Raw genomic sequence first — 113,762 nt, forward strand, 5'->3', positions numbered from 1 at the left:
GGCACGTTGCCGGGGATGGAGTACAGCCGCTTCCGCTCCCCCGCCAGTTTGGGCAGGGAATTAAGCAGCCCGACCGTGTACGGGTGTTTTGGCTCTTTCAGGATGGAGCGGACGTCGCCTTCCTCCACCACGTTGCCCGCGTACATCACGACAACGCGGTCACACATCTCCGCAACCACCCCGAGGTCGTGGGTGATCATCATAATCGCCGTTTCCGACTCGCGATTGAGCTGCCGCATCAGATCGAGAATCTGCGCCTGAATCGTCACGTCCAGCGCCGTCGTCGGTTCGTCCGCAATCAACAGCTGGGGATTGCAGGCCATCGCCATGGCAATCATGACCCGCTGCCTCATGCCGCCGGACAATTGGTGCGGGTATTCGTCCACGATCGCTTCCGCGCGCGGGATGCCCACTTTTTTCAACATGTCAATCGAGCGCTGCCTGGCCTCTTTTTTCGTCACGTTGGTATGTATTCGAATCACTTCCCCAATCTGGTTGCCGATCGTGAAAACGGGATTGAGCGAGGTCATCGGCTCCTGAAAGATCATCGCAATCTCATTGCCGCGCAGCTCCCTCATGCGCTTTTCGCTGGCTGTGACCAGCTCTTCCCCCTTAAACCGGATGGAGCCGCCGACAATCTTGCCAGGAGGATTGGGGACCAGTCTCATCACGGAAAGCGAGGTCACACTTTTCCCGCACCCGGATTCGCCGACAATGCCGACCACTTCTCCTTTGTTTACCTTGATGGAAACGCCGTCGACGGCCGGGATTTGTCCGCGGTCCGTGAAAAAGTGCGTCTGCAGGTTTTCGATCTCAAGCAAAGGCTGTGACACGCCGTGCACCTCTCTTACCGATATATTCCATAGGACAAGACGCCTAACTGTGATCAATTATGCCATTAATCCAATTTTTTGGCAACGTATTAAATTCACATAATTATAACTTGACTAAACAAACAAAATATTCTCCTGTGCGAACCAATACGAACGAACGAGAAAGACCCGCATGTGCAGCGGGCCTGATTAATACCTGACTGTTTGCCTGCATTGATTTGTCTATAAACGACCGCTCATGGGGCAAAAATCCTGGCCACCCACTCAACGGCCGACTTCGTCCCTTCTTTCACCAGCCGCCCCAGCGTTTGGCCCGCGCTGCTCACGTAGTTGACCATCTCGCGCGGCGCCGCCGCCTGCACCTGTGTACCCATCACCGCGATCTCCATCTGCCCCTTGTCCAACTTTTTGATGTAAAACGTCTGCGGCTGCTGCTCCGGCGTTCCGCTCACCTTGTGGATGCCGCGCTCTGCTGTCTGCAGCCCCAACGCCACGCCGATCAACAGGATCACTACCATCCCCGCCAGCTTCACCGTCACGTTCATGCCTCTTCACCTCTTGGCAGGCTCGCTGGTCAGCGGTTTGCCCACCTTTTCCGCCTGCCAGTAGTATTCGGCGAACACGTCTGCCAGCGCTTCCGCCGTGTTCAACGACTCCTGCAGCGTATTGCTGGTTCCGCCGATTTCCATTAAAAGGCTTCCCGGTGAGATGGACTGGTTATACTCGCCATGGTCGGTTTTCGCCCCTTTTTCCATGACGCCGCGGGACAGGCCGGGATACATCTTTTCCATCAGGTGGTGCAGTTCGGTGGCAAACTGCTCGTTTTTCTCGTAGTTTTTGTTTCGCTTCCCGATGATCATCAAGACGCGGGCATAGGTCTTGCCGTTGATGGTGACGGTGGTTTTGCTGCGCGGCGCAGTGTCGCGGTGCAGGTCAAAGAAGTAATACAGCTCCCGGTTCCGCTGCGTCGCCGCCTTGACCGCCCGCAGCGATTCGGCGTAGGAGAGGGCGTAGTCCAATTTTTTGTCCAACAGCTTTTGGTAGATGTCTTCCTCATTGTACTCCGTGCCGATGCCTCGTTCGTTCAGCGCTTCCGCCAGCCGCTTGCTGACCAGCGAGATGTTGCGCTTAGGGTGGTCCACCGATGTCCCGACGGGCTTTGTTTCACTGTACCAGGACTCGCGGTTGTGGGTGCTGTAGACGTAGACAATTTTCCTGCCGCCGGTGGTCGGGTTGGGCTGCGGTGCCGCCTTGTTCTCCTCCGGCTTCGGCTGTGCATCGTTTGCTGCCGTTTCACCGGTATTGCCAGACGGCGCCGCATCGTTCACCTGATGCGGATAGGCGGGGTATTCCACGTACAGGTCGGCCAGCGTGGAGTCCCTGCCGGCGACGACAAAGCGGGCGTCATCCGCTGTCAGCATGCCGGGCAGCTCCCTTCCCAGCAGGCTGCGCAGGTCACCAGGCTGGATGCCGGTGGCCACCTGAAACAAAAAACCGGATATGCTGTTGACGCCTCGCTCTGTAGAGGCCTGTACCGTCTGTGTCAGCGTGGGAATCTCCTGTCCCATCCATGTGAGCAAAGCCAGGCTGGACACGCGGGTCGCCGCCTGCTGCACAGCCGACGAGGCGATCATGACGCGGTTGCCGTGCATCGCCATCACACTGGTGACGATGAACAGGAAGGCCGTGATAATGGAAAGCGCGACAAATTGGCGCTGAATCAGGGTTGCCATCTGTCTCCCTCCTCATGCTGTTTGCATTGACAGCGGACTTAGCAATCGCCGAACGCTTGTCTATGCTTTAGCCTATGAGCGTCATAGAGACGATAGAACCCTTTTCTACCTTTTCTCTCACCGCTAGTTTTTCCGTCTGCGGTGTCAGTGAGGAGCGCTCACCGGCAGACGGCCAGGACGGCAGCCATCAGTGGGTGTAGGCCGCGCTGTTCTTACTGTTGACGGCACGGTGCAGCGCCTGGTTCAACCCGGTAGCGAGCACGTTGGCCACCCCTTCGATAAAGTCGTCCACTTCCTTGGGTGTCACCACCAGGTCTTGTCCCAGCGGCCGCAGCACCTCGTGAATGAGCTGCCGTTTTTCCTCCTCGGGCAGCGACCCCACCAGGCCCAGAAACGTCTTGCGCGCCTCCATGTCGGGCAGATCATCTTCCGTATACGGCTCTTTCCGCTCCGGCAGACTGCTCATCGCCAGCTTGTTGGCGGGCCGGTTGCTCTCCTTCATTGACTGGCCGAAGTGGCCGAGCAGATAGGTGATGGCGTCGTTGACAATCGTGGAGGCAAACACGACCGTCGGCACGCCGATCGCGATCACCGGAATGCCCAACGTCTTTTCGTCAATTGCCTTCCGCTTGTTGCCGACGCCGGAGCCGGGATGAATTCCCGTATCAGAAATCTGGATCGTGGTGTTGACACGGTGCAGCGCACGGGAGGCCAGCGCGTCGACGCAGATGACGAAGTCGGGTTTGCTCTTTTCCACCACCCCAAAGATAATCTCGCTCGTCTCGATGCCGGTGATCCCCAGCACCCCCGGCGAGAGGGCGCTCACTTCGCGGTACCCGTCTTCCACAGTCTCGGGAGCGAGCGTAAACAAATGACGGGTGACGAGCAGGTTTTCCACCACCATCGGTCCCAGCGCGTCCGGCGTCACATTCCAGTTGCCGAGGCCGACGACGAGCGCCTTCTTTTCTTCCGTAATTCCCAGTTCGCTGAGAAACCGGGCAAATTCACGGGCGAACCGCTGGGCTACCCGTTCTTCGACGGCCGTGTCGTTGTTGCGCAGCTTCGGCACTTCGATGGTGATGTAGTGGCCAGGCAGCTTGCCAATCTGCCTGCCCGCTTCCTCGTTTTCCACAGCCAGGCGCGTTACCTTGATCCCCTCTTCCGAATCGTCCGTCTCGATCCTGACACCGGGGATCTGGCCGCCTTGCTGCTGCTGGGCCAGTTCATGTGCTTCGAGGGCCAGGTCGGTCCGGATGGAATAACCGGACAAATCGAGATTGTGCTCCATCTGTACTTGCTCCCTTCTCCATTTTGTTCCTGCTGTTAGGTTGCTTGAAACCCCGTTTTTTATTCCGAATCCTTTCTTGCAAATGGCAAGTCTGCGTGCTAGAATAAGTTTTGTTGTATTTCCTGCATGCCTATGGTCGTCTAAGGAGGTGACACACATGCCAAACATTAAATCCGCGATCAAGCGCACCAAACAAATCGAAAAGCGCCGCGCACAACGCGCTTCTCAAAAGTCCGACCTGCGTACTGCAATGAAGAACTTTGAGAAAGCGGTCGCTGCTTCCGATGTCGAACTGGCGAAATCCACTCTTCTGGTGGCTGTGAAAAAGCTGGACAAGGCCGCTACGAAAGGTCTCATTCATAAAAACGCAGCAAACCGTCAAAAGTCCCGCTTGATGAAAAAGTTCAACGCTCTGACCGCTCCGGTAGCGTAAGAGTAATCGGTACATCAGAAAAACCCGCGAACACCTGGTTCACGGGTTTTTTGCTTTGGTCCGTTCCTCGTAGACGCGCGTCATGAACAGTTCCAGGGCCAGCCGCTTGTCCACCTGTCCGGACTTCATCCGGTAGTCTTCCTCGGCCAATACGGCCAACAGCCTTCGCAGCGCCGCTTCGGAAAAGTGACGCGCTTGTTCCATCGCTTTTTTTACCGCGTACGGATGCACTTTCAGCATGCCGGCCAACTGCTGCTGCGAATACCCCCGCGGCGCCCACTGCCGCACGTGCAGCAGCAAGCGGAACTGCCTGGCCAGCAGCGCCACGAGGCGAATTGGTTCTTCGCCCGTTTTCAGACAGTCGTACAGCATCCGCAGGCCTTTGTCCAGCCTGCCTGCGGCGGTATGCTCAATCAGGGCAAACACGTCTTGTTCCAGCGTGCGCGAGGCCAGCGTTTCGATCACCTCATCCGTGATGACCGCTCCGCTTCCCCCCACAAACAGCGCCATCTTTTCCAGCTCTTTGTCCAGCAGGCGCAGGTCGCCTCCTGCGCGCTCCACCAGCTTCACTGCCTGCGGCCGCTCAATGACAGCGTGGTACTTCTCCGCCTGACGCTCCACCCACGCGTACAGATCGGCGTCTCGCAGCGGCTGAAACGGTATCACTTTGGCCTTTTGGTGAAGGATCTTGACCAGTTTTTTTCGCTCGTCCAGCTTGTCCGCCTCCGTATGCAGCACGAGCGAAGTGTAGGTCGGCGGCTGCTCCAGATAGGCAAGCAGCGCGTCGGGATCGCTCTCTACCTTCGTCGCCGGCTTGCTGCCGGTCAAAAAGTACGCCTGCCGGGCAATCACCAGGCGATGTTCCCCCAGAAACGGCAGCGTCTCCGCATCCTGGACGATCTCGGCGAGCGGTGTTTCCGTGCAGTCGTACACGCTCAGGTTCAAATCGGCGAAGGCCGGGTCAATCATCTCCCGGCGGGCCGCCGCGAGAAACTCTTCGGCGAGAAAGGACTCCGGGCCGTACAGAACATACACCGGCGCAAACTGCTTCTGTCTGATCTCCCGGATGGCCGAAAGCAGCGGCATGGCTTCTCCTCCTCCTTCGTATTCCTGGGTTATTATAGCACAGATGCGCGCAACGGGCACCGCGGATGTCTCGATCACCGGCATGGGCGGACAAAGGCCCGTTTTTTCTCAAGGCGACGCGCTCCTGCAGAGCGAAACGAAAAACCGCAGCCTGGATCGCTGCAGTTTTTCATATGGGCACCTCTATGTAAACGTTCTGGGAGAAGTCCCGGGATGCCTTCTCCTGAAACGGTAAGCAGGGGGTGCTGGATACTGCAATATACGCAGTTCCTTCCCTGCCGGTGCCGGTCCAATTGCAAAAAGCGCGTTTGTCACGAACGCACGAACACTGCACACGCAAAGGGGGCGTCAGTCTCTGTCGCGCGATTTCCCTCTGTTGCCGCCGGACTTGTCGTCATCATCTTCGTCGCGGTCGTCGTCATCACGCACTTTTTTTTCGTTTCTGTCCGACTTGCTGTCGTCCTTTTCTTCCAGGCCAATCGGAAACACCGGCTTTTCTTCCTGCGGATCGATGACTGGCCTTACGGGCGGTTTGGGTTCCACCTGCTTTTTCGGTTGGACGGTTTGCTTTGCAGGTGGCGTTTTAGTTTCTGTCTTGGTCTTTTGCTCTTTTTTCTCTGTCGTCTGCGATTTTACCTTCTTCGCCGGTTTCGTCTGCTGCTCCCCCGTTGTTGTTACTGATGATGAATGAGTGCTCTTTGGGGGCACAGGCGGACCAAACACGGCAGGCGCCACCTCAGGCGTTTCTTCGCCAGCCGTCGAACCTTGCTGGTAATCGTCCGAGTTCTGCTGCTGATCGCTGCTGCCCATAAAGAGCAGAAATACGAGCAGACAGGCGGCAACTGCACCGCTTCCGATCCGGGCCATCCAGACGTACGCCCGCTGCCACTTCGACGATTTCTCGGTGGCAGACGCCGCCTGTTTCACCTCCAGCTTGGGCAGAGATTCCCGCTTAGGGGATGATGCTTCTGCCGGCCGGACCGATTCTGACTCCAACTGCGGTAGGATCGCGTCCACCAGGCTGTATGGTGGTGTGACAGGGGGAAGTTGTTCCAACTGCTCAGAGACTCGTTTCAAACGGTCGTACGCAAGCTGCAGATCGGGATTGTTCCGGAGCATGGCAAACAGCTTTTCCCGCTCTTCCGGTGAGAGGTCCCCATCCATATCCCGCTGCATCCACTCCCAGACTTCTTCATCTATCATCTACCGATCCCCCCTTTCTGATAGTCGTGCAACAACTCCTGCAGTTGTTGTCTGGCCCGAAACAAATACGACTTGACCGTATTCAGCGGCAGATCCAATGTCTCGGCAATCTCTTGGTAGGACAAATCCTCAAGATAGCGGAGCACCACCACCATGCGGTACTGATTGGGCAGTTTTTTGATCGCCTGCTGAATATCGCTCGACAAACTGGTGAGAAGGATTTCATCTTCTACGTTGTTTCGATCAGGGATGATGAGCTCATGCTCGTCAATCGAGACCGTTTCCTTCATGGCGCGAAATTTATCCATGCAAACGTTGTTGACGATCCGTTGCACCCATGTGGAAAACCTTGCCTTTTCCTGGTACGTGTCCAGCTTTCGATAAATCCGGATCAACGCTTCCTGGGAGGCATCGAGAGCGTCCTGTTCATTTCCTAGGATATAATAAGCGCTGCGGTAAACAGAGGCCTCAATCGATCGGAGCAGCTCGACAAGCGCGTCGTGATCCCCGGCTTGCGCCATCCTGATCAGCTCTGCCTCTCGCATAATCTCCTCTCCCTCCTACAGACGGGGCGCTGCTGAAAAAGGTTGCAAGCATTTATGTATCGGTAATTTGCGTTTGCCAGTGCACCGCTCCCCTGCGTATGACCAGGGTGACTGCCCCATGCAGATCCGTTCGGTAAACATTTGCCCCTGTATCCATCAAACGCTTGACCACGACGGGCGAGGGATGCCCGTAGCGGTTGTTTCGGCCGGCCGAAATGACGGCGGCTCGCGGTTTTGCTGCGGCCAGAAAAGCGGGAGAGCTGGATGTGCTGCTGCCGTGATGCGCCACTTTCAATACATCGACGGGCGACAGCAGGCTGCGGGCAAGCAGCCGCTCTTCCCCTGACCGTTCAATATCGCCAGTAAACAAAACAGTCGTGCCATAAGCGGTAAGACGAAGCACGACAGAAGCATCGTTGCCCGTATGTGTCAAATCTCCGTCCGGGTGAAGCCAGGCCCACTCCACACCGGGTACATCCGTCCATGTCTGCCCAGGCCTTCCGGTCAGGACAGGTACGCGTTTTGCGCGGAAACGTTCGAGAATCGCGGCTTCCTCGTCACGGGGAGGTGAACCGTTGACAAGCACCGAGCCAAATGTAAAGTGCGGCACCAGCGCTGCCATCCCTCCGATGTGGTCGTGATCCCCGTGCGTCATTACCACATGGTCGATCCGTTCGATCCCCCGCGCTCGCAAAAAAGGCAACACGACGTCTTTCCCCACATCAAACGGATCACGTCGCTCCCGCCAGGATTCCCTGGCTGGGTACCGGGGTGTTCCACCCGCATCTATTAAGTATACCTTCTTTTTACCAACTTCGACAACGATAGAATCTCCTTGATCGACGTCAAGAAACGTGATCCGCACTTCGTCCCCGCCGGCGAACGGCTGTCTCGCGGCCACGAGCAGCAACAGAAACAGGCCCGCATACAGCCAGCGGTCCCTCGGACGATGGTAGCCTCGCCACCACAATACAGGCAGTGCCGCGAGAAAAAGCCCGTACAGCACGATCCACCACCACTGGGGATGCGGCCAATGGGAAAACGGCACGGTCTGCGCCTCCAGCCAAAACAGCGGCCCGTGCAGCCAGTCCAGCAGCGCGGAAGCCAGCTGGGCGGGCAGCACGGCCAGCGCCGGGTGAATCAGTCCGAGCAATAGCGCGAGGTAGCCTGCAGGCAGCACCACCATTGAAAGCAGCGGCACGGCCAGCAGGTTGACCAGCCAGGAGAGCGGTGAAAACTGATGAAAATGGTAAATGAGAAACGGGAACGAGACAGCCTGCGCGGCAAAGGTGACGGCCAACGACGTGCGCAGCCACTCGGGCCCCCGCGTGAAAAACTGGCGGCCGACGGGCACGAGCACAATCAGCCCCAGTGTCACGCCAAACGAGAGCTGGAACCCCAGGTGCCACAAGTAGTACGGATTGAACGCCAGCATCAACAGCAGCGCCCACCCCCACACCTGCCTTCCCTCCGTCTGCCGGGCTCCAGCCTGACAGAGCAGGCCGATCGCTCCCATGATGCCGGCGCGCACCGCGGAGGCACTGGCCCCCACGATTAGGACATAGCCGACAAGCAGCACTGTCGTCAGCACCAGGGCCGTCCGGCGCGGCATCCCCGCCCGCTCTGCGATCCACACGAACATCCCGCTCACCAGCGTCACGTGCAGCCCGGAAATGGCCAGCACGTGACTCAAGCCAAGGTTGTCGTACATCTCTTCCGTTGCCGGCGACACCCCGTCCGTGATGCCCAACAGCAGCGATTGCATGTAACCGGCTGCTTCCTGGTCTGGAAACAGCAGGGCAATGCGGTCGGCAGCTGTCGTCTGCCACCGCCGAAACAGCATCATTACACCCGACTCGGCCGGCTCCATCCGGACGTCGCCGTACTCCGCTTTCGCCACGATACGCACGCCCTGCCACCGCAGATAGCGGGCGTAGTCAAACGCATGGGGGTTGCGGGCCGACGACGGCAGCGACAGCCGGACCGTAGCCGACAGGCGGCTGCCCTGCATCCACCGTTCCACCTCATGCGCTTCCGGCTCACGGGACAAGCGGACCCGCAGGGCGATCCTCTCCGCTGTCGCCATGTCGGTCATCTGCCGCCCGGTTTTCCCCCATGTTTCGACCGACAGAAAAAACCGGGCCGTATCGCCGTCGCGCTTCACTGGCGAATCAATGACACCGGCGACCGCGATCGACTCGCCGTCCTCCGCCAACGGCAGCAGCGTCGAACGCTGGAGATAGTCGTACCCTTGAAAGTAAAGACCTGCTAGAATACAAATGAGAGAATGATAAAGCATCCGCGTGCGATGCGGGCGGGGCAGAAAGAGGCACACTGCCGACGCAGCGGCGGCTAATAGTGCCAGCCAGGCGGTTTGCAGGCAGGCCCCCGCCAGCAGCCCGCAGACTGCCGCAAGGCTCACGGTAAAAACACTCACCAACGACACCCCCGTGTCACGTGTCTGAGACATCGAGTGTACACAAGGGGGATGGGACAAAAAAACAGTGCAAAAAAAGCGTGCCAGCAATAACAGACCCGCATGGTTCGCTCAGAGGGAGGACAGTCATGACGAGGAAAAGTTGGGATGAATACTTCCTGGACATTGCCGAGCAGGTGTCAGCCCGTTCCACGTGCAACAGACTTCACGTCGGCTGCGTTATCGTGAAGGACAAGCACATCATCGCCACCGGCTACAACGGTTCCATCCACGGACACGATCACTGCGAAGACGCAGGCTGTCTTCTGGGAGACGACAACCGCTGCCATCGGACGATCCATGCTGAGACAAACGCCTGCCTGCACGCAGACCGGGACAGCCTCAAGGGTGCCACCGCCTACGTGACGCATGAACCGTGCGAAAACTGCTCCAAAATCCTGGCCCAGGTTGGCATCAAGCGAATTGTCTACCGCCATGCCTACCCAAACAAATGGAACCGGTACTTTCTCAAGGATCTGGAAGTCGTCCACATGCCGCCGCAACCGGTGCAGAGTAATTGACGCTCGTGGATGAAGCGAGGCATTTCCCGCCCCAAGCTCCCGTCCGAAAAACCGGGCGGCGTACACGACCTGCCCGTTTTCAATCACGCGTGGTGTCTGAGTCACGGTACCCTCGGGGACTGCACTTGCTACGGAGTCAGCTTGGGCATTCGGAGCGATTGCGTTGACCGTCAATCCATGATAGAGTTAGCTAGAGCAATCAGTGAGAGGAAGAGTCATTTCATATGTGTGGAATCGTATCAATCTACAACAAGCGCCAAGCGCCCGTCGCCCAAGAGACGATCGGCGCGATGACGCGTGTCATCCTGCACCGCGGTCCAGACGATGATGGCTTTCACCTGGAAGACAACATCGCCCTGGGCTTTCGTCGTTTGAGCATCATTGACGTGGAAGGCGGCCATCAACCGCTGTTCAACGAGACGCGTGACATCTGGATTATCGGCAACGGCGAAATCTACAACTACAAGGAACTGCAGCACTGGTTGAAGGGGTGCGGACACGTTTTCCATACCGATTCCGATATCGAAACCATTCTGCACCTGTATGAAGAGGTGGGAATGGATGCACCGAAACACCTGCGCGGGATGTTTGGTTTTACCATCTGGGACTCCCGCAACAAGCGGCTTTTCGGCGCACGCGACCACTTCGGCATTAAGCCGCTCTACTACGTGGAGACGAATGACGCGATCGCCGTGGGCAGCGAGATCAAGAGCCTCCTGGAACTGCCCGGAGTCAGCAGGGAAGTAAACCACACCGCGTTTTATCATTACTTGACGTTTCAATACGTGCCCGATCCGGAAACGATGTACCAGGGCATCTACCGCATCCCGCCCGCCCACTCGTTCGTGATTGAGAACGACCAGATTCGACTGCAGCGCTACTGGGATGTCGAGTTCAAGCCGGACGAAAGCAAGCCGTTCTCCTACTTTGTGGAAGGCACGCGCAGCATTCTGCTCGAATCCGTCGACAAACACCGCGTCAGCGAGGTACCGCGCGGCGCATTTCTGTCCAGCGGCGTCGACTCCAGCAGCATTGTCGGCATGCTGCGTACGTTTGAACCGGTGAAGACGTTCTCCGTCGGCTCTGACATACCCGGTTACAGCGAGCTGGATTACGCCCGCCGTACCGCCCAATATCTCGGCACCGAACACCACGAACTGGTCGTCAACGCGCAGCGCTACATGGACGAACTTCCCCGTCTCGTCTGGCACCAGGACGAACCGGTGGCCGACCCGTCCGCCATCCTTCTCTATTTCGTCGCGCAGATGGCCAGCGAACACGTCACTGTGGTGCTCTCCGGAGAAGGCGCCGACGAATTTTTCGGCGGCTACAACATCTACCGCGAACCGCACTCGCTGCGCATGTTCTCCCGGATGCCCGGCTGGATGCGCCATTCCATCCGCTATCTTGCAGAAAAGCTGCCGGAACAGGTCAAGGGCAAAAACTTCCTGATCCGCGGTTCGAAGACGGTGGAAGAACGCTTCTTTGGCAACGCCCTGATCTTTACCGAAGAGATGAAGGAACGAGTCGTCATGGCTGATATTCGCCGCTCCGAGGAGTACCGTTCCCCGTGGACGGTCACGGAAGAGATCTACAAACGGGCGAGTGCGTACGACGACGTCACCAAAATGCAGTACCTGGACATTCACACCTGGCTGCGCGGCAACATCCTGATGAAAGCGGACAAGATGACGATGGCCAACTCGCTGGAGCTGCGCGTTCCGTTCATCGACGTCAAGGTGTTCGAATTTGCCGCAACCATCCCGACCAAGTACAAGATCGCCAACGGCACCACCAAGCACGTGCTTCGTGAAGCGATGAAAGATTTTCTCCCGCCGGAAATCAAGACGCGCAAAAAGCTGGGCTTTCCTGTGCCGACGCGCCACTGGCTGAAAAACCACTTTTACAAGTGGGCCAAGGAGATCATCTTCGAATCCAAGGTGGACGATTTGATCAACAAGGCGTACGTTCTGTACATGCTGGATGAGCATCGCGAAGGCAACGCCGACTACAGCCGCAAAATCTGGACGATTTTGATCTTCATGCTGTGGCATCAGATCTTTATCGAGCAGAAATACAACTTTGGACCGTATGTCAGCCCCAGCGTGGAAATTCGCCGCAAAAAAGAATCGCTGCAAAACTTGGGATAACACCAACACCTGACCAAACGGCTTCGCCCAAAGATGCTTCGGGCGGGGCCGTTTTTCAATGGTTTGCATATCATTTGCACACCCCTGCTGTCTTTTTGTAGCATCCGGATAGAGAGCCTTATGACGCCTTCACGGCATGCCGGACGAGACGCAAGGGGGTTTTTTTATGCTTTACGAATGGTGGGAACGATACCGGCGCATCGCGATCGCCGCAGCCGTCATCCTGTTTGTGGGCATCAGCATCTGGCTGTACCATGCGCAGCAGGCTGGGACGACAGCGGACCTGCCGCTGCAGGAAGCGTTTGCCTCTGTCGGGGACGGCCAATCTGCATCGGGCGAAACGTCCGCTTCGGTCGAGCCGCCTTCTACTGCCGGTACACAACAACACTTGTCCGATCCACCAGGCGCGGTCGGGGCCGTTCCTGCTCCTCGGCAGGACGTGGCACATCAGGGGCAGCCGCGCGATACAGGCGCTCCTCCCCTGTTCGTGGACGTCAAAGGTAAGGTAAAGCAGCCCGGGCTGTACCAGTTTGAGGCCGGGGCTCGGGTCGCCGACGCCATTGCCCGGGCAGGAGGACCCGCGCCGGATGCCGACGTGGAGCAGATCAATCTGGCCGAACCGCTGACGGACGGCAGCGCTGTCCTGGTGCCGGCCAAAGGCAGTCCGGCCTCTCCCTGCGGCCAGGCGGCGGCCCACTCCGCAATCGTGGAAACAGTGGGAACGGGCAGTTCGCTCGGCAGCGCAGCCGCGGGGAGTTCGACCGGCGCTTCCGGGGGCGGAAAAGCTGGCGGCGCACAGCCCGTCAATCTCAATACTGCCAGTCTGGAAGAATTAATGACGCTGCCCGGAATTGGCGAAGCGCGGGCCAAGGCAATCCTGGCCTACCGGACAGAACACGGAGCGTTCCGTTCGCCGGAGGAATTGAAACGAATCAGCGGCATCGGCGACAAGATGTACCAGCGCCTGAAGGATCACATCCGCGTCCGCTAGTGATGGTCATGTTCCGTCTCCTGTACACATACAATGGGGAGAGAACCAGCGAGGGAGGAATGGACATGGACAGGATCGGGTTTATCGGCACGGGCAACATGGGCAGCATGCTGATCGAAGCCCTGCTCGCGGCCAAAGCCCTGTCTCCCGGCCAGATCATTGCGAGCAATCGCACCCCCGCCAAAGCGGAATGGTTGGCCGAACGTCACCCCGGACTGACCGTAGCTGCCAGCAACGCCGACGTTGCCCGCGGTGCCCGTGTGCTGCTGCTGTGCGTCAAACCGTTCGAATACAGGCAAGCATTGGAACAGACTCTTCCGGCACTTACGCCGGAACACACCCTGCTGACGATCACCAGCCCCGTCAGTTTGAAACAGCTGGAATCGCTCGTCCCCTGCGCCGTTGCCCGTATGGTGCCCAGCATTACGAATGCAGCCGGCAGCGGCGTCAGCCTGTTTGAATTTGGGTCAAGAATCGACAGTGACACGCGGGAAGGCATACTGGACCTCTTCTCCCAGATCAGCAATCCGGTGGAAGTGGCGGAGCCGTTTTTGCGCATCGCGTCCGACATCGCCAGCTGCGGCCCAGCCTTTGTCAGCTATATCCTGCGCGAGATGATCAATGCCGCCGTCGAAAAAACCGGCATCTCCGAAGAAGCCGCCGCTTATCTGACGTCTCAGATGCTCATTGGCATGGCCGACCTGTTGAAACAGGAGATGTTTACCCTGTCCGCGCTGCAGGAGCGGGTCTGCGTACCGGGCGGCATCACCGGCGAAGGGCTGATCCCCCTGCGCGAAGCCGTGCCTGGCATGTTTCGGCAGGTGTTTGAACGCACGCACGCCAAATTTGCCGAAGATCGCGAGCACATGGCCCGCCATCTTGAGACGCCGCCCGACTGACACCAAATAAAAGGCGCGTTCCCTGCCGGAACGCGCCTCATTTGGTTGATGCAATTGTCTCCTGTATCTTTTACTGCCGATTAAAACGTGCTCAATCGATGCGGATTTGTTACTTGACCACGATGTTGACCAGTTTGCCAGGGACAGCAATCACTTTTACGATCGTTTTGCCGCTGGTCAGCTCCTTGATCGTCTCGTTGCTGACGGCCAATTCTTCCATCTGCTCTTTGGTCGCGTCGGCCGGGATGCGCAGTTTTTCCCTGTTTTTGCCGTTGATCTGCAGCACGATTTCCACTTCGTCTTCCACCAGTTTGGATTCATCGTACTCCGGCCACGGTTCGTACGCAATCGTATCGGTGTGGCCCAGTTTTTCCCACAGTTCTTCGCCGATGTGCGGGCAAATGGGCGACAGCAGCTTGACGAAGCCTTCCATGTATTTCTTCGGCAGCACGTCCGCCCGGTAGGCTTCGTTGATGAAGATCATCAACTGGGAGATGCCCGTGTTGAAGCGGAGCGCCTCGTAATCTTCCGTCACCTTTTTCACGGTTTGGTGGTATACGCGCTCCAGTGCGGCCGACTCGCAGTTATCCTTGATTTTTTCATTCAAGCGGCCGTTGTCGTCAACGAACAAGCGCCATACGCGGTCGAGGAAACGGCGCGCTCCGTCAAGCCCTTTGGTGGACCAGGCGATGGAGGCGTCCAGCGGCCCCATGAACATTTCGTAAAGGCGGAGCGTGTCGGCGCCGTGGCTTTGCACGATCTCGTCCGGATTGACCACGTTTCCTTTGGACTTGCTCATCTTTTCGTTGTTCTCGCCGAGGATCATGCCCTGGTTGAACAGCTTCTGGAACGGTTCTTTCGTCGGCACGACACCGATGTCGTACAGGAACTTGTGCCAGAAGCGGGCGTAGAGCAGGTGGAGAACGGCGTGTTCCGCACCGCCGATGTAAATGTCAACGGGCAGCCATTCCTTCAGCTTTTCCGGGTCGGCCAACTGCTGGTCGTTGTGCGGATCGATATAGCGCAGGTAGTACCAGCAGCTTCCCGCCCACTGCGGCATCGTATTGGTCTCGCGGCGTCCCTTCAATCCTGTTTCCTTGTCGACGACGTTGACCCATTCCGTGATGTTGGCAAGCGGCGATTCGCCCGTGCCGGACGGTTTGATCTCCTTGGTCTTTGGCAGGACGACGGGGAGTTCTTCTTCCGGCACCACTTTCATCGTACCGTCTTCCAGGTGGATAATCGGAATCGGCTCACCCCAGTAGCGCTGACGGCTGAATAGCCAATCGCGCAGGCGATAGGAGACTTTGCGCGCTCCCTTGCCGTTTTCCTCCAGCCATTCGATCATCTTGTTGATCGCCTGCTCCTTGTTCAACCCGTTCAGGAATCCGGAATTGACGTGCTCGCCGTCGCCGGTATAGGGCGCTTTGGTCACGTCTCCGCCGACGATCACTTCCTTGATCGGCAGGCCAAACGCCTGGGCAAACTCGTAGTCGCGCTCATCGTGTGCCGGTACTGCCATGATGGCACCTGTACCGTAGCTGACCAGCACGTAATCGGCGATCCAGATCGGCAGCCGCTCCCCGTTTACCGGATTGATCGCGTACGCGCCGGTAAACACCCCGGTTTTTTCCTTGGCCAGGTCGGTGCGCTCCAGATCGCTCTTCCGTTTGGTCTGCTCCAGGTACGCATCCACCGCCTGCTTCTGTTCCGGCGTCGTGATGGTGTTCACCAGCTTGTGCTCCGGCGCGAGCACCACATAGGTGGCACCAAACAGCGTATCCGGGCGGGTGGTGAAGACGGTGATGGTCTCGTCGTGACCCTCGATTCCAAAGACGACTTCCGCCCCTTCCGAACGGCCGATCCAGTTGCGCTGCATCTCCTTGATGCTTTCCGGCCAATCCAGTTCTTCCAGGTCTTCCAGCAGGCGGTCAGCGTAAGCCGTAATCTTCAGCACCCACTGCTTCATCGGGCGGCGTTCCACCGGGTGGCCGCCGCGCTCGCTCTTCCCGTCGATGACTTCCTCGTTGGCCAGCACAGTTCCCAACGCAGGGCACCAGTTTACCGGCACTTCATCAATGTAGGCCAGTCCATGCTCGTAGAGCTTCGTAAAGATCCACTGGGTCCATTTGTAGTAGGCCGGGTCGGTCGTGTTTACCTCGCGATCCCAGTCGTAGGAAAAGCCCAGGGATTTGATCTGCCGGCGGAAGTTGTCGATGTTGCGCTGCGTAAACTCCGCCGGATCGTTTCCGGTGTCGAGCGCATACTGTTCGGCCGGCAGGCCAAAAGCGTCCCATCCCATCGGATGGAGAACGTTGTAGCCCTGCATCCGTTTCATCCGGGACAGGATGTCAGTAGCCGTATAGCCCTCTGGATGGCCGACGTGCAGTCCTGCGCCGGACGGATACGGAAACATGTCGAGCGCGTAAAACTTCTTCTTGTTCTTGTCTTCCAGGGTTTTAAACGTTTTGTTCTTCTCCCAGTAGTCCTGCCACTTTTTTTCGATCTCCTGATGATTGAAAACCATTGTGTCGCACTCCCATCGTAAAAAGATGACAAAAATAAGAAAACCTCCCGCCCCTGGCGCACTGCCGAAAGGGACGAGAGGATTATGCACTCCCGCGGTACCACCCTACTTGATGAACGTATCGTTCACCCGCTTGTTGTCCCTATCGCGGACGAGACGCTCCTCCTTACGCAGCCGGCGAAACCAGCCGGCCTTCGGGCGGAGTGCTTCGAGGCGAGTTCGGAAAGTCCCAGGTTGACTCGCACCTGCCGTCAACTCTCTGATGCCATGGGAGCCTTTCGTACTACTCCTCTTCAACGCATACTCATGTTTGCGGTTGTATTCCGATTATAGACAATCCGTACCAACCGTGTCAACGCTCGGGTCGACGCGCGGCAAAAAACAGCCGTTCGCTGGTTTCGTGCGGCGGAAGACCGGTAAAATCGGCCGTGATCTCCACGTCGACAAACCCCGCGTCCGCCAGCCAGCGCAACAGCTGAACCGGCTGGTACGCACGCTGCCAGTGCTCCTCCTCCACACGCTGGTACAGCCCGTCCGGTTGGCGCAGGAAAAAGGTGAGCTGGTGCTCCACCTCCAGCCGAATCGGGTCGCAGAAACATTGCCAAATGTACGAAACTTCGTCATCCACCAGCGTAAACGTCTGATTGCCGAACACGTGCAGCATCTTGTAGGGGCTGTGAACGTCAAACAAAAACGTGCCGCCGGGATTCAGATGCTGATAGACACGTTCAAACGTCAGCTTGACGTCTTCCTCTTCCGTCAGATAGCTGAGCGAATCGCACAGGGAAATGACGGCGTCGGCAGCGGGCAGATCCAACTCCCGCATGTCCTGCTCCACCCAGGTGATTTGAACCTGCTCCCGCCTCATTTTGTCATAAGCCACCGCCAGCATCTCCGCCGAGAGATCCACCCCCGTCACCCGGTAACCGCGTTTGGCGAGCGGAATGGCGATGCTGCCCGTTCCGCAGCCAAGGTCGATTACCTGCCGGGGTTTTTCCCGCTTTTCCCAGACCCGCTCCAGCCAATCCAGCCACTGATCGTAGGGGGAATCGGCCATCAGCTTATCGTAGACGGACGCCAAATGCGCGTACGCCATCGCCGTCAGCCCTGCTCTCCAAAGGAGACTGCCGGTGCGTCTCCCCAGAGCCGCTCCAGATTGTAAAACTCCCGTTCTTCGCGGTGAAACACGTGAATGACCACGTCTTCCAGGTCAATCAGCACCCAGCGTCCCTCGTCCGCCCCCTCGATGCCGCGGACGTTGTAGCCGTGTTTGTGCGCCTGGTCGCGAATCTCGTTGACGATTGCCTGAACCTGGCGCTCGTTGTTGCCGTGGCAGATCACGAAATAGTCGGCGATCACGGACTGTTTGCTGATGTCCAAAACGATCAGGTTTTCCGCCTTTTTCTCTTCCGCAGCTTTTACCACCAGGCGTGCCAGATCTTCCACCGTTTTAACCATCAAACTCCTCCTTGTGCATCCCTGCGGGATACGAGATCGTTGTATGCCAAGAGCGTCAACGGATACACCGTTTTCCGCTTTTCGATCAAATGCTGGATCGTGCCCCCGAGCGCGCACGCCAGCGCTTCGTCCAAATCCTGCTCGGCCAGGGCGCGAATCATCTCCACCCCGGGGAAATCCCGGTTTGGTTCTATATAGTCTGCCACACAGACCACCTTTTCTAACAGACTCATCCCCGGACGACCGGTCGTGTGGTACCGGACGGCCTGCAAAATCTCCGGATCGCTCACGCCGAGCTCCGTCTGGATGACGATGGCACCGGCAAATGCGTGCCACAGCTCTTTTTCCCCTTCCAGAAGCTCGCGCGGCATGTCGTGGCGGACGAGGATGTCGCGCATTTTCTCCACCGGCCAGCATTTGCAGTAGTCGTGCAGGTAGCCGGCCAGCTCAGCCTTGTCCGGATCGGCGCCAAAGCGCTCCGCGAGCCGCCTCGCCGACTCCGCCACGCCCAGGGTGTGGCGGTACCGCTTGTCATGCATTTGGGCGCGCACCTTCGCGAGCAGCGCCTCCCGATCAACCAGTCCGTACATATAACCCGTGCTCCTTTATATAACGCTCTACTGCCGGCGGGACGAGGTAGCGGATACTTCTGCCCGCCGCCACTTTTTCCCGAATCAGCGAGGACGAGATGTCCCAGGACGGCATCTCGACGAAGCTGACATACGCTTCGTGCGCCTGTCGGTCCAGCCGTGTCCCCGGCCGCGCCAGCCCGATAAACCGGACCAGCCGGATCAGCTCGGCAAAACGATGCCACTTGGGCAAAAGCTCCACCATGTCGGCCCCGACGATAAACGAAAAGCGGCAGTCTGGATACGCGGTGACCAATTGACGCATCGTGTCGTAGGTGTAGGATGGCCCGTCTCGCCGCAGTTCCACGTCGGTCACGCGAAAGGCCGGATGGTCCGCGACAGCCAGTTCCACCATGCGCAGACGGTGTTCCGCCGGCGTGATGCCCGCCCTCGCCTTGTGCGGCGGGATGCGGGCCGGCATGAACCAGACTTCGTCCAGCCTCATCTGGTCTCTGGCCTGCTCCGCGGCAAGGAGATGACCGCAGTGAATCGGATCAAACGTGCCGCCCATTATCCCGATCTGCTTGTCGCGCTGTTCCATGGCTTACGGCAGCTCGATCGTCTTGTTTTCCCGGGACTCCTTGTACAGCACGACGGTATGGCCGATGAGCTGCACCAGTTCGGCCTCCGCTCCTTCCGCCAGGGCGTTTGCCACCTCGTGTTTGTCATCCAGATTGTTCTGCAGGATGGACACCTTGATCAGTTCCCGCGCTTCCAGCGCCTCTTTGATCTGTGCAATCATGTTGTCGTTGACGCCGCCTTTTCCCACTTGAAAAATCGGAGTGAGATGATGGGCCTGCGCCCGCAAAAAACGCTTCTGCTTGCCGGTGAGCATCGGCATGCCTCCTTCTTTTACGTCTATGGTCATGAACTTGTCTTCGTAAGCTGCTGCAAAACAATGTCCCGCATCGTCCCTGCGGGAGCCGTCTGCCCCGTCCACAGTTCAAATGCGAGCGCGCCCTGGTTGACGAACATGCCTACGCCGGAATGAACGCGCGCACCGCACGCCCGCGCCTCTTTCAGCAGACGGGTCTCGAGCGGGTTGTAAATCAGATCACTGACGATCAGACCGGGGTGCAGCCAGTCCGCCTGCACCGGCATTTCGTCCACCTGCGGGTGCATGCCGATCGACGTGGTGTTGATCAGCAGCGTGGCATCGGCGATCGCCGCTTTCCCGTCCGCCGGATCGATCACCGCAGTGGGCACGATCGTTCCCACGTGTTCTGCCAGGAGCGCGGCGCGTTCACGCGAGCGGTTGATGATTCGGATTTCCCGCACGCCCTGTTCAGCCAGGGTGAACGCGACAGCGCGCGCCGCTCCCCCGGCCCCCATCATCGTGACAACATGCTCGCGCAAGTCGATCCCCGTCTCCTCCACCAGGGAACGGACGTAGCCCGTCCCGTCGGTGTTGTAACCGATCAGGCGGCCGTTCCGGTTGACGACCGTGTTCACCGCGCCGATCCGCTGGGCCAGGGGATCGATTTCGTCCAGCATCGGCATGATCGCCACCTTGTGGGGAATCGTCACGTTGACCCCTTTGATCCCCAGCGCGCGAATGCCGGCCACTGCTTCCCCCAAGCGCTCCGGTTCCACATCAAAAGCGGCATAGGCAAAATCCAGCCCCAATTCGGCAAAGGCGGCGTTGTGCATCAACGGCGATTGGGAATGCGAAACCGGATGGCCCAACAGACCAACCAACTGTGTTTTGCTCGTGATCATGCGGATCTCCTTCCCCTCTGCTGCTCTTTGTGTAGCATATGACAGGGCAGGCGGCAGGCGAAGCAGCACTGCCGCTTTAAATCAGACCTTTTCTTATCCCGACGCTGACGCCCTTGGGCGCGTGCACGACGACGTGCGCCTCTTCCTTGCCCCGCAGGCTGACCCATCCCAATCCGGAGATGACGATGTCCGTCGTGCCGGCAGGCGGGATCTTGAACGTATGCTTGACAAAGGGGGGCAGCGCCTGAGCCGCCTCTGCTCCCGTGGGCGGGCTAAGCAGTTCCCCATGGTGCTTGGCCATGACCTCGTCGGCATTCTCCAGCTTGGTGCGGTGAATGTACAGGTTGTTGGCCACGTAGACGACAAATGGCTGGTGCTGGCCGCGTACAAAATCGATGCGAGCCAGTCCGCCCAAAAACAGCGTCTGTTTGTCGTTTAACTGGTATACCTTGGGATTAATGCGCGCCGTGGGCGTGATCCTGCGCAGATCCTGCGGCGACACCATGTGGCCGATCTGGTCGCGGTTGATGATCCCGGGCGTGTCGTAAATGGAGCGGCCGTCTTCCAGCGGAATTTCGATCTTGTCCAGCGTCGTGCCAGGGAATGGAGACGTGGTGATTTCCAAGTCGGCCGAACCGTAGTCGTGCAAAATCCGGTTGATCAAGGTCGACTTGCCGACGTTGGTAACCCCGACGATGTAAACGTCCCGTCCGCGCCGCAATTGGCCAATGCGCGCCAGAAGCTCGTCGATGTTGACGCCTTTTTGCGCGCTGACCAGGATGACGTCCTCCGGGCGCAGTCCACGCTCTTTGGCTTCGTGCTGCATCCAGTTGCGAACGCGGTTCAGGTTGATGTTTTTGGGCAGCAGATCCACCTTGTTGCCGACCAACAAAATGGGGTTCTTGCCGACAAAACGGGGCAAGCCCTTCAGCCACGACCCCTGGAAGTCGAAGATGTCGACCACCATCACCACGAGGCTGTCGGTCGCTCCAATGCCGTGCAGAATCCGCAAGAAGTCGTCGTCCTCCATGCTGACCGGCGCCACTTCATTGTAGTGTTTGATCCGGAAACAGCGCTGGCAGATGACGGTTTCCCGGGCGAGGGCCGACGCCGGCGCGTACCCCGGCCGTTTCGGGTCCTCCGTCTGAATGGCCACGCCGCAGCCTGCGCACGTCTCCGGTGTTTGTTCGTTCACGATTCTGTCTTCCACGAAATCATTCCTTTCTTGCGCATCCAGTATAACGCCACCCGTTCCATCCGGCGGTTGAACCGCGTCCAAAACCCGTCCGTCTGGGCAACGGGGACGACGAGGATGGTATGAAACCCGAGCCGGTTGCCTCCCAGCACGTCGGTAAACAACTGGTCGCCGATCACAACCGTCTCCGCGATTGTCACGTTCATCTCTCGGACCGCCTGCAAAAAGGCGCGGCTGGACGGCTTTCGCGCTGCGCAGATGAACCGGACCCCCAACGGGGCGCAAAAGCGGTTCACCCGCTCCTGATTGTTGTTGGACACGACCGTCACCTGGATGCCTGCCTCGTTCAGCCGTTTCAGCCAGGCTTCCACCTCGGGAGTGGCGTGTGGCCTGTCCCACTCCACCAGGGTGTTGTCCAGGTCGGTAATGACCGCGCGTATGTTTCTTTTTCGCAGTTGATCTATATCAATATGATGGATAGATTCCACAAATTGATCCGGCATCAGCTTCTCCAGAAACACGGGGCACCTCCAACACGGCCTGAAAAGAACCGCGATTTCGGCACTTACTATACCACACTCCGCCACCGGCTTGCAAAAGTTTCAATCCGCATTCAAATACAATCCGCGAGGCAGCACGGCATCACTGCCCGAGACGATATCCCGTGTCCGCTTCATGAAAACCCTCCCACGAAAACAGCGTCAACTGCTCGTACCGCTGTTCCGTCGGCGGCGCAAAGTTGGAGAAACCAACACCGACGAGGCGCACCCCCGGGGAGTAGTCAAACGCGTCCAACAGCTCTTCCAGCAGGTCAGCCCAGTTTTCGCCGGGGGCGGCCTTGCGCTGTTTGGTCCTGAGGGTGAAGTCGGCGTATTTGATTTTCAGCGTCAGCGTTTGCGGGATGACACCCTCCTGCCTCACATCCTGCTCCGCCTCCTCCAGCAGGGCGGCAGCGATGGGGCTGACCGCCTCACGGTCGTATAGGTCAAACGGCAGCGTCGTCTCGCGGCTGAGCGATTTGGGAGCCCGCTCCGTCACGATTTCCCGGTCGTCCACGCCCCGGGCCCGATGGTAGAGCGCTCGTCCGAACTTGCCGAACAACTGCACCACTTCGTCCAGGGAAAGCTGCCAAAAGTCTTCCACGGTGTGAATGCCCTTTCGCGCCAGCAATTCCTGCGATTTTTTGCCCACGCCATGCAGCGTTCCGACAGGCAGCGGCCGCAGCACCTCCAGCGCCTGTTCCGGTCGGATGACGACGAAGGCGTCCGGCTTTTTCAAATCGCTGGCGATCTTGGCGAGGGACATGTTGTAGGAGAGGCCGATGCTGCAGGTCAGGCCGGTCTCACGCTTTATCCGCCGCTTGATCTCCCGGGCGACGGGAACGGCGTTGTCGTATCCGGAGACATCCAGGTACGCCTCATCCAGTCCCACGGTTTGATAGCGATCCGTATAGGCGGCAAACACCTCGCGGATCTCCGCCGATTTTTCCGCGTAGCGCTCGTAACGAACCGGCAGAAACACGCCGTGCGGACATTTTTTGCGGGCCAACGCCATCGGCATCGCGGACCGCACCCCGTATTTTCGCGCTTCATAGCTGCAGGTGGATACCACGCCGCGGTTTCCCGTGCCGCCGACGATCACCGGCCGGCCGCGCAGTTCCGGGTGATCCAACTGTTCAACACTGGCAAAAAACGCGTCAATATCCAGATGCAGGATCTTCTTCACAGGAGATACCACCAAACATACATTCTCATATGGCTATTATCGTTCTTTTTTTAAACGGATGCAAGATACAGCCGCCTGCTGCGTACGGTCGCCGCCTGCTGCGTACGGTCGCCGCCTGCATCGTGTCAGCCGCCTGGTAACGTCCTCATGGTGACAAAAAACCGCCCTTCCCGAGCGAAGGGCGGCCAGACTAAAACAATCTTAACCATCGTTTCCAGGCCGGAGGCCTGCACATCGATCAAATAACGTTGTAGAAAAGTACGAGGTATGGAGTGATGGGCCAAGCGAGCTCCTTTGACGACCCGCTCAGCGAAAAAACGAAGACGCGGGAAAAACAGGGGGCACAAGTCTCACATCCTCGAAACACCCAGATGTGTGCCCCCTGCCCGCGTCGCGTTTTGAAGCGGACGCATTCCGCTTCTTTGCTGGTCGTCAAGAGAGCGAGCGGGCCCGATCACCCATGCGCTACGGACTTTGACTACAAACTGACCGCCCTTCCTTAAGAGAAGAGCGGCCTGTGCTGTTTTTTCTTTTGCATGACTGTCTTCCTTATTGCATGCTGTGGCCGACGCCTTACCGGGCCAGCGCCTTTACCTGACGCGCCTTGTTGACGAACGCTTCCGCCAGCTTCAGCATCGTGTCGTCGTGCGCCCACATGCGCTCCGGATGCCACTGCACGCCCACGTGCAGCCCGTCGAGGCTTTCGATCGCCTCAATCACCCCATCTGCAGCCACCCCTGTTACCTTGAAGCCAGGGGCCACGTCTTTTACCGCCTGATGATGCGACGTATTGACGAGGATTTCCGTCTTGCCCAATGCCTCCGCCACAAACCCCGGCTGTAGCGTGACCTTGTGCGCCCCGTATTGTCGCGAACCTTTTTGCTCGTGTTGAAAGGCACCTGGCACCTGGCTTGGGATGTCCTGGATCAGCGTGCCGCCGCAGGCTATATTCAGGATTTGCATGCCGCGGCAGATGCCGAGAATCGGTTTCTTCAGCTCCAGAGCCAGCCGAATCACCGCCAGTTCCGCCAGGTCCCGTTCGTGCTCCACGTCCCCCAGCCCCTGCAGCGGCTCTTCTCCGTACAGATGGGGGGCGGGATCGTCTCCGCCGGTGAGAATCAGGCCGTCCAGCGATTCCACCATCGCGCGGAACGGCGCATCCGGGACGGACATCAGCGGCAGGATGAACGGAATCCCGCCGGTGCGGGCCACCCCGTCCACATAGCTGGTACCCACGTAGTAGAACTGGTCGAGATTGTTGTTGGGAAAGTACATTTTGGTACACGCTACACCAATGATCGGACGCACATGCGGTCACTCCTTGTAATCTGTAATTACTTTTCGTTGGATGCGTATTTGAAGTCGATGAAACCGAGCGGATCCACCACGACGTCTTTTACCGTGTCCTGCTTCACCCACGCGTAGGTGAAGTAGTAAATCGGCATCGCCGGCATTTCGTCCATGACGATGGCGTCCGCCTTTTTGAGGATTTCGTTGCGCTTCGTCGGGTCTGCTTCTTTTGCCGACTGTTCCAGCAGGGCGAGGAATTCCTTGTTCTCCCACTTGGACGTGTTCAGCCCGCCCTTGAAGACCTCGAAGAAGTTGATCGGATCGTTGAAGTCGCCGATCCAGCTTGCCCTGCCGATTTGGAAGTTGCCCAACTTCATCTGCTCGCGGTGAACCTTGTTTTCCTTGTTGACCAGTTTGACTTCGATGCCGAACGCCTTTCTCCACTGGTCTTGGATAACGGTTGCGATGCGCTGGTTCACTTCCGTCGTGTTGTAGGACAACGTGATCTCCGGCAGTTTGGAGATGCCCAGCTCCTTCATGCCTTCTGCCAGCAGCTTTTTCGCGGTCTCCACGTCGCCGTCCTTGAAATAGCCGTCCGGATTGAAGGCCATCGTCGGCGGCAGGATGCCGAGCGCCGGCGTGCTCTTGTACGGCACGACATTCTCGGCGATATCCTTGCGGTTCACCGCGTATGCGAAAGCTTGGCGAATTTTCTTGTTGGAGAACGGAGGCTGTGACGTATTAAACACGTACCAGTACGTACCGGCGGTCGCCTGGGTTTGCATCTTGCCCGAGTCCTTCAGCGCATTGAGCGCATCAAGCGGCAAGTCGCCCAGCGGCGAACCCGCCCAGTCCAGTTCCCCTCTTTCGAACATGGACAGCTCGGTATTGGCGTCTTCGATCATGTTGATCGTCAGTTTGGACAGCTTGACTGCATCCTTGTCCCAGTAGGACTCGTTTTTCTCCAGTTCGATGACCGACTTGTGTTCCCACTTCTTCAGTACAAACGGACCGTTCCCCACGTACGTCTCGGGGCTGCCCGCCCAGTTTTCGTTGGCCTCCACCACATTCTTGTTGACAGGGAAGTAGGTGACGGAAGCGACCAACTGCGGGAAGAACGGAGCCGGGTTTTCCAGCGTGACGACCAGCGTCTTGTCGTCCGTTGCCTTTACCCCCACGTCTTCCGCCTTGGCCTTGCCCGCATTGTACGCCTGCCCGTTTTTCAGATAGTAGAGCTGGTACGCGTAACCCGATGCCGTCTCCGGGTTGAGCACCCGTTTCCAGGCGTATTCAAAGTCGTGCGCCGTGACCGGATCGCCGTTGGACCACTTGCTGTCGCGCAGATGGAACGTGTAGGTCAGCCCGTCCGCAGACACTTCGTACTTCTCGGCGACTGCTTCCTTGAGCTGGCCGTTTACGTCGAGGCGCAGCAGACCGTCAAACGCCGCGCGGGCCACTGACATGGACGGAATGTCTTCCGCCAGTCCCGGGTCGATCGTGCTGGGGTCACCCGTATTCAGGTTGACACGCAATTCTTGCGCGGCTGCCTGCTGACCCTGCGCGGTTGGCGTATCCGCAGGTTTCGCCGCGTCCTGCGCACCATTCCCTCCACAGCCGGCAAACGCAAGGCTGGACAGAAGAACCGCGCATAGAGACAGTCTCTGTAATGTTTTCATAACATCCCCCTCATGAAACATTTTTTCTTGATTATGCCAAGTACGAGTACATATTATTATCTTATCTTATGAATATTTTGTCTATTGCCTATATTAATAATGTACGCGAAAGGAGTTGGCTGCGGTGCTCTCTGCCCTCGGGCCTTCACTTGAAAGATTAACGGAAGAAACCGGCGGTCAATGGGGAATTTACCTGGAGGATGTGCGGACAGGGGAACGGCTCGGCATCGCCGAACATCAGCGCTTCTACGCTGCCAGTCTGATCAAGGTGCCGATCATGACGGCAGTGTTTGCCGAGGCGTACGCCGGCAGACTGGCCCTATCGGACAAGCTCCGGCTGCGTCGGGAGGATCAGGTGGGCGGAGCCGGCGTGCTTCAGCACTTCACCCCGGGCACCGAACTGACCGTCTACGACGCCGTGACGCTGATGATCATTCAAAGCGACAATACAGCGACCAACATGCTGATCGATCTGATCGGCACGGACGCCATTCGCACCGCGATGAGCCGTACGGAAATGGTCAACAGTTCGTTTTACAACAAACTGATGATTGTGCCCGCGGAGCCGGAGGGCTACAACGAAGTGACGGCCGCCGACATGGGCAGCCATTTCCGTTTTTTGGCGACGGGAAAAGCGATCTCGTACAACAGCTGTCTGCAGATGATCAACATCCTCAAGCGGCAGCAGCACCGCGACCGGCTGCCGTGTCGCCTGCCCGATCCGGAAGGCGATGTCATCGGCATGCTGCCCAAGTGGGAGCTGGCGAACAAGACCGGAACGGTGACCAACATCACGCACGACGCCGGCATTTTGTACGTGGGCGGCCACGCCGTGATCATCTGCGCCCTGTCGAAGAACGTGGATGCCAAGGCTGCCGGTGAGGTGATGGGACAAATAGGACGGATGGTGTACGACCTGTACGCGGGCCGCTCCTGACCCATGCCGTGCAGGCAGGTGCCGCACAATGAAACGGCGTCCTCCCCGATTGGGAAGGACGCCTCTGTTGTATCGCGTGTCTACTTTTCGAGAATCAGCTTGCTTGCCTCATACGCGCTGGAGAAAGAGAGCTCGGACAGCTGTCCCTGTCCTTCACACCAGTCGCCGGCAAAGAAGAGGTTACGGTAGTCCGGCAGGAAGATCGGCATGGGCTTCTGGTTCATGGTCCACTTGATCTCCTGCACCACGGCGCGCGTCGAAACGCGCGGGACGACCAGATGTTCGCGCCAGCCCGGGAAGTGCTTGTCGTACAGCTGTTCAATTTCCTGTTTGCGCTGTTCGACCGCTTCCTTGTTGCCAACTTCCGATTGGCGCAGGTAGGCTGTCGCCTGCAGCAGTTGGCCTCCCTCCGGCACGCAGGTGGTGTCGTAGTAAGAGATGTCGGTGATGAAAATGTTGTTCTGCTTGTCGTATACATAGGTGTAGGGCACGTCGATCCGCTCTTTCAAGCCGATGTCGTACACCACCACGACCGTCGGTTCGTACAACGCGTACTGTTCGATGGCGTGCTCCAGCTTGGTATCCTTGAACACCTTGACCATTTCCTTGGGCGGAATGCAGCAGACGAACTCGTCGGCCGTATACTCCGCATCCGGGGTGACGGCGGCGATCACGCGGTCGTTTTCCCAGCGGAACGCCTCCACTCTGGTCTTGGTGAGAATCGTGCCGTTGTTGGCCTCGATGACGCGGACAAACTCGTTGATCAACGCCTGCCAACCGCCTCCGATGTAGGCCACCGGCTTGTTGGTCGTAAACAGGCGGCGATAGTAGGTAAAAAACACGTCGGACGGGATTTTTTCCGGCTCCCGGGTAAAGAAGTTGGAAGACGCCAGCGTCAGCATCATTTCTCGCACGTCCTCGCTGACGTTTTTCTTCTCCATCCATTTTTGGATCGACAGGTGCGGATGGCCCGTCTCCATCTTCAGCATCGTTTTCAAGATTTCAAAGGTAAACAGGACCTTGTCAATCCCTTTCAACAACTTGGTGCGGAACAGCCCCTGCACGTTAGCCGGAACGGCGGTCAGGTCGTCTCCCAAGTCGTATTTGGCTTTGTTGGGGTTGAAATCCTGCCAGTCGATCTGCAGGCCCAACTCTTTTTCAAACGTTTTCAAAATGGACGTGTCGCGTCCGTAGATGGCGTGAGCGCCAAAGTTGAAATTAAAGCCCTTGAGTTTCAGCGTGACAGCTCGCCCGCCCAAGGTACCCCGTTCCAAGAGCGCCACTTTCTTGCCCTTGGTCGAAAGATAGGCAGCAGCCGACAATCCGGCCAGTCCGCCGCCGACAATGACGACGTCATAGTGATTGGTAGTCATACAACAAACTCCCTTACGCACTCTCGAAGTTGATTCCTAATCCTCATAGAATAATAAGGGATGGACAAGGTGGAAGTCAACTAAAAATGAACTGTGTCTAATATTATACTCGATATACCATTTATTGGCTGATATCGCCAGTTTTTTACAACCGCACATACCTTTCGCCGACGGGTGATATATCTCGAAGTGATTCACCTAAGCGGGAGCAGCACCTGAACATCGGGCCGTACATCGGAAACGGAAATTGGATGCGTCGACAAGCATCTCAGCCCTGCTCGTTTCGCCGCGTCATCTGCTGCCAGACCGTGCCGCTGGCCGCTTCTCCGCTTTCGATCCGCTCCAGCGCCATCTTGATTTGCAGGCGCACCTCGAATTCCGGTTCGTCCTGGGCCGCTCGCAGCGCCTCCAACGCGGACTCGTCGCCCACTTCGTAAAGGAAGCGGGCCGCCCGCCAGCGGACCAGCTTGTTGGGGTCTTTCAACGCTTCTGCCATCGGGCCGATGGCGCGCGGGTCCCCCAGGTCGGACAGGGTGTCGCCCGCCGTACGCCGGACGGATACGGATTCGTCCCGCAGCGCTTCGAACAGATGAGGCAGCACCGCGTCCCCGCCGACCATCCCCAGGTAGACAACCGCCAGCCGACGGATGGAGGCTTTGGGATCGTGCAGGGCCTTGATCAGCACCGGCAAATCCGCTTCGGTCGGCTCCAGCCCATCCAGGGCGGCATACCGCTTTTGCCAGTCGGGATCGTCCAACATCTCCAGCGTAACCACTTTTGTTTCCCGGCGTTCCGGCTGCAGCGGCGCCTCTCCCGGCTCCTGCTGCATCGCCAGCTTCACCAGCTCGTCCACCCGCTCCTGCGGATATGCGGCGTCGATCTCCTGCGCCACCACCTCGCCGATTTCGCGCAAATCACCGTAGCGGACGCCATGTTCCACCCACTTCCGCTCCATAATCAGGTTGGGCGAAGCTGACCCCGCATGAACGGCTGCCTTGCCGAACCGCTCCGGCAGTGCGGTGCGTACCTGCTCCGTTCCCATCGTCACCTTCACCTGCATCGGAATGCCGCGGAACATCTGAATGTATACCTGCGCTTCCCCCCAGCAGGTATCGCCTGCTTCCTGCGCCACAGCCGGCAGTGCAACTTCTCCATCAGGACCAAACGCTTCCCTGGCCTGCGTCAGAATCCGCTGCCAGTCAGCGGTTGACTTTCGCTCCAAGGCGAAAAAATCGGCCGTGTGGAAAATGGACGTCACACCCTCAATCGCCAGCAACTTGCGGATCAGGTCCGGAAGGGACGCTGTCGTTTCTTTTGTATATACGCGCTGTACACCGTCAGGCAAACGCTCGTCCACGTTCAGCTTCATCACGTTGGGACTGGGCGTCGGCTCGATGGACAACAGTTTCATATGAATCACTCCTCCAGCCACAATCACTCCTGTTTATCGTAGCACGACTGTCCCTTGCTTTCCATGTCAGCGGCCCGCGAAACTGCACCTGGCTGCCTCGACGTGCGTCTCCGTCAGCCGCTTGCGAGACTGCCGACGGCCCGGCCGGCCGCTCGCATCAGCGCAGAAATCTTCCCGTATCGTACGCAAGTTTGCGTCATTCCATTCGTTTGGCGGCCCAAAACAAAAGGCCCCGGACGGCGGCCTTTTTTTATCTCACGATTGTGGCATAGAATGGTAATCAGGAATCCCCGGAAAGGTGTGTTGAGTTCAGATGGAAAAATCGTTTTACTACCCGGTAAGCTGGCGCGACGCCCAGCGGTACAAGACGCTGTTGAACGCCAAGGGGGTCCCCTACCGAATCCAGTCTCCCGTGGACCTGCCTGTGCTGGAAGACGGCGAACTGGCCATCGTCTTTCCGTCCATCCCGCTTCGCCTCTACGCCTGGGTGCGAACGCTGTTTGTCCGGGACGGACTGCGGTATCCTGATTTTCTGTAAATCAAGCGCCCTGCCACCCCTTGATCGGGCAATGGCCATCGTATATGATGAAGACACATCAGACGGAATTTTCGGGCAATAAAATGGCGAGAGCGGCGACGGTTCGCACATTCCGGCAGGGACCGGAGAGCCGCCAGTTGGCTTAGCGAAAACCACCAGGAAAGACGGTGAGAATGTGACGCGGGAACAACACGAGGCATACGGCAGCATCGTGGACGTGCCGGGCGTCAAGGTGGGACAGGTGCAGGACGCGGAGGCGCTGACGGGCTGTACGGTGTTGGTCATGGAAAACGGGGCGGTCTGCGGCGTCGATGTGCGCGGCTCTGCCCCGGGCACACGGGAAACCGATCTGCTCCATCCGACCTGCCTGATCGAACGGGTACACGCCATCTGCCTGTCGGGGGGCAGCGCATACGGATTGGATGCGGCAAGCGGTGTGATGCGCTGGTTGGAGGAGCGGAACATCGGGTTTGACGTCGGCGTGGGTGTCGTACCGATCGTGCCCGCTGCCGTGCTGTTTGACCTGTCCGTCGGCAGCGCCAAGGTGCGGCCCGATCAGCAAATGGGGTACACAGCGGCCCAGCAGGCAAACACCCATCCGGTCAAGCAAGGCAACGTTGGAGCGGGAACCGGTGCGACAGTCGGGAAGCTGGCCGGCGTGCGCCACGCGATGAAAGGCGGCCTCGGCTCCGCCTCCCGCCGCCTGCCGAACGGTTTGGTCGTCGGGGCAATCGTTGCCGTCAATGCCGTAGGCGAAGTGCGTGATCCGGCAACCGGCAAGGTATTGGCCGGAGTGCGGGACGAGCACGGACAGATTCGCGATATCCGCTCCCTGATGATCGAACAGGGCACTTCATCCATCCTGCCCGGAACAAACACGACGATCGCCGTCGTGGCGAGCAACGCCAATTTTACCAAGGCCCAGGCCAACAAGGTGGCGCAGATGGCTCACAACGGCCTGGCCCGGACGATTTTTCCCGTTCACACGATGCACGACGGCGACACCATTTTCGCAGCCGCCACCGGCGGAGTGGACGCCTCCGTCGATCTGGTCGGCACGCTGTCGGCAGACGTGCTTGCCGAAGCGGTCGTCAACGCGATCATTGCCGCCGAGACCGCCGGGGGAATCCCGGCCTATCGCGATCTGCGCCCCCAGGCTTGAAGTCGGTGCAGTTCGCTTGCCGTTTGTGGCAAACCTGCCATGCAGCAATCGAGTAGGAGGGGGTGGTTAACCCCCGTCCTCTCACACCACCGTACGTACCGACCGGTATACGGCGGTTCACCAAGCTTGACGAAGTGTGAAATATCGCTGTATCAAACTCATCAGCCCTTGTTGTTGCCAGTAGGCAATACCAAGGGCTTTGTGCATGTGCGGGGATTTTGTTGTCCGCCACGCCCCCTTTCGGGTGTTTGCGATTTCCAGTGCTCTGTTGTGAGAAAATCCAAGCGAACGAAGTTCGCGGTACCTCGTACGAACTCGTTTCCACTGCGTCCATAGACAGAGCCGGAGCCTTCGGCGAATCCATTCCTCTATTCGCAGAAGATGGGTTTTCGCCTCGGCCAGCGCAAAATACCCGATCCATCCCATGAGGTATTGGTTGAGTTTTTGAATCCTCTCCTGCATGGTCATGCTTCGATGTGGGTTGGTTAATTGGCGAATTCGTCCTTTTAACCGGGTGATCGATTTGGGATGCAGACGTATCCGCGCTTCCTTTCCCGGAATAAAGCTAAAGCCGAGGAACTTCCGGTTGCACGGGCGGTCCACCGCACTTTTCTGTTGATTTACCTTGAGTTTGAGAACCCTGGTCAAGTATCGCTCCACACTTGCCTTTACACGTTCACCCGCACGTTTGGAGCGGACGTAGATGTTGCAGTCGTCCGCATAGCGGCAGAAACGGTGTCCCCTTTTTTCTCCAACTCCTTGTCCAGGTCGTCTAGCAGAATGTTGGCCAACAGCGGACTTAAGGGGCCACCTTGCGGCGTGCCCTCTTCCGTCGTGACACACACTCCGTTGACCATGACTCCGGATTGCAGATAAGCGCGAATTAGTTTAAGAAGGCGCTTGTCCTTCACCTTGCGGGCAACCCGGCTCATTAGGATATCATGGTTGACCCGGTCGAAGAACTTCTCCAAGTCGATGTCGACCACATACCGGAATCCTTCGTTGATGTACTGTTGTGCTTTCCGCACAGCACTGTGAGCACGGCGGCCTGGACGGAACCCGAAGCTGGAGTCGGAGAACTCTGGGTCGAATATGGGAGTCAATACCTGCAGGATGGCCTGCTGGATGAAGCGATCTACCACGGTAGGGATGCCTAGCAATCGTATTCCCCCGTCAGGTTTCGGGATTTCGACCCTGCGGACAGGAGACGGCTTGTAGGTTCCCTTCTCGATTTGCGACCGGATGGTCGCCCAGTGCTGACGAAGGTAGTCGCGCAGTTGTTCGGTTGAAACACCGTCGATTCCCGCAGCACCTCTGTTGGCCTCCACTCGTTTGAGAGCGGCCATGAGGTTGTCCCGTGACAGCACTTTCTCCAGCATGCCCTGACGATACTCCTCTCTTCGCACACATGTTGCTAAGCTTGCCGTACGATGCTCAGCCCTTCTCTGTACCCTCGGGGCTTCACCCCTACTATTCAGAGGAAGTTCCATTTCGGAATTCTGCTTCGACGCACCGTATCGAAAGGGATTAGAACATGTGTTGACTTGATGTTCGGCCCTTCCTCCTTCGAGCGTCCTCTATCGGAGTACTATGGCCTCTGCTGACTTCTGCATGTTCAGCGCCCCCTCGCGGAGACGGTTGCCAACGGTAGTAGGCGTATCATGCAGACCTCCCCGGGTAAGGACGGTAACTTTCGTCCCATGTACCTGCCCAATTTACTGCTGCACTCCTTGGCTGTATGGGGCTTCACCTTGTTCGGCAGGCTCGCCCGAGTACAACAGCCTCAAATTGGGTTCGTGTACCTCAGGTCAGGACTTTGCCGCCGGCTTCCTTCAGATTCCGCCTCACGGCGGACACCCTTGCCTTAAGCTAACGGTTGGTACAGCCAACCCCCGTTCGGGACTTTCACCCTATAGCTACCGCCCATGCCGGGCGCACCGACAAACGCCCTCCGGCTGGACAAACCGCCGGAGGGCGTTTTTTACAGGTTCCGAACAGGGGCTTCTCCATTCCCGTGCCTTTTTTGTTATGAGCCGATACCCGTTTTCACTCGACTTCCACAATCCAGCCGTACGGGTCGGCGATCTCTCCGTACTGAATGCCGGTCAAGGTGCCGTAGAGCTTTGCCGTCAGTTCACCGATCTGTTCGTGGTTGATGACCATGTGGTGATCGTTCCAGCCCAGCACTCCGATCGGGGATACGACCGCCGCCGTCCCAGTGCCGAACGCTTCCTCCAGTTCGCCCCTGGTGTACGCGACGTACAAGTCTTCCATCGACAGCTTCTCCTCGCGCACGGGGATGCCCCAATCGCGCAGAAGGTGGATGACGGAGTCCCGCGTAATGCCGCCCAGGATGCTGCCGTGCAGCGGAGGCGTCCACACTTCCCCGTTTATTTTGAAAAACACGTTCATGCTGCCTACTTCTTCAATGTATTTGTTCTCGATGGCATCCAGCCACAGCACCTGTTCATAGCCTTTTGCATGCGCGTCTTCCTGCGCCTTCAGGCTGGCCGCGTAATTGCCGGATACCTTGGCAAAGCCGGTCCCTCCCCTGACGGCACGGACGTAGCGGCTCTCCACATGGATTTTGACCGGCTTCATTCCCCCTGCGTAGTAGGCGCCGACAGGTGACAGGACGATGACCAGTTTGTACGACTCGGACGCCCGGACCCCCAGGTAAGGCTCTGTGGCGAACATGAACGGACGTATGTAGAGCGACGTTCCCCGTTCCCGCGGCACCCAGTCTTTTTCCAGGCTGATCAGGGTTCGCAGCGCCTCCAGGAACAGTTCTTCGTCAATCGACGGCATGCTGAGTCTGGCGGCAGACAGGTTCAACCGCTGCGCGTTTTTCTCGGGACGAAACAGCAGGATGCGATCGTCACTGGTCCGATACGCTTTCATGCCTTCAAAAATGGCCTGTCCGTAGTGAAGCACCAAGGCCGCCGGGTCGAGTGCGAGCGGCGCGTACGGAACGATTCGCGGATCGTGCCAGCCTATTTCTGCGGAGTAGTCCATGACAAACATATGGTCGGTAAAATACCGGCCAAAGCCCAGACAGCTGCTGTCGGGCTTCTCTTTTTTGCGGTCGGTTTGCGTGATGGTGATCGGGTACGGCATTTCTTTTCATCTCCCTGTCTTTGATACAAATCCTGATTACTCGTAACTATAGCACAACCGTTCCGAAGTGAAAAACTATTCTGAACATTAATATGACGATCATGCTGTTACGGCTGTGTTCAATGGCGGGTGTGAGGTCACTCCCGCAAAAAAGAAGCCCTCCGCAAAATGAAGCCCCTCCCGGAAGCCGAAACATCCGGGAGGTCTCCTGCCATACGAACTAAAGCTGTGCCTAAAGCTGCCGACTATTTGCTGCGTTCAATCTCCTCGATCAACGCGGACAGTTCCGCCCAGCGATCAATTGCCGCTTCCAGCTCGGCTGACACCTGCTGTTCTTCCGCAAACAGCTTCTCCACCTTGGCGTAATCGCTGCCCGCTTCGGCAATGGCTTGTTTCAACGCTGCGCTCCGCTCCTCCAGCGCCGCGATCCGGGACTCGATCTGCTCCCATTCTTTCTGTTCCTTGTAGGAAAGTCGACGCGGACGGTTGGTTCCCCTGCCCGCTCCGCTTCCGTCACGGGAGTCGGCCGCCGCAGACTGCGCCTTGTCCGCGCGCCGTTTGGACAGGGCTTCCGCTTCCTGTTCCCGGCGTCGCGTGTCCAGGTACTCCGAGTAATTGCCCATGAAGTGGCGAATTTTCCCATCCCCTTCGAAGGCAAACAGGTGGTCAACGGTCCGATCAAGAAAGTAGCGGTCGTGAGACACCGTAATGACAGTGCCGGGGAAGTGTTCCAGATAGTCCTCCAGGATGCTCAGTGTCTGAATGTCCAGATCGTTTGTCGGCTCGTCCAGGAAAAGGACGTTCGGCTCGCCCATCAGCGTGCGCAGCAGGTAGAGCCGCCGTTTTTCCCCGCCCGACAGCCGGGAGATGGGGGTCCACTGCAGATGCGGCGGAAACAAAAACCGCTCCAGCATCTGGGATGCGGTGATCGTCTGGCCATCGCTGGTGCGAATCACTTCGGCCGCTTCCTTGACGTATTCGATCACGCGCATGCCTTCGTCCATCTCCACGTTCTCCTGCGTGTAGTAAGCCAGTTTGACCGTCTGCCCCACCACGATGGTGCCCGCGTCCGGCTGGATACGGCCCGCGAGCATGTTCAACAGGGTTGACTTGCCGCTGCCGTTGGAGCCGATGATGCCGACGCGGTCCCCGGGCTGGACGATGTAGCTGAAATCGTCAATCAGCTTGCGCTCCCCATACCCTTTACTGATGTGCTGGATCTCCATCACGGTTTTGCCCAATCGGCTGGCCCCAAGCGACATCTCGATCGTTTGCACCGGTCCATCCACTTTACGGTCGCGCAGTTCCTCCACGCGTTGGACGCGGGCCTTCTGTTTGGTCGTCCGCGCTTTTGCCCCTCGGCGCAGCCAGGCCAGCTCCCGCCTCAGCAGATTTTGCCGTTTGCTTTCCGCAGCTGCTTCGCGCTCTTCCCGTTCCGCTTTCTTTTCCAGGAAGACCGCGTAGTTGCCCTCATAGCTGTACAGCTTGCCGCGATCCAGCTCACAGATGCGGGTGGTGACGCGGTTTAGAAAATAGCGGTCGTGCGTGACGAACAAGAGCGCCCCTTTGTAGCGGGACAGGTAATCTTCCAGCCACTCCACCGTCTCATTGTCCAGGTGGTTGGTCGGCTCATCCAGGATGAGCAGGTCTGCCGGTTGAATCAGGGCGCGGGCCAGCGCCACCCGTTTGCGCTGCCCGCCGGACAGTTCGTGCACCTGTTGGGTAAAATTGTGGATGCCCAGCTTCGTCAAGATCGTTTTGGCCTGAGTGCTGGCCTCCCAGGCATCGGCCGCGTCCATCCTGCTCTGCAGCGAGTACAGCCGTGCCTGTTTTTTCTCGTCATGCGGGTCGGTCTGCAGGTCAGCCACGGCCTGCTCGTACTGGCGCAGCAACTGGATGAGCGGCGTGTCGCCGTAAAACACCTGTTCCAGCACGGTGGAGCGTTCCACGAAAACCGGATGCTGCGGCAAATACTCCACGCGAAAGGATTTGGCGTGAACGATCTGTCCGCTGTCTGCCGTCTCCTGTCCGGCCAGGATTTTCAACAGCGTGGATTTGCCCGTGCCGTTGACGCCGATCAGCCCGATCCGCTGTTGTTCGGCGATATGAAAGGATATGTCGTCAAACAGGACTTTCTCCCCATAGCTCTTGGAGAGATGTTCAACTGATAGGATATGCATTGTCGTCACCCAAATTTGTGAAAGATGGATCAACCCGTGCTCCGGAAGACAGATAGCAAAAAACCAGGGGACTTCTCCCCTGGCACCCGTTTTCTTCCGGTGGGGTTGGTTCTGCTAGACGTCACGAAGAGGAAACCTCGCCGTTTCATCGTAGCAAACCCCAGCTTCTTTCGTCAAAGGGGACGGCCTGTCGGGAGCAGTCAGCTGCACCGGACGATGGCGATATCTTAGAAACAGACCGCAGCCCCCCGCGCTCCAGGCTCCAGGAATTACTGCAGGGAAAACAGCAGTTTTCTGCCTTCCTTCGATACCCGAACGCGATCGGTATGCTTCAATGCCTTTTGCACAATTATGTATGGACTTGGCCATTCAACGCCCTTTTTCTGCTGCAGTTTGTCATACAACTCTGCAAGCGTCAGCGGTCCTGCCGCTTCCTCCAGAATCGCTTCAATATCCTTGGCGATTCCCGGATAATCGTGGTGCTGATACGCCTTTCTGGGTCTCCCTACGTGTTTGTCCAACACTTCTCGCGGCATCGCCTGCCAGCTCGCAAGGTCCTCTTCCTGCTCTTGTGTCTCGGCAGGAAGGCCGTACTGCTCGTCCAGCTCACGGATTCGGTGCAAAACCTGTTTGATCTCGCTCCCCAATTCTTTGTCACGATCAACGTACTCGCGTCTCAAGGATACCCGCAGTTCCAGCAATGACTGCAAGGTCATCTGTAACGCCTTCCGTTCATGAAACGCTGCTGACATATTTTCCTCCTCTGTTTTTGTTTGTTACCATGATAAACCATTTCCTGGAGGCCGAGGAGTAACTGCAGTCCTGAAAGAAAAGCGCGGATTGGAACGATAGTAGGAATCCAGGCGAGTGAACGCGCATTTGCGCAGGGGAAGTCGAGACAAAAGCCCTAGGGAGGCATGGACAGAAATGGTGCAGCGGAAAAAAGCGGTTGCGCGAAAACTCGCCGGGATACGTCGCTTAAACGCCGGCTGTCCCCCGCCCGCGTTTTGTTTGTCTAACCGGCTAGGCGCACATGACTGATTGCAGGATGGCCAGGTTGGTCCGTTCGTTCAACCGAAGCTGGTCGGCGTGCAGCCAGACGTCGACTGGCGTCACCGGCAGTTCGCCGCAGACGTCGATGCCGAGTACGTTTTTCTGCCGAACGAGCGCCTTGAGTGATGCGAGCAGTTCCCGCAGATGCATGTTTCCATGATCCCAGTTGGTTACGGCGAAGGCGCGATTCAGCACGTCCTTGTCGATACTGATGTACACATCTTCGGTCGCGATGGCGGAAAGCAGCTCCTGCGGATCGCCTGCGTTCGGGCGAAGTACAACTTTTCCCTGCGCATCGGACAGGCAGAGCGTTTGCTCCGCAGAAACGCCGACAATCAGCACGCGCCTGAGGTGAGGAAGACGTGCTGCCGCTTCGGCCACCCACGAACCGCACGTCAACACCCCGGCCATGTCGTCCGAACGCTTCGCATCAGTGTGATTGTCAAACAGGACGAGGCTGAACGGCCGATTGATTTCGCTCAGCAGAAGATAGGTGACATAGTGATAATTGCCGTTTCCGATAAACGTGATGCCGCGACCGGTCCGGGCCGACAACCTGCGGCTGATTTCTGTCAGCGCCCTTTCTGCGCAAAACAGGTTGGCTTCCGCAATGTCCGCCAGGTCGATCCATTCGTCGGCAACATCGGACAGCTTGTGCTGCCAGGGGTATGCATCGTCAAAGTTCAGCAACGTCACGTCATGATGAAGGAGTCCCATGATCATCAAATCCTTTCCTTGCGAAAACGAGATTGTGCTCAACGGTGTTCCTTTCATGAGGTGTCGGGTATGAACTTTGTTGATGGCTTTATTATACAACACAAACGCCAGGGAGGGAAAAACGGGAGGCAGATAAAAAAAGAGCCGACCACCATGCAAGTGATCGGAGGAGTAGTACGTGAATACGTTCATTATACAAATGAATGATGCCAATCTCCTTAGGGGAGTGATGGAAAGACAGGAAAAAAGCAGGGGACTGCTCTCCCCTGCCTTGTGTATGGTGCTGGTGAAGGGACTCGAACCCCCGACCTGCTGATTACGAATCAGCTGCACTACCACTGTGCTACACCAGCATTATGTTCTTTTGTGAGTCAGGTCGACCGACCAGTTTTTGTATCGATCGCGCTCACAGGTTTTATTCTAGTAAACATTCCACAAAAAATCAAGAGGAAAATGAAAAAAATCCTCCACTTTTTTCTGTCAGTATCCCGACAGCTCCGCTTCCACTGTTTTCAGCACCGTGCCGATCAATGCGTCGCCGATCACCAGGTCGGCCAGATCGTCCAAAGGGGTGGGCTCTCGGTTGATGATCACCAGTCTGGCCCCGGCTGCTTTTGCCTGCTGCGGAAACCAGTTGGCCGGGCTGACCACGAGCGACGATCCCAACACGAGAAACAGATCGGCTTGTTCCGTCCACTCCGATGCCTTCGCCAGCGCTGCTTGCGGCAGCGCTTCTCCAAACAGCACGACCGTCGGACGCAGAAAACCGCCACAGTCGCATACCGTCCCGTCCGGCTGCAGGTAACGCGCTGCCGGGTAGGTACGCTCGCACGCCAGACAGCACAGCGTGCCCAGGTTTCCGTGCAATTCAGCCACGTTCCGGCTGCCCGCCTGCTGATGGAAGCCGTCCACGTTTTGGGTGATGATTCCGCGAATCCGCCCGCGACGTTCCCATTCGGCCAAAATGGCGTGCCCCTCGTGCGGACGGCAGGCCAGAAGCCCTTCGATGCGCATCCGGTAAAAAGCTGCAAACCCCTCGCGATTGTGCCGCAGCGCCTGAGTGCTGGCCAGTTGGGTCGGGTCCTTGCCCTGCCATATTCCTGACTGCGCCGAACGAAAATCGGGCAGCCCGCTTTCCGTCGACATGCCCGCTCCCGTAAACACGACGGCCTGTCTGGCATCCCGGAGCCATTCCGCTAGCATCTTCATCTGCGTCTCTCCCCTTTTCACGCAAACGTCTCCTCCACATATTGTATAGGAAGAGCGTTGTGTTTGTATACGAGGGGGTGTCGGCATGGCCATTTATTTGGTGTCGGATATTCACGGTCACTATGAGGTGCTGCGGACAGCGTTGGATCGCGTCAGCTTTTCTCCGCAGCAGGGCGATCGCCTGTACGTCCTGGGGGACGTGGTGGACCGTGGACCGCAGTCGAGGGAGGCACTGCAGTACCTGCTGAATTTGAGACAAACCTATCCGGACCGAATCGTTCTCATCAAGGGCAATCACGAGCAGATGCTGCAGGATTGGTTGGAAGGAAAGGGGGACGCCAACCTTTACTTGCGGATCAACGGCGGTGACGCCACCATCCGCTCCTATCTCGGCCGACAGTCCCTGCGGCGCGCCTTCCTGGGCGGCCTTCCCGCTTTGAACGATCAGGAATCGGCACGCAGATACATTCTCTCCCGCTATTCCTATCTGCTGCCTTCGCTCGCCTCCCTGCCGCTGTACGTGGAAATGCCAGCCGATCCGGCATCCGGGGCTCCGGCCGCCCTCTTCGTTCACGCCGGCATCCGTCCCGGCATCCCGCTCGACCAGCAGCGGCCCGAAGACCTCCTCTGGATCCGCCAGCCGTTTTACCAGTCATACAGGGGAGAAACGGTGATCGTATTTGGCCACACGCCTGTTTCCATGCTCCCCGGCTATACCAGGAACGGGGTGTGGCGGCGCGGCAACCTGATCGGCATCGACGGCGGCGCGGCCTCATGGCAGGGCGGTATTTTGCTGGTGGAGTGGCCGTCGCTTCGCTACGTGTACGTACCGGTGCGTGAGGTGTATCCCTCGCCGCGCATCCATCTTCGCTAGCTGCCGCCGTATGATTTCGGCGGCTTTTTTGCGCGTGTCTTTGGAATTTTGATCCGCTGCACAGGGCAGCAACCGGGACAAGCCATCCCGCCGCCGACAACTGCCGGCGTCGCTTTTTTGGGCAATCAATGTCTTTCAAAAAAATTACTTTAAATAAGTTACTTCCCATTCGTAATGTGTGATAAGATGAGGACGAGGTGTTGATATGCGACGAGAACAAATAAAAGAATACGCGCTGTTCGGTTCATGGGTGGTATCACTCATCGCTACAGCTGGAAGCCTGTTTTTTTCGGAGGTGATGAAATACATTCCCTGTGAACTGTGCTGGTTCCAGCGGATTTTCATGTACCCGCTGGTCATTCTGTTGGGAGTCGCCGCCGTAAAAAAAGATTACCGCATGTCATCATACGCCTTGATCCTTTCTGTCATCGGCGGGTGCATCTCCCTGTACCACTATCTGATTCAAAAAGTGCCCGCTCTGAACGATCTGGGTAATGCTTGCGGCATCATTCCCTGCAACACGGACTATATCAACTGGTTTGGCTTTATCACCATACCTTTTCTCGCCCTGGTCGCCTTCATCATGATTGCTGTGCTGCAAATCTACATTCGCAGATACGAAAAGGAGTGCTAAGTCATGAAAAAGGTCATTGTTCTTTCAGTCATTGTGGCCGCCCTGTTGATCGCCGCAATTGTCTACTCCGACATCGCGAACAAAAAGGCAGCGGAAGGCAATCCCTTCGGCAAAGCCAACCTACATCCGGCCACGATCGAACAACTAAACGATCCGCTTTACGACAACCAGATTCTCCCGGATCAACTGAAAGCAAAGCTGGACGAAAAAGAGGAACTGTTCGTCTACTTTTACAGCCCCACCTGCGAGCACTGCCGGGCTACCACGCCCGTCCTGGTGCCGGTGGCCAAAGAGCTGAACGTGGACGTCAAAAAGCACAACCTGCTGGAATTCAGCGCCAGTTGGGACGCGTACGGCATCGAGTATACCCCTACCCTGGTCCACTACAAGGACGGCAAGGAAGTCTCCCGCCTCGTCGGCGGACAAACCGGCGAGCAGCTGAAATCCTGGTTCCAGGAGCAAACGAAATGACATGAGCCTCCCCCCGCGGGAGGTTTTTCCGTGTTGTTGGCCATAAAAATGGCAGTTGTGTGAACGATCCATCCATCTGTCCGGAAATAGCCCGTTCGAGCCATTAGGCTTTTCCCTGTTCTTGCCTATAATTGAGGGAGGTGGGTCATCCTCAATCGAGCCTCGTCTCTGAGTAAAAGCGATCATCCGACGGCGTCTGACAACCCGTCGGGAACAGGAAGAAAGAGGGGTCATTCAGCATGAAGCGATACATAGCCGCGTTGATCGGGGCACTGGCTCTGATGGCCGCTGGCTGCGGCGGCCAGGAAGAAGCCGTGCCGTCCGCCAGTCCGGTGGAGGTGGTGCTGGCGCTCACGCCGAAGGAACCGGTCGCCGGAGAAGCGATCACCTTTGCGGTCACGGTGACACAGGACGGCGCTCCCGTCAACGACGCCAGCAGCGTGGAGTTTGAACTGTGGAAAGACGGGCAGGAACAGCACGCAACGATCCCCGCGACGCTGGCAAAAGACGGCGTCTACACGGCGCAAACATCATTTGCCGAACCCGGCTCCTACTACGTGATGTACCACGTGACCGCGCGTGACTTCCACAACATGCAGAAGCATCCTTTTACGGTCAAGGCAGCCGGCAGCGACCAACCCACGTCTCAACCGGAGAACCATGACGGTCACGGCAACGGACAAGCCGTCAATCACGAGCACGGCGGTGAACACGGCGCGGACCACCAGCACACCAGTGGCATCAACTATCACTTTCAAGCAGCTGACACGCTCACAGCCAACGAAACGGCCGCTTTGACCGTCAGCCTGACAAAAGACAACCAGCCGCTTAGCAAAGCCGCGGTACGTTTTGAATACTGGCGCGCAGGCGAAGAACGCCATCAGTTTGTCGACGCCGCGGAAACGCAGCCGGGCGTATACAGCGCATCCGTCACCCTGCCCGCTTCCGGTGACTACACGGTCAACGTCCACGTGGAAAAAGACGAAACGATCCACGACCACAAGGAGTACACCCTCCACGTCCGATAATCGCAGCGAAAACCCTTGCAGGTGCAAGGGTTTTCGTGTTGCAGGCAAAGTCCTAAGTGTCACTGGAAAGCATGTTGTATTTTTCCTCAAATAAGGTAAAATGGAAGCAAGGTCCCATGCGTTTGAGCAGGGGGCCACATTCTTTTATTCGGAGGAGATTGCAGTATGAAGATGAGGCGAACGCCCTGGCGACTCACAACCTTTGCTGAACGGTGGTCCATTCCAATACGAATAGGAGATGATTACGGTGAACCATAGCACCCTCACCCCCCTGCACCGCCGACTGGTGGAGCAGCTTGTCTATTTTGACGAACAGCGCACTCCATTCCTGGATTTGCATTTTGCCGGAAAACCGGCCGAACGCCAAAAAGCCAGCCAGTGGCTGGATCTGTACGTATCGACAGTGGAATCCCTGCTGCAAGAGACAGCCGGGAACACAACGTCCGATCTGCCCAAAGTGGTGATCGGATCACAAGTAACGCTGCACTATGTTGAAGATGGATACGAGGAGCAGTTGACGATCTGCTTCCCGGAACAGACCGATCCGGATGCGGGACGCATCTCGTTCCTGTCGCCCCTCGGTCGACAGTTGCTGATGCAGGCCGTAGACGACACACTGCGCCTGGAAATGCCCATGGGCACGACAGAGGTGATCGTGCGCGCCGTCCGCTTCGTCGACTGGTAACGTGGAAAACAACGGCACTTCCGCCGTGTATATACAGTTCATAGACTGCGGCCATCGGCAAAGGATGGCCGCTTTTCTTTTCCGTGTGCATTCCGTGTCAACGGCCTGTTTTGATCTGCCCGCGGTTCGCCTTAATGAGCGACAGCAGGTACGCCTTCACGTCCACGATGCGGGCGGGCGGTGCGGGCAGCCTCCCTTTCCCCGCTGCGATGAAGGGAACCAGGGAGTCCTCGCGATGCAGTCCCCCGTGGTTGCCTCCGCCCGGATGGTTGGGCGATCCGTTGGCGTGAAATTCGGCACCTGGAACGGCCGTCACGACCAGGTACTTGCCGGGATGCGAATGCAGCGCGCCATGCAGGCGGCTCAAGCCATCAGGGTATGCCCGTGAATGGATGCGCCCGGTGACGCCATCGCGGGCCAGGCCCAGCACCGCCCAGTCCCCCTCGACGTCCCATGTGCGCCCGTACGGGTCCCGGTGCGTTCCGCCAAGCCGGAAGCGCAGACGGTTGCCGCTGCCGCCGCGTTGGACCTGTACCCACTCTCCTTCCTTCCAAGCGATCAGATCGATCCGCGGTTCGTTGCCCAAGGCGTTGAGCAACCCGGACAGCGTCGCTTGCGGCGACAAGGCGTATACATAACACATCCGGCCGTTGACGGCAATTGCGACATCGTCTTGGGTGTCTGCCTGCCTTCCCAACGGCAGGACGCGATACCCGGCTGCGGTCAACTTCTTGTCCAGCTCGATGACGGCAGCCGTCCTGTCCGCTGCCGTCGCTGCCACACCGCTGTCGCCGATGACGACAAACACATGGTGTTCCAGCGCCCGCCGCCAATCGCCGAACGCATTGAGGATGATCTGCAGCTGCCGGTCCAAGGTTTCTACGCCGGACGTATCATCGGGGCCGTTTTTGTGCAGCCGGCCGTCCATGTCGGGAAAATAGGCAACGGTCACATCCGGAAGCCGGCCCTCACCCACCAGGCTGACGAGGCTCTGCGCGGTGTAGGCATCGTTAAAGCCGAACGCCTGCAGCGGCCCCTCCGGCAGTGGCTGACGCGTTACACTGGACAGCGTCCCGAAGCCGAGCAGATGCGGCCCCCTGACGGAAATCTTCTGTGTGTTCAGGACGAGCTTGGCCAGATTGGCCGGCAGGATCAGTTCGTGCGGAACGTTGCCCCGATAGATCAGACCGTTGATGGAGGCGGAGGTGAGTCCCGCCTGATCCAGCTCTTCATGCAGCGTCTCAACCCGCTTGGAGAGATGCTGCTGATTCAGGTTGTACAAGCTGTCCGTCAGCAGTTGCCGGGGACCGTACTGCCACACGACACGCGAGCCGTCGCCGTAGTTGACGATCCGCTTTTCCGCGGAATGATACCAGAGCAGTCCGGGAATTCCGTGCCCGTCGGCATAGGTTCCGGTCAACAGCGAACTGTCGACGGTGAGTGACATGGTGGGAAAGGAACTGATGACATCCCGCTTGTAGACGCCGTTTTCGATGAGAAACCGGAGCGCCGGTAGCTTGTTGGCGGCGAGCAGCCGGTCGATTGACGAGGACAGCAGGGAATCGACCAGCAGGACGATGACCTTTGGGCGATCGCCAGTCGCTTGGAGACGGGCTGTCCGGGGCTGGGGCGTCTCGTCCGCATGCGGACCGCCGCAGGAGACAATTGAGAGGGACATCAGGGCAGTGACAAGCAGTGCGACACATGTTTTTCGCAACACCATTGATCCTCCATACCGAACGTGAAATAGTCTTGTCGATATGGTTACATTTCCCGCACACCCGCATGATTATCCCCGCAAGGCACCCATCCGACTGAGGTAATGTAACATCGTTCCACACCAAGCTCCACCGATGCGGCGGCATCTGCTTCTGCTATGAGCCTGCTTTGTCAGACTGGCTGTTAAACCTGTTCAGCAGTTTGTTTCGGCGACTCGTCCGGACGATCCCGGCGGATTTCCGCGGCGCGGACGGCTCGTGCCAGCTCGCCCACTCTTCCATTAAAAAACCGGTCCGGATAAACGGTCCGTACTCCGTCCAGCAGCGACTGCTGTGAAACCGGGAAACCCATTGCTGAAGCTCGACAATGGTCATGCTCCTCTTCCTTCCTTTTTCTGCAATCGCTGGTATACTATACGGTGGTGAAAAGAGAGTCAATCAGAGAGACAGGAGGGAGAAATCATGAACAATGTATGTGTCTACGCCGGCTCCAATCCGGGCGTCGATGCAGTGTACGCCGAGACGGCCCGAAAACTTGGCCAAGAGATTGCCCGGCGGAGACTGGGGTTGGTCTACGGCGGCTCCAACATGGGGCTGATGGGCTGCACCGCAAATGCCGTGCTGGAATCTGGAGGCACAGCGATCGGAGTGATGCCGCGCGGATTGTTTCGCGGCGAAATGGCCCACACGGGATTGAGCCAGTTCTACGAAGTGGCTGACATGCACGAGCGGAAAGCGAAAATGGCGGAGCTGTCGGATGCCTTTATCGCCCTCCCCGGCGGCTACGGTACGTGGGAAGAACTGTTTGAAGCCGTCAGTTGGTGCCAGTTGGGCATCCACCAAAAACCGGTGGGCATTCTCAACGTCAACGGGTACTACACGCCGCTCCTGCAGATGATTGGGAACGCCGTAAGCGCCGGGTTCATGCCCTCCTCCCACGCCGACCTGCTCGTCAGCGACAGCGACCCGGCCCGCCTGCTGGACAAACTGGCCGCCTATCAACGGCCGGAACTGTCGAACAAGTGGGGGCAAAAAGACGAATAGGCAAATGAAAGAATAAAAGGAGTCGAGCCATTTTCACGATTCGGACATGGCTCGACTCACGCTCTTGTTCATATGTGGAAGGTATGGTGGAAGTCCTTAAAGTACACAAACGGTCATCAACGTTGATTGCTTTCCATGTAATTCAAGTAGTATGACAATGCCTCAGCCGTTCCGATCGGATAGACAATCACATCAGGCTGGATGTGGGGACTGCTTGCGATCAGGCGAGCCCCTTCGTCCACAAGCGTTTGCAGGGTGGCTCTGCGGAAAACCCCTTTCTTTACCTGCTCTTTCTTCATGGCAATGACCCCGGATACTTCATCTGTTTTCAAGTGTGTGAGTGACGATCTCAATGTTGCCTGATAGATGACCAGGTAATAGATCTCCCCTTCCCTGGGACTACCGCTCGGATGTATCATTTCATAAATGGCCAGCGGTTTGCATTCATCTGTCATGGTAATGGCCCGGATTTCCTTGTCTTTGGAGATGTACACCGGATTTACGGGTGAACACTGTATGTGCACCTCCGCTCCGATTTCTTCCATCGCTTCTCTTTTTCCGCACGACAGCAAATCTTCTCCTGGTTCCAGATGACCGCCAATTCCAGCGTAAAATAATTCATTTGAAGTGAACTTGTGTCTTGTTCCAGCTAGAAAGAACACATAGTCTTCCTGTTCATCCAGCAGCGCAAGTCCAACGCCAATCTCCGCATGATTGGGCACGTAACGGAATACATCACTCATACGAACCTCTCCCTGCATGATTTTCATAAACAAGCCATCCAATTCCATTCTATCGTCTCCGGCATCCTGGCAAATGCGACGCGAACACATAAACCAACGAAATCCTTCTCAACCGGCACTTTCAGAATTTCGTGATTTTACCGATACATGAGGTGTAGGGAAGGAGGCGCGCGGCACCTGAACCAAAGTCCTCGTTCCCGTGAACACCCTGCCTCAGTGGCAAGCTGCGAAAAGGAGACTGGTACAGATGAAGGCGGTAAAAAACATCACCTTTTATTTTTCCGGAGGCGAATCCGTTACCATCCGGTCGAGCGAACCGGAAGAGATCGTCCAGATGATTGCCAACCTCAGCGACGGGTGGCTTCAATACGATGACATCGTGATCAACGTGCAAAACATTTCCTATCTGCGCATTACCGACGCCCAATGATCGGCATGCACCTTTTCCAGCCCCGGCGACGCGTTCCGGGGCGTCACTTTGGCTTAAAGGCTTCAGATCACCCCCTGGCCGATCACGGTTCCCCCAGCCGTTCCGTTCGCGCCGTCCTTTTTCCCGTACAGGCACGCATGGGCAGCCGCCCACATATGGATAGGAGTAAGCATCCAGACGTGGAGGTGGCAGACGTGTCCAGCATCTTAGCGGCGCTTTCCCTGTTGTTCAAGGAACTCATGCTGTTTGTGGCCTACGTCAAGAACAACGCGTTTCCCCAGCCACTGCCCGATACAGAAGAGGAAAAATACCTGAAGCTGATGGCAGAAGGGGACCCGTACGCGCGCAACAAACTGATCGAGCACAATCTGCGGCTTGTGGCCCACATTGTCAACACGTTGTAAACACGATCCTCGGAAACGAGCATTAGGTCGCCAGCCGGCTGCTTCAACCGTTTGCAATCTGCTCCTGTATTCGGTATATGCGTACATATTCCTCCCTGGTCAGCGAAAAGGTCGAGGGCGGCGGCGTTATCACGTGAATGCTGCTTTTTTTTGCTCCCGGCATCTTGATGAATTCGGCCCCTGCGGCAGCATTCATCCGCAGCTGCTTCAGGCTCTCCCACCGGATTTCCTCAGCTGTCTTGTCTGCGTTGTTCTCCCTCTCTCCCCTTTCCCCTCTCCACGGTTGAGTCACATTCATTCGAATGATCAGTTCCTTTGTTACACGCTTGTCCCAGAAATCTCTTTATTGACTCAAGTGTCTTAAGTGATATAATACACTCAGAACGATTGCTTAGAGTAGCTGCAGCCGTTTCGACCGGAAAGGGGGGAGACGTTTGAATGAATTTCGGTACGGTCCGATTCGGTTTGTGCTGGACTACAGCCAGCCTTTATATGAGCAAGTGCTGGAACAGTTCCGCAATTCCATTGCAAGGGGAGAAATCGCTTTGGGAGAAAAAATACCTTCCGTTCGGGAACTGGCGCAGGCGCTGAAAATCAACCCGAATACAGTGTTGCGCGCTTACCAGGAACTGGAGCGTGACGGGTTGACGGAGACGCGGCGGGGACAGGGAACGTTTATAACAAACAATGCGAATCGGGTCGCGGAAGTTCGCCAAATGTTGGCGGAGCAGGCAACGACGGATTTTTTGAACAAAATGAAAAGTCTCGGACTGACAAAGGATGAAATACTGCGTTTGTTGCACGAGAAGGAGGACGATGGGCTTGACAGCTAACGCGATTGTCTTCGACAGGTTGACGAAGTACTACGGCAAACGCCGCGGGCTGAACGAACTGACTCTTGCGATTCCTGAAGGAAGCATCACGGCGATTCTTGGGCCGAACGGGGCCGGGAAGTCGACAATGATGCGCATCATCGCGGGAATGACGGTTCCCGATCAGGGGACAGTGAACGTGTTTGGCCGGCAGCCCGGGTGGGAGCGTAACCATTTGATCGCCTACCTGCCCGACCGGGCGCGATGGTACGGCGGCCACACGGTGGCAGACGCCTTGGAGTGGGGAGAACGGCTGCTTCCGGGATTCAACCGGGATCGCGCCCACCAACTGGTGAGTGATTTCAAACTGGACGTGGAACTGGAAGTCGAAGGCATGTCCAGAGGCCAGGAGGCTCGGCTGATGCTCGTGCTGTGTCTGGCTCGCGACGTGCCGCTGCTTGTGCTGGACGAACCGTTCTCGGGCATCGACATGATCTCGCGGGAGCAGATCGTGCTGTCCCTGATCGATGCCTTCAGCGAACGGAAGCAGACAGTGCTGATCAGCACGCACGAAATCGGAGAAACGGAAAGTCTGTTCGACTATGCGGTGTTCATTCAGGACGGTCGGGCCGTATTGTGCGGCGAAGTGGAGGAGCTTCGGGCGCAGCGGGGCTCGATACGGGACATTTATCGCCAACTGTTCGGTGATTAAGGGGGACGGATATATGAGCGAAAACACGTTTCGTTATTTGCTTCGGCACGAATTCCGCCTGGAATTGCGAAAGTTTTTCCAGAAGAAATGGATGGCGAAGTATGGCGGAGTCATCGTCCTGCTGTTGGCGGCGGCATTGACTGTCTGGAAAGAACGGGGAGGTTTTCGGACGGAGTATTTGTTGTATTTGGCCTATATGCTTCCTTACCTGACCTTCATGATTTCGTTCCGGGTGCTGCTGCGGGAGTGGAAAAACGGGACTGTCGGCTGGTGGATTACGCTGCCCTATTCCCGCTCCACACTGCTGCTGGCCAAATTTGGCGCCGCATTCCTGCACATGCTGCTCGTCTACGTGCTGTTTTTCGGAAGCCTGACGCTTCTTGTCCTTTACAACGCAGCGGTTCACGGGCTTGGAACCGCGCCGCTGCACAACTTGTTCGCTGGTGAAGCAGTCTTCGCGACCGTTCTGTTGGGCTTGGCCCCGTTCATGCTGGCGCTTGGCCTGCTGACGGCGGCAGTCGCCCATTCACGCTGGGTAGTGTTGACGCCGCTTCTGTGGATCCTGTTCGGTCTGTCAGCCAACACGCTGACATGGGTGGCCGGAAACGTGCTCTCCAAGCAACCGGATGCTTGGGTGTCAGCAGTTTTGCCCGGATGGATCTACCCGGCGATTCCGCTCGTCTGGGCGTTGGCAGGGCTGACTTTAACGGGTGCAATTCGCATCGTTTCCCGACATTTACGATTTTAAGGAGGAATTCCTTTGAAACCTGCAATTGAAATACACGGTCTCGGTAAATCATACGGCAGCAAAATGGCGCTCAAAGACATTTCGTTCACCGTCCGGGAAGGAAGCTGCTTCGGTCTCCTCGGTCCAAACGGCGCCGGCAAATCGACGACGATGAAAATTTTGGCTGGTCTGCTCGAATTCGACGCGGGAGGTGTGAAGGTGCTCGGCGAAGACATTCGCCGTTCCGGCGACCGGATCAAGGCAAAGCTCGGATATGTGCCGCAATCGATTACGTTGTACGAGAAGTTGAACTCGCTGGACAACCTGACCTATTTCGGGGAAATGTACGGGGTTCGGGGCGGCGAACTGAAGAAACGGATTCGTGAGGTTCTGGAGCAAGTCGGCCTGGCAGACCGGGCAAAAGATCCGATCGCTTCCTTCTCCGGCGGGATGAAACGCCGGATCAACATCGCCGCCGCACTGCTGCACAAACCGAAGCTGATCATTATGGACGAACCGACCGTAGGCATCGACCCGCAATCACGGAACCACATTTTTGAAATGATTCGCTCTTTGAAGCGGGAGGGCGTAACGGTGCTGTACTCCACTCACTATATGGAAGAAGTTGAAGCATTGTGCGATCGCTTGGCCATCATCGACCACGGCAGCGTCATCGCCCAAGGTGAATTGAACGAGGTGCTCGACCGATTTGGATCACAGGCCGTCTACCTGGAACTGGCGGAAGGCGAACGGCCGCCGGCGCTTCCGGGCTTCGACGAACCGGCGGCGCAAGGGCGCGGCTGGCTGCTGGAAACGGCGGCGCCGCTCGATGCGCTCGCCTGCTGGGCTTCCGCATGCAAAGAGCGATCGCTCAACGTCAAACGGCTGGAAGTCGTCCGTCCATCGTTGGAGACCGTGTTTCTGGCGTTGACCGGAACGACGCTGCGCGATTCCTGAGTGGAACCTGAAAGGAGATCTTACAATGTGGAATGTAGCACGCAAAGAATGGAAGCTGCTGCTTAAAGAGAAAGGGTTGTTTTTCTGGCTGATCGTACTGCCGATTGCCTTTATCGTATTGTTTGGCACCATCTTCAACGGCGCCGGCAATACGTCCCTCAAGATATCCTACATTGACCTTGATCAGACAACCGCCTCCAGGGCGTTCATTCAGGCAATCGAAGACGCCGGCGGCTACAAGATGGTTGAGGCGGTCGAGAGCGAGATGGCGGACAAAATTCAACAAATCCGCGACGGCAAGGAAACGGTGCTGCTCGTCATTCCAAGAAAATTCGGGCAAGGGATCGAGTCCCAAGAAGGAAAGCAGACATCGGTAACGGTCTATCGCGACGCCGCGGCCAAAGCTGCTGCCGGCCCCCTGCTCGCCATTCTTGAAAACCTGGCGAACGGTTATCGGGACAACAAGGTGAAAGCCGCTCTCCAGGCGACGGGGCGGTCCAAGTCGTGGCAGGAGCAGGTCATGGCCGCGCCGTTCCGCATCGACGACAGACCGGAAAACGCTTTGACCAACAGCAGTATTTCGCAATATGTACCCGGCTATACCGTCATGTTCGTCTTCTTCGTCATCATTTCGATGATTCGGCGGTTTATGAGCGACAAGGAATCGGGCATGATCGCGCGTATGCGCAGCACGACGATCAAGCCGATCAGCTACCTGGCGGGCATGTGGCTGGCCTATCTCGCGGTGGCGCTGATCCAATGCACGGTGCTGCTGTTGTTCGGACACTGGGTTTACGGCTTGCAGCTCGGCGACATCACTGCAATCGCCTTGCTGGTGTTCGCGCTTGCGCTGTGCGGAACGGGGCTTGGCCTCGCACTGTCAATGCTGGTCAGGAGCGAAAACCAGGGAATGGCACTCACGCAGTTGTTGACGATGGGCGGGGCTGTGCTCGGCGGTCTCTGGTTCCCGATCGACCTTATGCCGTCCACGATGCGCGCGATCGGTCATTTCACGCCGCAATTCTGGGCGCAGAAGGCGTTCCAGGACATCATCGTTCGCGGCATGCACACCGCAGACATATGGCAATCGCTGCTCGTACTGGCGGCTGTCGCGTTGGCGGGACTTGCGGTAGCGCTGCTGCGATTTAAAGCTTTCCTGAAAACGGCGCTCGGATAATCGGTGCCTTGAAAAAACCGGTGACAACTCGCGAAAAACGAGTGTTACCGGTTTTTTATACCATGAGCGGAGCCAGTCCAATAACGTTGCCCACCTGCCGTTCACCTCTGCCACACTGGCATGTCGTTTGCGCTCTTCTCGAAAAAACCGGCAGCAAACTTCATCCACCAGGCGGATCAGATACGCTTCCGTGATCTTCTCCTGGCGGATGAGATTCTCAACGCGCAGCTTTTTTCCGGCTATCACAACACAGGCACAGGTTTGTGACATTCCGTCCGATAACGCCATCCGCGGCAACTCCGCTCCCCTGACCTATTGAGGAAAGAGCAATGCACCTTTGTCGAAAACATCGATCGGTTGTGTTAGGACAATCGACCGGCGGAATAAGGTGTATTGAGGTGAGGAGCATGGGACGAATGTCGACCATCAAAATCGTATATGTGCCGCAGCCTTTTGCGGTTCCCCCCCCTCGAGCGCCTTATCCGCCAACGAGGCCAAATACGCAGTTATCGACTATATCTTAAAACGATTGATTTTTAAAACCGACTGAATAAGCCGGTTTTTTTGTTGCTTCGGGTGTCATTGGTTGTATTAGCAAAAATTGAAGGGAGCCTGTTTCATTATGTACACCGCAATCTACTCAAGGGTTTCAACGGGCATGCAGGCGTCTGAGGGAACCAGTCTTGATGCGCAAGTTGAGATTTGCATTCGAAAAGCGAGAGACATGGGGCTTTCAGAAAATATGCTGAAGGTATATCGTGAAGAAGGTTTTACGGGCGAGGACATCGACCGACCGGCGATGAATGACTTAAGGCAGGATGTCGCGCAGGGAATCATCAATCGATTGATTGTTACACATCCCGACCGATTGACCAGAGATTTGACCGATAAATTAATCCTCTGCCGAGAATTGGAGAGAAGCGATGTTGAGATCATCTTCGTGGATACGGAGTACCGAAACACTCCGGAGGGACAGCTCTTTTTCAATCTCATGAGCTCCATTGCCCAGTACGAGTTGTCGTTGATTAAAAAACGGACGGTGCGCGGCCGACTCAAAGCGGTGGAGAAAGAGAAAAAAATTATGCCGATGCGGACGGCTCCGTACGGTTATGACCTGAGCGGGCATACGTTGGTGATCAATGAGGAGGAAGCAGAATTTGTCCGCAAAATGTATCACTGGTATGTCTATGATCATTATACGCTGCGGGAGATCGGGGAACGTCTGTATTCGCTCGGAGCCGTGCCGAAACGCGGTGAAAGCCGGAACTGGAGTGCCAGTTCCATTCGGCGCGTGTTAACGTCGGAAGTGTATATCGGCAGGTTTTATTACAATCGGCGGGAAACACGCAAAATCCGCGGAGAAAAAACGAAGAACGGGAACCCCAAAAAAACGGTTACGTTCCGCGATGAAAATGACTGGATTCTGGTCGAGGTTCCTCCCATCATTGACCCGCAGGTTTTCGCCCTGGCGCAGTCGCGGAGAGAGAAAAACAAAAAGAAATCGGGAAACGTCAAATATGATTACTTGTTAAAATCCATGATCCGTTGCGGACATTGCGGCCGGATGTGGCAGGCAACGACGTATAGCGGGCGAACTCATAAAGAGACAGGGGAAAAGATCCGTTACACGTGTTATCGTTGTCCAAACAAAACTCCAAAGCGGTATGGCGAAGGCGTCGAAAAGTGTCCAACCCGAACGCTGCGCGCCGATATGCTCGACGATTTCGTATGGCGGTTAGTCCTGGAAACGCTGTCCAATCCCGCTGATTACATCGAACGGTTGCAAAACCGATCGACAGAGCTTCATATGGAGCTGCAGTCTGCTGCGGAGAATATCAAACGGCAAATCGAGCAGAAAGAAAAGGAAAAAGAAAAGATTAAACTCATGTTCAAGCGAGAAGTCATCGACGAACAAGAGATGCTCAACGAAATGCGGCACATCAACGCCGGGTTAACGTCGCTAAAGCAAGAACTCTCCGGCTATGAAAAGCAACTGTCCGAAGTGTTGGAAAGAAAGCTTTCCGCCACCCAAGCGGCTCAGCTGACGCAAACGATTCGAACGTTTGTAGAGAGCGGCGGCGATCAACTCAGCTTTGCGGATAAGCGCCATATCGTGGAAACGTTGGTTGATGAGATCCTGATCCGCTTTGATGGCGACGAAGTGCAAGTCACGGCCGTCGGCGCCCTTGACGAGTTGAAGCGGCAGCAGTTCCTTTCATCTGGAAATGGCATCGAATTGTGTTCACATCCTCAAAAAGTTTGAAAACACCGGCGAAGACAGCGAAGACCTGATTTCCATCGGGACGATCGGACTGATCAAAGCCATCGAGAGCTACCAGGTAGAAAAAGGGACCAAACTGGCGACGTATGCCGCCCGCTGCATTGAAAATGATCTCCTACTGTCAATCGGGATGCATCTGAATCAGAAGGTGTAGACGGCGATGTGATCCTGAAAGACCTTGACCTCGCGTACGACATGGCGAATCAGTTCCCGTTTATCTTCAAACGTAAGCTCCTCAGGCGCCTTGGACAAGTAGTAGTTGGCCGCTTCCCAAAGGACATTCCGGTTCTCCCCCGTTTCCTCCATGCGTTTCACCCGCTCCTGCCATTCTGCAAGCTGCTGCACCAATCGCTCTTCTTTGTTCTTCAGCTCTTGCAGTTCCTGGCGAAGCTCCTCTTCTCCCAGTGCATCTTCCCCTGACGCAAACAGCTTCAGCAACCGCTTGCGGCCGACTCTGGTTTTGTTCAACTCTTTCGTCAGCCGGTCCATTTCAGCTTGCTCAAACGAGGGTTCGTCGCGCTGCTCAACGGCTGCCGCCATTTCCTCCGGCTGATTCAGCCAGGTTCGGATGGTTTCCCACACTTCCCGGTCCAGCTCGTCGCACTTCACGCGCCGCCCGCAGCCGCGGTGTTTGGCTCCCGCCGTGTTTTTGATGTCCGTGTACTCGTAGACGTCCCTCCCCCAATGCTTTGTCTTTCGCCCGGTCATCGTATTGCCGCAGTCGCCGCAGCGGACCAACCCGCTTAACAAATAGGAATGAAGCCGTCTGCCGGCCCATCGCCTCCGTGCTTCCTTCAGCATTTTTTGTGCCAGCGCAAAGGTGGATTCATCGACAATCGCAGGGCACGGGAGTAAAATCCACTCTTCTTTTGGCCGCTGTCTCATCCGGACTTTCTCCTCGGGCGAACGAAACCTGTTTCCCAGCATCCCCTCCGTATTCCAGCGATTTTGATAAAATTTCCCGATGTACGCTTCGTTCATCAGAATCTGCCGAACCACTTGCCGGTGCCACACTTTCGCTCCCCGTTTTGTCGGCACTCCCTTGTCCGTCAGGTACTTTGCAATTCCATTGATGCCCTGCACCAGGCCGTTGGGCTGTGTGAAAAGATCAAAGATGAGCCGGATCACCACGGCCTCGTCCTCTTTCACCACCAATTGCTCGGTGGCGGGATCATAGCCGTATCCGTAGATTTTAAAATCCCGCAGCACTCGACCTTGCCGCGCCTTTTCCCTCCGTCCCCGGCTCATCCGCTCATTGATCTTGGCTTTTTCAAATTCCGCGATGGCCCCGCGCATGCTGTAAAACAGCTGCCCTTCCGGCGTTTTGGCGTACTCTCCATTGACAAACACCAGCTCAACCCCGCGTTTGTCAAATTCATCCGTGATGATCAGCTGGTTCATCAGCTTGCGCGAAAGCCGGTCCGGGTCCAGGCAGATTACTTTTGTAATCAAGCCTTCTTTTACATCATGCCGCAGTTTGGTGAGGGCAGGCCGGTCGAGAAACTCACCCGATACGTCATCGACGTATTCGACCACCTCGCAGGTCCCCGCTTTCTTCCGGCACTCCCTGATTTGGTCGTTGAGGCTGAATCCGCTTTTCGCTTGTTCCTCCGTACTCACCCTGGCGTAAATCCCGACCATTCAGCTTCTCCCTCCTGTATTTTCCTGACAAGTACTGATAACAGGCGGATCGGAGACTGTGAGCAGAATCTCCAGGTATGAGCTGTACACGCACCGCACATCCCTCCCTGTCAGAAGGTATGCGGCTTGGGCTTGTCAAAAGTAGCGGATTGGCAAACAAAGCGAAATTGGACTGCCAGCCCTCGTCCATTTTCAAAATGTACATGTTGATTTTCTCATTTACGAAATACTATCATAATAGTAACAATTTTGAAATGAATGTTCTGAAATACGGAACACCACTCTGCGGCGGTCTGTGCATGACCAAATCTTCACCCGTAGTCGTTGGGGTCCATCTTTTGATTGGCTGGGGAGGATCAAGGGGCTCATGGTACAACACAAGAACAAGACACTTGTCAAATCGATGGAAGTGCTGAATCTGTTTCTCCAACACGCGAAACTAAGCCTCAATGAGATGGTAGAACTGTCGGGCATGCCCAAAACGTCCATTCACCGCATGACAGGGTCGCTGGAAGAGATGGGATTCTTACAGAAAAACGAAGACGGCAGCTACTCGCTGGGGTTGACATTCCTGCAGTTCGGCCAATTGGTGGCCGAGCGATTGGATATCCGCCAAATCGCGTTGCCATTGATGAAAACCTTGCGGGATCAGGTGGACGAGGCTGTCAATCTGATCGTTCGCGACGGGGACCAGGCCATGTATATTGAGAAGTTGGACACACTGCATCCGGTCCGGCTTTATACGAAAATTGGCAGAAGATCCCCACTCTACGCGGGAGCCTGTTCCCGCATCATCCTCGCCTTTCTGGACGAACAGGAACGTGAACAGTATATAAACGCGACCACGCTGGTTCCATACGCTTCCGGAACCATTACGGACAAGCAGCGGCTCCGGGACGTACTCGCCGAAGCGCGGAAAAACGGCTATACCGTCAGCTATTCGGAACTGGAGGAAAACACCGCGGCGGTGGCGGCGCCCATTTTTGACCATCTCGGCCGCATCTGTGCCGGATTAAGCATTGCCGGTCCGGATGTTCGATTCGGCGACGAGCGGCTGCCTGAATTAATCCAGGTGCTTAAGGAGACTGTCAGACGGATTTCGTACGAGCTCGGCTGGCGAGAGAATGTGACGTTGAGGAGATAAGCACAACACAGACACACCAGTCACGGATTGCACGCCAACAAGCGGCACCCGCCGCTGCCACATACGACGGTCCGCATACGTTTGACAGTAAACTCGAGATTCTGATGCATCTGCGCAGTTTGAAAAAAACCAAAAAGGACGTGTCGCTGCACGACCCCATCGGAACCGACAAGGAAGGGAATGAAATCACCCTGATCGACGTGCTGGGCACGGAGATTGACGAGGTCGTGGACACCGTGCAGCTCAAGCTGGAGTCAAACAAGATCTACCAGCACATCCACATCCTCGATGAGAGGGAAAAAGAAGTGATCATTGGCCGGTTCGGTCTGGACCAGGACAAAGAGAAGACACAGCGGGAAATCGCCCGCGAGCTGGGCATTTCCCGTTCGTACGTGTCGCGGATCGAGAAGCGGGCATTGATGAAGTTGTTTAATGAGTTTTATCGGACGAAGCAGACGCAGGGCAGGTAGGAGAAAAAGGATGTGATTGACAGAAAATCAATCACATCCTTTTTCTGCATTGTAGCAGGTTTCCCGGCTGGCGCCGCAGGATTGGCGCAAGCGGTTCTTGCAGGGGCTGCAACTGTGACTACGCTAGCGGGTATCACTGGAGATGCGTATGCAACCTACTCTCGTCTGCAAGCGAGTGCAGAAGTTGCTGCCAACCTTGCCTCAGCCCAGAAAGTGATGAATTACAAAAATTGGACGAACCCGATGTTTATTTTAGTAAGTGTATATTCAATAATGAGAATAGAGACATTAGTCTGTAATGGACAATGGCTTTTTCGCCTATGGATCGAGGTGCGAAAATGAATAAGAAAATCTTTTTGCAAATCACTTACTTAATCTTGTTTGTCGCGATGCTGATCGAGACGCTTTATTTGGATGTTCCTCCTGCCGTGCGGGGCTTTCTTGGCATAGGGACTCTTTGTAATTTGGTTTGTTTTTATATGATTACAAAACATACTCAATAATGCCTGTATGACTATCGATACCAAATTACCAGCCATGGCTTGAAGAAGTTCTACATAGAGTTTGGAGAGCGGCTTGCCTTTGAACCTCTCTAACGAAAGGCTGCCTGAATACAGGCAGCCTCCGTTTGTTGACAGCGTCTGTGCGGCTCTGATTAAAAATCGTAGTTGCCGGCGTTTTCCTTGGTGAAGTCGCTTGGCGGTCCCATGATGACGGTTTTGCCGTCTTCCTTCACTTCGATCTTGCCGACGTTCGCCACCTCCTGGCCGTCGGTCGGCTTCTTGCCTTCCGCCAGGTCTTTGGCCAGGGTGACGGTCAAATAGCCCAGTTTCACCGGGTCCCACAGCGTCGCCGTATCGAGCGATCCGTCTTCCAGGAACGGTTTCGAGTCCTTGGGCAGCGCCACGCCTACGAGCGACACCTTGTCCTGCAGGCCTTTTTCCTGGATCGCCTGAGCTGCACCGAGCGGCGCCACCGTGGAGTAGGCCAGGATGCCGTTCAGGTCGGGGTTGGCCTTCAGCAGGTCAAGCGTCTTTTGGTACGCCACCTGCTGTTTCTCGTCCGTGCCGATCTTGTCCCCGATGATCTGCAGGTTGGGGTACTTCTCGGCAATCTGCTTTTTCGACCAGTCGATCCAGGTGTTCAGGTTTTGCGCCGACAAGCCGCCCGTCACGATCGCCACTTTACCGCGGTCGGTGCCCATCGCCTGGACAAGCAGGTCAACCATGTGGCGTCCGTACACTTCGTCGTCGATTTGATGGACGGACAGTTCAACCACCGAAGGATCGGCCGGCGTGTCCCAGTCCATCACCTTGATGCCTTGATCCTTCGCCTTTTTCAGCACCGGCGTCAGTGCGGCGGCGTCGTTCGGCGCGACGGCGATCACATCTACCTTTTTGGCGATCAGGTCCTCGATCACCTTCACCTGCTGCGCGGCGTCCGGTTGGGTCGGGCCGGTGTAGATCAGCTCAACGCCCAGTGCGTCTGCTGCCTGCTTTGCCCCTTTTTCCGACGCGTTGAAGTACGGGATACCGACCAGTTTGGGAACGACGGCGATTGTCAGCTTGCCGTCGCTTTTCCCCCTGCCGCGCCATCAGCAGGAGCGGCCGTATTTTTCTGTACGGCACAGCCCGTCATCAAGCCCAGTGTCAGCAAAACGGAGACGGAAACAGACAGCATTTTGTTCATCTTTTTCATCAAAACTCCCCCTGTGTCTCTTGATCAGAGATTTTGTATTGGACAAAAGGTGAAAGAAGCGGATGACTTTATAGGTTCGGCAGCATCCCTCCCTTCACGCGGTCTGACTTTGCTTGCGCTTTGCTGAGACATAGTTGATCAGCAGGACGCCAATCAGGATGGTGCCCATCAGGATGTCGATGACCATGCTGGAGACGCCCAGCAGATTCAGCCCGTTGGAGATGATCTGGAAAATCCCCACGGCCAGCACGACTCCGATCACTTTGCCGTACCCGCCGGAAATGCTGGTGCCGCCCAGGACTGCGACAGCGATGCTTTGCAGCAGGTACGAGCTGCCGATGTCCACCTTGGCAGAATTGTAGCGGCTGGTCATGATGATGGCCGCCACCGCGGTCATTAATGCGGCAAACAGGTAGACCAACAGGACGACCCGGGTCGTGTTAATCCCGGAAAACAGCGTCGCCGTCGGGTTGTTGCCGAACATGTAGACGCTGCGGCCCCACGCTGTCTTGTTCAGCAGAATGGACAGGATCACGGCAATCACCGCAAAGATCAGGATCGGAATCGGAACGACTCCCAAGAGGCCGTTGCCGATCAGTGAGTAGCTCTCCGGAAAGCCGGAAATGCTGTTGCCTTTTGTCAGCAGCAGGACAATCCCCTCAAACAAAGTCATCGTGCCCAGCGTGACCAGAATAGGGGAAACGCCGACGACGGCGATGAAAAATCCGTTGAGAAGCCCCCCGGCCAGCGCAGTGGCGAAGCCGGCCAGGATGGAAACCGGCACGGAATACCCGTTGGTCAGCAGCATTGCCACGATCACGCCAGCCAGCGCCGCCAGGAAGGTGATCGACAAATCGATCCCCGCCGTCAGCAGCACGACCATCATTCCCAGCGACAATATGCCCAGTTCGGGGAGTTGAAACAGCATGTTGATCAGGTTGTACGTGTCAAAAAATCCCGGGACAAACAGCGTCATCAACAGAAACAGTCCCGCAAACACGTAGCCGAGAATCCATTCTTTCGAGAGAAAATTCATGTCCTCACCCCGCTCCTACGCCTCGATCTCGATTTTTGCCCGGTTGGCTTCCTCGCGCTTCCGCTTGATCACGTCATAGGTGACGGCGATCAAGATAATCGCGCCGGTCACGATATCCTGCCAGAATGTATCGACATGGGCGAGGATCAGACCGTTCTGCATCACACCGAGCAGCAGCACACCCAGGATCGTTCCCGGGATGGAACCGTAGCCGCCCATGATGTTGGCCCCGCCCAGGACGACGGCGGCGATAACGGTCAGCTCGAAGCCGTTGAACCCGTTCGGGTCCACCCCTTTGGTGTACGCGGTTTGCACGATCGCGGCAATGCCCGCCAGGCAGCCCATGTAAGCGTATACAAACAACTGTACGGACTGCAGGTGAATCCCCGCCCGCATTGCCGAAACCGGATTGCCGCCCATCGCCACGACCGAGCGGCCGATGACGGTGTGATTCAGCAGAAACCAGGTAAACAGCGCGACCGCAAAAAAGATGAGGATGAGAACCGATACCCCGAAAGGTTTCCATTGGGCGAAGCGGAGAAACGCTTCCGGCAAATCGCTGCTGTTCATGTACGCCCCGTTTGTGACGTACAGCGTGGCACCGGCCAGGATGCTTTTGGTGCCCAGCGTGGCCACGATCGGTGGAATCTTTGTCTTGGCGACGAGCAGCCCATTTACCAGGCCGAACAGCACTCCCGCGAGCGGCGCGGCGAGAAAAATGGCGGCCAGACTCCATCCGCTGTCGTGCAGCGAAACGGCCAATTTGCCGATGATGACGGTGATGGCGGCCGTCACTGCAGCGACGGAGACGTCAATCCCGCCGGTGATGATCACCAGCGTCATCCCAATTGCGAGGATGCCCAGCACGGCATTGCCCTTCAAGATGTCCAGGATGTTGTCCGCCGTCAAAAAGACGGGACTGGTGGCCGCCAGCGCCGCGGACAGCAGCAGCAGGATGACTCCGATTCCAAACTCGCTTGATTTCAGGATTTTGTTCATAATCCGACCGCCTCATTTCCTTTTGCCTTTGGTCGTCCGATCAAAGCCAGGTTCATGATTTTCTCCTGGGTCGCTTCCTTTATGGACAGTTCCCCGCTAATCGTCCCTTTTCGCATGACCAGCACGCGATCGCTGACGGCCAGCACTTCCGGCAAATCGGACGAGATGACAATCACCGCCAGCCCGTTGGCAGCCAGAGAGCGGATCAGTTTGTGAATTTCCGTCTTCGCCCCGATGTCGATCCCGTTGGTCGGTTCATCGACGATCAGGATGCGCGGGTTTGTCGACAGCCATTTGGCAATGACCACTTTTTGCTGGTTTCCGCCTGACATGTTGCCGGTGGCCATCTCCGGGATGGCGGGGCGAATGTCCAGCGAGCGGATGTATCCCTCGGCCAGTTTCGCCTCCTGATTTCCGTCGATCCACCCCAGGCGGTTTTTCAACTGCTTGAGGATCGGCAGGGAGACGTTGCGGACGATCGACTGCTGCAGGATCAGTCCTTCCCGCTGCCTGCTTTCCGGGACATAGGCGATGCCCAGTTTTACCGCCTCCGCTGTGGATGAAATGTTCACCACATTTCCGTTCAACCTGATCTCGCCCGCGTCCGGCCGCTGCAAGCCGAACAACGCATGCGCCAACTCCGTCCTGCCCGAACCGACCAGCCCGGTGATGCCGACCACTTCCCCTTTTCGCAGGGTAAACGAGACGTCCTTGAAATGGCCCCGCTTGGACAGCGAGACGACTTCCAGGACCGGCTCGCCCGGCTGCGTCTCCTGCCTCGACACCGCCTCCACTTTTCGTCCGACCATCAGTGCGATCAGCTTATCTTCGTTTAGCTCTTCCCTGGCGTACGTGCCGACGTACTTCCCGTCCCGCAGCACGGTGAACCGGTCCGACACCTTGAACAACTCCTCCATCTTGTGGCTGACAAACAGGATGGCGATGCCTTTTCGTTTCAAGTCGTCAATCACCTTGTACAGCAGCTCCACTTCGCCGGACGAGAGCGACGAGGTGGGCTCGTCCATGATGATCAGCTTGGCCTCGAAGGCAATCGCTCTGGCAATGGCGACGAGCTGCTGCTTTGCGATGCTCAGCGTGTCCAGGCGGGCGTCAGGATCGATGCCAAAACCCCATTCGTTCAGGATGCGGGCGGCCAGCTCCCTCTTTTCTTTCCGCTTGACCAGGCGAAATGGTCCTTTTCCGGCATCGCGGCCCATGCAGATGTTTTCCGCCACGCTCAGGTTGGGAAAGAGGCTCAAATCCTGATAAATGATGGAGATGCCCTGCAGGGTCGCGTCCAGCGGCTTTTTGATCTCCACTTCCTTGCCGTCAAAGAAAAAGCGGCTTCCGGGGTCGGGGTGATACACGCCTGCCAGGATTTTGATCAGCGTCGACTTGCCCGCCCCGTTCTCTCCGATCAAGGCGTGCACTTCACCTGCACGCACCGCCAACTGCACGTCGTCGAGCGCCTTCACCCCCGGAAACGTCTTGCTGATGTGTTTCATTTCCAACAAATACGGCTGCATCGTCCACACCTCCGTCAGTCATGTGCCGCGGCTGTCCCGTCCAAATATTCGCGCAGTCCGCGTTCGGCGATGAAGGACCGCACTTCCGCCAGTGTGGGGATGCCCACCTGGGCGCCGAAACGGGTTGCCTTCAGCGCACTGACAACGCTTGCAAAACGGGCTGCCTGAAACAAGTCTTTTCCGTCGGCCAGCGCACAGGCCAGCGCGCCGGAAAACGTGTCACCGACGACTGTGTCCACCGCCTGAACCGGAATCGCTTCGATGTACTCCGAGCGTTCCGGGGTGAAGACCAGGCAGCCCCGCTGCCCCATCTTGATGATCGACCGGGAAACGCCGAGCGACTGGAAGTACCGGGCCGCTTGTCGGGCGTCGTCGGGACCATCAATCTCAATGCCGGTCATGTACTTCGTCTCCTGCTCGTTCGGAATGACGATGTCAGCGTACTGCAGCGCCCGCATCGTGATGCCTTCCGCCGGCGCCGGGTCGAGAATCACCAGACTGCCGTTCTCCTTGGCCTTCTGCATCGCGTAGACGACCGCCCGCTCGCCCGTTTCCATCTGCGTCAGCAGGATGCGGCAGGACTGGAGCTCGGGGAGCACCTTGTCGACGTCCTCCGGTGCCAGGTCCGCATTGGCCCCGCGCACCACCAGCATGGTGTTTTCCGCGTAGGCGTCAATCGTGATCATCGCTGTCCCGGTCTTGGCCGCTGCGCTGCGCTTCACCCCCGACACGTCGACGCCGTTGGCCTTGAGCTCCGCCAGCAGCCGATCGCCAAACGAGTCCTGTCCGACCGATCCGACCAGCAGCACCTTTTTGCCCAGCCGGGCGATCGCGGTCGCGGCGTTGCCGCCCTTGCCGCCCGGGAGGATGTCTAACGTCTCGCCAAACAGCGTCTCCCCTCGGCGGGGGTACGTCTTGGTCCTGATTACCATATCCGTGTTCAAACTGCCAACCACGCAAATTTTCATGTCAAACGCTCCGTCCATTTTTTTACCGATTTCAATTCCTTCATCAGGGTTCCCCGTCCAAAGGTGTCGTGAAGCTCCTTGTACAGCCGGTAGAGCCGGTCGTACGTCTGACGCGCCTGATCATCCGGCCGGTAGACGACGGAGTGGCCGTCTTTCATCCGGCTGGCCGCTTCCATGATCGAATCGTAGCCGCCGGCGTTTGCCCCTGCAGCGACCGCGCCGAACATGGCGGCGCCCAGCGCGGAAGCATTGGGGCTCGAAACTGCTTCCACCTGCTTGCCTGTCACGTTGGCGAAAATTTGCATCAGCAGGCGGTTGTTGACGGACAAACCGCCGCAGGCGTACAGCTTGCGGATGGGGAGGCCCCCGTTTTCAAACGCTTCGATGATGGTGCGCGTGCCAAACGCCAGGCTTTCCATCAGGGCAAGGTAAATCTCTTCCGGCTTCGTCTCCAGCCGGATGCCGACGATCAGGCCGGACAGGGAGGCGTCGTTGAGCACGGAGCGATTACCGTTCAGCCAATCCAGCGCGATGAGCCCGCTCTCTCCCGGCTTGATCGCCCTCGCTTTTTCTTCCATGAGGGCGTACAGGGACATGCCCCGCTGTTCCGCTTCCTGGTGATAGGCAGCTGGCACGCCGTGACGGATAAACCAGGCCAACGTGTCGCCTCCGGCAGCCTGCCCAGCTTCGTATCCATACAGTCCGGGGAGAATCCCGTCTTCCACAACGCCGTTTATCCCCGGGATAAACAGTTCCTCTTCCGCCATCACCATGTGGCAGATGGACGTTCCCATCACCATCAGCATCTGACCGGGTTCGACGATCCCCGCCCCAGGCACGCTCGCATGGGCATCTATCGTGGCCACGGCGACAGCCACCTGTTCCGTCAGGCCCAGCCGACGGGCCATCTCTTCCGTCAGATGGCCGGCGTAGGTGCCGACCGGGCAGATCGGGGTGGCAATCTTGTCACGGACAAAATGCTCCATGTCCGGATGAAGGGCTTTCAAAAAATCAGACGGCGGGTAGCCGTTCCGTTTGTTCCAGGTTTCCTTGTACCCCGCCGCGCAGGAGTTGCGCTTCAATTCGCCCGTCAACTGCTGGACGATCCAGTCCCCCGCCTCCACGAAGCGGTCTGCCGCATGGTACACCTCGGGGGCTTCGCGCAGAATCTGCAGCACTTTGGGCAGGAGCCACTCAGACGAGAGGGAGCCGCCGTAATAGCGGAGAAACGCTTCTCCTCGCTCCCGTGCCAACGCGGTGATCTCGTTTGCTTCCGGTTCTGCGGCGTGGTGCTTCCACAGTTTCACCCAACTGTGCGGGTTGCCGCGAAATGCGGGATCGGCGCAGAGCGGTTCTCCGTCAGCGCGGATCGGCAGTATCGTGCAGGCGGTAAAGTCCACCCCTATGCCGATCACCTGCTCCGGTCTGGCCCCGGCCTCTTTCATGCAGGCTCGGATCGTATCCACCAGCGCATCCAGGTAATCCTGAGGGTCCTGCAGCGCCCATTCGCTGTCCAGCCGAACCGACGTACCCGGCAGCGTCTCCACGATTACGCCGTGGGCGTACGGTTTGGTTGCAATCGCTTTCACTTCTCCGTTTGCTGCATCCACTAGAACGGCGCGAGCCGATTCCGTTCCAAAATCAATTCCAAACACCAGCTTGTTCTGCATCTCGGCTCCTCCTGAATCGATTGATGCTTTGTTTGTCCCACATATTATCCGCATTTTTTTGCTTTTTCAATATTCCGAAACCAACAAAAGAGAAGCAATCCCACACGATTTTGCGGAATTGCTTCTCTTTTCCAGGCGAAAATGTTGGGTTGGAAAACAGAAAAGAACCCACCTTTTACGACTGGGCGAGTTGTATATTCAACCCCTCTACTTTGAAAGCGGACAACTGGTTGAGCGGCAATCCGTGATCCGTGATGATCTGGTCCACCTTGTCCAGGGAGAGCAGGTTGGTCAGCGACTTCTGCCCGAACTTCGTGTGGTCGGCCAGCAGGATCAAGCGGTCGGAGATTGAGATGAACTTCTGTTTGACCTGCGCTTCCATCTCGTTGTTCTCGTATATGCCGTGTTCCAGATGAATCCCGTGGCAGGAGAAGTAGAACTTATCCACGTGGTAACCTTCGATGGACTTTTCCGTCATCGTGCCGAAAAACGAGGTGGAGTCCTTGTTCAAATAGCCGCCGACGGTGATCACCTTTACCTTGTCCTGACGGAGAAACTCCAGGGTGACGGCGATGGAATTGGTGATTACGGTGATCTCCCGCTCGCCCAGAAGCCGGGCCAACTGAAAGGAGACGTCGCTGGAGTCGAGGGCGATGATGTCCCCGTCCTGGATGCCTTTGGCCGCTTCCCTGGCGATCTCCCGCTTCGCTTCCAGATGGGCGACTTCGCGCTGGATGAGCGGCGATACTTCTTTTTCCCGCTGGTTCAGCACTGCACCGCCGTGCGTGCGGTGAATCAATCCCTGTTTCTCCAATGCCTCCAGATCGCGGCGTATCGTCTCTTTCGTCACCTGAAACTGCTTGCTCAAGTTGGATACGTAGACGTGTCCCTTCTGTTCCAGCAGTTCGAGAATCTCCTGCTGCCTTTTTGAAACCAACATGACACGCAGTTCCTCCTTTTGTTTGTCTTGTCAACCGGTTGATTTGCAACATATTTCATACGATTTTAATTGCTTTTTCTTGTTATTTTACTCCCACAATTTTGGCATATCAACATCAGATCGTTTCTTCCGCTTCCCATAACGGACAGGAATGCTTTTGTTTTTTTACAAGAACAAACACCTCCCGCCTTGCCCCGGGGCTTGGAAACGGATACCGCGGGCATGCGGAAGGTATCGGTTATTACGGATATTGATGGTCGTACCTTTACCATGACCGTACATGACCGGGACGCGACGATTGGCCTCGTCGGCTTCCGGCAATGGGCATCACGACGACCGGCCAACGGCGGCTATCCCAGCATTTTATCGATGCACAACTGGCGGTGGTTGCGAAGATCGACAAACTCTCCCTGCCGGCGAACCAACGGACGCATCGGCTCATCCCGGTGAATCAGGATCACTTGCACCTCTTCGCCGTTGTTGAGCCGCGCCTTGGCTCCCACGTAAAGCTGGGCGATGTAGTGGACGAACGGGGAGACGATTTCAATGTTGAGCAGACCGTCGCACGCCTCCTTCCACAGCATGCGGGCCGCTTCAAACGGGGACGTCCGCTGCTTGTAGACGCGGTCGGAGCAGATTGCGTCAAACATGTCGGCAACTGCCACCACCTGACACTCCAGCGGGATCTGCTCATCCTTCCGCCCGTCCGGATAGCCGGAGCCGTCCAGCCGCTCGTGGTGCAGCAGGGCACAAATCGCGAGTGTTTCGTGAGCGTCCTCCATCTGCTTGAGAATCTCGTACCCGTACACGGTGTGCCGCTTCATCTCGGCAAATTCCTCGTCCGTCAGCTTGCCGGGTTTGAGCAGGATTTCCCGCGGCACGCGCGTTTTGCCGATATCGTGCAGAAAACCGGCCGCTCCCATCAACGAGATACGCTCCTCGTCCCATTTCAACAAGCGGGCGATCAGCGTACAGAGAATCCCAACGTTGAGGGAGTGGCGGTACGTGTAGCTGTCCGCACCTTCCAGCACGTACAGGGATCGAAACAGCCCGAGCCGCTCCCCCACCTGATCCGCCAGCGTTTGAAACGCCTGGCAGAACTCGTGCAGGCTCGGCATCTGTCCAATGTCCACGCGCTCAAACAGCCGCCTCGTCTGCTCCATCGCTTCCAGGTAGCAGACCACAATCTCCCGGTCCCCACCCTTGTCCAGCAGCTGGGCGGAGATCTTTTCGCCATTCCCCTCAGACAGGTCTTCTGCGATGCTGACGCGCGTGATGCGCTGTTTGCGCAGCGAATTCACGTGAGCGGCTGTCAGTACGGTTCGCCGAGGCAACAGCAGCACACCGGCATCCGAATAGAGATCCTCGGCCAGCACTTTGCCGACCAGTTCAGGATTTACAGAAGCCATTGGCATAGCATCAAACCTTTCCTAGCATTCATATTTTTTCTAAATTATAGAAAACAACCACTTTTTCTGACAACCTTTTTTCGACAATAGTCGCATGACAAAAGTCACAATCACATTGGCATGCTGCAGCATAGGATAAATGGCGGACCTGTGGAGGTTGAGTCAAGGAGGTAACCAGGCCATGACCTCGCTGTATATCACGCCCAAGGCGTGGAAGCAGATCGAACTTTCAGTCAGAAATAATCCCTCCCTGGAAACGGGAGGGATATTGATGGGATACGCGTTAAACGATAAAGAGTGGCTGATTACCTATGCCAGCGATCCCGGTCCCAAAGCCGTTCGTCATCCCAACGCCATCCTGTTTGACGACGACCACCTGCGCAGGCTGGTGCGCAAGTTGAGCCGACGGCAGCGCTGGCAGTACATCGGAGATTGGCACAGCCACACCATCAAAAGGCTGACGCCCAGCAAGGGAGACCGCCGTACGATTTGGACGAAGGCAAATCAGTCCCTCTACATGTCTTCATCGCCGATCATGCTGATTGTCGGACTGAACAGACAAGACAAGCTGCAGGCGCGCGCTTTTATTCTGGAAAACTCCCTGCGCGAAGTGGAGAAGATTGAGCTTGCCACTCGGCGATCGCTTCGACAGCGCGACGGAAAATCTCCATAGCCTTGGTCGACTCCCCGGCTGGCTGGTTTGCCGCGACGACGGCAATGGCGTACCGGGGGGTGTCGACCGGCGTGTAGCCGACAAACCAGAGGTGGTTGCTGCCGTCGCCAGCCCCCGTCTGCGCGGTGCCGCTTTTGCCCGCCACCGGCCACGGCGCCTGCAGCAGCAGCCGGCCCGTTCCTTCGGTTACGACGAGGCGCAGCAGGCGCCTCATTTTTTTGGCTGTCACATAGTCAATCCCCGACTCCGGCAGCCGGTGCTCCGGAAAGCGGTAAAACGTCTGACCGTTTCGATACGCGATCTCACTCACCAACCGCACCTGGCCGGGCTGCCCGCCCCGCAGGATGGTCACCATCAGATTGGCGGCCTGCAGCGGCGTAATCCGCACATCCCGCTGGCCGATCGCTGTCTGGATCAATACACCTTCATCCTGGCGGGATACCGACTCGGCGAACACCCGTCCCTGCTCCTCGCCGTCCATCTGCCGAAAACCGTCCAGTTTGAACAGGTGCGGCGTGACGTGGCCCACCGGAGAAGACAAGCCCAGACGGCGGGCGTAGTCTTCCAGTTTGTCCCCGCCGATCCGTTTGGCAATTTCGGCAAAGGTGATGTTGCAGGACTGGGCAAACGCCTCCTCCATTGTCAGCGCGCCATGACCGTCCCGCTTCCAGCAGGAAAAGCCGTATTTGCCATAACTGCCGCGGCAGACAAACCGCTCGGTGGGGGAAACCAGCCCCTCCGCCAGGGCAGCCGTGGCCACAACCGTCTTGAATACGGAACCGGGAGTGTACTGCTTGACAGCGCGGTTTCGCCACGCCCCCTGCTGCACGTCCACCTTCGTCTGGTCGTACTGCGGCCGGCTGACCATCGCCAGGACGTCTGCGTGTTCGGCATCCAGCACGACGATCGCCCCTTCTTGCATACCGGCGCTGTCCGCCGACCGCTCCAAGCGGCGCTGCAGGTCGGCGTCCAGCGTGGTGACCAGCGACAGCGGGTAGTACTCGTTTTCCTGCCGCGTGTAGCGGATGTCCAGACCCTTGAGCGGCTTTCCCTCGCCGTCCACATAGTAGGAGAGCACGGATGGCTCCACGCCCTGCAAAAACCGGTCAAAGCTGCGTTCCAGGCCGGACGCGCCGACCGTGCTGTCTGCGTTCATTTTCCCTTCCGCCCACTCGTCCGGATAGAGCTTGCGGACCAGATCGGGATTGCGGTGGATGTAGCCGATCACGTGCTTGGCCACCTCGTCCGTCCGATAGCGCTCCGTCACCTTCAGGGCGAGGACGCCGGGAATCCCCAGCGCGTTTACCTGATCCGCCTGCCGCTCGCTCAATGGGACCAGCCTGCCGTCTGTCTGCCTCAGCATGATCGGAGCTTTCGCTTTGGTCATCACGTCTGTCAGCATCGTTTCCGGCACTTGCACGATCTCCGCCAGCCGCTTCCAAACGCCGTTGTCCTGCAGGCTGCTCCTCGCCAAAGGGAACAAAAGCAGGGCGAGTTGTTCCTCTCCGGTAAAGGGGTAGCCGTTTCGGTCGAGGATGTCGCCCCGGCCGCTGTTCAACACGATACTCTGCTGCCGCTGCTTGACCGCATTTTTCACCAAATCGATGCCGTGTTTGGAGAAGCGGTGCGATGCCCACAGTTGTATCCACCAGAGGCGGACCAACAGCCCGGCCCACACCAGCGTCATGAACAACAGCACGAGAAAGTGGCGCCGTTTCACCCGTCGTTCCAGGTCCATGCGCAATCCCCCCGCCTTTTTTTTCCAGTATTGCCGGAGAAGGTGGCGGGAAAACCTGATGGGACCCTTCGTTTTCACAGCTCAGGCATGAAAAAAGCGCGCCGCTAGTTAGCGGTGCGCTCGCGTATCGGTTCAGATATTCACGTGCGGTGATGTCCCTGACTGAGCCGGTCACGCTGCCTGCGGCTTCGATCGGCCCGGCAAGGCAGCGATCTTTTTCCCGGCCTGGCTGACGTCGCTTACGCGTTGGAGAGCTGCTGTTTCTCCAGCAGGATGTTGCGGATCTTGGTCGACAGGAGATCGAGCGCAACCCGGTTGTAGCCGCCTTCCGGGATGATCACGTCGGCGTACCGCTTGGTCGGCTCGATAAACTGCAGGTGCATCGGCCGTACGACGTTGAGGTACTGGTTGACCACCGATTCAAGCGAACGGCCGCGCTCTTCGATGTCGCGCATGATCCGCCGGACGATGCGCACGTCCGCGTCAGTGTCGACAAACACCTTGATGTCCATCAGGTCGCGGATGCGGGGATCTTCCAGGATCAGCATGCCTTCCAGAATAATCACGTCTTTCGGCTCCACCAGCACTGTTTCCTTTTTCCGATTGTGCACCTTGAAATCGTAAATCGGCTTTTGGATCGGTCGGCGCTGCATCAGCTCCTGCAGGTGAAACAGCAGCAGATCGTTGTCAAACGCAAACGGGTGGTCGTAATTGGTCATCGCACGCTCTTCCAGACTGAGGTGGCTCTGGTCCTTGTAGTACGAATCCTGCTCAATCATGGCGACGCTGTCGTTTTGAAACTGGCGAAACAGTTCCCGCGCCACGGTAGTTTTGCCGGAGCCGCTGCCCCCGGCGACCCCAATCAATACGGGGTGACCCATGCTCCATGTCTCCTTCCTCTTGCTACTCCCTGGCCTTACAGCCGGGGACCGTTCTCAGTTGTGTAATCGGCTGTCCGCTTCAGGCTGACCGCCAGGCCGTCGCCCACCGGAACAAACGTCGTTTCCAATTGCGGATGCTGCGCCAGGCAGGTGTTGAACTGCCGCAGCTTGTCCACCAGCGGCCGCTGTCGTTTTCCCGCTTCTTCCGGCGCCGCCACCAGCCCGCGAAACAGGACGTTGTCAGACAGCACCAGCCCTCCTTCGCGCAACAGCGGCAGGTAGAGATCGAGAAACGTGCGGTACTGTCCCTTGGCGGCGTCGATAAACAGACAGTCAAATTGGTACGTGTCCGGCAGACCGAGCGTGGCGTCTCTATTGAGAATCTCGATCCGCTCTGACAACCCGGCTTCGGCGATGTTGGCACGCGCCCGCTCCAGACGCTGTTCGTCGATGTCCATCGTGACGATACGGGCTTCCGGTGCCGCCTCCGCCATCCAGATGGTGGAATAGCCGATGGCGGTCCCCACTTCCAGAATCGACTGCGGCCGGTGAAGCTGGAGCAACATCCGGATCGTCTGCGCTGTCGGCAGTTGGACGATGGGAATGCCCTCTTCCGCCGCTTCCCGCTCCAATCGCGCCAGCAGCGGGGAACGCGGCGGGATCAGCCCCGTCACATAAGCATCAATCGCCGGATTGGTAATCATCACATCACGCTCCCTAACCTAACAACCGGATCATTATAGCATACCCGCGGGCAAAAAACAGAGGAAACCGCGTCAGTTCCCTCTGCTTTTCGCATCGTTGGCCTGGTGCTCGGCCAGCGTGCGGGAAAAGTAATGCTCGGACGAACCGTCCTTTTTGGTCACGTAAAAGAAATAATCGTGTTGGGCCGGATGGACGACGGCTTCCAGCGACGCCCGGCCGGGGTTGGCGATCGGCCCGGGCGGCAGTCCCGGATGCTTGTACGTGTTGTACGGACTGTTTACCTTTAGATCGTCATACGTCAGCCGGTCGCGCTGCTTGCCGAGAACAAACTGGACGGTGGCGTCGGCCTGCAACAGCCACCCTTCACGCAGCCGGTTGTAGTAGACGCCGGCCACGATCGGCCGCTCCTTGTCCACCACGACTTCCCGCTCCACGATGGACGCCAGGCGGACTGCCTCATCCATGGTCATGTTCCTCTGCTTCAACGTTTCCGTCCACTCCGGTTGCCATTCCTTTTGGAACTGGGCGAGCATCTTGGCGATGATCTCGTGCGCGCTGGCCCCCTTTTTCACTTCGTACGTCTCGGGGAACAGGTAACCCTCCAGGCGGTATTTTCGCCCTTCCGTTTTCGGAATGGCCGCGACAAACGGAAACTCCGGAAAGCTTCCCTGCTCCACTTCCCGCAAAAATTCCGCCTTGTCAACAAGTCCTTTTTGGGCCAGATGATCGGCGATCTGCTCCACGTTCCAGCCCTCCGGCACGGTAAAGCGAACGGAGTTCACCACGATCTTGCCCTGCGCCATGGCTAGCAGGATCTCATCGACGGTGGCACCCGTCTGAAACTGGTAGGTCCCGGCCTGCAGGCGGGAGCCGATCCCCTGGTATTTGGCATAGTAGGCAAACAGGTCGGCGTTGCGGATCAGCCCCTGCTCCTCCAGCAGACGGCCGATCTCCCGCACCGACGAACCGGACGGAATGGTTACCGTTTTAACTGTGCGCTCGCCATTTGGCGGCTGCAGCCCTTGATACACGTAAAATGCCGCTCCTCCCGCCGCGATCAGCAGACAGAACAGCGCGACCCCCAACCGAAACAGGCGGCCGCGCCTGCGCCGCTTGGGCGGCGGCCATTCGGCGCTGCGATCTTGTTTCAGTGACAGATGATTCACGACAGAGTCCTCCTTTTTTCGCGGTGCCTCGCTGCCAATCCATTGATTTCGACACGCGGCACCTGGGACCCCAAAGAGGGCTCGTCCCTGCATCTTTTCCATTATACCCAAGGCATGTCCTGCTGTCATCAGCACGTGATCCATGCAGTTTTTGGGCACATCATGCAGGCGACAGGCAGGCGGAGCGCAACGCCACGGGCAAAAAAACGAGAGGGCTGCATCGCCCTCCCGTTATTGCTCTTACAGCTCTTCTTTTTCCAGGTCGGCAATCAGGGTCTCGAACGTCGCCTCCACCTGTTCCCACTCCGCATCGTCCTCGATTGGCTGGAGCATGTCAGTGCCGTCGTAGCGCAGGAAGTGAACCTCGTACTCCTCTTCATCTTCCTGGTCGACGGGAACCAGCACGAGATACGTGCGGTCTTCGATGTCAAAAATGTACATGATGCGGAAATCACGCGGGTTGTCATCGCCTTCTTCGGTCAGTGCGATCACATCCCCGACTTCAAACTCATCAAACAGTTCTTCGCTCATATCTCGGTCACCTCGATTTTGCGTCCAAGTAACCCTGCAGGATTAATGTGGCCGCCATTTTGTCTATCACGTTTTTGCGTTTTTGCCGGCTGACATCGGCAGTAATCAACATTCGCTCCGCGGCCATGGTGGTCAGCCGTTCGTCCCAAAGACGTACAGGCAGCCCCGTCCGTTCCTCGAGCCAACGGGCAAACGCCTGGCAGCTTTCCCCGCGCGCTCCGATGGTGCCGTTCATATTTTTGGGCAGGCCCACGACAATTTCGCCGACCTGATAATATTGTATCCATTCTTTCAAGCGGGCGAGATCCTTCTCCTTTGACTGGCGCCTGATCGTCTCCACCCCTTGGGCGGTCCAGCCCAGCTCATCGCTGACGGCCACGCCGATGGTTTTCTCGCCCACATCCAATCCCAGAATTCGTGCCATTGCCTGCACACACCTACTTGCGTTCTTCCGACAAGTAGACGGTTACCAGCTCTTCAATAATTCTGTCCCTCTCAATTTTGCCGATCAGGCTGCGCGCATTGTTGTGGCGGGGAATGAATGCCGGATCACCGGAAAGCAGGTAGCCGACAATCTGCGTAATCGGGTTGTACCCCTTCTCTTGCAGGGCCTTGTAGACTTCTGTCAGCGTCTCCCGCACTTCCACCGTATTATTTTCCTTGGGCACCGTGAACTTCATGGTTTTATCCATCGAACTCACGATCAACACCTCGATTCCTCTGAGACTCTTCCGCATTCGCTCTTCACATGTGTATTCGCCTCAAAACGGCCGATTCCTTGTCGATCGAACACTTTTCTTGTCAGGCAATACGTGGCGAGGAAAGACGGCGGCGTTACTTCGCCACCGCCTGTCCTTTCACCAGATCGTAGACCAATTCCAGCGCCTCTTGCAGCTTGGCAGGGTCCTTGCCGCCCGCCTGGGCCATGTCAGGACGGCCTCCGCCGCCTCCGCCGCAGCGGGTGGCCACTTCCTTGATCAGTTTGCCTGCATGGAAGCCCTTGTCCATCAGGTCTTTGGTCACGCCGGCCACCAGGTTGACCTTCTCGCCGTCCACCGCACCAAGGACGATGACAGCCGATCCCAGTTTGTTTTTCAGCTCGTCTACCATGCCGCGCAGGTTATCCATATCGGTCGCGGAGACGCGGGCAGCCAGCACCTTGACGCCTTCCACCTCTTTCAGCTTGTCGGTCAGCGACGCTGCTTCGATGTTGCCCAGTTTGGCGCGCAGCGATTCGTTTTCGCGCTGCACGTCCTTCAACTGCTGCTGGAGCGCCTCGATGCGGGCCGGTGTCTCTGCCAGGACCGGTGCCTTGAGTGCGTTGGCCACCTCTTTCAGCGTGCTCAGCTGCTGGTTGAGGTAGTGGTAGGCGCCGCGTCCCGTCACTGCTTCGATCCGGCGCGTGCCCGCCCCGATGCCGCTCTCGCTGACGATCTTGAACAGGCCGATTTCCGCCGTGTTGGACACGTGGCAGCCGCCGCACAGCTCCAGACTGTAGTCACCCACCTTGACCACGCGGACGATCTCGCCGTACTTTTCACCGAACAGCGCCATCGCTCCCATCGCCTTCGCTTCGTCAAGGGACTTGTGGAAGATGTCTACGTTCAGGTTGGCCCACACTTTTTCGTTGACGATCGCTTCGATCCGCTCCAGTTCTTCCGGAGTCACCGCACTGATATGGGTGAAGTCAAACCGCAGGCGATCCGGCGCCACCAGCGAACCGGCCTGGTTGACATGCGTGCCCAGCACGTCTTTGAGCGCCTGGTGCAGCAGGTGTGTGGCCGTGTGGTTTTTGGTAATGTCGAGTCGGGCATTCCGGTTCACTTCGGCGCGGACTTCTTCGCCGACGCGCAGTGTGCCTGCCTCCACAACGACGGTATGCACGTGTTGGCCCATCGGCCCTTTTTGCACGTCGGTGACGCGCGCCTTGACGGAGTCGGAAATGATGAGGCCCTCGTCGTTGATTTGACCGCCGCTTTCCGCGTAAAACGGGGTACGGCTCAAGACGACCTGGACAGTCTGTCCTTCTTCCGCCTCGTCAGCCAGCTGGTTGTTGGCGATGATCGCCTCCACCTTGCCATTCGCTACCAATTCAGTATACCCAACAAATTCGCTCGTAACCGTCAAATCGGCAAGCGGGCCGCCCTGTGTCTGCATGCTGTCCACGTCCTGGCGGGCGGCACGGGCACGCTCGCGCTGTTCCTCCATCGCCCGCTCGAATCCTTCGCGGTCCACCGTCAGCCCTTGTTCGCCGGCAAAGTCTTCGGTCAGGTCAACCGGGAACCCGTAGGTGTCGTACATTTTGAAGACGTCCTGGCCGGACAGTTGGCTCTTGCCTTCCGCCTTTGCCGTTTTCACCATTTCGGCCAGAATGGCGAGGCCGTCGTTCAACGTTTCGTGGAAGCGTTCCTCTTCGGCGCGGATCACTTTTTCGATGAAGGCGCGCTTCTCCACCACTTCCGGATAGAAATCGCCCATCATCCTGCCGACCGTTTCCGTCAGGCGATAGAGGAACGGCTGCTCCACGCCCAGCTTTTTGCCCATCCGCACTGCACGGCGCAGCAGGCGGCGAATGACGTAGCCGCGCCCTTCATTGGAAGGCAGCGCGCCGTCGCTGATGGCAAAGACGACGGTGCGGGCGTGGTCGGCGATCACCTTCAGCGCCACGTCCAGGTCCGGGTCCTGCTTGTAGGCGACGCCGGAGATGGCACTGGTCGCCTCGATCAGCGGGAACAGCAGGTCTGTTTCAAAGTTGTTGTCCACGTCCTGGATGATGGACGCCATCCGCTCCAGCCCCATGCCGGTGTCAATGTTCTTTTTCGGCAGCGGCGTGTAGCTGCCGTCCGGGTTGTGGTTATACTGCGAGAAGACCAGGTTCCACACTTCCAGGAAGCGCTCGTTTTCGCCGCCCGGGTACAGTTCCGGGTCGTTGGGATCGTTGCCAAACCGCTCCCCGCGATCGTAAAAAATCTCGGAGTTGGGACCGCAGGGGCCTTCGCCGATGTCCCAGAAGTTGGCTTCCAGGCGAATGATCCGCTCTTCGGGAATGCCCACTTTTTTGTGCCAGATGTCAAACGCCTCGTCGTCCTCGGGGTGAATCGTAACCCACAGACGCTCCGGTTCAAATCCGATCCACTGCGGGCTGGTGAGGAATTCCCATGCCCAGGTGATCGACTCTTCTTTGAAATAGTCGCCGATGGAGAAGTTCCCCAGCATTTCAAAGAACGTGTGGTGACGAGCCGTGCGTCCCACGTTTTCGATGTCGTTGGTGCGGATCGATTTTTGCGAGTTGACAATTCGGGGGTTGTCCGGCACGACTCGGCCGTCAAAGTACTTTTTCAGCGGTGCCATCCCGCAGTTGATCCACAGAAGCGACGGGTCGTCGTGCGGAATCAGCGGCGCGCTCGGCTCCACGTGGTGTCCCTTGCTTTTGAAGAAATCGAGATACATTTGGCGGATTTGGCTGCCAGTCAGTTTCTTCATCGAAAATCCTCCCAAAAAATGAGTGTGAAACGCGTACATGATCGGAAAAAGGGTCGCTCCCTCCCGGACGAAGCGACGGACCTGCGCGAAAAAAAAGTCCCCATCCCCTCAGGGACGAGAACTTGTCTCGCGGTACCACCCTGCTTACAGGCAGCCTGATCAGACGAATCTGCCTGTCGCTCGCTTGCGGACAGATAACGGTGTCGAACCGCCGGTTTTTGCCCGGTCTTGGGAGTAGCCTTCCGCTGCACTTCTTCTGGCCGCTCTCCCAGCCTGTGGAGCGTCCTCTCTGGAGAAGGGCTGCAGCGTACTCATTCCTTCATCGATCCATCTCTTTTTCATTATTCGTATTATAAAATTGTTTGCCGAAACCTGTCAACTTTCGTGCAGCATCAGGGCAATCCGGCTGATCACCACTTTACATACTGCCAGCACCGGAACAGCGACGATCAGACCGATGATGCCGCCCACCGCCTCTCCGGCCAGCAGGGCCATGATGATCAGGAGCGGATGCAGATGAAGCGAGCGGCCGACGATGTTGGGCGAGAGGATGTTGCCCTCCAAGATCTGAATGACAATGTTGACGGCCAGCACCATGAGCGCCATTTTCATGGAGATCGTCAGCGCGACGATCAGGGCGGGAGCAGCGCCGATGATCGGGCCGATGTAGGGAATGACGTTGGTCAGGCTGACAAACGTGGCCAGCACGAATGGATACGGCATGCCGATCAGCCAGTAACCGACGCATGCGCAGGCGCCCACGATCAGGGCCACGGTCATTTGGCCGTGTATGTAATTGCCGAGCGACTCGTTGACGTCGCGCAGAACGGCCAGCACCTGCTTGCGGTATTTCGCCGGGATGATGGACATGCCTGTGCGGTGCAGGTCTTTCATGTCCTTGAGCAGGTAAAAGGCGATAAACGGAACCACTGCGTAGGCGAGCAGCTTGCCCAGCGTATTGCGCGCATTGTCGACCAAAAGTGTGATCGAATGGGACATCCGTTCCTGGGACTGGATAATGACCCGGTCCACCCCCAGCGAGATGCTGTCCGGCAAAAAGTACTTGTACGCTTCCCACTCCCGCATCCACGTGTGGTACCACTCCGTCAGGCGCGGCAGATCGTCGGACAGCTCCGCGAGCTGGCGGGCAAAGATGGGAATGGCATTGACAATCCCGATGGTGATGATCAGCACGAACCCCGCGTAGATCAGCAGCACGGCCACCATGCGCGGCACTCGCCTGTTTTCCAGCGCCTGCACGATCGGATGCAGCACGTAGGCGATCAGCAGGCCGACGAGAAAGGGCATCACAATCTCCGACAGCAAGTGAAACGTTTTGGCGACCACAGGGCGCAGCAGCCAGAGCAGATTGCCGATGACCAGCAGCACAATCGCCCAGACGGCCGCGGCAAACAGGCGGCTGCGGCGAAGTTCCTCCACCCTGCCCCCTCCTCCCTCTGATTCGTATCTGTTAGCGTGTGCAAGTCGCGGAATTTCATGTACGGTATTGACATGCGTGCGGCACCGGTGTACGATGATACTACAAACGGATATATTCTCCAAAGGGGAGTAGCTTGTCACAGCAAAGTCGTCATTACGGGAGCAATCCCCGGCTTTGTTGGCAACGTAATGTTGTAAGCAAGACCTTTGCCGAGTGATGGGTAAGGGTCTTTTCTGTTCATACGACCTTTACCCGTTGAGGTAAAGGTCGTTTTGTTTTCCTCCCCTTGACGCAGACTACATAGCGCATGTCTGTTCGAAGGAGGACGCCGGCCTTTACGAGAAATGTCCGCATTAAAGGAGGTTGTAGAGACAAATGGACGTGTTGTTTACCCCCGCATTCTGGTCTGGACTGTTAGCGATCATCGTAATTGATCTGGTACTGGCGGGCGACAACGCAATCGTAATCGGGATGGCCGCACGCAACCTGCCGTCCCATCAGCAAAAGAAGGCGATCATCTGGGGAACGATCGGGGCGATTGTGATTCGAGCCACCGCTACGCTGGCGGTTGTCTGGCTGCTGAAAATCCCGGGGCTGCTGTTCGTCGGCGGATTAATGCTGATCTGGATCGCCCTGAAACTGCTGGTGCAGGACGATGGGCACGAGACGGTGAAAGCGGGAACGAGCCTGGTCTCGGCCATCTGGACGATCATCGTCGCAGACGCCGTGATGGGTCTGGACAACGTGATCGCAGTCGCAGGGGCCGCACACGGCAGCTTTCTGCTCGTCGTGGTCGGTCTCTTGATCAGCGTGCCGGTCATGGTGTGGGGCAGCACCCTGGTGTTGAAGCTGATGGAGCGCTTCCCTGCCGTCATCTACATCGGGGCAGCCATCTTGGCCTACACCGCGGGCAGCATGATCACGAGCGAGAAACTGCTGGCCGGTTTCTTTACCGCTCACGTGATCCTGAAATGGATCTTCATCGTGGCCGTGGTCGTCGGCGTACTGCTGATTGGCCGCATCAGGAATCAACAGCAAAAGCGCATGGCGGAACAATCGTAACCGCAAAAAAGCAGCCCGAACGGCAGTGGACCGTTCGGGCTGTCTTCATGGACTTTTCCGCTTGCCATGTGACACCGGCTAACGGGCGACGGCGCGAAGCAGCGAGCGGCTCATGTTGATCACGTTCATCATGTTGCGCAGCGAAACGGGCATGCGGTTGACCCGAATCCCAAACCGCCGTTTGCGCCGCCGCGGTGAGACCATAAACCCGACCGCCGCGATCAGACCGCTGGCGGCAATCACGCCAATCAGATTGCGTCCGGACATGCCGATGACACCTCCTCGGGTAATGGGCCGTCTGTTCACATGTTCAACTGGGCGGAAACATTCTGGTCGTCGATAAACAGGTCGTTGAGCGAATGCAGCGAGCCATCCTCTTCCACCTGGTAGACGGAAGCAATCTGGTCGCCGTCGACGCTCATCTCGATGAAGCAGTTCCAACAGTAATACTGCGTGGTTCCAATCTTGCCGATGTCTTTGGAACCGCAGTTCGGGCATATGACACGCATCACACGCAATTCCTCCCTTTCACGCCTGGCTGCGAACCCAGTCCGGCACGATCAGGTTTTCTTCCCCGACGATGACGGAAGGTGGCGCGGACAGGCGTTTGCGCCCTTCGGTAATGTCCGCAAGCCAACCGTTCGATAGTTCGTACCCTACAAGTTTCTCCCAATCCGCAGAGAAGTAAACATCTTCCAGTATGCCCAAGCGTTCCCCGGAAGCGGTGATGACCGTTTTCCCCTTCAGCTTTGTTCTGCCCGTCAGGATGCCGGTGAGCGGCAGGTCGGCGAGACGGTCAAGGGAGGTGATGGCGTCTTTGCCCGTCACGGTAAGGCAGGATTCCCCTACCGCGTGGATGCGTTCGGAAGGAATGCAGGTGCCAGGGTGGAACCAGCCCTGTTCGCTTAGCAAGACCCCCCTTACACGCCAGGCGGAGTCACAGAGAATGTCACGGACCGTGCCGATCTCTTCCCCCGTTTCCAGGCAGACGATCGGCAAGCCGATTACATCCAATGCCTTGCGCATGTCGGGACATCCCCCTTCCGCTTTCTTTAGTATCAAGCGGTGCGGGACGATCCATGCGGAACAACTTGTTCCAAGGCTCACCCTTGCTTCAATCGCTCTTCCAAATAGCTGTAGCGCACGCCCTCTTCGTCGGTCTCTACCGCGAGGCGAAACGCATCCGGCTCCCCGCACATGATCAAAAACGACTTGCTGCGGGTAATTCCCGTATACACCAGCTTGCGCCGCAGCATGCGGTGGTAGCTGCGGACAAACGGCATGACCACGATGGGAAACTCGCTGCCCTGCGACTTGTGCACGGAGCAGCAGTAGGCCAGTGTGAGCTGGTGATACTCCGAACGCTTGTACACCACTTCCCGGCCGTCAAAGGAAACGACCATCATCTCGGTGTTCTCTGCGTTTTCATTCGGGTAAAAAATGGCGACAATTTCTCCCATGTCGCCGTTGAACACCTGTTCCTCGGCGTTGTTGACCAACTGCAGCACCTTGTCCCCGGTGCGGAAGACGGTGTCGCCAAACGTCACCTCCCGCTTCTGTTCAGTCTTGGGATTGAACAGTTGCTGCAGCTCTTCGTTCAGCCGGTTTACTCCGGCATTTCCCTTGTACATGGGAGCGAGGACTTGTACATCTTTGGCCGTATACCCTTTCTTTACGGCTCCGGCGCAGATTTGTTTCACCGCTTCCACCACATCTTGTGGCGAACTTGTGAAAAATCGACGGTCAGGCGTCGTGGCCAACAAATCGGACGGGACCAATCCCTTGCGGACATCGTGAGCCAGCCGGATGATCGAGGACTCCTGCGCCTGCCGGTAAATCTCGCTGAGCTGTACGCGCGGCAACAGACCCGAGCGGATCATGTCCTGCAGCACGTTGCCGGGGCCGACCGACGGCAGCTGATCCGGGTCGCCCACCATAATCACCTGCATCTCGTCCGGCACGGCGCGAAACAGCTGATTGGCCAGCCAGACGTCCACCATCGACATCTCGTCGACGATCAACAGCCGTCCCCGGATCGGATGCTCCGCGTCGTGCTGAAAGCTGTCCCCTTTCCAACCGAGGAGGCGGTGAATGGTCATCGCTGGCAGACCGGTTGTCTCCGACATGCGTTTGGCTGCCCGACCGGTGGGAGCGACCAGCAGGATGGGGAAGGGATTTTCTTCGTCGTAGGTCTTCAGGTCTAGCGAAATGCCGTGCAGTTGGGCAAACACGCGACAGATCCCGCGAATCACCGTCGTTTTCCCCGTGCCGGGACCGCCGGTCAAGAGCATCAGTCCGGATTTGATCGCCTGCTCGATCGCATCCCGCTGCGTTTGGGCGTACGTGATGCCCAGCTCTTCTTCCACTGCGCCCAGCGCCCGGTAAAACTCCGAAGCGGGAAAGGCGCCGAACTCGTCCCGTTCGGCAAAGTAGCGCAGCCGCTTGGCCAGCCCAATTTCCGCAAAAAACAGCGAAGGCAGATAGACCCGGTCTTCGTCCCAGACCACTTTGCTCTCGACAAAAAGCGATTCCACGGCAAGCGCAATCTCCTCCGGCTGAAAGCGGTGTCCCCCGCACTCGTCCAACAGGCGCAGCGTTTTTTCACACAGCTCGTCCGCCGGCAGAAACACGTGTCCTTCGGAGTAGCAGGCTTCCTGCAAAACGTACAGGGCTGCCGCCTTGACCCTTTCCTCCGAGGAAGCGGCAATTCCCGTAGCCCGGGCGATTTCGTCCGCCCGCTTGAACCCGATGCCCGCGACATCCTCGATCAGCCGATACGGCTGTTCCGTCAGGACAGTCATCGTCTCCAGCTTGTACGTCTGATAAATCCGCAGCGCCAACTGGACGCCGATGCCAAACTCGTAGAGAAACACCATCGCTCTCTCCAGGGAGCGGTGTTCCATCACCGACTCGTAGATCTGCTTGGCGCGCGTCTCCGAGATACCCGGCACCTCCACGAGCCGCTCCGGCTGCTCGGCGATGATTGTGAGCGCCTCTACGCCCAGATGCTGCACGATGCGTTTCGCCATCGTCTTGCCGATGCCTTGAAACAGTCCGCTGGCCAGATAGCGCTCCACTCCTGCCCGGGTCTTGGGCGTTTCCCGTTCATACCTGTTGACTGCGTACTGCTGCCCAAACTTTGGATGCGTCTTCCACTCACCGTAAAACGTGTACAGCTCCTCCGGATGCGGCCGGGGGAAGTTCCCGACGACCACGACCTCGGCATCCTTCACCGGTTCTGTAGTCTCCTCCACTGTTAGACGAATGACACCGTACCACGTTTCTTCATTGTAAAAAATTTCTTGCGCGACATAGCCGCGTATGTAAGGTTCGGCAAACAAGGAAAGTGTCTGCTGTGACACCGCACACGCCTCCCGGATGGGAAAATCCCGCGGGATTCCCCCGAAACTCTTGTTCGATTATAAAATCGTTCTGCCAGCTCTGACAACCGCGCCGACGGCAAACGGGCCGTCCTTCACGTCGATTGGCAAGAAAAAAACCAGCAGCGTTCTCGTGCGCTTGCTGGTTGTTGTGACTTCTGTGAATCGGTCCGGCCCAGGATCATCGGCCGCAACCGTCTGCAGCTGTCAGAAAAGATTACCGCGCCACCCGTTTGACGATGTCCGCCGTCGTTTGCGCCGCCTGCTCCACCTCTTCCACCGTGTTGGTGATGCCAAAGCTGAAGCGAACAGCCGAACGCATGACCGTATCGTCCAGGCACATCGCCTGCAGAACGTGGGACAGTTCCAGCGAACCCGACGTGCAGGCGGAGCCGCTGGCGGCGGCAATGCCGGCCAGATCCAGGTTCATCAGCATCGTCTCGGTATGGACGCCCGGAAAGCTGACGTTGAGGATGTGCGGCAAATGCCGTTCGGGGTGACCGTTTACGTGATACGCGATGCCCGCCTCCCGCCAGACGGCAAGCATCGCTTCGCGCATCTGCCGGTACTTGGCGACGCGCTCCTCCATCTCCCTGGCCGCGATCTCCGCCGCCTCTGCAAAGCCGACGATGCCGGCCAGGTTTTCCGTGCCGCCCCGCCGATTCCGCTCCTGTTTACCTCCGTGCAGATGCGGCTGAATCGGCACCTTCCGTCCCAGGTACAGGGCCCCTACGCCTTTCGGGCCGTTGATCTTGTGGGCGGAGACGGAGAGCATGTCCACCGGCAGTTCGCTGACGTTGAGGGGCATCACGCCGAATGCCTGCACCGCGTCGGTGTGAAACACGATGTTCCGTTCGCGGAGAAACCGGCCAATCTCCTCGATCGGCTGGATCGTCCCCACTTCGTTGTTGCCGTACATGATCGAGACCAGCACGGTATCCGGTCGGACCGCCTGTTTGAGTTCCTCCAGGCTGACCATGCCCGTCTCGTCCACAGGCAGGTACGTCACTTCAAATCCCAACTGCTCCAGGTGCGCGCAAGCATGCAGGACGGCGTGGTGCTCCACGCTGGACGTAATGACGTGCCGCCCTCGATCCTGCTGGGCCATCGCTCCCCCGATGATCGCCATGTTGTCCGCCTCCGTCCCGCCGCTGGTAAAGACGATCGTCTGCGGTTCGGCACCGAGAATGTGAGCGATCCGGTCACGCGCACGTTCCAGGCCCATGCGCGCCTCCCGGCCAAAGCCGTGCAGACTGGAGGGATTGCCGTATACGTTCGTCAGATAGGGGTGCATCGCTTCCGCCACGCGCGGATGGACAGGGGTCGTGGCGGCGTGGTCCAGATAGATCATCTCGCGCTCTCCTTTTTTGCTTCGTACGCTGTTGCGTCAAATGTAGAACATGTAGCCGTCCGTCTGTCCTTCATCCTTGTAGCTGATCAAATCCTGCAGCGTCGTGGAATCGAGGACGGCAGATATGCTGTCGCGGATGCGCAGCCACAGATAGCGCTTGGCCGGGTCTTCCTCCTCGGTGAACTCCACCGGGCTGATCGGCCCTTCCAACACGCGGATAATGTCGCCGGCGGAGATTTCATCCGGCTTTTTTGCCAGGACATACCCGCCGTATGCGCCGCGGATGCTTTTCACCAGTCCGGCATTGCGGAGCGGCGCGATCAACTGCTCCAGGTAATGTTCGGACAAATCGTGCCGCTGGGCAATGCTCCGCAGCGAAATCGGGCCTTCGCCAAAGCGGTTGGCCAATTCCATCATAATGGTCAGGCCGTAACGTCCTTTCGTCGAAATTTTCACGGTACCAACTCTCCTTTTTTCCTCTCGCTCCCTGCCCACCTCCTGCATGACCATTGACCTACATGAGACAGGCGGTTGGGGACACACTACGTTGCAGGGGGTGAATGCACATGGCCACCAATCAAAAAGCGGTAGACGGAAAAAACCATCCCTCTGCGGCGCTGTACGACCATCCAGCCGGCACGATCGCCCACAAGGCGCGATTCGGAGCCAGCGAGCAGAGCAAACAGCCGAACGAAAACGGCGATCTTCCCAACAAACCGGGCGGAACCGCCCGCACATGATCGCTCGTTCCCCCGCCACCCGGGGGAACGTTTACGGTCTGGGCGTCTGTAAGCGCTCTGCCTGTCTGCGGCGAATTTCCTGCTCGTAGCCGATCGGCTTCGGCTGATAAAACGTGTAGTCGGTCCCGTCCGGCAAATACTGCTGCGGGACGTATCCGCCGGGATAGTCGTGCGGATAGAGATACCCTTTGCCGTGGCCAAGCCGGGACGCACCCTTGTAGGCGGCGTCGCGCAGGTGGAGCGGCACCGGTTTGTGCCCGTCTCTCCTGATCGCGGCCAGCGCCTGGTTGATCCCGTTGTAGGCGGCGTTGCTCTTGGGCGCCGTCGCCAGGTACGTGGTCGCCTGGGCCAGGGGAATCCGTCCCTCCGGCATGCCGATCAACTCCACCGCCTGGAAGCAGGAAACAGCGACAGTGATCGCCTGCGGGTCGGCGTTGCCGATGTCTTCCGAGGCGGAGATCACCAGCCGGCGGGCGATAAACCGGGGGTCTTCGCCCGCGTCGATCATCCGCGCCAGCCAGTACAGGGCGGCGTCCGGATCGGAGCCGCGAATCGACTTGATAAACGCGGATATGGTGTCGTAGTGGTTGTCGCCGCTTTTGTCGTAGCGAACAGCGCGCCGCTGGATGGACTCCACCGCTACTTCCAGCGTGACGCGAATCACGCCGAGTTCATCCGGAGGCGTCGTCTTCACGGCCAGTTCCAGTGCGTTCAGCAGTCTGCGCGCATCTCCTTCGGCGTACCGGATCAGATGATCAGCAGCCTCGGGCGTGACCGTGACGTTCAATTCTCCCAGGCCCCGTTCGCGGTCGGTAACGGCTCGCTCCAAAACCTGCCGCAGTTCTTCCTCGTTCAGCGGATGGAGCGAAAATATCTGCGAACGGGAGAGCAGGGCGGCGTTTACTTCAAAAAACGGATTTTCCGTTGTCGCCCCAATCAGGATAATGGTCCCATCCTCCACACAAGGGAGCAGGGCATCCTGCTGCGCCTTGTTGAAGCGGTGTATCTCGTCGATAAACAGCGTCGTGCGCTGACCGTTCATAACCAGACGGTCTTTGGCCTCGTCCACGATGCGGCGGATGTCGGCGACTCCTGCCGTCACCGCGTTTAGTTCGGCGAAATGGGATTTGGTCGTGTTGGCGATGATTTTCGCCAATGTCGTCTTCCCCGCCCCGGGCGGACCGTAAAAGATGAGCGAAGAGACCTGGTCGGCCTCGATCGCTCGCCTGAGCAGCTTGCCAGGTGCCAAAATATGTGATTGTCCGAGCACCTCATCCACGGTCCGCGGCCTCATCCGCGCCGCCAGCGGCTGGAGTTTGCCCGAATCGTGCTGTTCGTATGCGAATGAAAAAAGATCCATTACTACATACCCTTTCATGTTAATGGGGTTGTCTCAATATCATAGCATAATGGAAACAAACGTGCATTGGCAAGCAACCATTCATCGCTCAGGCGAGTCGGCAGGTCATGTGCCTATAGCAGCGAAGTCCCCCTGCCGGATATGCCCCACTACCGCACCGAGATCACACGCTGTTCCCGGCTGCTCTGCTCCGCCCATTCAATCACCCGAATCACGTTCATCGCATCCACAGGTGAAACAGGCGCCGGTGTATCGGACACAATCGCTTCGTACATCTGTTGATAGTACGTCTGATACGCGCCGGGAATGGTTTCCACGCTGCTGCTCACGTTCAGTTCTCCCACGCTCAGCGTGAGCTGTCCATACGTCTCTTTGCGATCCCTGCCCCACTCAGGTCCTCCCGGGATCTGTCCCGCTCGCAACGCGTCTTCCTGCGGGTCCAAACCGTACTTGATGAAACTGCCCTTGTCGCCGTGAATCATAAATCGGGGACCAGGCTGACGGACCAGCGAACCGGCGTGCAAAATCACCCGCAGCGCCCCGTATCCGAGCACGATGTGGAAAAAGTCCGTCGCCCTGGCTCCGGGACGCTGCGCGCCGACATCGGCCATCACCGTCTGCGGCAGACCGAAGAGATGAAGCGCCTGATCGATCAGATGGGAACCCAGGTCGTACAGAATGCCGGAACCGGGCAAATCCCGCTCCCGCCAGCGGTCGGTCACCTCCGGACGGTAACGGTCGTAGTGCGCTTCATACAGGAAAACCTCCCCCAATGCACCGGTTTGCAGCAGGTGTTTCACCGTCAAAAAATCGTTGTCCCATCTGCGGTTGTGGTAGACGCTGAGCACGCGCCCGCGCGACTCGGCCAGCCGGATCAGCTCTTCCGCTTCCGAAGAGCGGATCACAAACGGCTTCTCCACCACGACATGTTTGCCTGCCAAAAGCGCCTGCTTGGCGTACGGGTAGTGGGAGGTGTTTGGCGCGGCAACGACCACCAGTTCAATCTGATCGTCAGACAAAAGATCATCCACGCTGGCGACCACCTCTGCCTCGGGCAGGTCGGCACGCACCTTTTCCGGACGGGATGAGACGACCTTCGCCAGTTTTAATCCCGGCACTGCCCGAATCACCGGCGCATGAAAGACCTGGCCCGATAATCCATATCCAATCAACCCGACGTTTACCTGTTTCACAATGTTCCTCCCCCTTGCTCCGTCAAACGGGAAGCGACCAAGAGCTCCACGCCCGCCTGCTCCAATGCGCCCCGAACCGTTTCCGCCGGCTCCGCGTCGGTGACGACGATGTCGATTTTGTCCAGGCTGCACACCTTGTGAAACAGCCGCTTGCCAAACTTGCTGGAATCGGCCAGCACGATGACCTGATCGGCGCATGCCAGCATTGCCTTTTTCACGTACGCTTCGTCCACCGTTTGGGCGGTCAGTCCTTCCGACGTGATGCCGCACGCGCCGAGCAGCAGTTTGTCTACGCGCATTTCGTGCAGATCGGCGATCGTCTTGGGCCCAAACAAGCCGCGGTGCCAGACGTTTAGCTGACCGCCGAGCAGATGTATTTCCGCCGACCGCTTCCGGCTGAAAATGTCGGCCACGTCAATGGAGTTGGTGACGATTACGCACTGTTCGGCTGACATGCATTCCGCCGCAAACTGCACCGTCGTGGCCGTATCCAACAGAAGATAGTCACCGCTGCGGATCAACGACGCAGCCGCCCTGCCTATCTCCCGTTTGCCAGCGGGGTTGTTCAATCGCTCTTGGTAGCTCTGCACATGCTTGGTCAAGGTGGGCAGCACTGCTCCGCCGCGGACGCGAATGATTTCCCCTCGCTCCTCCAATTTGACCAGGTCGCGGCGGGCCGAGTCGCGGGAAATGCCAAACCAGTCGCACATTTGCTCCACAGTGATCCGCTGGTGTCGCTGCAGATGGCGCAGGACAGCGGCTAGACGTTCTTCTTGCTGCATGGTAACTCCCTCGTTTACGGAAAAGTTATCTCTATGATAAGCATTTTGCTTACGACCGTCAAAAATATTCGTGTATTGCGAGTGGTTTGTAAGCAAAACGCGCAATACCGTTGATCAGGAAAAGGAGATGCGCTATAGTAGACGGAAACGATATCCAAGGAGAGGAGCGAATCAACATGGCCCGGACAGAATCCACGATGTTCCCGCTCGGTCAAAAGGCACCTGACTTCGCACTGCCGGACACGGTAACCGGCAAGGTCATGTCGCTTTCCGAGCTTGCCTCCAAACAGGCGACGGTGATCATGTTCATCTGCAACCACTGCCCGTTTGTCAAACACGTACAAGCGGAACTGGTACGCCTTGCGAACGACTACCTTCCCAAGGGCGTCTCCTTCATCGCGATCAGTTCCAATGACGCTGCCGCCTATCCGGACGATTCGCCCGAGCGGATGAAGCAGGTGGCAGAAGAATGGAAGTATCCCTTCCCGTACCTGTACGACGAAACGCAGGAGGTCGCTCGCGCCTATCAGGCCGCGTGCACACCCGACTTTTACGTGTTCGACGGCAATCTGGCATGCGCCTATCGCGGTCAATTGGACGACTCCCGTCCAGGCAACGACATTCCTGTCACCGGCGCGTCCATCCGCGCTGCTCTGGATCAACTGCTCAAAGGCGAGCCCGTAACCGTCCCGCAAAAACCCAGTCTTGGCTGCAATATCAAGTGGAAACAGCCTGAATGATGAATGAACAAAACCCACTACCGAAAGCTGGTAGTGGGTTTTGTATCATTATGTCTGCAGTCAAAGAAGCTTGCGTCCTTTTCGCAGCAGCTTTTCCTTGGGTTATCCTTTTGCCGGCTGCCAGTCCAGTATGTCGCGGACGACGACGCTGGCCAGAATCAGCCCCGCAACGGAAGGCACAAACGCGTTGCTTGCCGGGGGACGGCGCGCCTTGCTGATCGGCGAATTGGTATCGGCAATCTGGGTACGCACGTCTTCGCGGATCGTTACCGGAATTTCTTTGGAATACACCACTTTGACGCCTTTGTGGATGCCTTTTTTCCGCAGTTCGCGCCGGATCACCTTGGCGATCGGGTCGTAGCTGGTCTGGGAAATGTCAGCCACTTCGAACCGGGTCGGGTCCATCTTGTTCGCCGCCCCCATGCTGGAGACGATCGGAATGCCGCGCCGCTTCGCCTCCTGGATCACGTGAAGCTTGGCCGTCATGAGGTCCATCGCGTCAACGATGTAATCCAGCTTGTGGGCGAAAAGCTGATCGGCCGTCTCCTGGTTGTAAAACATGTTCAGTGTGACCACTTCGCACTCCGGATTGATCGCAGCGATGCGCTCCTTCATCAGCTCGGTCTTTGGCTGGCCGATGGTATGCAGGGTGGCGTGAATCTGCCGGTTGATGTTGGTGATGTCCACCACGTCCTTGTCCACCAGCACCAGCTTGCCGACGCCAGTGCGGGCCAATGCCTCCACCGTAAACGAACCGACGCCGCCGATGCCCAGCACGGCGACGGTGCTGTTTTTCATTTTTTCCAAGCCCTCGGGACCGAAGGCCAGCTCACAACGGGAAAATTGATGAAGCATGTTTCCGTCAACCTCTTCCTCTCACACGATCTGTACGACCCGGCTTCTCCCTCTTGCCCGCTGTAATGATCATCGGAAAAGTAGGAATCCCGGGCAAAAAAGGAGCCCCATAATGCCGTGCAGCTCCTGAAGTTTTGAACCTGCGCCTGGCAGGTGGGTGTCTCGCCCAACCGTTCCGGACGTCCACTCGATGGAGGCGTGTCCTCGCGGGTGGGACGGCAGACTCCCATGAATGTGTTTGTGGCTCAAAACTATTCGGAAGTCACGGGCATCGCAGGGCTATTCTTCAGTATAACCAATGTATCAGAGGCGAATGCGCCTGTGCAAGTACGCTTATTCCTGCTCGTCTTCTTCCTTGACCGTGGTGGTGATGTTCAGTTCGGCAAGCTGCAGCGGCGATACTTGTCCCGGTGCGTCCGTCATCAGGTCGCTGGCGCTTGCCGTTTTCGGGAAGGCGATGACTTCGCGCAGGTTGTTGCGGCCGGCCAGCAGCATGACCAGACGGTCCAGACCGAGGGCAATGCCGCCGTGCGGAGGCGTGCCGTATTCAAAGGCATCCAGCAGGAAGCCGAATTGCTTGCGCGCTTCCTCCTGCGAAAAACCGAGTGCCTTGAACATTTTTTCCTGCACGTCACGCTTGTAAATCCGCATCGAACCGCCGCCCAGCTCGTAGCCGTTGAGCACCATGTCATACGCCTGTGCCCTGATCTGTCCCGGGTCGGTTTCAAACAGATGCAGGTCTTCGTCTTTCGGACGCGTGAACGGATGGTGCAGGGCGACGTAGCGCTGCGCTTCTTCGTCCCATTCCAACAGCGGGAAGTCCACCACCCACAGGAAGGCAAACTTGCTGTGGTCGATCAGGCCAAGCTCTTCACCCAGTTTGGAACGCAGTGCGCCCAGCGCGTCTGCCACCACTTTCGGCTTGTCGGCCACAAACAGAAGCAGGTCGCCTTCTTCCGCTGCCAGCCGCTGTTTCAGCGCGTCAATTTCTTCCGCAGAGAAGAACTTGGCGATCGGCCCTTTCACCTCGCCGTCCTTGAAGCCCATCCAGGCCAACCCTTTCGCCCCGTAGCGGGCCGCGAATTTGCCCAGATCGTCCGCTTCCTTGCGGGAGTAGTGGCCGCATCCTTTGGCATTGATCGCTTTTACCTGGCCACCGGTAGCGACGGCACCGGCGAATACTTTGAAATTGCAGTTGGCCACGAGATCGGACACGTCCGTCAGCTCCATGCCGAAGCGGATGTCCGGCTTGTCGGAACCGTAGCGGGCCATCGCTTCCGCATAGGTAAGGCGCGGGAACGGCGTAGGAACGTCCACGCCAATCGTTTCCTTGAAAACGTGGGCGACCATCTGCTCCATCATCGGCAGCAGCTCTTCCATGGACAAGAACGACGTCTCGATGTCCACCTGGGTAAACTCGGGCTGACGGTCAGCGCGCAGGTCTTCATCGCGGAAGCAGCGGGCGATCTGGTAGTAGCGCTCCAGGCCGGAGATCATCAGCAGCTGCTTAAACAACTGCGGCGATTGCGGCAGCGCGTAAAATTCGCCCGGATGTACGCGGGACGGCACCAGGTAGTCGCGCGCCCCTTCCGGTGTGCTCTTGGTCAGGATCGGCGTCTCCACTTCAACGAAGCCGCGGCTGTCCAAAAAGTCGCGGAATGCCTTGGACGCCTTGCTGCGCAGCAGCAGAGCGCGCTGCATCTCCGGACGGCGCAGGTCCAGATAGCGGTACTTGAGTCGGACCTGCTCATCCACGTCGATTTCGTCTTCGATCACAAACGGCGGTGTCTTCGCATCATTGAGAACCTCGATTTCGGCGACGTGCACTTCCACTTCGCCGGTTTTCAGCTTCGGGTTGACCGCTTCCGGATCGCGCTGGACCACGGTTCCCTTAACGGCCAGCACGTATTCGCTGCGGACCTTGTCGGCGATTTCCCACGCTGTTTTGTTATATTCCGGGTTGAACACGATCTGCACGATGCCGGTCCGGTCGCGGAAGTCGATGAAAATCACTCCGCCCAGGTCGCGCCGTTTCTGCACCCAGCCATTCAGGACGACCTCCTGCCCGATGTGTTCCTTGCTTACTTCTCCACAATGCACGGTACGGTATTGCCACGTCATCTTCGGTATTCCTCCACTCTTCATCTCTGCGAATTATACTGAACCATTTTGTTATGCGCGTGCCGCCAGTCGTTCGGCCAGCACGGCGGCGACCTGGTCGCGCTTTACTTCCTGCTGTTCGCCGGTCGCCATCTCCTTGAGGACGACCGTGCCGTTTGCCAGTTCCGCCTCGCCGATAATCGCCGTATAAGCGGCACCCAGCCGGTCGGCCTGCTTGAACTGCGCCTTCATTTTGCGATCCAGGTAGTCCAGATCGGCGGACACCCCGGCGCGGCGCAGCTCGTCGACGAGGATGAACGCCTCCTGCTTTGCATCAGGGGTCTGGATCGCCACGAAGCAGTCAATCCCCCCGCTCACAGGCAGCTGGACGCCCTGCTTTGCCAGCGCGAGCAGCAGCCGCTCAATGCTGAGCGCAAAGCCAATGCCCGGCATGTCTTCGCCGCCCAGTTCGGCCACAAGCCCGTTGTAACGGCCGCCGCCGCAGAGCGTTTCGACAGCGCCGATTTCCGCCATTTTGATCTCAAATGCCGTCAGGGTGTAGTAATCCAGTCCCCGCACCAGCCGCGGATTGACCGTGTACGGGATGTTGAGCGCGCTCAGATAGCCCTTGACCGCCTCAAAGTGGGCAGCGGACTCGTCGCTCAGGTAGTCGAGAATGGACGGTGCGTCCTTGGTCAGCGTCCGGCATTTTTCGTTTTTGCAGTCCAGCACGCGCAGCGGGTTGCGGTCAATGCGGGATTGACAGTCGGCGCACAGCTCGCTGCGGACGCCGTTCAGGTGGGCGAGCAGGTGCTCGCGGTGGCGGGCGCGGTCCTCAAGGGTGCCGACACTGTTCAGCTCCACGCTCAAGCCCGTCAGTCCCATCTCCTGGTAGAATCGCATCGCCAGCGCGATCACTTCCGCGTCAATAGCCGGATCGCTGGAGCCGATCGCCTCCACCCCAAACTGGACAAACTGGCGGTAGCGTCCGGCCTGGGGACGTTCATGGCGAAACATCGGGCCCAGGTAGTACACTTTCACCGGCTGGTTGGGCTGCCCGTACAGCTTGTGCTCGACATAGGCGCGCACCACGCCGGCCGTCCCTTCCGGCCTGAGTGTCAGCGCGTCGTCGCTGCGCGGATTGGAGACGCTGTACATCTCCTTTTCCACGATGTCCGTGGTTTCGCCCACGCCGCGTTGAAACAGCTCCGTGCTCTCAAACAACGGCGTGCGGATTTCCTGATAATTGTAGCGGCGGCTAAGGTCGCGGGCCCTGGCCTCGACGTACTGCCACAGCTCCACGGTACCGGGCATGATGTCCTGCGTACCGCGGGGAATTTGAATCCTTGTCATCTTGCCTGAAACCTCCATTGTCTGTTCCCGCAGGAACGTTGGTAAGCAAAATAAAAAAATCTCCCGCCGCCCGACATGCCGTCTGGACATGTCAGGGACGAGAGATGGTTTTCCCGTGGTGCCACCCTGATTGGACTCCGACAGGGAGTCCCGCTTGTTGGCCGTTAACGCCGGCGTACGCCTGCCGGTTACTGGGATGGCGGCCGAAATTGCGCCGTTTTTTCCGTTCACCGACGGTCCTCGGGGATGTCATTCGCCAGGCCGTTATAGAGAAACGCTCTCAGCCGCGGCGCTTCCTCTCTGGCTATCCGTCTCCTGGGTACTTGTTCCCGTCATCAGATCAGACAATTGATCTATCGTGAAAGCTTAATGAAAATCATAGCAAACCGCCAATCCGCCGTCAACAGGCGCTCGGTAAAACTTTTTCCACCGGCTACTCCGCCTGCTGCGCAGGTGCGGCTGCGGTCCCAAAGTAGACCTGATCGAGATCACGGAGCTTTTCTTCCGTCAGTTTCCGGTAGGTTTCGTTGTACGTCTTGGGGTCTTTGGGATTGGGCCAGCGCGTCAGCTTGCCGCTGCCGGGCGCCATCAGCTTGGACACGGCGCCGCAACCCAGCCCCAGGATAGTCTGAACTTCTTCCATGATCATGATATTGTAGATGCTCTCCCGGCCGTCAAGGGCGTAGCCGACATTTTCCAGGTTGCCGAGGATGTTTTTCTGCCGGTAGAGGTAGTACGGATGGTAGCCGTGGGCTTTCGTCCACTCCGACGCCAGCTCCATCATCCGGCTGATCTCCTCCCGGCTGGCTACCTTGTAGCGCTCTTTGTTTTGCGTCATCTCGGACGCCCGCTTGAACGAGAGGGTGTGCACCGTCAGCGAGGCGGGCATCAGTTTTTCCACTTCCCGCAGGCTGTGTTCCAGCTCGGCCAGTCCTTCGTTGGGCAGGCCGATGATCAGGTCCATGTTGATGTTGGTCAGCCCCATCTCCATGGCGAGATGGTACTTTTCAATTGTCTCCTCGACCGTGTGGTGGCGGCCAATTGCATGGAGCGTCTCCTGGGTAAACGACTGCGGGTTGATGCTGATCCGGTCCACGTTCCAGCGCTTCATCACCGCCAGCTTTTCCCGCGTGATCGTATCGGGCCGTCCCGCTTCCACGGTCAGCTCGCGCACATCAGCCATGTGCGGAAACGAGCGGTGCATCTTGTCGAACAGCTGATCCAGATCTTCGGCTGTAATGCTGGTCGGCGTGCCGCCTCCAAAGTACACGGAGGTAATCCGCATGTCATGCCGCTTCAGCCACTCGCCCAGCCGTTCCATCTCGTAATGCAATCCTTCCAGAAACGGATTGACGGAGGCGGTGTGGCTGCGGATGGCGTAGGCGGGAAAGGTGCAGTAGGCGCACTTGGTGGGACAAAACGGGATGCCGATGTAGACGGACAGCTCCCGGTCGATCCGGTACAAATCAGGCACCACCTGCAGCTGCCGGTCGACAATCTCCTGCAGCAGGCGGAGCTTGTATGGCCGGACCATGAAGTCCTGCCGCAGCCGGCGGTGTGCTTCTTCCTGACTGGCGCCGGAAGAGAGCAGATGATGCAGCAACTTGGTGGGGCGGATGCCGGTCAGGATGCCCCAGCCCTGCTCCATGCCGGTGAACTCCTCCAGCATGACCAGCAGGACGTAGCTGACCGCCTGCTTGGCGACTTTCCGCTTCCCTATCTCATCCAGGCCGGCAGTCTGTCTCTCAGCGCTGTGGACAAACCGGCGCCCTCCGGCCAACAGCTCGCCCTCCGCCGATACACTGCCGTCCCTGTCTGACAGAGCAATCCGGATGCGTACTCCCTCATCGCCGCTCCATTCGTCCACGTAGGCGATCTCCGGGTCTTCGTAAAACAAAGCGAGAATCAAGGCGATTTCCCGCTCGAATGCATGTCCTTCACATTTGACTTGTATCATCGGTTCCACCTGCTTTTCAGTATGCCACCCTTCATCTTATCCGACCTGAAAAGCCGGGTCAACCGAATCGGCCGGTGCAAAAACATCGCGTCATGGGTGCAGCTTTCGCCTCAATGTCCGTACGTCCCGCACGCTGATGTCGAATTCCCTCGACAATTCCACGTCGGTGAGCGCGGATTCTTTCTCCAGAAAATCGTGGAAATCGACAGAAAACAGGCGACGATTGGCTTCCTGGGCAAATGCTTCCTTGTTGGATTGTCTCACTTTGTTCTCCTCGCTTTCTCGATGCATGCTCCAATCCCTAGTATGGCCGCGTCCGGAGAAAAGCATAAGCGAGGCGGAGCCAGGTGTGCCGTTTTGAGCGCAACGATTCGCAATTGCAAAAGAAGTTTGTCGGATAATGCAGGAAAAAGCAGGGGAAAGGCCGAAGGTATAACTTGGCAAATCATGCATGCGATCGACTTTTACTATCATGGAAAGGATGTCTGACGTGTTTCAGCAACAAAAGATTCTGCGGACCATTATGGCGGCGGTCTGCATCGTATCGCTTCCCGTATCGGCCGCAAAGGCGGAGAGTTCCGTCCAGGTCAGCGTGGACAAGCTGAACGTTCGATCCGGGCCAAGCCTGCAGGATCAGGTGCTTACCACGCTGCCCGTCAACAGCGTCCTGCCGGTCCTTGCCGAGCAAGGCGAGTGGCTGAACGTCCGGCTTCCCGACGGCCGCACCGGCTGGGTGGCCGGCTGGCTGGTCAAACCGACAGCCCAAGCGAACACAGGACTGCTGGCGGAGAGCCAAACGACCAACCTCAACGTGCGTACTGGTCCCGGCCTGACGTATTCCGTCATTCAGACCATTAATCCGGGTACGCGCTATCCGATCGTGCAGCGCAGTGGGGATTGGCTGATGATTGAGCTGCCCTCACAGAAAAAAGGGTGGGTGGCCAGCTGGCTGGTCACTGAGCACCGCGCTGCCGATCAAGGGACGACGGCGCCCGGCGGCGTTAGCGGCGGACAAGCTAACGGCAGCGCACCGGCGACGTCTCCCGCCGGACAGACAAATCAGCAGGGGCGCGAGCTGATCCTGGACTACGCGCCGTACGTCTACCCTGTACCGGACTACGCGCAGCCAGCCATCGGACAGCTCCACAACGGCGAGATCATCACCGTTTTGACGGAACAAAACGGGTGGATCCAGTTTCCCTACAACGGCGTCAACGCCTGGATACCCAAACAGGGAACGGGCCAGACTCCGGCTCCAGCCGGCAGCGGCCAGCCAAATCCGAATCCGCCGCAGCCTGCTCCGAACGCCGGTGCGCCCAGCTCCGGCCAGCCGCAATCTCCCGCAAAGCAGACTGCCACGGTCCAGACAGACGGTCTCAACCTGCGCGGCCAGCCCAGCACGAACAGTCCCATCCTGGGAACGTTAAAGCTGGGGACCACGCTGACCATTCTGGAACAGCAGGGCGATTGGTACCGCGTCCAGACACCGGACGGCAAAACCGGCTGGGTGGCCGGCTGGCTCATCAGCGTGCAGCAACCGGCCATGTCCGGTCCGCACGTCACCATATTGAATCCGGACACCAACATTCGCTCCGGTCCCGGCACCCAGTACGACATCATCAAACGGGTACAGACCGGGGAAAAATACGCGATCGTGAAAAAAGAAGGAGACTGGTTCCAAATCACCTTGAGCGACGGTTCGACAGGCTACGTCGCCGGATGGCTGGTGTCTCCGCAGGGCATGCCTCCCGTCATCAAGGGCAATGAACTGGTCGGCAAGGTGATCGTGGTCGACCCCGGCCACGGCGGCAACGACACGGGAGCGACCGGTTCCAGCTTTTCCACACAGGAAAAGACGGTCAACCTGCAGGTAGGGCTGCTGCTGAAAAACAAGCTGGAAGCAGCCGGAGCCAAGGTGATCATGACCCGCAGTGACGACCGCAAGCTCACGCTGCAGCAGCGCGTGGACATTGCCGTGCAGAACAATGCGGACATTTTCGTCAGCATTCACCACAACACCCATCCCAACTCGCAGACAAACGGCACGATCGTCTTTTATTACAACCAGGGCAATTCGAGCAAGCTCGCCTCGCTGGTGCAAAGCGAAATCGTCAAGGCGACCAACTACAAGGACCTGCAGTCCAGGTTCGGCAACTACTACGTCCTGCGGGAGAATCCGATTCCGTCCATTCTGGCAGAGATCGGTTTCCTCTCCAACTACAACGAAGAGATGCGGCTGCGTTCCGAAAAACAACAGGATTTGGCCGCCGAAGGGCTGTACAAAGGCATTCTGCAGTACTTCGCCTCCCAAAACGTTCAGGGAGGATAAGCGTAAGACCCCTTGTCCGTTTTCCATGGAGAAAACGGCAAGGGGGTTTTTCGTTCGTCCGCGATGCAAGGAAACCATTTCCTTGACATCCATTTCATGCAACAGTTATGCTGAAGACATACTCATCAGTATGGAATGAATACATGGTCGGAGAGATACGATGACGACACGCGAACGAATCATGGAAGCGGCCCGACGGTTGGCCGCCCGCCACCCTTTTGACAGAATCAGTTTCGCCGATGTGGCGAAAGCGGCCGGCGTCCACTGGACAGCGGTGAGACGCCACTTCGGCAGCAAGCAGGAGATGAGAGTCTGGCTGGCCCAACAGCAGGAAGACAACGTGCCGTCACTGGCCGATACGCGGACGCGCATTTTGGATGCTGCCGCCCGCGTATTCGCCCGACTGGGGTATGCCGGAGCATCGTTGGAACAGGTGGCCGCCGACGCCGGGATGACAAAGGGAGCCGTCTACTGGCACTTTTCTAGCAAAAGCGATCTGTTCGCCGCCTTGTGCGAGAAAAACCTCACGCAGCAGCTCAAGATGCTTACCCAACAGGCGGGTTCCGCCCTCAATTCGGCTGTTCCCGCACAGGGGCTCGCCCGTTTGCTGCAGTCGCAATTTGCCTGCGTGGAAGAGGGTCAGGGCAATCCGATGCTGTTTTTCGAATTTGTCACCGCCAGCCGTGATCCGGCGGTCGGCGAAGTTCTGCGGGACGCGTACGGAAAAATCATCGACGGCGTCAGCGGCGTCCTCGCGCAGCTGCAGGAAAGCGGCGTCGTTAAACGCGATGTCGCCCCGGACTCCTTGGCAGTTCTGTTCCAGGCGTTAATCAACGGCCTGATCTTGGGCTGGCTGATTGACCCGGACCGCATCCGCTTTGAGCAGGTGGTGCCCGAGCTGTCGAGAGTCCTCTGGGAAGGCCTGCAGCCCTCGGTGGACGACGCCACTGCACCCGTTTGAAAGGCAAACGGGTTTTTTTCAGCAACCACATACTTATTGGTACGTTATTCTCATACGTTTACGTATGTAAAACGAATAGAAAGGGATGATGGAGATGATGGAGATCTATGCGATCGCGGGGGCGACAGCAGTCATGGTGGCGCTTCATGCGCACAACCACCGGAAGGTACGCCGCGCCCAAATGGCCTTTCCTCCTCGCGGATCATTCGTCACGGTGGAAGGACTGCGCCTGCACTACGTCTGTCAGGGGGCGGGACAACCGGTCGTGCTGCTGCACGGCGGAATGCTCTCCGCCTGCGATTACGCCGGGGTATTGGAATTGGCCGCAGAAGCAGGCTTCCAGGCCATCGCGTTTGACCGGCCAGGCTACGGCTACAGCGAGCGGCCCCGGCGGGACATGTCGACGCCGGCAGTTCAGGCCCGCCTGCTGCGGGAGGCGCTTTCCGTCCTTCAGGTGAAATCCCCCATTCTGGTGGCCCATTCGTGGAGCGGGTCGCTCGCGCTTTCCTATGCTTTGACCTATCCCGACGAGATCGCCGGTCTCGTACTCCTGGCACCGGGGGCCTACGCGGGTGACGCCTATCCGGCCGGAACGGCGGACCTTTTGATTGGCCGACTGCTGCGCGTTCCCTGGCTGGGCGAATTGCTGGCCAACACCGTGCTTCCGCCGTTGGCACGGCTGCTCACCAAACCGATGGTCACGGCGACATTTTCTCCTGACCCAGTGCCGCCGGGCTACCTGGAACAGGCCCGAGCCTTGTGGTCGAGACCGGGTCAGTTGAGGGCCAACCGCGAAGACATTTTGGCCTACGTCCGTACGGTCCCGCAGTGGGAGCCGCAATACGCCGAGATTCGCACGCCGGTCGTGATCGTCGTCGGCGATGCCGATCCGTTCCACCCCGAGCTGCAAGCCGGCCGCCTGCATCGGGAGATCGGCCACTCCCGGTTGGTGGTGCTCCCCGGCACCGGCCACATGATCCCGGATGTGCGTCCGGATGCCGTGGTGGAAGCTGTGCACATGGTATTGAAACACAAACAGTCGAGCTAGGCTCGGCTTCGTTTTCTCAGACCGGCCGCCTGTCCCACGGCTCCACCTGGCCGACGACCGAGAACGGCAAGTCGCCCTGGATCGCCGCACGGACGCCAACGGTGATCTCCTCGTTGGTCAGCCAGCGGGAATCGTCTCCCTGCAGCCGAAACCCGAGCAGAATCCGCCGGTACAAACAGTTGGGCACGTCGGCGACGCGGGGCGGTTCCTTGTAGGCACGGCTGCCGCAGACGTGAAACAGCCGCCATGTCCTGCGTTGCGCCGACAGTTCCTGCTGAACCGCCGGGAGCGCGTGGGGAGCGGTCGAGTGAATCCAGGCTACCACCAGATCGATTCCGCCCCGCTCGCGAACCAATGACGCGACCACTTCCCGAAACCGGTCCGTCTGGTGATAATCGACCGGCAGCAGGGAGAACCCCTCCGGCCTGCCGGATCGCTCCACCAGGGCCTGCAGCTTCTTCCGGTCTCGCCCAATCACGGCCACATGGTATCCCGCTTCCTGCAGCCACAGCGAGACCCCGGCCAGCATGCCGCTTCCGCCGATTACCAACGCTTCACGTCCCATCGCCATCCCCCTCTCCGATTCCCGTACGCTTCGCGATTAACCCGGACCTTCCGCCGTGGAAGTCACGACTCCACGATCAGCGTGACGGGGCCGTCGTTGACCAGCCGCACTTCCATCATCGCACCAAACCGGCCTGTCTCCACATGCAGCCCTTTTTCCCGCAGCTTGTCGTTGAACAGTTCGTACAGCGGTTCCGCCTGTTCGGGGCGGGCCGCCGCCATGAAGTTGGGCCGCCTGCCCTTGCGGCAATCTCCATAGAGGGTAAACTGGGAGACGGACAAAATCTGTCCCTTTTGCTCCAGTACAGAGTGGTTCATTTTTCCCTCGCTGTCTTCAAAAATGCGCAGGTGGGCGATTTTTTCGGCGACAAACTCCACGTCCTGTTCGGTATCCTCATGGGTAATGCCGACCAGGAGCACAAGCCCGTGCTCAATCTGTCCGACGATCTCTCCCCCTACTGTAACGCTTGCTTCCTTGGAGCGCTGTACCACTACGCGCATGCATAATTCTCCCTTCTCTCTCAAATGAAGAGCACCCAATCTCTCGCGATCAGGTGCTTAAAATCCGCCGCACGGAATAAATGTCTTTGATGCTTTTGATTCGCTCCACCACTTTTTGCAGGTGGGCCACATTGCTTATCGTAATCGTCATGTGGATGGTAGCGAGACGGTTTTTGTCCGCTTTGCCGCTGACTGCGGCGATGTTGGTCTTGGTCTCCGCCACGACCTGCAGCACATCATTGAGCAGGCCGCTGCGATCCTGACCGGTGATTTCGATGTCCACGTTGTAGTTGTGCTTGGCGTCGGCATCCCACTCCACGTCGATCAGCCGCTCCAGGCACTCTTCCGTCAATACGTTGGGACAGTCACGCCGATGAACCGAAACGCCCCGGCCGCGAGTGACGAAGCCGATGATCTGATCGCCCGGAATGGGCGTGCAACATCGCGATATCCGCACCAGCAGGTTGTCTACGCCGCGCACTTTTACGCCCGATTCGCTGCGTGCGATCTGCGGGGACGGACTCGGTTTGTACTCCGGTGCGGGCGGGTTCTGTTCCTCCCGCTCCCGCCGCACCTTGTCGATCAGCCGGGTGACGATCTGTGCGGCGGTGATGCCGCCGTAGCCGACCGCAGCGAACATGTCCTCGTGCCCCTGGAAGTTGAAGCGTGCCGCCGCCTCTTTCAGGTTGGCTTCGGTCATCACCTCTTTTACGTCGTAACCGCGTGCCTTGATCTCCGCCTCCACCATCTGCTGCCCTTTGGCGACGTTTTCTTCCCGCTTCTCCTTTTTAAACCACTGCTTGATCTTGTTGCGAGCGTGGGCTGACTTGGCAATTTTCAGCCAATCCTGGCTGGGGCCGTAGGAATGCTTGGAGGTGAGAATTTCGACGATGTCACCCGTTTTCAGCGCGTAGTCCAACGGGACGATCTTGCCGTTGACCTTGGCGCCGATAGTGCGGTTGCCGACCGCCGAGTGAATCCGGTAGGCAAAGTCCAGCGGCACGGACCCTTTGGGCAGTTCCACTACGTCTCCTTTTGGTGTAAAGACGAACACCGTGTCGGAGAACAAGTCCTGCTTCAGCGACTCCATGAATTCCTGAGCGTTGGGCGCCTCCTCGGACCCCCCCTGGATGATCTCGCGCAGATTGCCCAGCTTTTCGGCAAACGAGCCCTGCACGATGCTTTTGCCTTCCTTGTAAGCCCAGTGGGCGGCGATCCCGATCTCCGCCGTCCGGTGCATCTCCCAGGTGCGGATCTGCACTTCCAGCGGTTCCCCTTTTGGCCCAATCACAGTGGTGTGCAGGGATTGGTACATGTTGGCCTTGGGCATCGCGATATAGTCCTTGAAGCGGCCCGGCATCGGCTTCCACAGCGTGTGAACGATGCCCAGCACCGCGTAGCAGTCGCGGATGTCGTTGACGATGATACGCAGCGCAAGCAGGTCGTAAATCTCGTTAAACTGCTTGTTTTTCTTGGTCATCTTCTTGTAGATGCTGTAAATGTGCTTCGGCCGGCCGGAAATCTCCGCCTCGATGTTCAGCTCTTTCAGCTTCTCCTTGATCATCTCGGCGGCCTCGTTGATGTACGCCTCCCGCTCGGCCCGCTTTTTCTGCATCAGGTTGACGATGCGGTAATACTGCTGCGGATTCAGGTAGCGCAGGGCCGTATCCTCCAGCTCCCACTTGACCGAAGCAATCCCCAGCCGGTGAGCCAGCGGTGCAAAGATTTCCAGTGTTTCGTCGGAAATTTCCCGCTGTTTTTCCTCGGACATGTGGCGCAGTGTCCGCATGTTGTGCAGGCGGTCGGCCAGCTTGATCATGATGACCCGGATGTCCTGGGCCATTGCGACCAGCATCTTGCGGTGGTTTTCCGCCAACTGTTCCTCTTTGGACTTGTATTTGATTTTCTCCAACTTGGTCACGCCGTCGACCAACAGCGCTACTTCCGAACCGAACTCTTCACGAATGCGATCCAGCGTAACGTCGGTATCTTCCACGACGTCATGCAAAAAGCCGGCGGCGATCGTCACTGCGTCCATATGCAGGTTGGCGAGAATCCCCGCGACGGCTATCGGATGCATGATGTACGGGACACCCGATTTGCGCACCTGACCTTCATGCGCTTTCTCCGCCAGGCGGTAGGCGCGCGTAATCAGATCCATATCGGTTTGGGACAAATAGCTGCTTGCTTTATTCAGTACTTCTTCCACGCCGGTGCTCATAGTTCCCTTCCCTTATCCTCTCATACAGAAACTTCCCACGAAGCCGGTTCACCTGTTCCATCTCGTTGTAAGGGTGGAATTAATACAACATGTCTATTTCATACTATTATCTTGTATGTCGTTTGCCTTGTAAAGTGATTTCCCCGCAAAGTATGAAGGAACCGTGAAAAGGGTCACAGTCGGACAGCACAGCTGTTGCGCCCTTGTCGCCAAGAAAAAAGCTCTCCGTCCGCTGCGAGGGACAGAGAGCCACGCTTGCTAGTATTGAACCAGTGACTTGACAGGGATGTCGCCCAGTTTTTGGCGTCCGTCCAGATAGGTCAGCTCGATGAAGAAGGCAGCGCCGACAACTTTGCCGCCCAACTGTTCAACCAGGTTGATCGTGGTAGTAATCGTTCCGCCGGTTGCCAGCAGGTCGTCTGCAATCAGCACGCGCTGCCCGGGCTGAATGGCATCGACGTGTACAGCCAGCGCGTCCTTGCCGTACTCCAGGCTGTAGTCCGCCTTGATCGACTTGTACGGCAGCTTGCCGGATTTGCGAATCGGCACAAAGCCCAGGCCCAGCGTATAGGCGAGCGGAGCGCCCACGACAAAACCGCGCGCTTCCGGTCCGGCAATCACGTCTGCCTGCAATTCGCGGGCAAATTGGGCCAATTCGTCAATCGCCGCCTTGTAGGCAGCCCCGTCTTTCAGCAGGGTGGTAATATCCTTGAAGCGGATGCCCGGCTGCGGGAAATCAGGAATCACGCGAATGTATGATCTAAAGTCCATGAAACAATTCCTCCTACCAGGTGACAGTCTCCACCTGTTGTTGAAAATGGTGAATCAAAGAGTCATATGAGGAAAGCAGGAGTTCTGTCGCCAGTTCCGCCTCTTCCTTCCACTCCGCATAGTAGCGGGAGTCATCCAGCGGCCGTTTCGCCGCATCCGGCTGCAGGCGGAAGCTCTCTTCGTCCGAGCGGATAAACTCCAGCTCCGCAAACACGGCCAGCATGCCGTCCAAGACATCCCGCTTCAGCTTCAACCGACGGGCCAGGGCGTCCAGATGTATCCGCTGGACGCAGGGGACCTGCAGCAAAAACTGGTACAGCGCCTTGAACTGCTCACGTCCCGGACAGGACAGCCGCTCCGCCCCCAGATCGGGATCGCCGAACAGACAGTAGATCCGCTCCGCCTGTTCGAGGCGGGCCAGCACTCTGGTCAGATCGTATCGCCGCTTCGGCAGATCGTAGAGCACGACTGTCGGCACGGCCGGCAGATGACCGTCCCACGCCTCATCTGCGACAACGAGGAGCCTTTCCGGCTGCCCCGCCGCGGCCAATCCAGCGGCCAGCTCATCGTAGCTTTCCCGCCGGAACAGAATGGTCAGCATCTCATGCCGGGCGGCCAACTGCCGCCACCGTTCCTGTTTGTCGCGGCACCCCCTCCAGTCAAAAACCTGTCTGTGCGGCACGGCGAGATCGCGAATCGTCAGCTGCGGCTTGCGATGGCCGTTCCACTCGTTGACAGACAGCTCCGCCAATACGTCAAACCGCGCTTTTGGCGTCACTTCGCTGACGACATGGGCCCAGTTGAAGCCAATGGCATCCACGCTGCCGCCATCCTTGCAGAGCGAGCATTTCAAATGGCTGTCGTCTCGGCCGATCGTGCGCATGCCGGACGTCTCCACATCCCGCACCAGCACCAGCGGCGTGGGGTTGCCCATCCCAAACGGCGCCAGCTGTTCCAACTGCTCCGCCGTGTCGAGACTGATTTCCGCGAGGTCCAAGGTGACATCCGCCTTGGTCAGCGGCACGAAGTCTTCGTCCGTCAACCACTCGGCGGCCAGCCGGTTAAGCTGTTGGCGCAGCGGTTCGAGATTCTCGATCGGCAGTGTCATGCCAGCCGCCATTGTGTGACCGCCGTAGTGGGGCAGCCACTCTTTGCACGCCGTCAGCGCTTCGTACATGTCGAAACCGGCAATGCTGCGGGCGGAACCTTTGGCCGTTCCTTTTTCCCGATCAATTCCAAGCACGATTGTCGGCCGGTAAAACATCTCCACCAGCCGGGAAGCGACGATGCCGACCACCCCGACGTTCCAGCCTTCCTTGGCGAGAACGAGCACGCGATTTTCCTCCAGGGGAAACTGCTCGCTCACCATCTGCACGGCCTCGTCGGTGATGGCCTGCACCAGTTCCTGCCGCTCACGGTTAAGGTTATCCAGAATTCGGGCACATTGCTCTGCTTCCTCAGGGTCCTGCGTCGTCAACAATTTCACGGCCGCTTCGGCCGTCTCCAGCCGCCCGCCTGCGTTGAGACGAGGTCCGAGGGCAAAGCCGACGTGGCCCGCGGTCAATTCGCTGTCCGTCAGGCCGCAAACGCGAATCAACGCCTGCAGTCCGATGTTGCGTGTATGATTGAGCCGCTGCAGCCCGATACGGGCGAGAACCCGATTTTCATCCACCAACGGGACGAGGTCGGCGATCGTGCCCAGCGCGGCGAGATCAGCCAGATGCAGCGGCGGCTCTCCCAGCAGTGCATGGGCCAGCTTGAACGCCACCCCAACGCCGGCCAGCATGTCAAACGGATACGGGCAGCCCGGCTTTTTCGGGTTGATCACGGCAAATGCCTCCGGTAACACTGCCGGAGGTTCGTGGTGATCCGTCACGATAACATCCAGACCCAGTTGGTTGGCAAATGCCACCTGCTCCACCGCGCTGATGCCGGTGTCAACGGTGACAATCAACTTGTAACCGCTTTCCTTGAGGTGGGCCAGTGCGTCTTTATGTAAACCGTACCCTTCCGTAAAGCGGTTGGGAATGTAGCAGTCAAACACTGCGCCCAATTGGCGCATGACATGAACCATCAACGACGTGGAACTGACACCGTCTGCGTCGTAGTCGCCGTAAATGCAAATCGGTTCGTTCCGCTCAATTGCCTGGCGAATCCGGTGCACGCTCTCTTCCATCCCGTCAAGCAGAAACGGGGGGTGAAACAACTCCGGCCCTGGCTCGAGAAAGGCACGCGCCCGCTGCGGCGAATCGATACCACGGATGACCAGGAGCCTGGCGATCAGCGGAGACAATCCGCATTCCCGGGCAATTTCGTCCGCCAATATCTCGTCATACGCGGCCAGTTGCCAGCGTGTTTTCGCTTTGAGCATAGGCCTTTCCTCCAATCCTCATTCATTATAGAGGAAAGGACGGGAGACTGACAACTGGCGAACACTTACGCCTGATCGTCCGGTGGCGGCTGATCATTCACCGGTGTTTCCTCGGGGCGGGGATCGTACGGGTTGACGTGCACAAACACGTCGCGTACGTCAGAGAATTGATCCATCAGTTCCCGCTTGACCTGTTTGGCGATCCGGTGGCCCGCTTCCACGGTGATGTGGGGATCGACGCCGATCTTTACGTCGACAATCTGGTAGTGGCCGTGTTCACGCGCGCGAAACGAATCAATCCGCTTCACGCCGGGCACTGCCTCGATGACTCGGCGCAGCTCTACCGTCTCCTCTTCGTGAAGCACGTGATCGAGCGTGCTGTGAATCGATTCCATCAAAATGCGGTAGGCCATCTTCAACACCAGCGCAGAGACGAAAATGCCGGCGATCGGGTCCAGGTACAAAAGCCAGGAGATCTCAAAGCGGCCGCCGAGGATTGCACCGCCAATCCCGATCAACGCGGCGAACGAGGAATAGACGTCGGAACGGTGTTCCCAGGCGTTGGCGATCAGCGACGCGCTGTTCAGCTTTTTGCCCAGATTATACTTGTAGCGAAACATCCACTCCTTGACAATCATCGAGCCGACAGCCGCCCAGGCGGCCGCCATGCCCGGCGGTTCCAACGGAGCGAACAGTGATTTGACCGACGCTGAGCCGATTTCTACGCCGACCAGCGCCAACAGAACGGAGACGATGATCGCCGCCACGGATTCCGCCTTTCCATGTCCGTACGGGTGATCTTCGTCGGGCGGACGCTCCGCGGCCCTTAGTCCAATCAGGACAGCCACCGACCCGACCACATCGGAGGCGGAATGGACTGCATCGGCAATCAGCGCCTGCGATTTGGCCAGCCAGCCGATCAGCAGCTTGACTGCGGCCAGCGCCAGGTTGCCAACAATTCCCACCCAAGCGCCAAACTGCGCCTTGGCCAAACGGTTATCCACAGCCATCGCCCCTTTCGCGGGAAGTATGGTGGAGAGAAAAAAACCGCGGGGAAGCTCCCCCGCGGTTTCGTCACTCAGCCCTCATTCGGAGCCGGAGAAAAACGCTTCTTTTTCATTTCCCGTTCTTTCAGGGCCACCCATACCTGAGCGGCAATGAAGATGGACGAATACGTCCCGCTCACCAGACCAAAAATCAGGGCCAGCGAGAAGTTGCGGATGCTTTCACTGCCCAGAGCGGCAAGCGCCAGGGCGGTGAAGAACACCGTCGCCACCGTAAAGATGGAGCGGCGCATCGTCTGCCACAGGGAGACGTTGACCAGGTGCTCCAGGTCTTCCACGGTTTTGGACTTCATCGTTCTTAGGTTTTCCCGAATCCGGTCAAAAATTACGATCGTGTCGTTGATTGAATAACCAACAATTGTCAAAATCGCCGCAATGAACGTCAAATCAACTTCCAGCCGGAACACGGAGAACAGCGCGATCGGAACCAGCACGTCGTGGATCAGACCGATGATGCAGGCGATGCCAAACAGCAGTTGGAAACGGATCGCGATGTATACGATGATCCCGACGCCGGCAATCGACACGGCAATCGCCGCCTTTCGCACCAGTTCACGGGCGATGCTCGGATCAACCGTCGCTTCCTGCTTGGTTACCTGCGGCCCGTACTTTTCCTTCAGCGCCTTTTCCAACGATTTCAGCTTTTCGGCGTCCACTGTCTGGTCAAAACGGGTCTGTGCCTGATGATCGCCATAGGGCGTCACAGGGGTGAAGACGGTATCCGGCACGTGTTGCTTGATCAGCTGTTCCACGTCGGATGGATTAAACTCCTTCCCAATGTAGATGTCGAGTCGGGTCCCCGCTTTGAAGTCGACACCCAGGTTCAAGCCCATAAACAGTGTGACGAGCAGGCCCAGGACGAGAATGATACCGGAAAAGAGGAAAAATTTCCGCCGGTTTTTGACGATGTCAAACTTGACAATATCTTCGTGTCGTTTAGAGCTCACCGATCTCACTCTCCTTTACCCCGAACCAGAACGGCTTCTTGATCATGTTGGAACGAACGAGCAGCCACAGCAGGAAGCGGGAACCAAACACGTTGGTGATGACGCTGACGATCAGCGTCATGGCCAGCACGATCGCAAACCCTTGGATGGAGCTTGTCCCGAAGTAGAACAGCACCGCTGTCGCGATCAGCGTGGTCACGTGCGCGTCGATGATCGTGATCAACGAACGGCGTTCCCCCGCACGGAATGCAGACAGGATCGTCTTTCCGGAGCGAATTTCTTCCTGAATGCGTTCGTAGGTAATAATGTTGGCGTCTACCGCCATCCCGACGGAGAGGATGAAACCGGCGATCCCCGGCAGGGTGAGCGTCGCGTCCATCCAGTCAAGCACGACGAGACAGAAGTAGGTAAACGCGACAAGTGTGATGTTGGCGATCAGACCGGGCAATCGGTACACCACCAGCATGAACACGATGATCAGCGCGGCACCCACGTAGCCGGCGTAAATCGTTTTTTGCAGCGCCAGCGTACCGAGCGACGCCCCGACCGATGTCACCTGCTTCTCGATCAGTTTTGCCGGCAGGGCACCCGAGTTGAGAATGTCAGCCAGTTCCTGCGCCGACTCCTGGGTGAAGTTGCCGGAAATCTGGGCGTTTCCGCCGGTAATCACGTTTTGAATGACCGGATTGGTCAGCATGTTGTCGTCCAGGTAAATGGCCATCGGTTTGCCCAGATTGGCCCGGGTAATGTCTTCCAGCTTTTTCGGGTCGGAAATTTTCAACGTCACGACGGGACGTTTCAGATCGTCGTATCCGACGCCCGCACCGCCCGAGGCGAGGTCGCTTCCGCGCAGCAGAACGTTGCCGTTTTCGTCGCGGAACTCCAGCACCGCCGGTTTGCCGATCAACTCGCGCAGTTCGTCCTGATTGGCCTTTTCCGACGCAATCTTGACGCGGATGCGGTTGGGCAACTCGGTCTCAATCACGGGTTCCGTCACTCCCCCGATGTTGACCCGCTTTTCGACCATGCCCGCGGTCGCTTTCAACAATTCCATATCCACTTGTTGGTTTGGCTCCAGCGGCTCTACGACGTAGAGAATCTCAAAGCCGCCCTGCAGGTCCAAACCAAGCCGGATGTTGCCTGCCACCTGCTGGGTCGTCGTGGTGATGAGCGTGGCCAACATGCCCACAACGACCAAAAACAGGAGGAATCTTCCCCATTTGATCATGTAGTAATACCCCTCTTTCCTTCCAGGGTTCGGTCAGAAGACGCAAACCAATATGCCCATTATAGCGAAGTGGAAAAAAACGTGTCAATTTTTGCTGGAAAGTAACACCATGGCAACCATCCCCTTTTCTTCGCATCAGCCAACTGTTACGAATGGCAAGGGGAAAAGTTTCACTGGGATTGCTTGTACATTTGCAGCATCAACCAGTTCATGTACTTGGTCGGTTTCAGCGACAGGATGTCGTTGACCAGGCGATGCAGGGGCGGAATGTCCTTGTATGCAGCTGTGACGCACTCCCAGACGTCCTCCGCCGTGACGTTTTCGTAGCCGAGCAGGGCGAATTCCTCTGCCTTGCTTTCGCACAGGCCGGCCACCTGTGCGTACCATTCCCGTTTGCGCTGCTCGTCCATCTGCTCTCCCCCTCAAAGTAGTCATGCCGCAAGCGGCACGTCCATATTCTTATAGTACGAACTGTTCACGAAATTTGGGCGGTAAAGGAGCCTGCCATGAGACAGTCTTTCTTTTATGGAACGGTCATCCTCATCATCGCGGGCGGTGTGACCAAGGTGCTCGGCTTTGCCAACCGCATCGTCCTGTCGCGATTGATCGGCGCGGAAGGGATGGGCTTGTACCAGATGGTGGTTCCCCTGCTGTACTTTCTCATCACAGTGACCACGTTTGGACTGCCCGTCGCCATCGCCAAACAGGTGGCGGAAACGGAGGCGGCTCAGGACAGCCGGCAGAGCCGCCGGTTCCTGCTGCTGGCGCTGGCGGTCGCCGGGGGTATCAGCCTGATCCTGTGCGCGCTGTTGCTTGCGCTGTCCGGGCGCATCTCACAAATGCTGTTTGCCGATGCCCGGGCCGATATCGTCCTCTTGGCCGCGGTGCCGGTCATCCCGATCGCCAGCATTTCGCTGGTGCTGCGCGGCTATTTTCAAGGCAAACACAACATGACGCCGACAGCCGTCTCGCAGTTGGTGGAGCAAGTGGTCCGCATGGGGACAGTGGTCGTTATGACGCTCGCCTTCCTGCCGTTTGGTATTCAATACGCCACCGCAGGCGCCGTCGGCAGCATCGTGTTCGGCGAAGCGGCCGGCCTCATGTACATTCTCTGGCAGTACCGGCGTTCCAGCCGCAACACGGCGGCCCGCATCTGGGAACAGCCGCTGCTGACTGTTTTTTCTCAGAGCCGCGAAAGCCTGCGCCAGTTGTTCAGCGTATCGCTGCCCGTCACCCTGAGCAGGATCGTCGGCTCGATCGCCTATGTGCTGGAGCCGATGATCGTGCCATTTGCCCTGGTGATGTCCGGACTCTCGACGACGGTGGCGACCAGCCAGTACGGTCAATTCGCCGGGATGGCCGTCCCTTTGCTCTTGTTTCCCACGTTTTTAACCTATTCCTTGTCCGTTTCGCTCGTTCCTGCCGTGGCGGAAGCGTCCTATCAAAAAAATGCCCCACTCGTGCATCGGCGCATCTATCAGGCGATGCGGATTACACTCGTCATCGGAGCACCGTGTACCGTCCTGCTGTACATTTTTGCCGAACCGCTCTGCGGGCTGCTTTACAAAAACCCGGACGTGGGACTGCTGTTGAAGGAGATGGCGCCGTTTTCCGTCTTCCTCTTTTTTCAGGCGCCGCTGGCGGCTGCGCTGCAAGGGCTTGATTACGCACAGGTGGTGTTTCGCAACACGCTGATCGGCGCTGTTGTCAAGACGGTTGCGATGTTTGTCTTCACGATTCAGCCCCCGTTCGGCATTCACGGAGCGGTGATCGCGCTTAACATCAACATCACGTTGGTCACGCTCCTGCACCTCGCCAGCCTGGTCAAGGTGATCGGTTTTACCGTGAACGTGCTGGAGCTGTGCAAGATCGGCGCGGCGATGGTGGCGATGGGATACGCCGGTTCGTACATGGCTGCTCACTGGTTTGCCGACACCGCGACGGTCATCTTGCCGCTGCTCGTCTGCTCTGCCGCCAGCACGCTTTTGTACATGGTGCTGCTCGTGGCGATGCGGATTCTCGGCAAACAGGACGTCCAGCGCATTCCCTGGATCGGCGAGCAATTGGCCATCTTTTTCCCGCGGCGCTGATTGCCACGGCGCTGACGCCTTGGTACGTTAACGCTGCCGTTTGTCCTTGGTGTCCAGATAGATGATCCCGCGCTCGTCAATGCTGCAGAACGAGACATCGCGGATGTCCTTGATGCCGTACTTGCGGATTTCCCGTTTCAGCCACAGCTTGTTCTGGCCGATTTTTCGCAGCGCCTCCTCCCGCACCTGTCCGTCCAGGATCAGCGGGATCGGCAGGCCCGAAAACGTCACCTCACCCAGCGGCTTTGGGTCCGGTAGATTCAGGTCTTCCCGGGTCAGCGGCTGCTTCGACTGTTTGAGAAAGACGCTCATCTGCCCGGTCGGTTCCATGAGGGCAAATTCCACGTCCGCCAGGTTCTTGATGTTCTTCTGCCGCAGGTGAACCATCAGGTCGTCAAAAGAGAGCCGGTTGCGCCGCATCGCGTCTTCACGAATCTGGCCATTTTCTATGATTAAGTCGGCCGAACCGCCAACCACGTCGCGAAACTTCTTGTTTTTCATCGACAGATACGCCATGCCGATTTCCAGCAGTCCGATCAGCAGCATCGGGACGTAGAACAGGAACGCCTGCTTGTCGATCTCTTCAATCGCCAATACTGCCATCTCTGCCAACATGATGGAGATGACGATGTCAAATACGGACAGTTTCCCCAATTCCCGCTTGCCCATGAGGCGCAGCAGAACCAAAAGGAAGAAGTAGGAAAACAGTGTGCGCATCAGCGCGATTGTCAGATCTTCCATTTCCGTCGGCCTCCCCACGCAGAGTTTGTGGTTAGTCTCCGCGAGAGGCCGTACGTGTATAAGCGCCAATTTTGACTAAACGCACCCCGGCTGTGCTACAGCCACTTTCGCTTGCGGAAAATGTGCAGCATGGCAAAGGTCATGCCGATCATGACGACGAGGGCGATGATCAACATGTACGGCTCCGCCCCCGGGCCCAGCCAACTGAACGTGTTCATTCCAAACAGGCCGGTGATGAACGTCAGCGGCAGAATGATCGTGGAGATGATCGTCAGCACGCGCATCGTCTCGGTAGTCTTGGCGCTGATGATCGTGTAGTACGTGTCCAGCGCGCCGTTGACCAGGTCGCGGAACGTCTCCGTGGAGTCGGCAATCCGCTCCAGGTGATCCGTCAGGTCGCTGTAGAACGGAACGTTTTCCTCGGATATGTCAAACGAATAGCGTCCATTGACATTGGCGAAAATCCGCTTTTGTGGCAATATCACGCGACGAATCAAAATAATCGTTCGCTTCAGCGCCAGAAACTCTTCCGTGATCTCCTCCATCCTGTGCTCGAAGATCTCGTCTTCCAGCTCGTCGATCCGCACGCTGATCCTGTCCATGATCGGGAAGTACTCGTCGGTGATGCCGTCCACGATCGCGTACAGCAGGTAGTCGGGGCCGCGGTTCAGATAGGAGATGTTCCGGTGGCACATGGCCGCGATTCGGCCGATCGTGTTCATCGGCGATTTGTGAATCGTCACGATGTAGTTGGGACCGAGAAAAACGTTCAGTTCCACCGTGGTGATTTCGTCGTCGCTCTCTTCGTTGTAGCGCAGCGCATGAAACACGAAAAAGTAGTAGTCGTCGTACTTGTCTACCTTGGCACGCGGGCTGACGTGCAGACAGTCTTCAATCGCCAGCGGGTGGAAATCAAAGATCTTGGCAATGTACTGAAGTTCATTGTTCCCCACATCGTACAGGTCAATCCAAAGCAAATCTTCCGGTGACTTCAGCCATTCGTCCTTTTTGCTCAGGTCGACATCGTGGTACATCTTCTGCTCCGAGTGGTTGTAAAAGTAAGTCTTGATCACGCATTCCTCACCCCCCGTCTGGTTCCTCATCCATCATACGAAAATTCCTTCCGATGTTCAACGCGAAGATGAATACGCCGCCCAAGCCCC

106 protein-coding genes, 1 tRNA gene, 1 other RNA gene, 5 pseudogenes and 2 other annotated features (1 of these 115 cut by a window edge) are annotated in these 113,762 nt (G+C 57.7%); of the genes and pseudogenes, 35 read left to right on the top strand and 78 right to left on the bottom strand.

Annotated elements, in window-relative coordinates; genetic code table 11:
* From Q7F15_RS13080 to gpr, 4 genes are all read right to left on the bottom strand, one after another.
* Positions 1-833 carry the 5' portion of an ABC transporter ATP-binding protein gene (locus Q7F15_RS13080; RefSeq protein ID WP_171565346.1) on the bottom strand. It extends 136 nt beyond the left edge of the window, so the window shows 833 of its 969 coding nt (coding positions 1-833); the start codon lies at positions 831-833; the stop codon falls past the left edge of the window.
* Between the two features lie 236 nt (positions 834-1,069).
* A complete protein-coding gene (locus tag Q7F15_RS13085) occupies positions 1,070-1,378 on the bottom strand; it encodes a DUF3679 domain-containing protein (protein ID WP_212132410.1) in 309 nt (102 codons plus the stop codon).
* Between the two features lie 6 nt (positions 1,379-1,384).
* Positions 1,385-2,566: a stage II sporulation protein P gene (gene spoIIP / locus Q7F15_RS13090; RefSeq protein ID WP_171565348.1), complete on the bottom strand. Its 1,182-nt coding sequence runs from the start codon at positions 2,564-2,566 to the stop codon at positions 1,385-1,387.
* Positions 2,567-2,753: 187 nt separating this feature from the next.
* Positions 2,754-3,854 (bottom strand): GPR endopeptidase, encoded by a 1,101-nt coding sequence (gene gpr / locus Q7F15_RS13095; RefSeq protein ID WP_171565349.1) that lies wholly within the window; start codon positions 3,852-3,854, stop codon positions 2,754-2,756.
* Positions 3,855-4,011: 157 nt separating this feature from the next.
* On the opposite strand from gpr, the gene rpsT reads away from it, so the two are divergent.
* Positions 4,012-4,287 carry a 30S ribosomal protein S20 gene (rpsT, locus tag Q7F15_RS13100; RefSeq protein ID WP_171565350.1) on the top strand — a complete coding sequence of 92 codons (276 nt, stop codon included), beginning with the start codon at positions 4,012-4,014 and terminating at the stop codon, positions 4,285-4,287.
* 39 nt (positions 4,288-4,326) lie between these two features.
* Here rpsT and holA read toward each other — a convergent pair whose 3' ends face one another.
* The 4 genes from holA to Q7F15_RS13120 form a co-directional block, all read right to left on the bottom strand.
* Positions 4,327-5,373 (bottom strand): DNA polymerase III subunit delta, encoded by a 1,047-nt coding sequence (gene holA / locus Q7F15_RS13105; protein ID WP_171565351.1) that lies wholly within the window; start codon positions 5,371-5,373, stop codon positions 4,327-4,329.
* A gap of 348 nt (positions 5,374-5,721) precedes the next feature.
* Complete coding sequence (locus Q7F15_RS13110) at positions 5,722-6,576, bottom strand: anti-sigma factor family protein (RefSeq protein ID WP_304414455.1); 855 nt, start codon at positions 6,574-6,576, stop codon at positions 5,722-5,724.
* The gene (locus Q7F15_RS13115; protein ID WP_171565353.1) at positions 6,573-7,121 is read right to left on the bottom strand and encodes an RNA polymerase sigma factor; all 549 of its coding nucleotides are present in this window, start codon (positions 7,119-7,121) and stop codon (positions 6,573-6,575) included. The genes Q7F15_RS13110 and Q7F15_RS13115 overlap by 4 nt, the downstream gene beginning before the upstream one ends.
* A 52-nt stretch (positions 7,122-7,173) precedes the next feature.
* Positions 7,174-9,558 carry a DNA internalization-related competence protein ComEC/Rec2 gene (locus tag Q7F15_RS13120; protein ID WP_230076753.1) on the bottom strand — a complete coding sequence of 795 codons (2,385 nt, stop codon included), beginning with the start codon at positions 9,556-9,558 and terminating at the stop codon, positions 7,174-7,176.
* A gap of 128 nt (positions 9,559-9,686) precedes the next feature.
* On the opposite strand from Q7F15_RS13120, the gene Q7F15_RS13125 reads away from it, so the two are divergent.
* From Q7F15_RS13125 to comER, 4 genes are all read left to right on the top strand, one after another.
* Positions 9,687-10,118, top strand: a complete 432-nt coding sequence (locus tag Q7F15_RS13125) for a deoxycytidylate deaminase (protein WP_171565355.1) — start codon at positions 9,687-9,689, stop codon at positions 10,116-10,118.
* Between the two features lie 224 nt (positions 10,119-10,342).
* Positions 10,343-12,268 (top strand): asparagine synthase (glutamine-hydrolyzing), encoded by a 1,926-nt coding sequence (gene asnB / locus Q7F15_RS13130; RefSeq protein WP_171565356.1) that lies wholly within the window; start codon positions 10,343-10,345, stop codon positions 12,266-12,268.
* Positions 12,269-12,434: 166 nt separating this feature from the next.
* Positions 12,435-13,259: a helix-hairpin-helix domain-containing protein gene (locus Q7F15_RS13135; protein ID WP_171565357.1), complete on the top strand. Its 825-nt coding sequence runs from the start codon at positions 12,435-12,437 to the stop codon at positions 13,257-13,259.
* A 65-nt stretch (positions 13,260-13,324) separates the two neighbouring features.
* Positions 13,325-14,158: a late competence protein ComER gene (gene comER, locus Q7F15_RS13140; RefSeq protein WP_212132413.1), complete on the top strand. Its 834-nt coding sequence runs from the start codon at positions 13,325-13,327 to the stop codon at positions 14,156-14,158.
* Positions 14,159-14,267: 109 nt separating this feature from the next.
* On the opposite strand, the gene leuS is transcribed toward comER, so the two are convergent.
* The 12 genes from leuS to Q7F15_RS13200 form a co-directional block, all read right to left on the bottom strand.
* A complete protein-coding gene (gene leuS, locus Q7F15_RS13145; RefSeq protein WP_171565359.1) occupies positions 14,268-16,685 on the bottom strand; it encodes a leucine--tRNA ligase in 2,418 nt (805 codons plus the stop codon).
* Positions 16,686-16,751: 66 nt separating this feature from the next.
* Positions 16,752-16,991 (bottom strand) — a binding site (T-box leader).
* Positions 16,992-17,037: 46 nt separating this feature from the next.
* Complete coding sequence (locus Q7F15_RS13150; RefSeq protein ID WP_171565360.1) at positions 17,038-17,781, bottom strand: class I SAM-dependent DNA methyltransferase; 744 nt, start codon at positions 17,779-17,781, stop codon at positions 17,038-17,040.
* A 5-nt stretch (positions 17,782-17,786) separates the two neighbouring features.
* Positions 17,787-18,143 (bottom strand): ribosome silencing factor, encoded by a 357-nt coding sequence (gene rsfS, locus Q7F15_RS13155; RefSeq protein WP_171565361.1) that lies wholly within the window; start codon positions 18,141-18,143, stop codon positions 17,787-17,789.
* Positions 18,143-18,733, bottom strand: a complete 591-nt coding sequence (gene yqeK / locus Q7F15_RS13160) for a bis(5'-nucleosyl)-tetraphosphatase (symmetrical) YqeK (protein WP_171565362.1) — start codon at positions 18,731-18,733, stop codon at positions 18,143-18,145. Before yqeK ends, rsfS begins: the two co-directional genes overlap by 1 nt.
* On the bottom strand, positions 18,717-19,313 hold the full coding sequence (locus tag Q7F15_RS13165) for a nicotinate-nucleotide adenylyltransferase (protein ID WP_171565363.1): 597 nt from the start codon (positions 19,311-19,313) through the stop codon (positions 18,717-18,719). Before Q7F15_RS13165 ends, yqeK begins: the two co-directional genes overlap by 17 nt.
* Before the next feature lie 3 nt (positions 19,314-19,316).
* Entirely contained in the window at positions 19,317-19,607 is a 291-nt protein-coding gene (gene yhbY / locus Q7F15_RS13170) for a ribosome assembly RNA-binding protein YhbY (protein WP_171565512.1), read from the bottom strand.
* Positions 19,608-19,636: 29 nt separating this feature from the next.
* Positions 19,637-20,491: a shikimate dehydrogenase gene (locus tag Q7F15_RS13175; protein ID WP_171565364.1), complete on the bottom strand. Its 855-nt coding sequence runs from the start codon at positions 20,489-20,491 to the stop codon at positions 19,637-19,639.
* A 76-nt stretch (positions 20,492-20,567) separates the two neighbouring features.
* Positions 20,568-21,686 (bottom strand): ribosome biogenesis GTPase YqeH, encoded by a 1,119-nt coding sequence (yqeH, locus tag Q7F15_RS13180; RefSeq protein ID WP_171565365.1) that lies wholly within the window; start codon positions 21,684-21,686, stop codon positions 20,568-20,570.
* Positions 21,683-22,207, bottom strand: coding sequence for a YqeG family HAD IIIA-type phosphatase (locus tag Q7F15_RS13185; protein WP_171565366.1), 525 nt, complete (start codon positions 22,205-22,207; stop codon positions 21,683-21,685). Before Q7F15_RS13185 ends, yqeH begins: the two co-directional genes overlap by 4 nt.
* 121 nt (positions 22,208-22,328) lie before the next feature.
* Positions 22,329-23,411: a DNA polymerase IV gene (locus tag Q7F15_RS13190; protein ID WP_171565367.1), complete on the bottom strand. Its 1,083-nt coding sequence runs from the start codon at positions 23,409-23,411 to the stop codon at positions 22,329-22,331.
* Between the two features lie 573 nt (positions 23,412-23,984).
* Complete coding sequence (locus Q7F15_RS13195; RefSeq protein ID WP_171565368.1) at positions 23,985-24,719, bottom strand: gamma-glutamyl-gamma-aminobutyrate hydrolase family protein; 735 nt, start codon at positions 24,717-24,719, stop codon at positions 23,985-23,987.
* A 26-nt stretch (positions 24,720-24,745) separates the two neighbouring features.
* Entirely contained in the window at positions 24,746-26,377 is a 1,632-nt protein-coding gene (locus Q7F15_RS13200; protein ID WP_171565369.1) for a peptide ABC transporter substrate-binding protein, read from the bottom strand.
* A gap of 124 nt (positions 26,378-26,501) precedes the next feature.
* On the opposite strand from Q7F15_RS13200, the gene Q7F15_RS13205 reads away from it, so the two are divergent.
* Complete coding sequence (locus Q7F15_RS13205; protein ID WP_171565370.1) at positions 26,502-27,314, top strand: serine hydrolase; 813 nt, start codon at positions 26,502-26,504, stop codon at positions 27,312-27,314.
* A gap of 80 nt (positions 27,315-27,394) precedes the next feature.
* Here Q7F15_RS13205 and Q7F15_RS13210 read toward each other — a convergent pair whose 3' ends face one another.
* A complete protein-coding gene (locus Q7F15_RS13210) occupies positions 27,395-28,687 on the bottom strand; it encodes a phytoene desaturase family protein (RefSeq protein ID WP_171565371.1) in 1,293 nt (430 codons plus the stop codon).
* A 268-nt stretch (positions 28,688-28,955) separates the two neighbouring features.
* Positions 28,956-30,098, bottom strand: coding sequence for a virulence factor (locus Q7F15_RS13215; protein WP_171565372.1), 1,143 nt, complete (start codon positions 30,096-30,098; stop codon positions 28,956-28,958).
* A 313-nt stretch (positions 30,099-30,411) separates the two neighbouring features.
* On the opposite strand from Q7F15_RS13215, the gene Q7F15_RS13220 reads away from it, so the two are divergent.
* Together Q7F15_RS13220 and Q7F15_RS13225 are read left to right on the top strand one after the other, a co-directional pair.
* Positions 30,412-30,636: a hypothetical protein gene (locus Q7F15_RS13220; protein ID WP_171565373.1), complete on the top strand. Its 225-nt coding sequence runs from the start codon at positions 30,412-30,414 to the stop codon at positions 30,634-30,636.
* A gap of 175 nt (positions 30,637-30,811) precedes the next feature.
* The gene (locus Q7F15_RS13225) at positions 30,812-31,798 is read left to right on the top strand and encodes a P1 family peptidase (protein WP_171565374.1); all 987 of its coding nucleotides are present in this window, start codon (positions 30,812-30,814) and stop codon (positions 31,796-31,798) included.
* Between the two features lie 117 nt (positions 31,799-31,915).
* Here the strand turns inward: Q7F15_RS13225 and ltrA are convergent.
* From ltrA to Q7F15_RS13250, 5 genes and pseudogenes are all read right to left on the bottom strand, one after another.
* Positions 31,916-33,177, bottom strand: a pseudogene (gene ltrA / locus Q7F15_RS13230) (group II intron reverse transcriptase/maturase).
* Between the two features lie 667 nt (positions 33,178-33,844).
* Positions 33,845-34,915, bottom strand: coding sequence for a branched-chain amino acid aminotransferase (locus Q7F15_RS13235; protein WP_171565375.1), 1,071 nt, complete (start codon positions 34,913-34,915; stop codon positions 33,845-33,847).
* A 245-nt stretch (positions 34,916-35,160) separates the two neighbouring features.
* The gene (locus Q7F15_RS13240) at positions 35,161-37,095 is read right to left on the bottom strand and encodes an ABC-F family ATP-binding cassette domain-containing protein (protein ID WP_304414456.1); all 1,935 of its coding nucleotides are present in this window, start codon (positions 37,093-37,095) and stop codon (positions 35,161-35,163) included.
* A 269-nt stretch (positions 37,096-37,364) separates the two neighbouring features.
* Positions 37,365-37,847, bottom strand: coding sequence for a hypothetical protein (locus Q7F15_RS13245; RefSeq protein WP_171565377.1), 483 nt, complete (start codon positions 37,845-37,847; stop codon positions 37,365-37,367).
* Between the two features lie 271 nt (positions 37,848-38,118).
* Positions 38,119-38,871: an arginase family protein gene (locus tag Q7F15_RS13250; RefSeq protein ID WP_326838917.1), complete on the bottom strand. Its 753-nt coding sequence runs from the start codon at positions 38,869-38,871 to the stop codon at positions 38,119-38,121.
* 63 nt (positions 38,872-38,934) lie between these two features.
* Between Q7F15_RS13250 and Q7F15_RS13255 the strand changes: the two genes are divergently transcribed.
* Positions 38,935-39,072 (top strand): hypothetical protein, encoded by a 138-nt coding sequence (locus Q7F15_RS13255; RefSeq protein ID WP_171565378.1) that lies wholly within the window; start codon positions 38,935-38,937, stop codon positions 39,070-39,072.
* 71 nt (positions 39,073-39,143) lie between these two features.
* Here Q7F15_RS13255 and Q7F15_RS13260 read toward each other — a convergent pair.
* A tRNA-Thr gene (locus Q7F15_RS13260) sits at positions 39,144-39,218 on the bottom strand.
* Between the two features lie 127 nt (positions 39,219-39,345).
* Positions 39,346-40,074, bottom strand: coding sequence for an NAD-dependent deacylase (locus Q7F15_RS13265; protein ID WP_230076747.1), 729 nt, complete (start codon positions 40,072-40,074; stop codon positions 39,346-39,348).
* 85 nt (positions 40,075-40,159) lie between these two features.
* On the opposite strand from Q7F15_RS13265, the gene Q7F15_RS13270 reads away from it, so the two are divergent.
* From Q7F15_RS13270 to Q7F15_RS13290, 5 genes are all read left to right on the top strand, one after another.
* The gene (locus Q7F15_RS13270; RefSeq protein ID WP_212132419.1) at positions 40,160-40,948 is read left to right on the top strand and encodes a metallophosphoesterase family protein; all 789 of its coding nucleotides are present in this window, start codon (positions 40,160-40,162) and stop codon (positions 40,946-40,948) included.
* Positions 40,949-41,153: 205 nt separating this feature from the next.
* Entirely contained in the window at positions 41,154-41,582 is a 429-nt protein-coding gene (locus Q7F15_RS13275; protein WP_171565380.1) for a disulfide oxidoreductase, read from the top strand.
* 3 nt (positions 41,583-41,585) lie between these two features.
* Entirely contained in the window at positions 41,586-42,053 is a 468-nt protein-coding gene (locus Q7F15_RS13280) for a thioredoxin family protein (RefSeq protein WP_171565381.1), read from the top strand.
* A gap of 239 nt (positions 42,054-42,292) precedes the next feature.
* Positions 42,293-43,081 carry a FixH family protein gene (locus tag Q7F15_RS13285; RefSeq protein WP_212132420.1) on the top strand — a complete coding sequence of 263 codons (789 nt, stop codon included), beginning with the start codon at positions 42,293-42,295 and terminating at the stop codon, positions 43,079-43,081.
* 247 nt (positions 43,082-43,328) lie between these two features.
* Positions 43,329-43,766: a GreA/GreB family elongation factor gene (locus tag Q7F15_RS13290; RefSeq protein WP_171565383.1), complete on the top strand. Its 438-nt coding sequence runs from the start codon at positions 43,329-43,331 to the stop codon at positions 43,764-43,766.
* A gap of 97 nt (positions 43,767-43,863) precedes the next feature.
* On the opposite strand, the gene Q7F15_RS13295 is transcribed toward Q7F15_RS13290, so the two are convergent.
* A complete protein-coding gene (locus Q7F15_RS13295) occupies positions 43,864-45,486 on the bottom strand; it encodes an alkaline phosphatase family protein (RefSeq protein ID WP_212132421.1) in 1,623 nt (540 codons plus the stop codon).
* 188 nt (positions 45,487-45,674) lie between these two features.
* Positions 45,675-45,859, bottom strand: a pseudogene (locus Q7F15_RS13300) (MazG nucleotide pyrophosphohydrolase domain-containing protein); the annotation flags it as partial.
* A gap of 87 nt (positions 45,860-45,946) precedes the next feature.
* On the opposite strand from Q7F15_RS13300, the gene Q7F15_RS13305 reads away from it, so the two are divergent.
* A complete protein-coding gene (locus Q7F15_RS13305) occupies positions 45,947-46,528 on the top strand; it encodes an LOG family protein (RefSeq protein WP_212132422.1) in 582 nt (193 codons plus the stop codon).
* 116 nt (positions 46,529-46,644) lie between these two features.
* Here the strand turns inward: Q7F15_RS13305 and Q7F15_RS13310 are convergent, their stop codons facing one another.
* Positions 46,645-47,319: an NUDIX hydrolase gene (locus tag Q7F15_RS13310; RefSeq protein ID WP_212132423.1), complete on the bottom strand. Its 675-nt coding sequence runs from the start codon at positions 47,317-47,319 to the stop codon at positions 46,645-46,647.
* 199 nt (positions 47,320-47,518) lie between these two features.
* On the opposite strand from Q7F15_RS13310, the gene Q7F15_RS13315 reads away from it, so the two are divergent.
* Both Q7F15_RS13315 and Q7F15_RS13320 read left to right on the top strand, forming a co-directional pair.
* Positions 47,519-47,701 (top strand): hypothetical protein, encoded by a 183-nt coding sequence (locus Q7F15_RS13315; protein ID WP_171565387.1) that lies wholly within the window; start codon positions 47,519-47,521, stop codon positions 47,699-47,701.
* 194 nt (positions 47,702-47,895) lie between these two features.
* The gene (locus Q7F15_RS13320; protein ID WP_230076744.1) at positions 47,896-48,105 is read left to right on the top strand and encodes a hypothetical protein; all 210 of its coding nucleotides are present in this window, start codon (positions 47,896-47,898) and stop codon (positions 48,103-48,105) included.
* A 43-nt stretch (positions 48,106-48,148) separates the two neighbouring features.
* Here Q7F15_RS13320 and Q7F15_RS13325 read toward each other — a convergent pair whose 3' ends face one another.
* On the bottom strand, positions 48,149-48,403 hold the full coding sequence (locus Q7F15_RS13325) for a hypothetical protein (protein ID WP_304414457.1): 255 nt from the start codon (positions 48,401-48,403) through the stop codon (positions 48,149-48,151).
* 136 nt (positions 48,404-48,539) lie between these two features.
* Between Q7F15_RS13325 and Q7F15_RS13330 the strand changes: the two genes are divergently transcribed.
* From Q7F15_RS13330 to Q7F15_RS13360, 7 genes and pseudogenes are all read left to right on the top strand, one after another.
* Positions 48,540-48,938 (top strand): GntR family transcriptional regulator, encoded by a 399-nt coding sequence (locus tag Q7F15_RS13330; protein WP_171565388.1) that lies wholly within the window; start codon positions 48,540-48,542, stop codon positions 48,936-48,938.
* Positions 48,928-49,629 carry an ABC transporter ATP-binding protein gene (locus Q7F15_RS13335; protein WP_249178962.1) on the top strand — a complete coding sequence of 234 codons (702 nt, stop codon included), beginning with the start codon at positions 48,928-48,930 and terminating at the stop codon, positions 49,627-49,629. Before Q7F15_RS13330 ends, Q7F15_RS13335 begins: the two co-directional genes overlap by 11 nt.
* Before the next feature lie 13 nt (positions 49,630-49,642).
* Entirely contained in the window at positions 49,643-50,377 is a 735-nt protein-coding gene (locus tag Q7F15_RS13340; RefSeq protein ID WP_171565390.1) for an ABC transporter permease subunit, read from the top strand.
* Between the two features lie 12 nt (positions 50,378-50,389).
* Positions 50,390-51,313 (top strand): ABC transporter ATP-binding protein, encoded by a 924-nt coding sequence (locus Q7F15_RS13345; protein WP_171565391.1) that lies wholly within the window; start codon positions 50,390-50,392, stop codon positions 51,311-51,313.
* Between the two features lie 25 nt (positions 51,314-51,338).
* Complete coding sequence (locus tag Q7F15_RS13350; RefSeq protein ID WP_304414458.1) at positions 51,339-52,490, top strand: ABC transporter permease; 1,152 nt, start codon at positions 51,339-51,341, stop codon at positions 52,488-52,490.
* Positions 52,491-53,112: 622 nt separating this feature from the next.
* Positions 53,113-54,753 (top strand): recombinase family protein, encoded by a 1,641-nt coding sequence (locus Q7F15_RS13355; RefSeq protein WP_212132425.1) that lies wholly within the window; start codon positions 53,113-53,115, stop codon positions 54,751-54,753.
* A pseudogene (locus tag Q7F15_RS13360) lies at positions 54,734-54,898 on the top strand (sigma factor); the annotation flags it as partial. The gene Q7F15_RS13355 and the pseudogene Q7F15_RS13360, both read left to right, overlap by 20 nt.
* Before the next feature lie 14 nt (positions 54,899-54,912).
* On the opposite strand, the gene Q7F15_RS13365 reads toward Q7F15_RS13360, so the two are convergent.
* Positions 54,913-56,412, bottom strand: a complete 1,500-nt coding sequence (locus tag Q7F15_RS13365; RefSeq protein WP_171565395.1) for a recombinase family protein — start codon at positions 56,410-56,412, stop codon at positions 54,913-54,915.
* A gap of 367 nt (positions 56,413-56,779) precedes the next feature.
* On the opposite strand from Q7F15_RS13365, the gene Q7F15_RS13370 reads away from it, so the two are divergent.
* The 3 genes and pseudogenes from Q7F15_RS13370 to Q7F15_RS13380 all read left to right on the top strand — a co-directional run bounded on the left by Q7F15_RS13370 (position 56,780) and on the right by Q7F15_RS13380 (position 58,368).
* A complete protein-coding gene (locus tag Q7F15_RS13370; RefSeq protein ID WP_171565396.1) occupies positions 56,780-57,556 on the top strand; it encodes an IclR family transcriptional regulator in 777 nt (258 codons plus the stop codon).
* Positions 57,557-57,651: 95 nt separating this feature from the next.
* A pseudogene (locus tag Q7F15_RS13375) lies at positions 57,652-58,026 on the top strand (sigma-70 family RNA polymerase sigma factor); the annotation flags it as partial.
* Positions 58,027-58,038: 12 nt separating this feature from the next.
* A complete protein-coding gene (locus Q7F15_RS13380; RefSeq protein ID WP_171565397.1) occupies positions 58,039-58,368 on the top strand; it encodes an adenine nucleotide alpha hydrolase family protein in 330 nt (109 codons plus the stop codon).
* 313 nt (positions 58,369-58,681) lie between these two features.
* Here the strand turns inward: Q7F15_RS13380 and Q7F15_RS13385 are convergent, their stop codons facing one another.
* The 9 genes from Q7F15_RS13385 to Q7F15_RS13425 all read right to left on the bottom strand — a co-directional run bounded on the left by Q7F15_RS13385 (position 58,682) and on the right by Q7F15_RS13425 (position 68,278).
* Positions 58,682-59,590, bottom strand: a complete 909-nt coding sequence (locus Q7F15_RS13385) for an autoinducer 2 ABC transporter substrate-binding protein (RefSeq protein ID WP_368509263.1) — start codon at positions 59,588-59,590, stop codon at positions 58,682-58,684.
* The gene (locus Q7F15_RS13390) at positions 59,587-59,724 is read right to left on the bottom strand and encodes a hypothetical protein (protein WP_304414459.1); all 138 of its coding nucleotides are present in this window, start codon (positions 59,722-59,724) and stop codon (positions 59,587-59,589) included. The genes Q7F15_RS13385 and Q7F15_RS13390 overlap by 4 nt, the downstream gene beginning before the upstream one ends.
* Positions 59,725-59,818: 94 nt before the next feature.
* A complete protein-coding gene (locus Q7F15_RS13395) occupies positions 59,819-60,760 on the bottom strand; it encodes an ABC transporter permease (RefSeq protein WP_171565399.1) in 942 nt (313 codons plus the stop codon).
* A gap of 15 nt (positions 60,761-60,775) precedes the next feature.
* On the bottom strand, positions 60,776-61,759 hold the full coding sequence (locus tag Q7F15_RS13400) for an ABC transporter permease (protein ID WP_212132427.1): 984 nt from the start codon (positions 61,757-61,759) through the stop codon (positions 60,776-60,778).
* Complete coding sequence (locus Q7F15_RS13405) at positions 61,756-63,285, bottom strand: sugar ABC transporter ATP-binding protein (protein ID WP_171565401.1); 1,530 nt, start codon at positions 63,283-63,285, stop codon at positions 61,756-61,758. The genes Q7F15_RS13400 and Q7F15_RS13405 overlap by 4 nt, the downstream gene beginning before the upstream one ends.
* 14 nt (positions 63,286-63,299) lie before the next feature.
* Positions 63,300-64,253: a ribokinase gene (rbsK, locus tag Q7F15_RS13410; RefSeq protein ID WP_171565402.1), complete on the bottom strand. Its 954-nt coding sequence runs from the start codon at positions 64,251-64,253 to the stop codon at positions 63,300-63,302.
* Entirely contained in the window at positions 64,250-65,923 is a 1,674-nt protein-coding gene (locus Q7F15_RS13415; RefSeq protein WP_212132429.1) for a ribulokinase, read from the bottom strand. Before Q7F15_RS13415 ends, rbsK begins: the two co-directional genes overlap by 4 nt.
* A gap of 175 nt (positions 65,924-66,098) precedes the next feature.
* Positions 66,099-66,863 carry a DeoR/GlpR family DNA-binding transcription regulator gene (locus Q7F15_RS13420; protein ID WP_304414460.1) on the bottom strand — a complete coding sequence of 255 codons (765 nt, stop codon included), beginning with the start codon at positions 66,861-66,863 and terminating at the stop codon, positions 66,099-66,101.
* A gap of 350 nt (positions 66,864-67,213) precedes the next feature.
* Positions 67,214-68,278 (bottom strand): HD-GYP domain-containing protein, encoded by a 1,065-nt coding sequence (locus Q7F15_RS13425; RefSeq protein ID WP_230076736.1) that lies wholly within the window; start codon positions 68,276-68,278, stop codon positions 67,214-67,216.
* Between the two features lie 175 nt (positions 68,279-68,453).
* On the opposite strand from Q7F15_RS13425, the gene Q7F15_RS13430 reads away from it, so the two are divergent.
* A complete protein-coding gene (locus Q7F15_RS13430; RefSeq protein WP_212132432.1) occupies positions 68,454-68,945 on the top strand; it encodes a Mov34/MPN/PAD-1 family protein in 492 nt (163 codons plus the stop codon).
* Here Q7F15_RS13430 and Q7F15_RS13435 read toward each other — a convergent pair.
* From Q7F15_RS13435 to Q7F15_RS13475, 9 genes and pseudogenes are all read right to left on the bottom strand, one after another.
* Positions 68,857-70,683 carry a peptidoglycan D,D-transpeptidase FtsI family protein gene (locus tag Q7F15_RS13435; RefSeq protein WP_304414461.1) on the bottom strand — a complete coding sequence of 609 codons (1,827 nt, stop codon included), beginning with the start codon at positions 70,681-70,683 and terminating at the stop codon, positions 68,857-68,859. The genes Q7F15_RS13430 and Q7F15_RS13435 overlap by 89 nt on opposite strands.
* A 239-nt stretch (positions 70,684-70,922) precedes the next feature.
* A pseudogene (udk, locus tag Q7F15_RS13440) lies at positions 70,923-71,570 on the bottom strand (uridine kinase); the annotation flags it as partial.
* Positions 71,571-71,599: 29 nt separating this feature from the next.
* Positions 71,600-72,268, bottom strand: a complete 669-nt coding sequence (locus Q7F15_RS13445) for an O-methyltransferase (protein WP_230076734.1) — start codon at positions 72,266-72,268, stop codon at positions 71,600-71,602.
* Between the two features lie 72 nt (positions 72,269-72,340).
* A complete protein-coding gene (gene mltG, locus Q7F15_RS13450) occupies positions 72,341-73,435 on the bottom strand; it encodes an endolytic transglycosylase MltG (RefSeq protein ID WP_230076733.1) in 1,095 nt (364 codons plus the stop codon).
* Positions 73,436-73,675: 240 nt separating this feature from the next.
* Complete coding sequence (locus Q7F15_RS13455) at positions 73,676-73,966, bottom strand: DUF1292 domain-containing protein (protein WP_171565410.1); 291 nt, start codon at positions 73,964-73,966, stop codon at positions 73,676-73,678.
* A gap of 7 nt (positions 73,967-73,973) precedes the next feature.
* A complete protein-coding gene (gene ruvX, locus Q7F15_RS13460; protein WP_171565411.1) occupies positions 73,974-74,390 on the bottom strand; it encodes a Holliday junction resolvase RuvX in 417 nt (138 codons plus the stop codon).
* Positions 74,391-74,403: 13 nt separating this feature from the next.
* Positions 74,404-74,667 carry an IreB family regulatory phosphoprotein gene (locus tag Q7F15_RS13465; RefSeq protein WP_171565412.1) on the bottom strand — a complete coding sequence of 88 codons (264 nt, stop codon included), beginning with the start codon at positions 74,665-74,667 and terminating at the stop codon, positions 74,404-74,406.
* A gap of 133 nt (positions 74,668-74,800) precedes the next feature.
* Positions 74,801-77,449: an alanine--tRNA ligase gene (gene alaS, locus Q7F15_RS13470; protein WP_171565413.1), complete on the bottom strand. Its 2,649-nt coding sequence runs from the start codon at positions 77,447-77,449 to the stop codon at positions 74,801-74,803.
* 375 nt (positions 77,450-77,824) lie between these two features.
* Positions 77,825-78,889: an AI-2E family transporter gene (locus tag Q7F15_RS13475; protein WP_171565414.1), complete on the bottom strand. Its 1,065-nt coding sequence runs from the start codon at positions 78,887-78,889 to the stop codon at positions 77,825-77,827.
* 376 nt (positions 78,890-79,265) lie between these two features.
* Between Q7F15_RS13475 and Q7F15_RS13480 the strand changes: the two genes are divergently transcribed.
* Positions 79,266-79,952 carry a TerC family protein gene (locus Q7F15_RS13480; protein ID WP_171565415.1) on the top strand — a complete coding sequence of 229 codons (687 nt, stop codon included), beginning with the start codon at positions 79,266-79,268 and terminating at the stop codon, positions 79,950-79,952.
* A 78-nt stretch (positions 79,953-80,030) separates the two neighbouring features.
* Here the strand turns inward: Q7F15_RS13480 and Q7F15_RS13485 are convergent, their stop codons facing one another.
* The 6 genes from Q7F15_RS13485 to cymR form a co-directional block, all read right to left on the bottom strand.
* On the bottom strand, positions 80,031-80,219 hold the full coding sequence (locus tag Q7F15_RS13485) for a hypothetical protein (RefSeq protein WP_171565416.1): 189 nt from the start codon (positions 80,217-80,219) through the stop codon (positions 80,031-80,033).
* Between the two features lie 35 nt (positions 80,220-80,254).
* Complete coding sequence (locus Q7F15_RS13490; protein WP_171565516.1) at positions 80,255-80,461, bottom strand: YrzR-like zinc ribbon domain; 207 nt, start codon at positions 80,459-80,461, stop codon at positions 80,255-80,257.
* A gap of 19 nt (positions 80,462-80,480) precedes the next feature.
* Positions 80,481-80,978, bottom strand: a complete 498-nt coding sequence (locus Q7F15_RS13495) for a PRC-barrel domain-containing protein (RefSeq protein ID WP_171565417.1) — start codon at positions 80,976-80,978, stop codon at positions 80,481-80,483.
* A gap of 77 nt (positions 80,979-81,055) precedes the next feature.
* The gene (gene recD2 / locus Q7F15_RS13500) at positions 81,056-83,314 is read right to left on the bottom strand and encodes an SF1B family DNA helicase RecD2 (protein WP_171565418.1); all 2,259 of its coding nucleotides are present in this window, start codon (positions 83,312-83,314) and stop codon (positions 81,056-81,058) included.
* 235 nt (positions 83,315-83,549) lie between these two features.
* Entirely contained in the window at positions 83,550-84,683 is a 1,134-nt protein-coding gene (locus Q7F15_RS13505; RefSeq protein ID WP_304414462.1) for a cysteine desulfurase family protein, read from the bottom strand.
* Between the two features lie 36 nt (positions 84,684-84,719).
* Positions 84,720-85,139: a cysteine metabolism transcriptional regulator CymR gene (cymR, locus tag Q7F15_RS13510; protein WP_171565420.1), complete on the bottom strand. Its 420-nt coding sequence runs from the start codon at positions 85,137-85,139 to the stop codon at positions 84,720-84,722.
* A 110-nt stretch (positions 85,140-85,249) separates the two neighbouring features.
* On the opposite strand from cymR, the gene Q7F15_RS13515 reads away from it, so the two are divergent.
* Positions 85,250-85,423 (top strand): hypothetical protein, encoded by a 174-nt coding sequence (locus Q7F15_RS13515; RefSeq protein WP_171565421.1) that lies wholly within the window; start codon positions 85,250-85,252, stop codon positions 85,421-85,423.
* A 31-nt stretch (positions 85,424-85,454) separates the two neighbouring features.
* On the opposite strand, the gene Q7F15_RS13520 is transcribed toward Q7F15_RS13515, so the two are convergent.
* The 3 genes from Q7F15_RS13520 to Q7F15_RS13530 form a co-directional block, all read right to left on the bottom strand.
* On the bottom strand, positions 85,455-86,783 hold the full coding sequence (locus Q7F15_RS13520) for an AAA family ATPase (protein ID WP_171565422.1): 1,329 nt from the start codon (positions 86,781-86,783) through the stop codon (positions 85,455-85,457).
* A gap of 149 nt (positions 86,784-86,932) precedes the next feature.
* Positions 86,933-87,976, bottom strand: a complete 1,044-nt coding sequence (locus Q7F15_RS13525; protein WP_171565423.1) for an oxidoreductase — start codon at positions 87,974-87,976, stop codon at positions 86,933-86,935.
* Positions 87,973-88,758: a DeoR/GlpR family DNA-binding transcription regulator gene (locus Q7F15_RS13530; RefSeq protein ID WP_171565424.1), complete on the bottom strand. Its 786-nt coding sequence runs from the start codon at positions 88,756-88,758 to the stop codon at positions 87,973-87,975. Before Q7F15_RS13530 ends, Q7F15_RS13525 begins: the two co-directional genes overlap by 4 nt.
* Positions 88,759-88,934: 176 nt before the next feature.
* Here Q7F15_RS13530 and Q7F15_RS13535 point away from each other — a divergent pair, with 176 nt between their 5' ends.
* Positions 88,935-89,498 carry a thioredoxin family protein gene (locus tag Q7F15_RS13535; protein WP_171565425.1) on the top strand — a complete coding sequence of 188 codons (564 nt, stop codon included), beginning with the start codon at positions 88,935-88,937 and terminating at the stop codon, positions 89,496-89,498.
* 102 nt (positions 89,499-89,600) lie between these two features.
* Here Q7F15_RS13535 and Q7F15_RS13540 read toward each other — a convergent pair whose 3' ends face one another.
* The 6 genes from Q7F15_RS13540 to Q7F15_RS13565 form a co-directional block, all read right to left on the bottom strand.
* Positions 89,601-90,353: a tRNA threonylcarbamoyladenosine dehydratase gene (locus Q7F15_RS13540; RefSeq protein ID WP_171565426.1), complete on the bottom strand. Its 753-nt coding sequence runs from the start codon at positions 90,351-90,353 to the stop codon at positions 89,601-89,603.
* 100 nt (positions 90,354-90,453) lie between these two features.
* Positions 90,454-90,636, bottom strand: a non-coding RNA gene (gene ssrS, locus Q7F15_RS13545) — 6S RNA.
* A 50-nt stretch (positions 90,637-90,686) separates the two neighbouring features.
* Positions 90,687-92,474, bottom strand: coding sequence for an aspartate--tRNA ligase (aspS, locus tag Q7F15_RS13550; RefSeq protein ID WP_171565427.1), 1,788 nt, complete (start codon positions 92,472-92,474; stop codon positions 90,687-90,689).
* 51 nt (positions 92,475-92,525) lie between these two features.
* A complete protein-coding gene (hisS, locus tag Q7F15_RS13555) occupies positions 92,526-93,806 on the bottom strand; it encodes a histidine--tRNA ligase (RefSeq protein ID WP_171565428.1) in 1,281 nt (426 codons plus the stop codon).
* A gap of 90 nt (positions 93,807-93,896) precedes the next feature.
* Positions 93,897-94,151 (bottom strand) — a binding site (T-box leader).
* 88 nt (positions 94,152-94,239) lie between these two features.
* Positions 94,240-95,763 (bottom strand): coproporphyrinogen III oxidase, encoded by a 1,524-nt coding sequence (locus Q7F15_RS13560; protein WP_304414463.1) that lies wholly within the window; start codon positions 95,761-95,763, stop codon positions 94,240-94,242.
* Between the two features lie 90 nt (positions 95,764-95,853).
* Positions 95,854-96,027 carry a hypothetical protein gene (locus Q7F15_RS13565; protein WP_171565430.1) on the bottom strand — a complete coding sequence of 58 codons (174 nt, stop codon included), beginning with the start codon at positions 96,025-96,027 and terminating at the stop codon, positions 95,854-95,856.
* A 217-nt stretch (positions 96,028-96,244) separates the two neighbouring features.
* Here Q7F15_RS13565 and Q7F15_RS13570 point away from each other — a divergent pair, with 217 nt between their 5' ends.
* The 3 genes from Q7F15_RS13570 (at position 96,245) to Q7F15_RS13580 (ending at position 100,101) form a co-directional block, all read left to right on the top strand.
* Positions 96,245-98,092, top strand: coding sequence for an N-acetylmuramoyl-L-alanine amidase family protein (locus Q7F15_RS13570; protein WP_253264259.1), 1,848 nt, complete (start codon positions 96,245-96,247; stop codon positions 98,090-98,092).
* A gap of 160 nt (positions 98,093-98,252) precedes the next feature.
* Entirely contained in the window at positions 98,253-99,053 is an 801-nt protein-coding gene (locus tag Q7F15_RS13575; RefSeq protein WP_304414464.1) for a TetR/AcrR family transcriptional regulator, read from the top strand.
* Between the two features lie 94 nt (positions 99,054-99,147).
* Positions 99,148-100,101 (top strand): alpha/beta fold hydrolase, encoded by a 954-nt coding sequence (locus tag Q7F15_RS13580; RefSeq protein WP_304414465.1) that lies wholly within the window; start codon positions 99,148-99,150, stop codon positions 100,099-100,101.
* 16 nt (positions 100,102-100,117) lie between these two features.
* On the opposite strand, the gene Q7F15_RS13585 is transcribed toward Q7F15_RS13580, so the two are convergent.
* The 9 genes from Q7F15_RS13585 to Q7F15_RS13625 form a co-directional block, all read right to left on the bottom strand.
* Positions 100,118-100,672 (bottom strand): short-chain dehydrogenase, encoded by a 555-nt coding sequence (locus Q7F15_RS13585; RefSeq protein ID WP_253264260.1) that lies wholly within the window; start codon positions 100,670-100,672, stop codon positions 100,118-100,120.
* Between the two features lie 56 nt (positions 100,673-100,728).
* On the bottom strand, positions 100,729-101,166 hold the full coding sequence (gene dtd / locus Q7F15_RS13590; protein ID WP_171565434.1) for a D-aminoacyl-tRNA deacylase: 438 nt from the start codon (positions 101,164-101,166) through the stop codon (positions 100,729-100,731).
* 49 nt (positions 101,167-101,215) lie between these two features.
* Positions 101,216-103,387, bottom strand: a complete 2,172-nt coding sequence (locus tag Q7F15_RS13595) for a RelA/SpoT family protein (RefSeq protein WP_171565435.1) — start codon at positions 103,385-103,387, stop codon at positions 101,216-101,218.
* A 258-nt stretch (positions 103,388-103,645) separates the two neighbouring features.
* On the bottom strand, positions 103,646-104,158 hold the full coding sequence (locus tag Q7F15_RS13600; protein ID WP_171565436.1) for an adenine phosphoribosyltransferase: 513 nt from the start codon (positions 104,156-104,158) through the stop codon (positions 103,646-103,648).
* Positions 104,159-104,171: 13 nt separating this feature from the next.
* Complete coding sequence (recJ, locus tag Q7F15_RS13605; protein WP_171565437.1) at positions 104,172-106,529, bottom strand: single-stranded-DNA-specific exonuclease RecJ; 2,358 nt, start codon at positions 106,527-106,529, stop codon at positions 104,172-104,174.
* A 65-nt stretch (positions 106,530-106,594) separates the two neighbouring features.
* On the bottom strand, positions 106,595-107,539 hold the full coding sequence (locus Q7F15_RS13610) for a cation diffusion facilitator family transporter (protein ID WP_304414466.1): 945 nt from the start codon (positions 107,537-107,539) through the stop codon (positions 106,595-106,597).
* A gap of 68 nt (positions 107,540-107,607) precedes the next feature.
* On the bottom strand, positions 107,608-108,540 hold the full coding sequence (gene secF, locus Q7F15_RS13615; RefSeq protein ID WP_171565439.1) for a protein translocase subunit SecF: 933 nt from the start codon (positions 108,538-108,540) through the stop codon (positions 107,608-107,610).
* Positions 108,530-109,768, bottom strand: coding sequence for a protein translocase subunit SecD (gene secD, locus Q7F15_RS13620; protein WP_212132928.1), 1,239 nt, complete (start codon positions 109,766-109,768; stop codon positions 108,530-108,532). The genes secF and secD overlap by 11 nt, the downstream gene beginning before the upstream one ends.
* A 170-nt stretch (positions 109,769-109,938) precedes the next feature.
* Positions 109,939-110,178, bottom strand: coding sequence for a post-transcriptional regulator (locus Q7F15_RS13625; RefSeq protein WP_171565441.1), 240 nt, complete (start codon positions 110,176-110,178; stop codon positions 109,939-109,941).
* A gap of 96 nt (positions 110,179-110,274) precedes the next feature.
* Between Q7F15_RS13625 and spoVB the strand changes: the two genes are divergently transcribed.
* Entirely contained in the window at positions 110,275-111,858 is a 1,584-nt protein-coding gene (gene spoVB, locus Q7F15_RS13630) for a stage V sporulation protein B (RefSeq protein ID WP_304414467.1), read from the top strand.
* 27 nt (positions 111,859-111,885) lie between these two features.
* On the opposite strand, the gene Q7F15_RS13635 is transcribed toward spoVB, so the two are convergent.
* Together Q7F15_RS13635 and corA are read right to left on the bottom strand one after the other, a co-directional pair.
* Positions 111,886-112,599 carry a DUF421 domain-containing protein gene (locus tag Q7F15_RS13635; protein WP_230076721.1) on the bottom strand — a complete coding sequence of 238 codons (714 nt, stop codon included), beginning with the start codon at positions 112,597-112,599 and terminating at the stop codon, positions 111,886-111,888.
* Between the two features lie 95 nt (positions 112,600-112,694).
* The gene (corA, locus tag Q7F15_RS13640; protein WP_171565444.1) at positions 112,695-113,672 is read right to left on the bottom strand and encodes a magnesium/cobalt transporter CorA; all 978 of its coding nucleotides are present in this window, start codon (positions 113,670-113,672) and stop codon (positions 112,695-112,697) included.
* Between the last annotated feature and the right edge of the window lie 90 nt (positions 113,673-113,762).

The organism is Brevibacillus aydinogluensis (assembly GCF_961514395.1).
Taxonomy (GTDB): domain Bacteria; phylum Bacillota; class Bacilli; order Brevibacillales; family Brevibacillaceae; genus Brevibacillus; species Brevibacillus aydinogluensis.

What these genes read in the sequence shown, in the direction of transcription:
- aspS (WP_171565427.1), bottom strand. Translation starts at nt 92,474, where the DNA reads ATGACGTGGCAATACCGTACCGTGCATTGTGGAGAAGTAAGCAAGGAA.
- Q7F15_RS13245 (WP_171565377.1), bottom strand. Translation starts at nt 37,847, where the DNA reads ATGTCAGCAGCGTTTCATGAACGGAAGGCGTTACAGATGACCTTGCAG.
- Q7F15_RS13390 (WP_304414459.1), bottom strand. Translation starts at nt 59,724, where the DNA reads ATGAAAAAGATGAACAAAATGCTGTCTGTTTCCGTCTCCGTTTTGCTG.
- Q7F15_RS13520 (WP_171565422.1), bottom strand. Translation starts at nt 86,783, where the DNA reads ATGGATCTTTTTTCATTCGCATACGAACAGCACGATTCGGGCAAACTC.
- Q7F15_RS13270 (WP_212132419.1), top strand. Translation starts at nt 40,160, where the DNA reads ATGGCCATTTATTTGGTGTCGGATATTCACGGTCACTATGAGGTGCTG.
- Q7F15_RS13600 (WP_171565436.1), bottom strand. Translation starts at nt 104,158, where the DNA reads ATGGACTTTAGATCATACATTCGCGTGATTCCTGATTTCCCGCAGCCG.
- Q7F15_RS13355 (WP_212132425.1), top strand. Translation starts at nt 53,113, where the DNA reads ATGTACACCGCAATCTACTCAAGGGTTTCAACGGGCATGCAGGCGTCT.
- Q7F15_RS13575 (WP_304414464.1), top strand. Translation starts at nt 98,253, where the DNA reads ATGACGACACGCGAACGAATCATGGAAGCGGCCCGACGGTTGGCCGCC.
- Q7F15_RS13325 (WP_304414457.1), bottom strand. Translation starts at nt 48,403, where the DNA reads ATGAATGTGACTCAACCGTGGAGAGGGGAAAGGGGAGAGAGGGAGAAC.
- Q7F15_RS13540 (WP_171565426.1), bottom strand. Translation starts at nt 90,353, where the DNA reads ATGCTTCATCAATTTTCCCGTTGTGAGCTGGCCTTCGGTCCCGAGGGC.
- Q7F15_RS13115 (WP_171565353.1), bottom strand. Translation starts at nt 7,121, where the DNA reads ATGCGAGAGGCAGAGCTGATCAGGATGGCGCAAGCCGGGGATCACGAC.
- yhbY (WP_171565512.1), bottom strand. Translation starts at nt 19,607, where the DNA reads ATGCTCACCGGCAAGCAGAAGCGTTTTTTGCGGGCGCAGGCCCATCAT.
- Q7F15_RS13480 (WP_171565415.1), top strand. Translation starts at nt 79,266, where the DNA reads ATGGACGTGTTGTTTACCCCCGCATTCTGGTCTGGACTGTTAGCGATC.
- Q7F15_RS13610 (WP_304414466.1), bottom strand. Translation starts at nt 107,539, where the DNA reads ATGGCTGTGGATAACCGTTTGGCCAAGGCGCAGTTTGGCGCTTGGGTG.
- Q7F15_RS13215 (WP_171565372.1), bottom strand. Translation starts at nt 30,098, where the DNA reads ATGAAACTGTTGTCCATCGAGCCGACGCCCAGTCCCAACGTGATGAAG.
- Q7F15_RS13395 (WP_171565399.1), bottom strand. Translation starts at nt 60,760, where the DNA reads ATGAATTTTCTCTCGAAAGAATGGATTCTCGGCTACGTGTTTGCGGGA.
- Q7F15_RS13255 (WP_171565378.1), top strand. Translation starts at nt 38,935, where the DNA reads ATGAACTTTGTTGATGGCTTTATTATACAACACAAACGCCAGGGAGGG.
- Q7F15_RS13405 (WP_171565401.1), bottom strand. Translation starts at nt 63,285, where the DNA reads ATGCAGCCGTATTTGTTGGAAATGAAACACATCAGCAAGACGTTTCCG.
- Q7F15_RS13220 (WP_171565373.1), top strand. Translation starts at nt 30,412, where the DNA reads ATGGAAAAATCGTTTTACTACCCGGTAAGCTGGCGCGACGCCCAGCGG.
- Q7F15_RS13400 (WP_212132427.1), bottom strand. Translation starts at nt 61,759, where the DNA reads ATGAACAAAATCCTGAAATCAAGCGAGTTTGGAATCGGAGTCATCCTG.
- yqeK (WP_171565362.1), bottom strand. Translation starts at nt 18,733, where the DNA reads ATGTACGGACTGGTTGATCGGGAGGCGCTGCTCGCGAAGGTGCGCGCC.
- Q7F15_RS13250 (WP_326838917.1), bottom strand. Translation starts at nt 38,871, where the DNA reads ATGATCATGGGACTCCTTCATCATGACGTGACGTTGCTGAACTTTGAC.
- Q7F15_RS13505 (WP_304414462.1), bottom strand. Translation starts at nt 84,683, where the DNA reads ATGATCTATCTGGACCACGCCGCCACGACCCCTGTCCATCCGCGCGTG.
- Q7F15_RS13485 (WP_171565416.1), bottom strand. Translation starts at nt 80,219, where the DNA reads ATGTCCGGACGCAATCTGATTGGCGTGATTGCCGCCAGCGGTCTGATC.
- rsfS (WP_171565361.1), bottom strand. Translation starts at nt 18,143, where the DNA reads ATGGTTAAAACGGTGGAAGATCTGGCACGCCTGGTGGTAAAAGCTGCG.
- Q7F15_RS13635 (WP_230076721.1), bottom strand. Translation starts at nt 112,599, where the DNA reads ATGGAAGATCTGACAATCGCGCTGATGCGCACACTGTTTTCCTACTTC.
- Q7F15_RS13515 (WP_171565421.1), top strand. Translation starts at nt 85,250, where the DNA reads ATGGCCACCAATCAAAAAGCGGTAGACGGAAAAAACCATCCCTCTGCG.
- Q7F15_RS13490 (WP_171565516.1), bottom strand. Translation starts at nt 80,461, where the DNA reads ATGCGTGTCATATGCCCGAACTGCGGTTCCAAAGACATCGGCAAGATT.
- Q7F15_RS13240 (WP_304414456.1), bottom strand. Translation starts at nt 37,095, where the DNA reads ATGCATATCCTATCAGTTGAACATCTCTCCAAGAGCTATGGGGAGAAA.
- Q7F15_RS13150 (WP_171565360.1), bottom strand. Translation starts at nt 17,781, where the DNA reads ATGGCGTACGCGCATTTGGCGTCCGTCTACGATAAGCTGATGGCCGAT.
- Q7F15_RS13305 (WP_212132422.1), top strand. Translation starts at nt 45,947, where the DNA reads ATGAACAATGTATGTGTCTACGCCGGCTCCAATCCGGGCGTCGATGCA.
- Q7F15_RS13370 (WP_171565396.1), top strand. Translation starts at nt 56,780, where the DNA reads ATGGTACAACACAAGAACAAGACACTTGTCAAATCGATGGAAGTGCTG.
- Q7F15_RS13175 (WP_171565364.1), bottom strand. Translation starts at nt 20,491, where the DNA reads ATGATCACGAGCAAAACACAGTTGGTTGGTCTGTTGGGCCATCCGGTT.
- comER (WP_212132413.1), top strand. Translation starts at nt 13,325, where the DNA reads ATGGACAGGATCGGGTTTATCGGCACGGGCAACATGGGCAGCATGCTG.
- rpsT (WP_171565350.1), top strand. Translation starts at nt 4,012, where the DNA reads ATGCCAAACATTAAATCCGCGATCAAGCGCACCAAACAAATCGAAAAG.
- Q7F15_RS13315 (WP_171565387.1), top strand. Translation starts at nt 47,519, where the DNA reads ATGAAGGCGGTAAAAAACATCACCTTTTATTTTTCCGGAGGCGAATCC.
- gpr (WP_171565349.1), bottom strand. Translation starts at nt 3,854, where the DNA reads ATGGAGCACAATCTCGATTTGTCCGGTTATTCCATCCGGACCGACCTG.
- Q7F15_RS13495 (WP_171565417.1), bottom strand. Translation starts at nt 80,978, where the DNA reads ATGCGCAAGGCATTGGATGTAATCGGCTTGCCGATCGTCTGCCTGGAA.
- Q7F15_RS13265 (WP_230076747.1), bottom strand. Translation starts at nt 40,074, where the DNA reads ATGAAGATGCTAGCGGAATGGCTCCGGGATGCCAGACAGGCCGTCGTG.
- Q7F15_RS13310 (WP_212132423.1), bottom strand. Translation starts at nt 47,319, where the DNA reads ATGGAATTGGATGGCTTGTTTATGAAAATCATGCAGGGAGAGGTTCGT.
- Q7F15_RS13275 (WP_171565380.1), top strand. Translation starts at nt 41,154, where the DNA reads ATGCGACGAGAACAAATAAAAGAATACGCGCTGTTCGGTTCATGGGTG.
- Q7F15_RS13365 (WP_171565395.1), bottom strand. Translation starts at nt 56,412, where the DNA reads ATGGTCGGGATTTACGCCAGGGTGAGTACGGAGGAACAAGCGAAAAGC.
- Q7F15_RS13135 (WP_171565357.1), top strand. Translation starts at nt 12,435, where the DNA reads ATGCTTTACGAATGGTGGGAACGATACCGGCGCATCGCGATCGCCGCA.
- recJ (WP_171565437.1), bottom strand. Translation starts at nt 106,529, where the DNA reads ATGCTCAAAGCGAAAACACGCTGGCAACTGGCCGCGTATGACGAGATA.
- holA (WP_171565351.1), bottom strand. Translation starts at nt 5,373, where the DNA reads ATGCCGCTGCTTTCGGCCATCCGGGAGATCAGACAGAAGCAGTTTGCG.
- spoVB (WP_304414467.1), top strand. Translation starts at nt 110,275, where the DNA reads ATGAGACAGTCTTTCTTTTATGGAACGGTCATCCTCATCATCGCGGGC.
- Q7F15_RS13285 (WP_212132420.1), top strand. Translation starts at nt 42,293, where the DNA reads ATGAAGCGATACATAGCCGCGTTGATCGGGGCACTGGCTCTGATGGCC.
- leuS (WP_171565359.1), bottom strand. Translation starts at nt 16,685, where the DNA reads ATGGTTTTCAATCATCAGGAGATCGAAAAAAAGTGGCAGGACTACTGG.
- hisS (WP_171565428.1), bottom strand. Translation starts at nt 93,806, where the DNA reads ATGACAAGGATTCAAATTCCCCGCGGTACGCAGGACATCATGCCCGGT.
- Q7F15_RS13280 (WP_171565381.1), top strand. Translation starts at nt 41,586, where the DNA reads ATGAAAAAGGTCATTGTTCTTTCAGTCATTGTGGCCGCCCTGTTGATC.
- Q7F15_RS13415 (WP_212132429.1), bottom strand. Translation starts at nt 65,923, where the DNA reads ATGCAGAACAAGCTGGTGTTTGGAATTGATTTTGGAACGGAATCGGCT.
- rbsK (WP_171565402.1), bottom strand. Translation starts at nt 64,253, where the DNA reads ATGAAAATTTGCGTGGTTGGCAGTTTGAACACGGATATGGTAATCAGG.
- Q7F15_RS13595 (WP_171565435.1), bottom strand. Translation starts at nt 103,387, where the DNA reads ATGAGCACCGGCGTGGAAGAAGTACTGAATAAAGCAAGCAGCTATTTG.
- Q7F15_RS13570 (WP_253264259.1), top strand. Translation starts at nt 96,245, where the DNA reads ATGTCTGACGTGTTTCAGCAACAAAAGATTCTGCGGACCATTATGGCG.
- Q7F15_RS13455 (WP_171565410.1), bottom strand. Translation starts at nt 73,966, where the DNA reads ATGAGCGAAGAACTGTTTGATGAGTTTGAAGTCGGGGATGTGATCGCA.
- secD (WP_212132928.1), bottom strand. Translation starts at nt 109,768, where the DNA reads ATGATCAAATGGGGAAGATTCCTCCTGTTTTTGGTCGTTGTGGGCATG.
- Q7F15_RS13340 (WP_171565390.1), top strand. Translation starts at nt 49,643, where the DNA reads ATGAGCGAAAACACGTTTCGTTATTTGCTTCGGCACGAATTCCGCCTG.
- asnB (WP_171565356.1), top strand. Translation starts at nt 10,343, where the DNA reads ATGTGTGGAATCGTATCAATCTACAACAAGCGCCAAGCGCCCGTCGCC.
- Q7F15_RS13560 (WP_304414463.1), bottom strand. Translation starts at nt 95,763, where the DNA reads ATGATACAAGTCAAATGTGAAGGACATGCATTCGAGCGGGAAATCGCC.
- Q7F15_RS13200 (WP_171565369.1), bottom strand. Translation starts at nt 26,377, where the DNA reads ATGAAAACATTACAGAGACTGTCTCTATGCGCGGTTCTTCTGTCCAGC.
- Q7F15_RS13110 (WP_304414455.1), bottom strand. Translation starts at nt 6,576, where the DNA reads ATGATAGATGAAGAAGTCTGGGAGTGGATGCAGCGGGATATGGATGGG.
- Q7F15_RS13530 (WP_171565424.1), bottom strand. Translation starts at nt 88,758, where the DNA reads ATGCAGCAAGAAGAACGTCTAGCCGCTGTCCTGCGCCATCTGCAGCGA.
- Q7F15_RS13125 (WP_171565355.1), top strand. Translation starts at nt 9,687, where the DNA reads ATGACGAGGAAAAGTTGGGATGAATACTTCCTGGACATTGCCGAGCAG.
- ruvX (WP_171565411.1), bottom strand. Translation starts at nt 74,390, where the DNA reads ATGGCACGAATTCTGGGATTGGATGTGGGCGAGAAAACCATCGGCGTG.
- Q7F15_RS13425 (WP_230076736.1), bottom strand. Translation starts at nt 68,278, where the DNA reads ATGCCAATGGCTTCTGTAAATCCTGAACTGGTCGGCAAAGTGCTGGCC.
- Q7F15_RS13165 (WP_171565363.1), bottom strand. Translation starts at nt 19,313, where the DNA reads ATGGAACAGCGCGACAAGCAGATCGGGATAATGGGCGGCACGTTTGAT.
- Q7F15_RS13580 (WP_304414465.1), top strand. Translation starts at nt 99,148, where the DNA reads ATGATGGAGATCTATGCGATCGCGGGGGCGACAGCAGTCATGGTGGCG.
- Q7F15_RS13445 (WP_230076734.1), bottom strand. Translation starts at nt 72,268, where the DNA reads ATGATTACCAATCCGGCGATTGATGCTTATGTGACGGGGCTGATCCCG.
- Q7F15_RS13535 (WP_171565425.1), top strand. Translation starts at nt 88,935, where the DNA reads ATGGCCCGGACAGAATCCACGATGTTCCCGCTCGGTCAAAAGGCACCT.
- alaS (WP_171565413.1), bottom strand. Translation starts at nt 77,449, where the DNA reads ATGAAGAAACTGACTGGCAGCCAAATCCGCCAAATGTATCTCGATTTC.
- Q7F15_RS13625 (WP_171565441.1), bottom strand. Translation starts at nt 110,178, where the DNA reads ATGGACGAGCAGCGCAAACGGGAATGGTACGCACAGGTGGCCGGCCTG.
- Q7F15_RS13085 (WP_212132410.1), bottom strand. Translation starts at nt 1,378, where the DNA reads ATGAACGTGACGGTGAAGCTGGCGGGGATGGTAGTGATCCTGTTGATC.
- Q7F15_RS13235 (WP_171565375.1), bottom strand. Translation starts at nt 34,915, where the DNA reads ATGCCGTACCCGATCACCATCACGCAAACCGACCGCAAAAAAGAGAAG.
- Q7F15_RS13435 (WP_304414461.1), bottom strand. Translation starts at nt 70,683, where the DNA reads ATGGACCTGGAACGACGGGTGAAACGGCGCCACTTTCTCGTGCTGTTG.
- Q7F15_RS13420 (WP_304414460.1), bottom strand. Translation starts at nt 66,863, where the DNA reads ATGTTGGTTTCAAAAAGGCAGCAGGAGATTCTCGAACTGCTGGAACAG.
- Q7F15_RS13430 (WP_212132432.1), top strand. Translation starts at nt 68,454, where the DNA reads ATGACCTCGCTGTATATCACGCCCAAGGCGTGGAAGCAGATCGAACTT.
- Q7F15_RS13585 (WP_253264260.1), bottom strand. Translation starts at nt 100,672, where the DNA reads ATGGCGATGGGACGTGAAGCGTTGGTAATCGGCGGAAGCGGCATGCTG.
- Q7F15_RS13210 (WP_171565371.1), bottom strand. Translation starts at nt 28,687, where the DNA reads ATGACTACCAATCACTATGACGTCGTCATTGTCGGCGGCGGACTGGCC.
- spoIIP (WP_171565348.1), bottom strand. Translation starts at nt 2,566, where the DNA reads ATGGCAACCCTGATTCAGCGCCAATTTGTCGCGCTTTCCATTATCACG.
- dtd (WP_171565434.1), bottom strand. Translation starts at nt 101,166, where the DNA reads ATGCGCGTAGTGGTACAGCGCTCCAAGGAAGCAAGCGTTACAGTAGGG.
- Q7F15_RS13350 (WP_304414458.1), top strand. Translation starts at nt 51,339, where the DNA reads ATGTGGAATGTAGCACGCAAAGAATGGAAGCTGCTGCTTAAAGAGAAA.